Annotated in this window: 100 protein-coding genes, 4 tRNA genes and 1 riboswitch (1 of these 105 running past the window's edge); of the genes, 58 read left to right on the top strand and 46 right to left on the bottom strand. The window is 51.6% G+C overall.

The genetic code is table 11. The features are described 5' to 3' along the window. Nucleotides 1-168: 168 nt before the first annotated feature. On the bottom strand, nt 169-3030 hold the full coding sequence (locus FCL42_RS12430) for a TonB-dependent receptor (protein ID WP_136863745.1): 2862 nt from the start codon (nt 3028-3030) through the stop codon (nt 169-171). Nucleotides 3031-3360: 330 nt separating this feature from the next. Here FCL42_RS12430 and FCL42_RS12435 point away from each other — a divergent pair, with 330 nt between their 5' ends. From FCL42_RS12435 to FCL42_RS12460, 6 genes are all read left to right on the top strand, one after another. Then, nucleotides 3361-4014 (top strand): pyrimidine 5'-nucleotidase, encoded by a 654-nt coding sequence (locus tag FCL42_RS12435; RefSeq protein WP_136863746.1) that lies wholly within the window; start codon nt 3361-3363, stop codon nt 4012-4014. 167 nt (nt 4015-4181) lie between these two features. Further along, the gene (locus FCL42_RS12440; protein WP_136863747.1) at nt 4182-7325 is read left to right on the top strand and encodes a glycoside hydrolase family 2 TIM barrel-domain containing protein; all 3144 of its coding nucleotides are present in this window, start codon (nt 4182-4184) and stop codon (nt 7323-7325) included. 40 nt (nt 7326-7365) lie between these two features. Continuing rightward, the gene (locus FCL42_RS12445) at nt 7366-8841 is read left to right on the top strand and encodes a solute:sodium symporter family transporter (protein WP_136863748.1); all 1476 of its coding nucleotides are present in this window, start codon (nt 7366-7368) and stop codon (nt 8839-8841) included. Then, complete coding sequence (locus tag FCL42_RS12450) at nt 8842-9909, top strand: UDP-glucose--hexose-1-phosphate uridylyltransferase (protein ID WP_136863749.1); 1068 nt, start codon at nt 8842-8844, stop codon at nt 9907-9909. Then, entirely contained in the window at nt 9906-11048 is a 1143-nt protein-coding gene (gene galK, locus FCL42_RS12455; RefSeq protein WP_136863750.1) for a galactokinase, read from the top strand. The genes FCL42_RS12450 and galK overlap by 4 nt, the downstream gene beginning before the upstream one ends. Continuing rightward, the gene (locus tag FCL42_RS12460) at nt 11038-12066 is read left to right on the top strand and encodes an aldose epimerase family protein (protein ID WP_169308381.1); all 1029 of its coding nucleotides are present in this window, start codon (nt 11038-11040) and stop codon (nt 12064-12066) included. The genes galK and FCL42_RS12460 overlap by 11 nt, the downstream gene beginning before the upstream one ends. A gap of 23 nt (nt 12067-12089) precedes the next feature. On the opposite strand, the gene FCL42_RS12465 is transcribed toward FCL42_RS12460, so the two are convergent. Together FCL42_RS12465 and FCL42_RS12470 are read right to left on the bottom strand one after the other, a co-directional pair. After that, complete coding sequence (locus FCL42_RS12465) at nt 12090-14060, bottom strand: U32 family peptidase (RefSeq protein ID WP_136863752.1); 1971 nt, start codon at nt 14058-14060, stop codon at nt 12090-12092. A 240-nt stretch (nt 14061-14300) separates the two neighbouring features. Further along, nucleotides 14301-15170 (bottom strand): LysM peptidoglycan-binding domain-containing protein, encoded by an 870-nt coding sequence (locus FCL42_RS12470; RefSeq protein ID WP_136863753.1) that lies wholly within the window; start codon nt 15168-15170, stop codon nt 14301-14303. A 278-nt stretch (nt 15171-15448) separates the two neighbouring features. On the opposite strand from FCL42_RS12470, the gene gltS reads away from it, so the two are divergent. Further along, nucleotides 15449-16681, top strand: coding sequence for a sodium/glutamate symporter (gene gltS / locus FCL42_RS12475; RefSeq protein WP_136863754.1), 1233 nt, complete (start codon nt 15449-15451; stop codon nt 16679-16681). Nucleotides 16682-16728: 47 nt separating this feature from the next. Here the strand turns inward: gltS and FCL42_RS12480 are convergent, their stop codons facing one another. After that, a complete protein-coding gene (locus tag FCL42_RS12480; RefSeq protein ID WP_136863755.1) occupies nt 16729-18891 on the bottom strand; it encodes a DUF6359 domain-containing protein in 2163 nt (720 codons plus the stop codon). Between the two features lie 248 nt (nt 18892-19139). On the opposite strand from FCL42_RS12480, the gene FCL42_RS12485 reads away from it, so the two are divergent. The 4 genes from FCL42_RS12485 to FCL42_RS12500 all read left to right on the top strand — a co-directional run bounded on the left by FCL42_RS12485 (nt 19140) and on the right by FCL42_RS12500 (nt 24739). Further along, a complete protein-coding gene (locus tag FCL42_RS12485; RefSeq protein WP_136863756.1) occupies nt 19140-21353 on the top strand; it encodes a bifunctional 2',3'-cyclic-nucleotide 2'-phosphodiesterase/3'-nucleotidase in 2214 nt (737 codons plus the stop codon). 183 nt (nt 21354-21536) lie between these two features. Next, complete coding sequence (locus FCL42_RS12490) at nt 21537-22562, top strand: ankyrin repeat domain-containing protein (RefSeq protein ID WP_136863757.1); 1026 nt, start codon at nt 21537-21539, stop codon at nt 22560-22562. Between the two features lie 113 nt (nt 22563-22675). After that, the gene (locus FCL42_RS12495; RefSeq protein ID WP_136863758.1) at nt 22676-23023 is read left to right on the top strand and encodes a hypothetical protein; all 348 of its coding nucleotides are present in this window, start codon (nt 22676-22678) and stop codon (nt 23021-23023) included. A 138-nt stretch (nt 23024-23161) separates the two neighbouring features. Beyond that, nucleotides 23162-24739, top strand: coding sequence for an AMP-binding protein (locus tag FCL42_RS12500; RefSeq protein ID WP_136863759.1), 1578 nt, complete (start codon nt 23162-23164; stop codon nt 24737-24739). A 29-nt stretch (nt 24740-24768) separates the two neighbouring features. Here the strand turns inward: FCL42_RS12500 and FCL42_RS12505 are convergent, their stop codons facing one another. The 6 genes from FCL42_RS12505 to FCL42_RS12530 form a co-directional block, all read right to left on the bottom strand. Continuing rightward, a complete protein-coding gene (locus FCL42_RS12505; RefSeq protein WP_136863760.1) occupies nt 24769-26025 on the bottom strand; it encodes a sensor histidine kinase in 1257 nt (418 codons plus the stop codon). Then, complete coding sequence (locus FCL42_RS12510) at nt 26012-26686, bottom strand: response regulator transcription factor (RefSeq protein WP_136863761.1); 675 nt, start codon at nt 26684-26686, stop codon at nt 26012-26014. The genes FCL42_RS12505 and FCL42_RS12510 overlap by 14 nt, the downstream gene beginning before the upstream one ends. Then, a complete protein-coding gene (locus FCL42_RS12515) occupies nt 26664-29825 on the bottom strand; it encodes an efflux RND transporter permease subunit (RefSeq protein ID WP_136863762.1) in 3162 nt (1053 codons plus the stop codon). The genes FCL42_RS12510 and FCL42_RS12515 overlap by 23 nt, the downstream gene beginning before the upstream one ends. Continuing rightward, entirely contained in the window at nt 29822-30973 is a 1152-nt protein-coding gene (locus FCL42_RS12520; RefSeq protein WP_136863763.1) for an efflux RND transporter periplasmic adaptor subunit, read from the bottom strand. Before FCL42_RS12520 ends, FCL42_RS12515 begins: the two co-directional genes overlap by 4 nt. Beyond that, a complete protein-coding gene (locus tag FCL42_RS12525) occupies nt 30970-32325 on the bottom strand; it encodes a TolC family protein (RefSeq protein WP_136863764.1) in 1356 nt (451 codons plus the stop codon). The genes FCL42_RS12520 and FCL42_RS12525 overlap by 4 nt, the downstream gene beginning before the upstream one ends. Before the next feature lie 152 nt (nt 32326-32477). Next, the gene (locus FCL42_RS12530) at nt 32478-32795 is read right to left on the bottom strand and encodes a hypothetical protein (RefSeq protein WP_136863765.1); all 318 of its coding nucleotides are present in this window, start codon (nt 32793-32795) and stop codon (nt 32478-32480) included. 240 nt (nt 32796-33035) lie between these two features. Between FCL42_RS12530 and FCL42_RS12535 the strand changes: the two genes are divergently transcribed. Then, nucleotides 33036-33449 carry a glutaredoxin family protein gene (locus FCL42_RS12535; RefSeq protein WP_136863766.1) on the top strand — a complete coding sequence of 138 codons (414 nt, stop codon included), beginning with the start codon at nt 33036-33038 and terminating at the stop codon, nt 33447-33449. Between the two features lie 11 nt (nt 33450-33460). On the opposite strand, the gene FCL42_RS12540 is transcribed toward FCL42_RS12535, so the two are convergent. From FCL42_RS12540 to FCL42_RS12550, 3 genes are all read right to left on the bottom strand, one after another. Then, nucleotides 33461-34636: a tetratricopeptide repeat protein gene (locus FCL42_RS12540; protein WP_136863767.1), complete on the bottom strand. Its 1176-nt coding sequence runs from the start codon at nt 34634-34636 to the stop codon at nt 33461-33463. Between the two features lie 124 nt (nt 34637-34760). Beyond that, complete coding sequence (locus FCL42_RS12545; protein ID WP_136863768.1) at nt 34761-35603, bottom strand: cobalamin-binding protein; 843 nt, start codon at nt 35601-35603, stop codon at nt 34761-34763. A gap of 24 nt (nt 35604-35627) precedes the next feature. Further along, entirely contained in the window at nt 35628-37454 is a 1827-nt protein-coding gene (locus FCL42_RS12550) for a TonB-dependent receptor domain-containing protein (RefSeq protein ID WP_136863769.1), read from the bottom strand. Between the two features lie 164 nt (nt 37455-37618). Beyond that, nucleotides 37619-37807: riboswitch (cobalamin riboswitch) on the bottom strand. A gap of 302 nt (nt 37808-38109) precedes the next feature. Here FCL42_RS12550 and FCL42_RS12555 point away from each other — a divergent pair. Continuing rightward, nucleotides 38110-38619: a GNAT family N-acetyltransferase gene (locus FCL42_RS12555; protein ID WP_136863770.1), complete on the top strand. Its 510-nt coding sequence runs from the start codon at nt 38110-38112 to the stop codon at nt 38617-38619. A gap of 55 nt (nt 38620-38674) precedes the next feature. Here the strand turns inward: FCL42_RS12555 and FCL42_RS12560 are convergent, their stop codons facing one another. Both FCL42_RS12560 and FCL42_RS12565 read right to left on the bottom strand, forming a co-directional pair. After that, on the bottom strand, nt 38675-39799 hold the full coding sequence (locus tag FCL42_RS12560; RefSeq protein WP_136863771.1) for a M14 family metallopeptidase: 1125 nt from the start codon (nt 39797-39799) through the stop codon (nt 38675-38677). A 236-nt stretch (nt 39800-40035) separates the two neighbouring features. Beyond that, a complete protein-coding gene (locus FCL42_RS12565; protein WP_136863772.1) occupies nt 40036-42024 on the bottom strand; it encodes an SDR family oxidoreductase in 1989 nt (662 codons plus the stop codon). Nucleotides 42025-42162: 138 nt separating this feature from the next. On the opposite strand from FCL42_RS12565, the gene FCL42_RS12570 reads away from it, so the two are divergent. From FCL42_RS12570 to cls, 3 genes are all read left to right on the top strand, one after another. After that, nucleotides 42163-43011 (top strand): helix-turn-helix domain-containing protein, encoded by an 849-nt coding sequence (locus FCL42_RS12570; protein WP_169308382.1) that lies wholly within the window; start codon nt 42163-42165, stop codon nt 43009-43011. A 241-nt stretch (nt 43012-43252) separates the two neighbouring features. Beyond that, complete coding sequence (locus FCL42_RS12575) at nt 43253-44113, top strand: endonuclease/exonuclease/phosphatase family protein (RefSeq protein WP_136863774.1); 861 nt, start codon at nt 43253-43255, stop codon at nt 44111-44113. A gap of 62 nt (nt 44114-44175) precedes the next feature. Next, nucleotides 44176-45627: a cardiolipin synthase gene (cls, locus tag FCL42_RS12580; RefSeq protein WP_136863775.1), complete on the top strand. Its 1452-nt coding sequence runs from the start codon at nt 44176-44178 to the stop codon at nt 45625-45627. A 13-nt stretch (nt 45628-45640) separates the two neighbouring features. On the opposite strand, the gene FCL42_RS12585 is transcribed toward cls, so the two are convergent. Further along, nucleotides 45641-46009, bottom strand: coding sequence for a hypothetical protein (locus tag FCL42_RS12585; RefSeq protein WP_136863776.1), 369 nt, complete (start codon nt 46007-46009; stop codon nt 45641-45643). A 294-nt stretch (nt 46010-46303) separates the two neighbouring features. On the opposite strand from FCL42_RS12585, the gene FCL42_RS12590 reads away from it, so the two are divergent. Next, nucleotides 46304-47197 (top strand): LysR family transcriptional regulator, encoded by an 894-nt coding sequence (locus FCL42_RS12590; protein ID WP_136863777.1) that lies wholly within the window; start codon nt 46304-46306, stop codon nt 47195-47197. Between the two features lie 93 nt (nt 47198-47290). Further along, nucleotides 47291-48169: a TSUP family transporter gene (locus tag FCL42_RS12595; protein WP_136863778.1), complete on the top strand. Its 879-nt coding sequence runs from the start codon at nt 47291-47293 to the stop codon at nt 48167-48169. A 31-nt stretch (nt 48170-48200) separates the two neighbouring features. On the opposite strand, the gene FCL42_RS12600 is transcribed toward FCL42_RS12595, so the two are convergent. After that, the gene (locus FCL42_RS12600) at nt 48201-49982 is read right to left on the bottom strand and encodes a sensor domain-containing protein (protein ID WP_229359860.1); all 1782 of its coding nucleotides are present in this window, start codon (nt 49980-49982) and stop codon (nt 48201-48203) included. A gap of 308 nt (nt 49983-50290) precedes the next feature. On the opposite strand from FCL42_RS12600, the gene FCL42_RS12605 reads away from it, so the two are divergent. Further along, nucleotides 50291-51193: a DUF808 domain-containing protein gene (locus tag FCL42_RS12605; RefSeq protein WP_136863780.1), complete on the top strand. Its 903-nt coding sequence runs from the start codon at nt 50291-50293 to the stop codon at nt 51191-51193. 33 nt (nt 51194-51226) lie between these two features. Here the strand turns inward: FCL42_RS12605 and FCL42_RS12610 are convergent, their stop codons facing one another. Next, nucleotides 51227-53377: an MGH1-like glycoside hydrolase domain-containing protein gene (locus tag FCL42_RS12610; RefSeq protein ID WP_136863781.1), complete on the bottom strand. Its 2151-nt coding sequence runs from the start codon at nt 53375-53377 to the stop codon at nt 51227-51229. 204 nt (nt 53378-53581) lie between these two features. On the opposite strand from FCL42_RS12610, the gene trhA reads away from it, so the two are divergent. After that, nucleotides 53582-54232 (top strand): PAQR family membrane homeostasis protein TrhA, encoded by a 651-nt coding sequence (gene trhA, locus FCL42_RS12615; protein WP_136863782.1) that lies wholly within the window; start codon nt 53582-53584, stop codon nt 54230-54232. A gap of 525 nt (nt 54233-54757) precedes the next feature. On the opposite strand, the gene FCL42_RS12620 is transcribed toward trhA, so the two are convergent. From FCL42_RS12620 to imuA, 4 genes are all read right to left on the bottom strand, one after another. After that, nucleotides 54758-54967: a cold-shock protein gene (locus FCL42_RS12620; protein ID WP_136863783.1), complete on the bottom strand. Its 210-nt coding sequence runs from the start codon at nt 54965-54967 to the stop codon at nt 54758-54760. A 146-nt stretch (nt 54968-55113) separates the two neighbouring features. After that, nucleotides 55114-58194: an error-prone DNA polymerase gene (locus FCL42_RS12625; RefSeq protein ID WP_136863784.1), complete on the bottom strand. Its 3081-nt coding sequence runs from the start codon at nt 58192-58194 to the stop codon at nt 55114-55116. Then, on the bottom strand, nt 58181-59599 hold the full coding sequence (locus FCL42_RS12630) for a Y-family DNA polymerase (protein WP_136863785.1): 1419 nt from the start codon (nt 59597-59599) through the stop codon (nt 58181-58183). Before FCL42_RS12630 ends, FCL42_RS12625 begins: the two co-directional genes overlap by 14 nt. Next, the gene (gene imuA / locus FCL42_RS12635) at nt 59581-60267 is read right to left on the bottom strand and encodes a translesion DNA synthesis-associated protein ImuA (RefSeq protein ID WP_136863786.1); all 687 of its coding nucleotides are present in this window, start codon (nt 60265-60267) and stop codon (nt 59581-59583) included. Before imuA ends, FCL42_RS12630 begins: the two co-directional genes overlap by 19 nt. A 163-nt stretch (nt 60268-60430) precedes the next feature. On the opposite strand from imuA, the gene FCL42_RS12640 reads away from it, so the two are divergent. Beyond that, nucleotides 60431-60793 carry an MGMT family protein gene (locus FCL42_RS12640; RefSeq protein WP_136863787.1) on the top strand — a complete coding sequence of 121 codons (363 nt, stop codon included), beginning with the start codon at nt 60431-60433 and terminating at the stop codon, nt 60791-60793. A 27-nt stretch (nt 60794-60820) separates the two neighbouring features. After that, nucleotides 60821-61543 (top strand): DUF3108 domain-containing protein, encoded by a 723-nt coding sequence (locus FCL42_RS12645; protein ID WP_136863788.1) that lies wholly within the window; start codon nt 60821-60823, stop codon nt 61541-61543. Here FCL42_RS12645 and FCL42_RS12650 read toward each other — a convergent pair. Then, nucleotides 61479-62288, bottom strand: a complete 810-nt coding sequence (locus FCL42_RS12650) for a class II glutamine amidotransferase (RefSeq protein WP_136863789.1) — start codon at nt 62286-62288, stop codon at nt 61479-61481. The two genes, FCL42_RS12645 and FCL42_RS12650, sit on opposite strands and share 65 nt — an antisense overlap. Nucleotides 62289-62531: 243 nt before the next feature. Between FCL42_RS12650 and fadE the strand changes: the two genes are divergently transcribed. Together fadE and FCL42_RS12660 are read left to right on the top strand one after the other, a co-directional pair. Then, nucleotides 62532-64982: an acyl-CoA dehydrogenase FadE gene (fadE, locus tag FCL42_RS12655; RefSeq protein WP_136863790.1), complete on the top strand. Its 2451-nt coding sequence runs from the start codon at nt 62532-62534 to the stop codon at nt 64980-64982. Between the two features lie 164 nt (nt 64983-65146). Further along, a complete protein-coding gene (locus FCL42_RS12660) occupies nt 65147-66187 on the top strand; it encodes a DUF2157 domain-containing protein (RefSeq protein ID WP_136863791.1) in 1041 nt (346 codons plus the stop codon). A gap of 103 nt (nt 66188-66290) precedes the next feature. On the opposite strand, the gene FCL42_RS12665 is transcribed toward FCL42_RS12660, so the two are convergent. Further along, nucleotides 66291-67157, bottom strand: a complete 867-nt coding sequence (locus FCL42_RS12665) for a flagellar protein MotY (RefSeq protein ID WP_136863792.1) — start codon at nt 67155-67157, stop codon at nt 66291-66293. Between the two features lie 145 nt (nt 67158-67302). Between FCL42_RS12665 and rnt the strand changes: the two genes are divergently transcribed. The 3 genes from rnt to FCL42_RS12680 all read left to right on the top strand — a co-directional run bounded on the left by rnt (nt 67303) and on the right by FCL42_RS12680 (nt 70864). Then, nucleotides 67303-67968 carry a ribonuclease T gene (gene rnt, locus FCL42_RS12670; protein ID WP_136863793.1) on the top strand — a complete coding sequence of 222 codons (666 nt, stop codon included), beginning with the start codon at nt 67303-67305 and terminating at the stop codon, nt 67966-67968. A gap of 176 nt (nt 67969-68144) precedes the next feature. Next, nucleotides 68145-69143, top strand: coding sequence for a sensor domain-containing diguanylate cyclase (locus FCL42_RS12675; RefSeq protein WP_136863794.1), 999 nt, complete (start codon nt 68145-68147; stop codon nt 69141-69143). 392 nt (nt 69144-69535) lie between these two features. Then, the gene (locus FCL42_RS12680) at nt 69536-70864 is read left to right on the top strand and encodes a Na+/H+ antiporter family protein (protein WP_136863795.1); all 1329 of its coding nucleotides are present in this window, start codon (nt 69536-69538) and stop codon (nt 70862-70864) included. Between the two features lie 126 nt (nt 70865-70990). Here the strand turns inward: FCL42_RS12680 and FCL42_RS12685 are convergent, their stop codons facing one another. Then, the gene (locus FCL42_RS12685) at nt 70991-71329 is read right to left on the bottom strand and encodes a Grx4 family monothiol glutaredoxin (protein ID WP_136863796.1); all 339 of its coding nucleotides are present in this window, start codon (nt 71327-71329) and stop codon (nt 70991-70993) included. Nucleotides 71330-71517: 188 nt separating this feature from the next. Here FCL42_RS12685 and sodB point away from each other — a divergent pair, with 188 nt between their 5' ends. Next, nucleotides 71518-72102, top strand: coding sequence for a superoxide dismutase [Fe] (gene sodB / locus FCL42_RS12690; RefSeq protein WP_136863797.1), 585 nt, complete (start codon nt 71518-71520; stop codon nt 72100-72102). Between the two features lie 50 nt (nt 72103-72152). Here sodB and FCL42_RS12695 read toward each other — a convergent pair whose 3' ends face one another. Further along, the gene (locus FCL42_RS12695) at nt 72153-72347 is read right to left on the bottom strand and encodes a hypothetical protein (protein WP_136863798.1); all 195 of its coding nucleotides are present in this window, start codon (nt 72345-72347) and stop codon (nt 72153-72155) included. Nucleotides 72348-72721: 374 nt separating this feature from the next. Between FCL42_RS12695 and FCL42_RS12700 the strand changes: the two genes are divergently transcribed. Genes FCL42_RS12700 through FCL42_RS12710 form a run of 3 tightly spaced genes read left to right on the top strand, consistent with a single transcriptional unit; the run spans nt 72722 to nt 77476 of the window. Then, nucleotides 72722-74656, top strand: coding sequence for a PrkA family serine protein kinase (locus tag FCL42_RS12700; protein WP_136863799.1), 1935 nt, complete (start codon nt 72722-72724; stop codon nt 74654-74656). 16 nt (nt 74657-74672) lie between these two features. Next, on the top strand, nt 74673-75941 hold the full coding sequence (locus FCL42_RS12705; protein ID WP_136863800.1) for a YeaH/YhbH family protein: 1269 nt from the start codon (nt 74673-74675) through the stop codon (nt 75939-75941). Between the two features lie 23 nt (nt 75942-75964). Beyond that, a complete protein-coding gene (locus tag FCL42_RS12710) occupies nt 75965-77476 on the top strand; it encodes a SpoVR family protein (protein ID WP_136863801.1) in 1512 nt (503 codons plus the stop codon). A gap of 73 nt (nt 77477-77549) precedes the next feature. On the opposite strand, the gene fadR is transcribed toward FCL42_RS12710, so the two are convergent. Continuing rightward, nucleotides 77550-78260, bottom strand: coding sequence for a fatty acid metabolism transcriptional regulator FadR (gene fadR, locus FCL42_RS12715; protein ID WP_136863802.1), 711 nt, complete (start codon nt 78258-78260; stop codon nt 77550-77552). Nucleotides 78261-78559: 299 nt separating this feature from the next. On the opposite strand from fadR, the gene nhaB reads away from it, so the two are divergent. Both nhaB and dsbB read left to right on the top strand, forming a co-directional pair. Further along, nucleotides 78560-80146, top strand: coding sequence for a sodium/proton antiporter NhaB (nhaB, locus tag FCL42_RS12720; protein WP_136863803.1), 1587 nt, complete (start codon nt 78560-78562; stop codon nt 80144-80146). An 80-nt stretch (nt 80147-80226) separates the two neighbouring features. After that, nucleotides 80227-80775, top strand: coding sequence for a disulfide bond formation protein DsbB (dsbB, locus tag FCL42_RS12725; RefSeq protein ID WP_136863804.1), 549 nt, complete (start codon nt 80227-80229; stop codon nt 80773-80775). A gap of 75 nt (nt 80776-80850) precedes the next feature. Here dsbB and FCL42_RS12730 read toward each other — a convergent pair whose 3' ends face one another. The 3 genes from FCL42_RS12730 to FCL42_RS12740 form a co-directional block, all read right to left on the bottom strand. Next, on the bottom strand, nt 80851-81309 hold the full coding sequence (locus tag FCL42_RS12730) for a YcgN family cysteine cluster protein (protein ID WP_136863805.1): 459 nt from the start codon (nt 81307-81309) through the stop codon (nt 80851-80853). Nucleotides 81310-81383: 74 nt separating this feature from the next. Further along, the gene (locus FCL42_RS12735) at nt 81384-82370 is read right to left on the bottom strand and encodes a lytic murein transglycosylase (protein ID WP_136863806.1); all 987 of its coding nucleotides are present in this window, start codon (nt 82368-82370) and stop codon (nt 81384-81386) included. A gap of 17 nt (nt 82371-82387) precedes the next feature. Next, on the bottom strand, nt 82388-82663 hold the full coding sequence (locus FCL42_RS12740; RefSeq protein ID WP_136863807.1) for a YcgL domain-containing protein: 276 nt from the start codon (nt 82661-82663) through the stop codon (nt 82388-82390). A 122-nt stretch (nt 82664-82785) separates the two neighbouring features. Here FCL42_RS12740 and minC point away from each other — a divergent pair, with 122 nt between their 5' ends. The 3 genes from minC to minE are packed head-to-tail and all read left to right on the top strand — an operon-like array spanning nt 82786 to nt 84530. Next, nucleotides 82786-83439 (top strand): septum site-determining protein MinC, encoded by a 654-nt coding sequence (gene minC, locus FCL42_RS12745; protein ID WP_136863808.1) that lies wholly within the window; start codon nt 82786-82788, stop codon nt 83437-83439. 20 nt (nt 83440-83459) lie between these two features. Then, nucleotides 83460-84272 carry a septum site-determining protein MinD gene (minD, locus tag FCL42_RS12750; protein ID WP_136863809.1) on the top strand — a complete coding sequence of 271 codons (813 nt, stop codon included), beginning with the start codon at nt 83460-83462 and terminating at the stop codon, nt 84270-84272. After that, entirely contained in the window at nt 84273-84530 is a 258-nt protein-coding gene (minE, locus tag FCL42_RS12755) for a cell division topological specificity factor MinE (protein WP_136863810.1), read from the top strand. A gap of 48 nt (nt 84531-84578) precedes the next feature. On the opposite strand, the gene FCL42_RS12760 is transcribed toward minE, so the two are convergent. Beyond that, the gene (locus tag FCL42_RS12760; RefSeq protein WP_136863811.1) at nt 84579-85910 is read right to left on the bottom strand and encodes an IS4 family transposase; all 1332 of its coding nucleotides are present in this window, start codon (nt 85908-85910) and stop codon (nt 84579-84581) included. Between the two features lie 110 nt (nt 85911-86020). After that, complete coding sequence (gene smrA, locus FCL42_RS12765) at nt 86021-86602, bottom strand: DNA endonuclease SmrA (RefSeq protein ID WP_136863812.1); 582 nt, start codon at nt 86600-86602, stop codon at nt 86021-86023. 191 nt (nt 86603-86793) lie between these two features. Here smrA and FCL42_RS12770 point away from each other — a divergent pair, with 191 nt between their 5' ends. Together FCL42_RS12770 and FCL42_RS12775 are read left to right on the top strand one after the other, a co-directional pair. Beyond that, nucleotides 86794-87345, top strand: coding sequence for a YybH family protein (locus tag FCL42_RS12770; RefSeq protein ID WP_136863813.1), 552 nt, complete (start codon nt 86794-86796; stop codon nt 87343-87345). Then, nucleotides 87345-87809 (top strand): YchJ family protein, encoded by a 465-nt coding sequence (locus FCL42_RS12775; protein WP_136863814.1) that lies wholly within the window; start codon nt 87345-87347, stop codon nt 87807-87809. The genes FCL42_RS12770 and FCL42_RS12775 overlap by 1 nt, the downstream gene beginning before the upstream one ends. Nucleotides 87810-87912: 103 nt before the next feature. On the opposite strand, the gene FCL42_RS12780 is transcribed toward FCL42_RS12775, so the two are convergent. Both FCL42_RS12780 and FCL42_RS12785 read right to left on the bottom strand, forming a co-directional pair. Next, nucleotides 87913-88197 carry a DUF406 family protein gene (locus FCL42_RS12780; RefSeq protein WP_136863815.1) on the bottom strand — a complete coding sequence of 95 codons (285 nt, stop codon included), beginning with the start codon at nt 88195-88197 and terminating at the stop codon, nt 87913-87915. Between the two features lie 153 nt (nt 88198-88350). Then, a complete protein-coding gene (locus FCL42_RS12785) occupies nt 88351-88851 on the bottom strand; it encodes a VC2046/SO_2500 family protein (RefSeq protein ID WP_136863816.1) in 501 nt (166 codons plus the stop codon). 293 nt (nt 88852-89144) lie between these two features. Between FCL42_RS12785 and FCL42_RS12790 the strand changes: the two genes are divergently transcribed. From FCL42_RS12790 to FCL42_RS12805, 4 genes are all read left to right on the top strand, one after another. Then, nucleotides 89145-89229 (top strand) — tRNA-Tyr (locus tag FCL42_RS12790). Nucleotides 89230-89540: 311 nt separating this feature from the next. After that, nucleotides 89541-89625, top strand: a tRNA-Tyr gene (locus FCL42_RS12795). Nucleotides 89626-89704: 79 nt separating this feature from the next. Then, a tRNA-Tyr gene (locus FCL42_RS12800) sits at nt 89705-89789 on the top strand. 124 nt (nt 89790-89913) lie between these two features. Further along, nucleotides 89914-91605 carry a lysophospholipid acyltransferase family protein gene (locus FCL42_RS12805; RefSeq protein ID WP_136863817.1) on the top strand — a complete coding sequence of 564 codons (1692 nt, stop codon included), beginning with the start codon at nt 89914-89916 and terminating at the stop codon, nt 91603-91605. Between the two features lie 46 nt (nt 91606-91651). Here the strand turns inward: FCL42_RS12805 and dapE are convergent, their stop codons facing one another. Both dapE and FCL42_RS12815 read right to left on the bottom strand, forming a co-directional pair. Then, a complete protein-coding gene (dapE, locus tag FCL42_RS12810; RefSeq protein ID WP_136863818.1) occupies nt 91652-92785 on the bottom strand; it encodes a succinyl-diaminopimelate desuccinylase in 1134 nt (377 codons plus the stop codon). A 230-nt stretch (nt 92786-93015) separates the two neighbouring features. Continuing rightward, nucleotides 93016-93231, bottom strand: coding sequence for a DUF3820 family protein (locus FCL42_RS12815; RefSeq protein ID WP_324612877.1), 216 nt, complete (start codon nt 93229-93231; stop codon nt 93016-93018). Between the two features lie 163 nt (nt 93232-93394). On the opposite strand from FCL42_RS12815, the gene queC reads away from it, so the two are divergent. Both queC and rrtA read left to right on the top strand, forming a co-directional pair. Then, the gene (gene queC / locus FCL42_RS12820; RefSeq protein WP_136863820.1) at nt 93395-94096 is read left to right on the top strand and encodes a 7-cyano-7-deazaguanine synthase QueC; all 702 of its coding nucleotides are present in this window, start codon (nt 93395-93397) and stop codon (nt 94094-94096) included. Then, nucleotides 94074-94691, top strand: coding sequence for a rhombosortase (gene rrtA, locus FCL42_RS12825; protein ID WP_205729263.1), 618 nt, complete (start codon nt 94074-94076; stop codon nt 94689-94691). Before queC ends, rrtA begins: the two co-directional genes overlap by 23 nt. Nucleotides 94692-94749: 58 nt before the next feature. Here the strand turns inward: rrtA and FCL42_RS12830 are convergent, their stop codons facing one another. After that, a complete protein-coding gene (locus FCL42_RS12830; protein ID WP_136863821.1) occupies nt 94750-95427 on the bottom strand; it encodes an RDD family protein in 678 nt (225 codons plus the stop codon). 645 nt (nt 95428-96072) lie between these two features. Further along, nucleotides 96073-96148 (bottom strand) — tRNA-Asn (locus FCL42_RS12835). A gap of 832 nt (nt 96149-96980) precedes the next feature. Here FCL42_RS12835 and FCL42_RS12840 point away from each other — a divergent pair. The 3 genes from FCL42_RS12840 to FCL42_RS12850 all read left to right on the top strand — a co-directional run bounded on the left by FCL42_RS12840 (nt 96981) and on the right by FCL42_RS12850 (nt 100754). Beyond that, nucleotides 96981-98276 (top strand): MATE family efflux transporter, encoded by a 1296-nt coding sequence (locus FCL42_RS12840; RefSeq protein ID WP_407644375.1) that lies wholly within the window; start codon nt 96981-96983, stop codon nt 98274-98276. Further along, nucleotides 98260-100260: an excinuclease ABC subunit UvrB gene (gene uvrB / locus FCL42_RS12845; RefSeq protein ID WP_136863822.1), complete on the top strand. Its 2001-nt coding sequence runs from the start codon at nt 98260-98262 to the stop codon at nt 100258-100260. Before FCL42_RS12840 ends, uvrB begins: the two co-directional genes overlap by 17 nt. Nucleotides 100261-100382: 122 nt before the next feature. Next, nucleotides 100383-100754, top strand: coding sequence for a hypothetical protein (locus FCL42_RS12850; protein ID WP_136863823.1), 372 nt, complete (start codon nt 100383-100385; stop codon nt 100752-100754). Nucleotides 100755-100778: 24 nt separating this feature from the next. Here FCL42_RS12850 and amrB read toward each other — a convergent pair whose 3' ends face one another. Beyond that, nucleotides 100779-101585 carry an AmmeMemoRadiSam system protein B gene (gene amrB / locus FCL42_RS12855; protein ID WP_136863824.1) on the bottom strand — a complete coding sequence of 269 codons (807 nt, stop codon included), beginning with the start codon at nt 101583-101585 and terminating at the stop codon, nt 100779-100781. A 139-nt stretch (nt 101586-101724) separates the two neighbouring features. Here amrB and amrS point away from each other — a divergent pair, with 139 nt between their 5' ends. The 3 genes from amrS to FCL42_RS12870 all read left to right on the top strand — a co-directional run bounded on the left by amrS (nt 101725) and on the right by FCL42_RS12870 (nt 104298). After that, entirely contained in the window at nt 101725-102825 is a 1101-nt protein-coding gene (amrS, locus tag FCL42_RS12860) for an AmmeMemoRadiSam system radical SAM enzyme (protein WP_136863825.1), read from the top strand. Between the two features lie 23 nt (nt 102826-102848). After that, entirely contained in the window at nt 102849-103316 is a 468-nt protein-coding gene (locus tag FCL42_RS12865; RefSeq protein ID WP_136863826.1) for a GNAT family N-acetyltransferase, read from the top strand. 76 nt (nt 103317-103392) lie between these two features. Beyond that, nucleotides 103393-104298 (top strand): LysR family transcriptional regulator, encoded by a 906-nt coding sequence (locus FCL42_RS12870; RefSeq protein WP_136863827.1) that lies wholly within the window; start codon nt 103393-103395, stop codon nt 104296-104298. 1 nt (nt 104299) lies between these two features. On the opposite strand, the gene amrA is transcribed toward FCL42_RS12870, so the two are convergent. From amrA to FCL42_RS12895, 5 genes are read right to left on the bottom strand one after another with little or no spacing between them, the layout of a single operon-like run. Next, complete coding sequence (gene amrA / locus FCL42_RS12875; protein ID WP_136863828.1) at nt 104300-104851, bottom strand: AmmeMemoRadiSam system protein A; 552 nt, start codon at nt 104849-104851, stop codon at nt 104300-104302. 43 nt (nt 104852-104894) lie between these two features. Continuing rightward, nucleotides 104895-105395 carry a GNAT family N-acetyltransferase gene (locus FCL42_RS12880; RefSeq protein ID WP_136863829.1) on the bottom strand — a complete coding sequence of 167 codons (501 nt, stop codon included), beginning with the start codon at nt 105393-105395 and terminating at the stop codon, nt 104895-104897. Nucleotides 105396-105410: 15 nt separating this feature from the next. Continuing rightward, nucleotides 105411-105836: a hypothetical protein gene (locus FCL42_RS12885; protein ID WP_136863830.1), complete on the bottom strand. Its 426-nt coding sequence runs from the start codon at nt 105834-105836 to the stop codon at nt 105411-105413. 28 nt (nt 105837-105864) lie between these two features. Next, entirely contained in the window at nt 105865-106278 is a 414-nt protein-coding gene (locus FCL42_RS12890) for a GNAT family N-acetyltransferase (protein WP_136863831.1), read from the bottom strand. Nucleotides 106279-106304: 26 nt separating this feature from the next. Then, the gene (locus FCL42_RS12895; protein WP_136863832.1) at nt 106305-107219 is read right to left on the bottom strand and encodes a LysR family transcriptional regulator; all 915 of its coding nucleotides are present in this window, start codon (nt 107217-107219) and stop codon (nt 106305-106307) included. 97 nt (nt 107220-107316) lie between these two features. On the opposite strand from FCL42_RS12895, the gene FCL42_RS12900 reads away from it, so the two are divergent. Further along, the gene (locus FCL42_RS12900; protein ID WP_136863833.1) at nt 107317-107619 is read left to right on the top strand and encodes a monooxygenase; all 303 of its coding nucleotides are present in this window, start codon (nt 107317-107319) and stop codon (nt 107617-107619) included. Nucleotides 107620-107637: 18 nt separating this feature from the next. Further along, nucleotides 107638-108018, top strand: coding sequence for a hypothetical protein (locus FCL42_RS12905; RefSeq protein ID WP_136863834.1), 381 nt, complete (start codon nt 107638-107640; stop codon nt 108016-108018). A gap of 35 nt (nt 108019-108053) precedes the next feature. On the opposite strand, the gene FCL42_RS12910 is transcribed toward FCL42_RS12905, so the two are convergent. Both FCL42_RS12910 and FCL42_RS12915 read right to left on the bottom strand, forming a co-directional pair. Next, the gene (locus FCL42_RS12910; RefSeq protein WP_169308383.1) at nt 108054-108623 is read right to left on the bottom strand and encodes a GNAT family N-acetyltransferase; all 570 of its coding nucleotides are present in this window, start codon (nt 108621-108623) and stop codon (nt 108054-108056) included. Between the two features lie 26 nt (nt 108624-108649). Beyond that, a complete protein-coding gene (locus tag FCL42_RS12915) occupies nt 108650-109525 on the bottom strand; it encodes a DMT family transporter (protein ID WP_205729264.1) in 876 nt (291 codons plus the stop codon). A gap of 170 nt (nt 109526-109695) precedes the next feature. Between FCL42_RS12915 and rsxA the strand changes: the two genes are divergently transcribed. The 6 genes in view from rsxA to FCL42_RS12945 are tightly spaced (at most 16 nt apart) and all read left to right on the top strand, a layout consistent with a single transcriptional unit that may run on beyond the window. Then, nucleotides 109696-110274, top strand: coding sequence for an electron transport complex subunit RsxA (rsxA, locus tag FCL42_RS12920; RefSeq protein ID WP_136863836.1), 579 nt, complete (start codon nt 109696-109698; stop codon nt 110272-110274). A 3-nt stretch (nt 110275-110277) separates the two neighbouring features. Next, nucleotides 110278-110829 (top strand): electron transport complex subunit RsxB, encoded by a 552-nt coding sequence (gene rsxB / locus FCL42_RS12925; RefSeq protein WP_136863837.1) that lies wholly within the window; start codon nt 110278-110280, stop codon nt 110827-110829. A 3-nt stretch (nt 110830-110832) separates the two neighbouring features. Further along, nucleotides 110833-113466, top strand: coding sequence for an electron transport complex subunit RsxC (rsxC, locus tag FCL42_RS12930; RefSeq protein WP_136863838.1), 2634 nt, complete (start codon nt 110833-110835; stop codon nt 113464-113466). A 6-nt stretch (nt 113467-113472) separates the two neighbouring features. Beyond that, a complete protein-coding gene (rsxD, locus tag FCL42_RS12935; protein WP_136863839.1) occupies nt 113473-114528 on the top strand; it encodes an electron transport complex subunit RsxD in 1056 nt (351 codons plus the stop codon). Further along, nucleotides 114528-115166, top strand: coding sequence for an electron transport complex subunit RsxG (gene rsxG, locus FCL42_RS12940; protein WP_136863840.1), 639 nt, complete (start codon nt 114528-114530; stop codon nt 115164-115166). Before rsxD ends, rsxG begins: the two co-directional genes overlap by 1 nt. Nucleotides 115167-115182: 16 nt before the next feature. Beyond that, nucleotides 115183-115343: the start of an electron transport complex subunit E gene (locus tag FCL42_RS12945; RefSeq protein WP_136863841.1), read on the top strand. Its footprint extends 532 nt past the window's final position; 161 of the gene's 693 nt are visible here — the first part of the coding sequence; it begins with the start codon at nt 115183-115185; its stop codon lies beyond the right edge, outside the window.

Here is a 115343-nt window from a genome sequence, read left to right on the forward strand (position 1 = left end):
AGCTCAATAGGAAAGGTAAGCTGCGACATCGAAACGGCTGGTGGCTGGTGAGTGGTTTTGTTTGGCGATGAAACTCTAACCTAACCAGCCGTTTCTGTATCTATTCCCCGCTCATCCGCGAAGAACCTTAAAAAAGGGGCCGAAGCCCCTTATTACGTCATTGCACTCTTAGAAACGGTAGTTGGTTCCCAAGAAGAATGCGCGGCCTTGGGTATCATATAGGCCATCACCATCGTATACATACGGATTACGTGGTGGAGCCTTATCGAAGGCATTAAGAACACCAAAACGCAGAGTCCAGTCTTGGTTCACATCATAGGTACCGGTGAAGTCCCAAGTGGTGTGAGATGGAATGTCGTTGTAGTTGTTGTTCTCTGGCTGCCAATCGTTGCTGGCTACCGCAGAGTGACGATAGTTGGCCAACGCATCGATGGTCAATTCATCGTAAGTCCAGCTAACAGTAAAGCGAGCTTTCCAACGTGGGTCAGTGTATTCACCCACATCTTTTTGCAGATCCGCTTCGAAACCTGTTGGATTGTACTCCCACTTTTCCAGATAGGTTGCAATCAAGTGAATGCGGAAATCACCCAGAGAGTCCAGAGAGAAACGGTAGTCGGTCTCAATATCCAAGCCTTTCACGTCGAATGACGCAGAATTCACCGGACGCTCAACGAAATCAATAATGTTTCCAGTGACGCTATCACGAGTAAACAGGCCACAGTAGATGTTATCTAGCGACTCAGAGTCGTAACAGTAACGAACCGCGGTATTTACCGAGATATAGTTAATTGCATCGGTGATCTCAAAAGACCAATAATCCATCGTAACGGAAAAATCTTCGATGAAGCTTGGGGTATAAACGAAACCGATGGTGTAATCACGGGAGGTCTCAGCATCTAGGTCTGGGTTACCAGAAATCGAACCTGGGCGAGAGCCTTGGTACCAATCATCTGTTGGATTCCAGCCGTTACCGTAACCAGCAGCGGTACAGTTCTTCTTACGATTTTCGTTTGGACCTTGATCAATGTTAGCGACATCACAAACATCTGTGATACTGGCAAACGTCTGTCCGCCTGGATCAAACAGTTCGCCGATGTTTGGTGCACGTACGGACTTGGACTTGTTAGCACGGAAACGAAGATCAGCAATTGGTGCCCAGCTTACGCCCAGCTTCCAAGCGTCCTCTTTACCTGCGGTGCTGTAGTCCATCCAGCGGTACGCCAGATCGAAAGTCAGATCATCTGCCAAGAACATACCGTCAAATACAGGGATGCTCATCTCGATAGCTGCTTCAGTTACATCGTAGTCGCCATCAGAAGGTACAGCAGTATTACCAAAAATAGTACCGTCAATAAGTGCTTGGTCTGGAGTGGTACTCGCTTCTTCTTTACGGTATTCGATACTGAAAGCAACACCCAAATCGCCAGCAGGCAATTCATAGACACTACCACTTAAGAAGGCACCCGCACTAAATTGATCTGTGTCCGCACTACGACCAGCAGATGTTTGAACCCAGTCAATCGCCTCCTGACTCGCTTGATTCACACCAAATAGGTTTAACGGTACACAACCGGCAGCGCGAGCGGCTTCATCACGACATACGATGTTGCCATTGGCATCAACAATTGCATCTTTGGCTTGATGATAACGCTGATCCCAAATTTCACCCGTCCACAAGGTTGTCTCTTCTAGAGCGCCTTTCTGCGCGTAAACGCTGTATTCCCAGTTATCATTAATAGCACCCTCTAAACCGAGCATAAAGCGCAGCGTTTCACGCTCTTGCTCATATTTTCGGTTACCAAACTCGGTATCGATACGATAGAAAGTAAACTCATCAGCACCGGTTCTATCTAGAAGTGCTTTAGTTTCTGCTGTCAAGAAAGCGTTATCCGCTTTCACTGTATTTGCAGGATCATAGGTGTGGAATACCGGAGAGCTCTCACCATGGGTGTCATACTTGGCGTAGGTAATTTCAGAAACAATTTTATGATCGTCATTGATTTCATAATCATTGTTAAATGTTAATACCCAGCGTTCAAGAGGAGTTCGAATAAAGGAGTAATTGGTTGGATCGTAGCCTTCACAGCTTGGGCCACAATAATTCCCATTATTGTTTGCATAATCAGGACCTGGGATTAAGCCTTCCCCATAGTCGAATGGTTTCAGGTTACCATTTTCATCAAAGGTAAACTGGCCCTCTGAAGTAAAGAAGGTACCGGCCTCATTGATCCAAGACAGTGGCTTACGCCCCTCGTATTGAATTCGAGCTGGCAAACCGTCTTCACCATCAACATTATCGGGATTGTGAATGCTACCGACAGGGTTGCTCAAGAAGTCTCGGTCAGTTGCTTTCAACTGCTTCTGTTCAGCATAAGTTACGTTGAAAACACTGGACAATTTGCCATCCAAGTAATCACCACCGAAGGTGAAAGACGCCTGCATCTCTTCACCGCCGCTCTGCTCAGGCTGGATGTACGACAGATCGACTTCAGCACCTTGGATATCTTTACGAGTGATGATGTTCACCACGCCAGCAATCGCATCAGAACCGTATACAGCAGAGGCACCGCCGGTGACCACTTCAATACGCTCAACAATTGCCGTTGGAATGGTATTCAAGTCAACTGCTGAATTACCATTTGAACCAGCCACGAAACGACGGCCATTTACCAAAACCAGGGTACGATCTGCCCCTAAACCTCGTAGGTTTGTGGTATTCAAACCATTAGCAAAAATGAAGTTATTGGAGGTTTCTGGTGACAAGCCAACAGTGGAGGACGGCAGTTGGTTAAGGATATCGGCTACGTTAGTAATACCCATATCTGCCATCTGTGCGCCAGTTACCACGGTCACCGGGGTTGGGGACAGATCACCGATACGCTTAATGCGCGAACCGGTAACTTCAATACGTTCTACTTCTTCGGCTTCCTGCTCCTGTGCGACTGCACCAAAGCCAACCATGCCTGTCACACCTACCGCTGAAATCAGCGCCAGCTTGATAGACTTGGACAACGTACTTTCCATTCTCATTATTATATCTCCCTAAATGATTGCTGTGTGCGTTAATAACCCGCAATCCGATTGTTATTTTTTGTTATTAACAGGAAAACATACTACATACGAAAAACCTTAAATCAACAATTTCATTTCAAAACGGTTTCCATTAGATACAAATTTAGAAACACTTAAGATTGTATAAAGTATTTAATTTAAGCAATTAATTGAAGCTCAAATGAAACAACCAACGCAAGATACTGATTTAAAAGGATTATAAAATGAGTGTTGTATATTTTTGCCAGCGGGGAGATGATGAGGGAATAAATAAAAACCAAAATGTTAACAAGTTGTAAAGGTTATTTTTTGAACAAACTTGAATTCGAACAGACTGTACTCCTCTTTGATCTTGATAATACGCTTTATCTACCCAGTGCCGGTATTCTTGACCAGATCGGTCAACGAATGAAACGCTATGTTGCCAACTCATTGAACCTTAGTTTTGAACAAGCCACTGAGCTCTGTTTTGGTTACTATCACCGATATGGCGGAACATTGCGTGGCCTGCAACAACATCACCCAGAAGTGGATTTGGATGACTTCAGTGTTTACGCCCACAACGTCGACACCAGCTTACTGCACCCGCAACCGCAGCTGGCCACGGCGCTAAATGGGTTGCAAAACAGGAAATACATCTTCACCAATTCCGCGCTGCCTTACGCCAAGCGCCTACTGGAGAAGATGGAGTTACAGAATTGTTTCGACGGCATCTTTTCCGTGGAAGATACCGACTTCAAAATGAAGCCAGACGCCATCGCCTATGAGCGAATTTGCCGCAAGTTCGACGTCGATCCGAACAAAGCAATGATGTTTGACGACCAACCGGCCAACCTAGAAACGGCCGCGTCCATGGGAATGAAGACGGTACTCGTTAACCGCAGCGACATCACCGCGCCAACCACTACCTACGCCACCAGCGAGCTAACGCAGTTTCTTATCGGCCTAAAATCCGCCTCATAAAAACCAGCTCAGCAGCCACCGTAGTGACAACAACCGCACTCTCGCAGTGCGGTTGTTATGTCATTGTGCGCCAAAGTGTATACATTATTCAAATATATCGATAGGATGTTAAAAAAATGTCACTTGATTGACACCTTGACCAGATAAAAACAACAAAGGAACAGGGAATGTCCTTAATCTCACTGAGAAATGTCGCCATCGCTGGCGCACTGCTGAGTAACGTCGTCATGGCACAGGAACGCTGGCAAGATCACACCGTTTTTCAGATCAACAAGGCGAAGCCTAGGGCCAGTTTTTTTGGTCATACTTCATCAGAGGCAGCCCTGTCTCAGGCACAAGTAGATAGCCCTAACTACCTTAGCTTGAATGGCAACTGGCCATTTCACTGGGTAGAAAAGCCCGCGAATGCACCTGCGGATTTCTACCTCCCCAAGTTTACCCCCGAGAACTGGTCGGAGATTCACGTACCCGGAAATTGGGAGTCACAAGGTTTTGGCCACGCCATCTATCTGGATGAACGCTACCCTTTCACCACCAGCTGGCCAGATGCCCCCACCGACTACAACCCCACCGGCTCTTATCGCAAAACCTTTACCCTCCCCAGCAACTGGCAGTCGCGAAAAGTATGGCTGCACGTCGGCGCTGCCCGCTCCGCCTTAACGGTGTACGTCAATGGTAAAGAGGTGGGATACAGTCAGGGGGCAAAAACGCCAGCGGAATTCGACATCAGCGACTACGTTACCGAAGGAGATAACCTACTGGCGTTTCGCATTATGCGATGGTCTGATGCCAGTTATCTGGAAAGCCAAGACATGCTTAGGGTCACAGGCATTGAGCGAGACGTTTATCTCTACAGCACCCCCAAGACCTATTTGGCCGACATCGATGCCAACGCAGAGCTTAATAAGAACTTCTCAAAGGGCACAGTTAATTTGGGCATAACGCTGCGCAATGAAGACCAGCAAGAGGCCAACTACAGCGTAATCACCAAACTGCTGGATCCCCGTTTAGGGATGAAAACCGTCTCCTTTAAGCGCAGCCAACTCACCATCAAGGCAGGCGCTCCCAATTCCCAGCAGATAAAACACCAGATTGACGCCCCAGCCCTATGGAGTGCCGAAACGCCAAACCTCTACACCCTGCTGGTAAGCGTTGTCGACGCCGAGGGTCAGGAGATCGAAGCCACCACTCAGCAGATAGGCTTTCGCCATATCCAGATACAAAACAGTCAGCTATTGGTGAATGGCAAGGCGATCACCATTCGAGGTGTTGACCGCCATGAGACGGATCCCTATACCGGGCATGTGGTAAGTCGAGCACGGATGGAGCAAGACATCCGGCTAATGAAGCAAAACAACATCAATGCGGTGCGCACGGCCCATTACCCCAATGACCCCTACTGGCTAACACTGACCGACAGATACGGGCTCTATGTGGTGGGCGAGGCCAATATTGAGTCGCACCCTCTGGCAATCAGTGAGGATACACAAATTGGCAACGAGATGAGCTGGTACCCGGCGCACCTTGAGCGGGTAAAGCGCATGGTCGAGCGAGATAAAAACCACCCGTCAATCATCATCTGGTCCCTTGGCAATGAGGCGGGTCACGGTCAAGTGTTCGAGCAGATGTATGACTGGGTGAAGCAGCGAGATCCCAGTAGGCCAGTGCAGTACGAGCCTGCAGGTTTGGCCCGTTACACCGACATATTCTGCCCCATGTACCCCTCCATCGAGCGTTTGGAGAAGTTTGCTGCCAACAACCCCGACCGCCCCGGCATCATGATCGAGTACGCCCACGCCATGGGCAACTCTGTCGGCAACTTAAAAGAGTACTGGCAAGTGATCAACCGCTACCCTGCCCTGCAAGGCGGCTTTATCTGGGACTGGGTAGACCAATCTTGGGAACGCACCAATGATAAAGGCCAAACCTATCTGGCCTACGGTAAAGATTACCATCCCGACCTTCCTACCGACGGCAACTTCTTAAATAACGGCCTGGTGGATCCTCATCGCAACCCGCACCCTCACCTAGCCGAGGTTAAAAAGGTGTATCAGCCGTTTCGCTTTATCCAAACTCGCCAGGGAACGATTGAGCTGAACAACCGCTTTGATTTCATCTCGAGCTCATCCTATGCATTCTATTGGCGACTCCAGCGAGATGGCGTCACTGTCGCCACAGACAAATTAGCCGTGCCAGACACCCCTGCGGGCGCAAGCTCGCTTCTCACCTTGCCCGCCGCCGCGCTCGCGACCGCAGGCAATGGCGACTACGTACTGACGCTGGAAGCTCGCCAAGCCATCCCGTCATTTGGGCTGGATACCGGCCACCTGATTGCCTGGGATCAGTTTGAGCTCAAACGCAAAACCCTGTCACCGGTGATGCCAACTGAGGGCAAGCCATTGTCCTACCAAGCCGGTCAATTCAGTGCCAATGGCCTGCAAATTGGATTTAACGAACAAGGCTGGCTTAATAACATCACAATCGATGGCCAGCCGCTACTCACTGCGCCTCTGGTGGCGCAATTTTGGCGTCCACCAACGGATAACGATCTGGGCAATCAGATGGTGGAGTGGGCCGATTTTTGGCGTCATGCCGCCTCGGAGTTGGTGTTAGAGCGCCAATCCGATGAAGCCCATGACGGAGGCCATCAATTCCGCCGTTTCTATCACCACCCTCAAGGCATATCCCTTGAAGTGCGTTATCTGCTTGCCGGTGATGGTCGCCTTGAGATCGAGCTGATGCTGGATGCAGACCCAGCACTGCCAAAACTGCCGAAATTCGGCCTGACCACGGAGCTTGAATTCCCCTATCGCTTCCTTAGTTGGTATGGCCGCGGCCCCGAGGAGAACTACTGGGATAGAAATTCCGGCAGCGCCATCGGCCGCTATGCACTGCCGGTGGACGATGCCTGGCATCGGTACAGTCGCCCTCAGGAGACCGGCCTTCGCACCGACCTTCGTTACGTGGCCCTGCGAAATCAGCACGGGTTAGGCTTAATGGCCATCGCCCAAGGCCCCCTGCAAAGCAGTGCTTGGCCCTTTGCCCTTGCAGAGATCGATTACGACCCTACCAAAGATGGCAGCGAGTCCGCTTCCGGCCTAGTACCGGTGACCAGCAAACACGGCGGCGAAATCGCCCTTGCTAATTCAGTGACTTGGAATCTGGATTATCGCCAGATGGGGGTTGGCGGCGACACCTCCTGGGGACGCCCGGTGCACGAACAGTTCACCCTAAACCCAGGTAAACACCGATTTACCCTGATCCTAGTGCCTCTTCGAGCCGGCGAGGATGCCAGTAAGCACTATCGATAAGTGATCGTCAAAAACAATAATCAGTAAAGGAAAACTCACCATGGACGGTAGCACCTTGATTCAGGGCGGCATCTTTTTGCTGCTCACCCTGAGCGTTGCCCTTTTTACCTATCTTAAGTGTCGTCATGCACCGCGAGATACCAACGACAGTAGAGACTACTTTCTCGCCGGTGGCGGCCTCTCTTGGCTGGTGGTTGCCGGTTCAATGATGATGACCAACATCAGCGCCGAACAGATCGTCGGCATGAATGGCGCCCAAACCCTACTGATCGCTTGGTGGGAGATCGCCGCAGCCATCGGCATCGTCATTCTGGCGAAATGGCTTATCCCCATCTACTACCGTTATGGCTGCACCACCACCACCGAACTGCTGGAGCGCCGATATCAAGATAAAGGCATCCGCGCCCTGGTATCACTGCTGTTTATGGCTGGCTACATGTTTATTTTGCTGCCAACGGTGCTCTACACCGGCTCACTGTTTATGGTGTCGATGTTTGATATCCAGTTCAGTGTGTTAGGGTTGTCCCCCGTGCTTTGCATCGCCATGTTCTTTGCCATCAGCGGTGCTGCCTACGCCATTTTTGGCGGCTTACGAGCCATAGCCATCTCAGACAGCCTCAACGGCATCGGGCTGCTGGCATTGGGTGCCATCGTCACGGTGTTGGCACTGGAAGCCATCGGTTGGGACTTAAGCGGCATACCGGCAGAGCGGTTAACCTTAATCGGCGCACCGGACTCTGAGATTCCCCTCTCCACCTTGTTCACCGGCATGCTGTTTATTCAGATCTTCTATTGGGGCACCAACATGGTGATCACCCAGCGAGCGTTGGCGGCCAAAAGCGTAAAAGAGGCTCAAAAAGGGCTCTATCTCACCGCAGTGTTTAAGCTGCTGATTCCATTAATCGTTGTGCTGCCCGGTATCGTCGCCTTTAAACTCTACGGCGACATCGGTGATGCCAGTTATGGCCGTTTGGTGGCGGACATCTTACCGGCGCCACTTTCCGGTGCCTTTGCGGCGGTGATCTTTGGTGCGGTGCTCAGCTCTTTCAACTCCTGTCTAAACTCCGCCGCCGCCCTGTATACCTGCGACATTCACCATAACTACATCGATAAAAACGCCTGCGTAAAGCGCATCGGCACACGCACAGCACTGGTGTTTACCGTGGTTGCCGTGGCACTGGTACCGGTATTTGCTGGCGCCGACAGCATCATCAACCTGCTGCAGCAGCTCAACGGACTCTACTCAATGCCCGTATTAGCCGCCTTCATCTGTGCGCTGGTATTTCGCAATGTCCACCCCATTGCCATTAAATTGGGCATGGTGTTTGGGGTATGCCTCTATGCCATCTACACCTTCGTGGGCGACCCTTTAGTACTGCTAGGCGTGAACGAAACGCCGCTGCACTTTATCCATAATATGGGCATCACTTTGTGCGTAACCGTTGTTTTAACACTATTATTTAGTAAGTTACTAGGTGGCCAGCCGCAATCTCAACTCCAGGCACAAGGACAGTAGATGGACTTGAAACACAACGAGCAGCCCCATCGCCGCTACAACCCATTAAGTGGCGATTGGGTACTGGTCTCCCCGCACCGAAGCAAACGCCCCTGGCAAGGAGCACAGGAGAGTGCCGCGGCGATTCCCGACGTGGAACACGATGCCAACTGCTACCTCTGCCCCAATAATCAACGCATAAATGGTGAGCAGAACCCTAACTACGATGGCCCCTTTGTGTTTCGCAATGACTTTGCGGCGGTGGCCTCACCTCAATCACCATCTGACCGTTATGGCCGCAATACGGCCTTTCAGTCACAAAGTCGCCTGTTTCAAAGCCAACGCGCCGAGGGAGAGTGCCGGGTACTGTGCTACTCCCCCCATCACAGCCAAACACTGGCCACCATGGCGGAAGCTAAGGTGGTGGAAGTAGTAAAAATGTGGCGGCAACAGGCACAGGAGCTGCGTCAGCACTATCCATGGGTGCAGATTTTTGAGAATCGGGGTGAGATGATGGGCTGCTCCAACCCCCATCCCCATGGGCAGATCTGGGCCGTAAATCACCTGCCCACACTCGCGCAGCGCACCGATGCCAACCTCGAAGCCTACAGCAAGCAGCATCAATCCAATCTGCTGCTGGACTACCTGAAGCAGGAGCTAACGCTTAAAGAGCGCATCGTGTTGGATAACGACTATTGGACCGTCTTGGTGCCCTACTGGGCGGCTTGGCCCTATGAAACCTTGCTGTTGCCAAAGCGCCACATAGCCCATTTGGACGGTCTTGGGGACGATGAAGCCGTACAGTTAGCCAGCATTTTGCAAGGGCTGCTGATCCGCTACGACAATCTGTTTAGATGTTCATTTCCCTTCTCCATGGGTTGGCATGGGGCCCCAGGGGCCGATCGAAATGGCGCCCATTGGCAGCTGCACGGCCATTTTTATCCGCCACTGCTTCGCAGCGCCACGGTGCGAAAGTTTATGGTTGGCTACGAAATGCTCTCTGAATCCCAACGGGACATCACCCCGGAGCAAGCAGCCCACACTCTCAGGTCGCTGTGCTCAACTCACTACTCCATGGAGAGGAAATGATGTTATCCCTTACCGATGCCTTTGTTTTGGAGTTCGGCTATGCTCCCTCGGCCATTTATCAAGCCCCTGGGCGGGTTAATCTGATTGGCGAGCATACGGATTACAATCAGGGTTTCGTGCTGCCCTGCGCCATCAACTTCGCCACTCAGATCGCCATCAAGCCCCGTCAAGACCATCAATTTATTGCGGTGGCCTGCAACTACGACAACCAGCGCAGTCGCTGGGATCTGGACAAGGCCCAGCCCAGCCATGACGCGCCGTGGTCAGATTACCTAAAAGGGATCACTCAGGTATTGGTCAAGCGAGGATATCGTCTGAGCGGTTTTGATCTCATGGTTCGAGGTGACGTTCCGCTGGGCGCTGGGCTAAGCTCCTCCGCCGCCCTCTCCATCGCCTTTGCCTACGCGCTGAATGATCAGCTGCAGTTGGGATTGTCGGGCCTTGGCTTGGCCCAAGTTGCCCAGCAGGCAGAAAATGAATTTGTTGGCTGCCAATGCGGCATCATGGATCAGCTCATCAGCGCCATCGGCACCCAGAGCTACGCGGCGCTGATCGATTGCCAAAGCCTCAGCTGGCAAGGGATCCCCATCCCAGCGGAGATGGAGCTTTTGATTGTGCACTCCAACGTCAAGCGGGGGCTGGTTGACTCCGAATACAACCTAAGACGGCAACAGTGTGAGCAGGTTGCACGCTTTTTCGGTCACAACTCCTTACGAGGGCTTTCCATCGAAGAGCTTAATGAAGCCCGATCGCAGCTAGACCCTGTGATGTTTCGGCGAGCTCGTCACGTCTTAAGTGAAAACCAACGTGTGCTGGGGTTGGCCGATGCCCTAGTGGCCAACAACCCTGCCGCCATCTCTCAAATCATGCGCAGCTCTCATCAATCGATGGCGGAAGATTTTGAGATCACCGTGCCGGCCATCGACGCCTTAGTGAGCATCATTCACTCGGAAATTGGCGATACTGGCGGAGTTCGCATGACTGGCGGCGGGTTTGGCGGATGCGTTGTTTCTCTGCTGCCATCGGATAAAAAGCAAGCAGTTGTGGACAGAGTTGTACAGGAATATCCCAAAAATTCGGGACTTTATGCTACCTTCTTCAACACGAAAGCCAGTTCAGGAGCCTGTCGTGTCCGTTAGCATTACCTCTTTGCCCGCGTGGGAGCACTACCGCGTTGGCCTACTACCCCGTTATCAACTAGACAATGGTCAGATTCGAATGGAGGTGCTCGCCCTTGGCGGCATTGTCCGAAAGCTCGAACTAAAACGCGATGACGGCAGCTGGCAAAATCTGGTTTTAGGCTGTGATAGCGCCGGCGACTACCTCTCTCAAAAAGCCTGTTTGGGTTCCATCGTCGGCCGCTGGGCCAACCGCATTGCCAACAGCAGCTGTAAAGTCGACGGCCAAACCCTAGAGCTGGACGCTAACCTTTACCCCCATCACCTCCATGGCGGTCTCGCCGGCTTCCACCACCGTGTATTCCAGCTCTGCCCCATTGAAGATGGCCTGCAGCTTAAGCTAACCAGCGCCGATGGCGAAGCCGGATTCCCGGGGAATCTGGATGTGGTGGTGAACTATCGCCTAGACGGTAGCAATTGGAAGGTAGAGATGGCGGCGGAGGTGGACAAGCCCTGCCCGGTGAATCTCACCCAGCACAGCTACTTCAACTTTGGTCATGCGCTCACCGACTACCAACTGGAGTGTCACGCCCCCTACATCGTTCTTACCGACAATGAGGGCATTCCGGTCACTTTGGAGCGCAGCGATAAAAGTCCACTCAACCTCAGTGGCAACGCCCGCATTGGCGACCTGTTTGAGCAGCCCTTGGAAGAGATTCGTCAAGTAGGCGGGCTGGATCACTGCTATCTGTGGACCAACGATGACCGCCAGCTTAAGCCTCGAGTAACGGTCACCGCCCCAACAACCGGCCTGAAAATGACCCTGCATTCTGACCAACCAGGCATGCAGATCTACACCGGCAACCATTTGGGCGGCACCCCAGCCTACGAAGGCCGCTGCTACAAACACCATCAAGGCATCGCATTGGAGCCAGGCCTTTGGCCTGATGCTCCCAATCAGCCTGGTGATACCAAAGGCATTCTTCGGCCAGGGGAGCGTTATCAGCACACCAGTGTGTATCAGTTTGAGCGCATCTAGCCCAAACGAAACAAACGGGGTCGTTACAGGCCCCGTTTTACCATCTGCTCACAGGTGTTGGCATACGCAGACTCGATGCACTGCGTGTCACCACTGAGCGCCTGTTGCCACGCCGCTAGCCATGGCTTTTGTTCCAATTTGCACTGGGTTGCAGATGGCAATTTACGCGTGTCCACCACCGCCATCGATAACCTCCCCTCAAGGGCACGCAGCAGGCGTAGATTTAAGCTATGTCGGTCGGCATACAGGGCACAGTGCTCCCCTTTCCTCTTCACAACGTGAAAAAGCTGCCCAGATTCGCTCTCCAATTTGGCCCGCTTGTGACAGTCGCTTACGCAGTGCTCATCCATCCGTGCCAGACGACAGCCTCGGGTCTGTTGGATAAGACATTGACGGGAAGTCATCAATTTTTGCGGCGCGCTGATCACCGCCCCAAGCTCAAACCCATTGGGCCGCTTAATGTGGCGAACCTGTTTGTCACTCAGCTCCCCAGACACCATGGCTCCTTTAGCCCCTAAAGCTTCGAGCGCTTGCAAAGCGTAGCTGTTGGCCAGATTTAGCTCTGGGCCTGCGATCCAATCAAAACCCAATCTCTGGGCCAGTTCGGCGCAGCCTAGGTTGTTCACCACTAAGGTTCGTGGGCGTAACTGAGCCAACAGCAACTGCAGGCGCTTGTAATCCTCACCAAAGAGGACTGCCGGTAACCAAAGGCCCAGATCTGGCCGTTGATTCAGCGTCGATGCCAGTGAAGTTAGCTCTTGGCTGATGCGAGATGGCAAGCCATAAAAACAATCGATGCCCGCCTTCCCACAGTCGTCGGCAGCAACTGGATCATCCACAATCAGGGTCAGCCGTGCGCTGACCTCGTGTTCAGGATGGCTTAGCTTACTAAGCTCAACCTGAGCCCCTTGTCTGGATTTAATGGGCACAGCCGCCGCGAAGTCTTCGGTCAAGGTTGCGATGTCGGCAGCCATATGCGCCATCAGTTCGGTCTTATCTTGATACAATCGCTGCTTAATCTGTTTAAAAGCCACTGAGCCGCCATCCACACCCAACTTGTTGGCCCGATGATAGGGTGCGAAATCCATTGGATTATCAATGAACATCTGACTTCCCAGCTCTCCAGTCAGATAGTCGGCACTAAAGTCGCGGTTAAACACCTGATAGAGTGCCTCTTTATCCTTTGACGCCGTGTTTCCCCCATCGAAACGATCGATCTGCTGTCGCCACTGCTTTACCACCTGATACACATAATGAGGCTTTTTAATTCGGCCTTCGATTTTGAGGGAATATGCGTTGGCGTCAGCCAACTGAGCGACCGATTCAAAGGCGCAGTTATCTTTCATATTTAGGGGGTAGCGATGGCCCGCTTTGGTCTGCTGATACGCATCGCGGCAAGGTTGACTGCAGCGGCCTCGGTTTCCGGAAGAGCCCGATTGCCACGAGCTCATTAAGCACAAGCCAGACACGCTGACGCAATAGGAGCCGTGGACGAATACCTCTGTGTCCATCTGTTGCGACTTGGCATAGTTACCCAGTTCGGCGATCTCAGATAGGCTGAGCTCTCGGGACAGATTCACCCGCTTCACCCCAAATTGCTTCAGCAGAGCCATCTGGCCAACGTTGTGGGTGTTCATCTGAGTTGATGCGTGCAGTTCAAACTCGGGGAAGTGGCGTTGAATCAGGAGCAGCGCCCCCAGATCTTGAACAATCACGCCATCAACCGCAGTTTGATACAACTGGCTGAGCGTTCGAACAAATGCGGGAATCTCGGTTTCCAGCACCATGATATTGAGAGTGACAAACACCTTAACCCCACGCCCGTGAGCTAATGGCAATATGGCGTTGAGATCGTCCAGCGAAAGGTTTTGGGCACGATTTCTCGCATTAAACCGCCCAAGACCGCAGTAGATGGCATCAGCCCCTGCCGCAATGGCAGCCTTGATGGACTCCAGATCCCCTCCTGGAGCCAACAGCTCAAACCGTGATGCCATAAATCCACCCTCAATAAAAAAGGGCGCATACTACCAAATTCATCCTAAAGCTGTCGAAGACAACGGCCTAGATTAACAATCTTGTCGGCCAGCCACAGCAAAACGAACAGGGCATCGCACCCGTGACCGCTGCCATCACGCATTCAACCTGCTAACACCGTCAAAGAGAGCTTATTCCCCAAAAAAATAGCCCGAGGGACTCGGGCTAATCTATTTAGGCATGAACAACCGATTGGGATTTTAGGAGGTCAACGCCGACATCGCCTGTTCAAAACGGTCGGTTCTATCGGCGAGGCCGTTGACGCCACCGTTGATAAGCTTGGTGATGATAACGATGTTATTGGGATCACCACTGCTGCCGCCATCGGCATAACGATTAATATTCCGGCTTTGCCAATACCAGCACGCTGAGCCGACCGCCAGTTCCATGTGATTAGCAATCAGATCCGGCTGGCTTACCACATCGGTGCCTGTATCGGAGGCAAAACGTCGATAGTTGTCTTTGCCCGTCAGTTGAATGAAACCTCGGCCTCGATAACGCCAGCCGTCGCCGCTGGACTCACTGCCATTGCCCATTCGATCGGCATAGACCCGATTGGCGATCTTTTCCGGCTGACGGGCGTACGCCTCAGCCAAAGCGTCCGTTGGAAAGTACTTACCAAAGGTCGATTGCAGCGCAGTCGCGCTGTAATTCAGGTTTTCCGTGGTGGCAAGAAAACTCATGGACTCATGGCCAACCTGAGCTAAAAAATGCGCCTGACGCCGCGTGCCAACGATCTGATAACGGGGCAACACCTCATTCAAAGCGGCGCAAAGGTCGTCCACACGCTGTGAGCGGAGTTTAGGCACCGCTCGCATTAACAATGGCGGGGTTAGTTCAACGAAATCGGACGAAGAGACACTGGGGCGATTTTGAGGCGAGCTCACTGTGGCAATCTGCTCTTTCGCTGGCGCTTGCTCTGGGGGCAGGGTCAGCTTCTGGCCAACAAATATCTGATTGGGATCGGCGAGATGATTTAATTCAACAATCTGATTTACCGCCTGCAGCGAACCAAGCTGTTCTTTAGCGATGGATGACAGGGTATCTCCGGGCTTTACTGTGTAGATCATGGCAACGCTCCTTGTTGTGAGCGCTAAGTATGGTGCGAATGGGCGCAGGCCTCTCAGGGGAATCTCTGAAATCTACGTAAGATTATGCGACTTATGATTCGTTTACGCGCCACCAATACTGAATCTCAACCTGAACCTAAGCTAAACCAACCCCCAATTTCATTTAATTTCACTTGGTATTTTAATGGGCTATGTTTACCGTTGTTGCTTTTCATCCACCCTCGATTACCGCTCCTGTTGTTTGAAATGGGGCGACGCTTCCATCTAATGGAGAGTTCATGGATATTCAATCCGTTACCGTGCCGGCCTTTGTCTCTTTCACACTGGCGATCATTGTGTTGTTCGCTGGCAAAGCCCTGACGCTCAAATACGCGATTTTGCAAAAATACAGTATTCCAGAGCCGGTTGTGGGCGGCTTTGCCTGTGCCATCGTTGTTGGTCTGGCGTACTACCTGTTCGATTATCAGTTGACCTTTCAATTGGAAGTGATGGATTGGCTGCTGGTGTACTTTTTTACTGGAATTGGCCTACGCGCCGACATTCAAACCCTGCTAAAAGGCGGAAAGCCACTGCTTATTCTGTTGGTGCTGGCCTCCAGTTACATTGTCCTGCAGAACGTGTTGGGAATGAGCGTGGCCTCCCTATTTGGGCTAGACCCTCGAGCGGGATTGATGTCTGGCTCAGTCTCTCTAACCGGCGGTGTGGGCACCACCATGGCGTGGGCACCCACCTTTGTCCAAGAGCTGGGTATTGCAAACGCCACCGAGTTGGGGGTGGCCTCGAACACCTTAGGCTTGATTGGTGCCTGCTGCATCGGTGGCCCCATTGCCGCGTTTCTGGTTAAGCGCCATAACCTAGAAACCAGTCACAATGACGATCTGACCATCGGTACTCGTCACAATGAAGCGGCCCGAAACATCAGCGTTAACTATTTCGGCGTACTGCGTGCCTGGTTGTGGCTTAACGTCTCGATGATTTTAGGCTACAGCCTTAATGAATCCCTTGAAGCGGCCGGGGTGAAGCTGCCTCTGTTCGTCGCGTGTTTGCTGGCGGGTATCGCTTTAGGAAACTTCGGCCGCTGGTTATTAGGCCGCCTCAAAAATCCAACCCTTAAAAACTACGCCGACGACGCGGAGCATGGCCTCACGCTCATCTCCGACATCTGTTTGGGGATGTTCTTAACCATGGCGCTGATGAGCCTGCAGATCTGGAAACTGGAGGGCAGTTTTGTCTACATCTGTACCGTGGTGGGCTTACAGGTTTTGATGTCGGTCTGTTTCACCCTGTGGGTGGTATTTCGAGCCATGGGCAAGGATTATCAGGCGGCGGTGATCTGCGCCGGTTTTGGCGGGGTTACCTTGGGCTCTACCGCGACGGCCATCGTTAATATGCAAGCGGTCACCCAGCAGTACGGCGCCGCAAGGCAAGCCTTTATCGTGGTGCCTCTGGTGTGCGGTTTCTTCATCGACATTGTCAACGCCATCGTCATTAACACCATGATCGGCTTCTAATCAACAGGCTCAGCCATCGAGGCTGAGCCTTATTTTTCAGGGTTTATCTAGTCAACCAAATAGATTTCAGACACCTGTTCAATGCTTGGCTGACTCATGTAGTTGTCTCGCTTACCCCGCACCACCAGCGTCTGCTGCAGCAGTTGAGGGTTCAGTTTGGGGCTAAACTCACCGCGCTGGTCGGCCTCAAGTTTGATTAACAGCTCACTGTTACCATCTTCGAGTTTTAGCCCATAGACATCGTTTACCGCCTCGGTAATGACGCCATAGACCAGCACCTGTTGTCCACTTGGCAACGCCCGAGCTTCGGTGATGCTTAGGGCCTGCTCCGGTACCCCGCCGGGAGCGGGGTCAACGGGCTCTGTCATCGACAGGGTATCGATGGCGGTAACCGACTTCACCCCAGGTAGGTTCGCATAGCGCTGCTTCTTACCCTGCACGCGGATCAGCGCCCCCACAATATCGGCGTTATTGTTGGGGCTATACTGAGCTCGAAAGGCCGAAGGCAGCTGCACATTGATTGACCCCACCCCAGATTCATCGGTCAACTCGACCGCATACACACTGTTAAAGGGTGCAGACACCACCCCAACCATATCCACCTTCGCCCCCTCTTCCAGTGACAACACCTCATTGACTGACTGGTATGGCTGGGCAATCGCCATCTCATTAACGTATTCAATGCTCGGACCGGACATGTAACTGTCACGTCGACCGCTAACAATAAGCGTCTTTCCAATCAACTCAGGGTTATTTACAGGGCTGAATTCAGCCCGATACTGGCTTTCCAATTTGACGTTGATGGTCACGCTATTATCGCTGCTGTCCGCCAGCAGCAGGGCATATTCCCCATTGAGCTCTGCGGTAATGACGCCTGAAACTCGCACCTCAGTGCCCTGCCCCAATGCCAATGCCTGAGTGACTGACAGGGTACCCGTAGGCGGCGTTGGATCGCTAGGATCGCCACCGTTGTCACCACCAGGCCCCGATGATGCCCCATAAGCGCCAAATGCGAATGTTGAGCTGTCCCAAGGGTTGTAGCTTCCCGACGGCTGACTCCAGGGCTGACCGTTATCAGGGTCGTCTTGCTCTACCGCCACCATAGGCGATGGCGTTGGCTCTCCAGCAGGATGGGCCACACTGCCAAACTCGGTGTAACTTTCAGGCGTTGCCAACCAGTTAATGATGTTGACTGCCAGCACCGACGCATGGCCGGGGTCAGTCCAACCAGGATAGGTCTTCTTGCTGTTGCCATTGTCCTGACGCTTGTATTTGGGGCTTGCGTCCTCAATGGGGGATGAATCGCCAATAAAGGCCGCTTTACCCGCGCCGGATTTAGCGATGGCCACATAGGGTCCTTCCGCACGGCCGCCAAGGTAGATGCCGCTGTCTACCGCGTGTCTCCATTTGGTGGGGGTGTCTGAGCTGGAAAAATAGACCAAGCCCTTCGCCTTAGTTTCATCAACGATGGCGAGGGTAGCACCGGCCGCCATTAATATGGGCTCCACCCCTTGGGTCAGTCCTTCGGTTTGATTCGATGGCTCAACCCCGCTGACGCCGGCCTTGTAATCCACACCATTAAAACGAAAACGGATGCCAAAATTCTGTGCCAACCAACCGGCGTTGGCCTGCTGCGGGTTGCGAAGGTCACCGTAGGCACCGCCCAGATTGTATTGACTTAACGCTGAGCGGTTGTAGCCATTAAACACCTCGGTGGCATCCCAGGTATTGAGATTGCGATCCGCATTGTAATGATCGGCGATAAAGAAGATCCCTTTACCCGCAGCAACAAATTGCTCAAGGGCGGCGTACTCCGTTTGGGTAAAGGGGCGATTGGTTTCCGCCAACACCAATACATCCGCTTCGGCGATGGCGCTGTAGGTGATGATCGCTTCGTTTCCTTGGGCGTTTGGCTGGTTCAGATCGTCAACGTAATCGATAACGCCATTGCCATTAAGGTCAACGCCGCGATACTCCTTAACTCGATAGCCTTGAGTCACCAGCGCATCGGCGAAATCTGAAAATGCGCCATCAATAACCCAATCCGCATTGCCTTCGGTTCCACCGTGGGAGACATCAAACAGAACGGTTTTGCCATTACTCTGCCCTGCTTCCGGGGCTTTTTCTGGGGCAGGATAGTTCCAGCCATAGGCTTGAGCCTGGGCTGTGACCAGCAGCCCAACTAGGGGTAATAGTGAGTAGTTTTTCATCTGGAAATTCCTTATTCCTTTGATTTGATTACTCATCGAATTGATAAGCCCTAGCAGTAAAACCCAGCCATATGAACGCGATACGACAAAATTGTGTCACAGCCAATGGAAGTTTTTGCCGGAAAGCTCCTTGGCTTCACGTCATCTAAGTGACATCAATTTGAGGCGAGTTTGTCACCAAAAGCGGCGAAGTTAACGGCGCAAATCCGCACAAAATAATCGAACCACTTCAAGATGATGGAACCAATATGAATAAGGAATTTCAGCTGCTTTCGGTCAAAGCACTGCCACTGATTTTAGGGACCGTACTGTTCGGCACCGGCTGCAGCAGTAGCGATGACGACCAGCCCAGTGAACAGGCTCAGTTGGCCAACGAGGTGTCTGGATTGATTGACACTGTGAACGGCCACCCTCAATTAACGTCCGAGGAAAAAACCTGGCTTGATGACCAACTAGACCAACTGGCGACTCAAGTGGATGCGGGCAACACCGATGGCATTCGCGGCCAACTTACAGCACTAATCCCGCTGATTAATGGCGATGCCTATGCCGACCTTCGGGTAATGGAAACCACCGACATCCACGCAAATATCACTGATTACAACTACTACTCTGACACCATTGTGCCCAAGTTTGGCCTTGTGCGTACCGCCAGCTTAATCAAAGGAGCAAGAGCGGAGTTATCACAACCACAGAACTCGGTACTGGTGGACAATGGCGATCTTATCCAAGGCAGTCCCATGGGCGATTACATGGCCGCAAAAGGGATAACGAACGGTGAGGTTCATCCAGTCTATCAGGCAATGAATTTACTCAACTACGATGTCGGTAACTACGGCAATCATGAGTTTAACTATGGACTGACGTTCTTGGCAGAGAGTGTCAATGACGCCAACTTTCCCTACATCAGCGCCAACGTGTTTATTGACGACGGTGACGACAACCCAGACAACGACCAACTTAAATATGACGCTTACCACCTGCAGACCAAAACCCTTGTGGATCGCAGTGGCGAAGCCGTGGAGATCACCCTTGGCTACATCGGATTTGTGCCGCCACAGATCATGCAATGGGACAAAAACAACCTTGAAGGAAAGGTGATTGCGAAGGACATCAAAGCGATGGCTGAGCGTTTTGTGCCAGAGATGATTGAGGCTGGAGCCGATCTCATTATTGCTATCCCTCACTCCGGCATCAGCACCGAGGATTACCACCAAACCAAACTCGCTGAGCACTCCAGTTGGTACCTGTCTCAGGTTGAGGGAATTGACGCCATCCTATTTGGTCACTCCCACCTGGTTTTTCCTTCCGATCACTATGCCGATACCGAAGGAGCCGATATCAACGCGGGCACCATCAACGGGGTTCCTGCGGTCATGCCTGGCTATTGGGGAAGCCATTTAGGCATCATCGATTTCTCGTTGGCTCGATATAACGACCAGTGGCACACACTGATGCACAAAGTAAGTGTGCCCGGGGTCATGAACGGCGATGAACCAAGCGTGGCAGCCGATGCGCAAATTTCACACGCGGTTACCTTAGCGCACGATGCCACCTTAGAGTACGTCAATCAGCCCATCGGCCAGTCCGATGATGACATCTACAGCTTTTTGGCGCTGGTGCAAGATGATCCATCGGTGCAGATCGTCTCCGACGCCCAGAAAGCCTATGTCGAGGCGCTTATTGCCACCGACGAAGCACTAAAGCACTTACCGGTCCTGTCAGCCTCAGCGCCCTTTAAAGCCTGCACTCGAGACGGTGACTGCAGCGACGAGTCCAGCTTTGTCACCGTTGCCAAAGGTGCGCTCTCCTTTAAGGCGGCAGCCGACCTCTACCTCTATCCCAACACCTTGGTGGCATTGAAAGTGACCGGTGCCGAGCTCAAAGAGTGGCTGGAGTGCAGCGCTGGCATGTTTAACCAGATAGATCCACACAGTGATGCGCTGCAGCCCTTAGTGGCCTTCGACAGTTTCCCAACCTACAACTTTGATGTCATTGACGGCGTGAACTACCACATTGACCTTAGCGAACCGGCAAAGTACGCCAATGGCTGTGAGTTGATCAATGACGATGCCAACCGAATCAAGAATCTCAGTTTCCAAGGGCAACAGGTATCTGAGTCGCAAGAGTTCATTATCGCCTCTAATAACTACCGAGCCAATGGCGGCGGGAACTTCCCCGGCACCGGCGCCGATCACGTGGTTATCAATGCTCCGGATGCCAACCGAGATATTTTGGCTAACTACATCCGTATTCAATCCGAAGCCAACGGCAGCGTATCACCCAGTGCCGATAATAATTGGCGCTTTGTGCCAATGAACCAGGAGGTAAAGTTAAGCTTCCGAGTACCAAATACAGAGCGAGTGCAGCGTTTTGTGGAAGCTAAGGCCCAATATCCACTGACGCTAAACGGCATTACCAATGCCAATGAGCGCCAATACCTAATGAACCTAGGGAATTAAATCACCCCAGTTAACGGGTCAACTTGAGCGGGCCTAAAGCTCGCTCACCTCTCCCTTTTCTGCGTAGATTTGCCTAATTCTCAATTAAGCATCGCCCATCTAACCCGCGCCATTTCTGTGCCTTACAATTTGCCTCTCACTGTCCCAGTTCCCGTCTACCAGAGATAATAAGAGGCATCACCAATGAAGCGACTTGCGCTGGTTATTACGCTATTAGCTGCCACAAGCCTGCCAGCTGTAGCTGAACAATCCAACCCAATCCACGCACTACCGCCATTGCATCAAGCAGTCATTAAAGGCGACCTAAACAAGGTGAAAGCGCTAGTTGAAGCCGGTGCTGACGTGAATCGCTTAGATGGACTCATGGGCAACGCACCACTGCACATCGCAGCCCAAACGGATCACACCGAGATCCTCACCTATCTGGTGGATCACGGTGCCTTCATCAATTTAATGACGCCACGCTCAGGCCAGTCACCATTGATGGTGGCCGCGTGGTATTCAAAGGGCGATAACATCGATGCGCTGTTTGGTTACCCAGAACTGAATCTGGATCTAACCAACTACCGAGGCGTTAGCGCACAGCAGATGGTTGGGGGCTGGGACCGACACGTCGAGCCCCACGAAGCCAAACTTTACGGGGAGTTGCGGGCACGCTTCGAGCGCAAGCGCGCTCAACAACAGCAGTTGTTGGCGAAGCAGAAAATCTTAAACACCATCGAAAACAAAGCGCTATCTCAATCTCGAAAGCTCGCGATCATCGAAGAGCTACTCCAGCAAGGGCAAGATGTGAATCAGCGTCGTCCCGTGTATTCAGGGGCCAATGATTGGCATACGCCGCTGCTGGTGGCCGCAAGAGAGGGCTATACCGATATCGTCAAATTGTTGCTCAAGCACGGCGCTGATCAAACCATACCCGGTTACCCAATGAACGCCATCGCCTTCCATAAAGCCGGATACATGGGACACCCAGAGATCGTTCAGCTACTTCTGGCTGACTCCAACGCGCCTTTGGTACTCAATGCCCAAGGACCAAACAACGGCTACACCCCGCTGCATGATGCCATCTGGCATGGCAGTGTTGAAGCGGCCAAAGCCTTTATCGATGGCGGTGCCAATCTGGAACTTGAAACCTACGAGGGAGACACTCCTAAACAGTTGGCCGAGCGCTATGATTATCGGCAGATCACCGAACTGCTCAGCCGATAGGCGTCAATACAAAGCGGCCAAGTGCCGCTTTATTTATCAGGTAAGCACATAAACCAGATTCCATTAACTACCGTAATCAAGCACATGAATAATCGATTTAGAGATGTGTGCTCATGCCCTACCACCCCCAATTTCGAGGTCGACGTCAAAAGGCCCGGAACTACGCCCTCTCCCAACAGGAGAGGGATTTTTGTACCCAGATTATTAGTGCCATTGAGCAAGACCCCACCAGGCTCAGCATTGTTGCCGAAAACCTAGCCCATTATAGAAAAATGCAGTTCCTCTCTCGTGGTAAACTGCGCACGCTGGATGAACTTGGCTGGGCGCTGGAGGTGGAAAACAGCCTTGATGCCATTAAGACCATGCTGCTGTCGCCAACCCGCTCAGGGCAAAGGTTAAGGCGATTTCCCTTGCTGTTTCGTAACGTCCTTAATCCGCCGTTACGACCCGAACGTCATTAAGGGCAGCCTCTAGGGTTACTAAAGGCGTAAGGGACAAGCCTGACTGGTTCAAACTGCGGTTTTTCTGTGGTTGTCTGAATGCAGTACAACCGTTAAGGTGTCTGGGATTATTTTAAGGATTAAAAGACCCCCTCGCCCATGCAGCATGACCCAAGAATTGAACTGACCGACGCCAATGATCTGGTATCCATGTTTCACCAGACTTGCGCCACCTATGCCGACAAACCCGCATTCAGTGCCCTAGGAATCACCCTAAGTTTCAAAGAGTTTGAGCAGCACACTCAAAACCTGGCCGCTTACCTGAAAAGTACCGGGCTGCAGCCGGGCGATCGCATTGGCCTGTGTTTACCCAATCTGTTGCAGTTCCCTATTGCCGCCTTCGCGGCCCTGCAAGCAGGCTTAGTTTTGGTTAACACTAACCCACTGTACAGCGCGAGGGAGATGCGCCACCAGTGGAGTGACAGTGGCATCAAAGCGCTGGTGGTGCTTGATACGCTTGCAGAGCAAGTGGGCAGTATTTTGGACGACACCGACATTAAAACGGTGATCACCACGGCCGCCACCGATTTTCACCAGCCATCCGCGACCAACGACCAACTGCCTTGCAGCATCCGTTTTATGGATGCCTTAACGCAAGGCGCCTCCCTCGCCCGCAATCCGGTAACACTGACGGGGCTGGATCTGGCGGCGCTACAATACACCGGAGGCACCACCGGCATCGCCAAAGGGGCCATGCTGTCCCACGCGAATCTCCTTGCCAATGCCCACCAAGTGGTGGCCCGACTTGGGGATACCTGTCGCCCCGGCGAAGAGATCTTCGTGGTGCCGCTGCCCCTGTATCACATCTATGCGTTTACAGTGAATTTGATCGTATTTTTCGCGCGCGGGAGTCATAACGTTCTTATCCCGAACCCGCGCGATCTGCCTGGGTTCGTAGAGCAGATTAAGCCGTTTAAATTCACGGGTATGGCTGGATTAAATACCCTGTTTATCGGCCTGTGTCGTCTGGACAGCTTTAAGGCATTGGACACCAGCGCCTTAAAATTGACCATCTCCGGCGGCACAGCACTGACAAAAGGCGCTGCCGAGATCTGGCAACAAACCACAGGATGTACCGTATCAGAAGGCTACGGCCTATCGGAAACCTCACCGGTAGTCTGTCTAAATCCGGTGGGCCAAGAGAAGCTTGGCAGCATCGGCCTGCCCTTGAACGATACCGAAGTGAAGCTGGTGGATGATCTGGATAATGATCTGCCAAAAGGCGCAACCGGTGAGCTGTGCATTCGCGGCCCTCAGGTGATGCAAGGCTATTGGCAACAACCTGAGGAGACCGACAACGTGATGCTCGATGGCGGCTGGCTTAAAACCGGCGACATCGCCACCATCGACGATGCTGGCTTTGTCTCCATCGTTGATCGTAAAAAAGATCTTATCATCGTGTCCGGTCAGAACGTCTACCCCAATGAGATCGAAGAGGTGCTAGGTCTCTACCCCGGCATCATTGAAGCGGCGGTTGTGGGCGAGCCGGATGCCGTTAGCGGCGAAAAAGTGCTGGCTTATGTGGTGGCAGAGCAGGAGCTGGACGTGGCCGCCATTAAGGCGTTTTGCCGAGAACGTCTAGTACGCTATAAGATTCCGCGAAAGTTGATTGCCGTGGAGGCCCTACCCAAGTCTGCCGTGGGGAAAATTCTGCGCCGAGCGCTTCGCGCCCAATAACAAAAGCGGGCCCTCTGGGGCCCGCTTCTTTAACGCTGGATGAGACTTAGCACCACTCGGTGGGCATCCGGTAAACTGTGCTCTTGCATCTGCCAACCATACTGCTCCACCAGCTTTCGGCACAGCTTCAAACCCAGACCAAACCCTAAGTCGGCGCCGCCGGCTTCACTAACCTCATTGGATACGGTAATCACATTACCCAACTGCACAATCGCGACCTGCCCTTCGGCGGTATGCTGATAGGCATTTCGAATCAGGTTAGACAGCGCAATACGGCATGGAGTCTTGGCCAAATTGAGGGTGATTGGGTCAACGCTGATGCTGACCTCAACCCCTGGCTTTTTCAGGTAATCCAGCTCCAGCGCAATCTGCTCTATAAATTGATCCAGCTGCACCGGCTCATTGGCCTGTCGCCCTTTGTCTCGGCTCATCCACAATAGCGTCTCGGTCAGATCGCTCATGGTTCGAACCGCCCGTTCAATGCGCTGCTGCACCACCGCTTGCTTACTATTCGGGTCAGTGGTCAATTTCGCCAGCACGGCGCTGTTAGCCCGAATCACCGTAATTGGCGTACGCAGTTCATGGCTGGCATGGCGTAAAAACTCCTGCTCTCGCTGAACGCTCTGCTGAACCTGCTCAAAACTGCCTTTGATTATCCCTGCCAGTCCATTGAGCTCTCGGTAGTGAAAATCTGGTGTGCTGTTTTCTACTGACTCAGGCCCCAACCCTTTCGCCCAGTCACTGAGCTCCACCATGGGCTTGGTGATCTGGCGAATCAGCAGCCAAATCACCATGGCAAACAAGGCGATACCACCAAATCCAAAGGCCACAATCACCCAGAAAGGATCTGGCCCAAACACCATTACCTTGTCTTTCTCCTCAGGGGTATAATCCTCCGGCCTGAGCGTCATCGACACATAGCGAGTAACGCCATCGTCTCCAGGTACCATCACCGCAAACACCCCAAGGCTTGGGCCGTCAAAAACGATATTTTTTTGAAAATCTTTGTAGAGCAAATAGGGTGTGCTTGGCTTAGACAGAAACTGCTGTACCTCCGCCGGCATCTGCTCCCAATCATCACTGATGTAAAACCCCATCAATTGACCTCGACGCTTGCCCTGCTCCTCCAACAGTTCCGCAGTATCGATCATGGTGCCGGTTTGAATAAAATCCATGCCACCAATGAAGTAGTTCATCGCCACAGAGGAGAGAGTAACCGACACCAGTACGCCCAATAAGAACAACACGGTGATGACGTAAACCCTAAGGCTATTAAATCGCTTCATCCTCTCCCCTTAAGGCAAACCCGAAACCGGTAATGGTTCTTATCAGCGGCCCCTCCACCTCAACCTGCTTACGCAGTTTGTGCAGATGCACTTTCAAGCTATTGCTGTCTGGCGCTTCATCGCCCCACACCCGCTGCAGCAGCGCCTCGCGACTGATGGCATTGGGGCTTTGACGCATCAAGGCCTCCAGAAGCTTAAACCCCGTTGGCGTAAGCTTAAGAATTCGTTCACCTCGCGCGGCGGTTTTACGCTCCAGATCCAGTTTCAGGCCCTGTGCACAGATGGTGGTAGCCTGACCGCTACGTCGTTTGGATAAGGCGCATACCCGAACCAGCAGCTCCTCCATCGCAAATGGCTTCACCAGATAATCGTCGGTACCCGCCCCAAAGCCATTGACCTTGTCATCTAGACTGTCTCGGGCGGTAAGCATCAGTACCGGCGTATCGTTGCCATCGGAGCGCATGTACTGACACACCTGAATGCCATCCATCTTAGGCAGGTTCAGATCCAGCACAATGACGTCATAGGAATTGGCCTGAATCAGAGAGAGTGCCGCCACGCCATTAGCGGCGTGGTCGCACTGTATTGACTCCAACTCTAGGTAATCTATCAATGACGTGGCGAGGTCAATATCGTCCTCAACCACCAATAGGGTTAACACGCTGTTCGTTCTCCACCATCGAGTCTGAAGATGGCCACAGCCGTTTCAAAAGGGCTTTCAGCTCCTCTTGAATCATCAGCAAGGCCGGAATAAGTACCAAGGTAATCACAGTGGCAAACAAAATACCATAGGCCAACGACGCCGCCGCAGGTCTTAGGAATTGCGCCTGCATGGACGTTTCACCCAGCAGCGGTAACAAGCCAACAAAGGTGGTGATTGAAGTGAGCAGCACCGCCCGAAGACGACCAGTACAGGCCTGTGAGATCGCCCCTGGAACCGCGAGCTGCTTGCGCAGTTCATTGTATCGTGAGACCAGCAATAAACTGTCGTTCACCACCACACCGCTAAGGGCCAAGATGCCGTTTAACGACAGAATGCTCACGGTCAAATCATGGGTCCAATGCCCCAAAATAGCGCCGACAATGCCAAAGGGGATGGCAGTCATGATCAACATGGGCTGTATGTAGGAACGCAGGGGCACCGCCAGCAAAATGTAGATCGCCAGTAGCGCCATCACAAACATCTCTATCATGGAATCGCTGGATTCCTGCTGCTCTTCCGCTTCACCCGCAAAGTGAATTTTCAAGCTTGGGTATTTCGCTTTAAGCTCAGGCACCAGATCCCGCTGCAACTGTGCCACCAATTCATTGGGGGCAATCACGGTTTTATCCACACTGGCGCTGACGTAAATGGCACTTTGGGCGCCGATTCGGGTGCGCTCAGCGGTCTCCATCTCTTGGGTAACGGTCGCCACATCGGTCAAAGCAACCACACGGCCATCGGGAGCTCGAAGCTTGGCGGCATTGACGTCCGATAGGGTCTGTCGCTGCTTCTCTGGGTAACGAATGCGCACTTTGACTTCATCTTTACCCAGTTGATAACGCTGGACAATCTCACCACCAAACAGCTGCAAAATCTGGCGGGATAGATCCGAGGTACTAAACCCTAACGCCCGCCCCTGTTGCGTCAACGCAAAACGAAATTGAGGCTGCTTAGCGCTGAGGTTATCGTCGATGCCACTGACACCTTGAGTTTGCCCCAACACCTGACGAAACTCCGCGCCAACCTGGGCCAAGATCTCCAGGTCGCTGGCTTTCAGTTCCACTTTAAAGTCATCGGGACCGGCGAAGCTGGTTTCAAAGCTGAGTTTTTTAACCCCTTCAGGGTTACCCGCCAGCTGCTGCCACTTTCGAGCAAATTCATTACTGCCATAGGCGGCGTCTTTGGATAACTCAATGGTGATGGTGCCACTGCTGTCACTCTCTGCCAGCAGCTGTACCGCAGCCATGCTGCTTTGGCTTGCCTGATATTGATCGCTGAGCGCCTGATCAACCTTCAAGGCCTGCGCCTGAAGCGCCAATAAGTTGTTTTCCATCAAGCCATAGCCAGCGTCGGTTTGCATGGTCACATTGGCGGTGATCACCTCTCCGGGTATGTCTGGGAAAAAGCCAACTTTAACCTTGCCCGTCATCGGCATGCCAATGACCAAAACAAACAGGGTGACAAAGCCCAGCACCACTGCGTAGCGAAGCTTGAGTGCCCAACCAATGGTGGGACGATACACATTTTCAGTAAACCACTGCAGACCCGCATCACAACCATGCTGAATTCGGCTCCACAGCCCAAGCAGCCCAGGACGCACTTTTTTGTGAGTATCCAAATGGGCTAAATGGTTCGGCAAGATAAGCTTGGATTCAACGATGGACAGCAGCAAACAGATGGTCACCACCACCGCAAACTGAGCGAAAATCTTACCCATGATGCCAGCCACATTACTCAGTGCCACAAAGGCCGCCACCGTGGTGAGTACCCCAAACAAGGTGGGTACCGCCACTCGCATGGTGCCGTTGATGGTGCTGTCTAGGGTATCGCCAAACTTGCGCCGTTCGGAGTAGATTGACTCTCCCACCACCACGGCATCATCCACCACGATCCCCAGCGCCATAATAAAGCCAAAGGTGGTCATTTCATTGAGACTAAGCCCCATCCAGTTTTCGCCAAGGAAGTAGAGGGTGCCACAAAATACAAACGGCAGCCCCATGGCGACCCAAACCGCCACCTGCAGATTAAGAAACAGCGCCAACACAATAAACACCAGCGCGATGCCAGTCACGGCGTTTTTCATCAACAGGGATAAACGGTCGGTAATAAAGCCACTTTGATCGTACCAAGTAACCAGTTCGACGTTATCCGGCAGTGCGCCGCGCTGATGCCAGTCTGCGACCACAGCGTTGGCCTGATCCACCAGTCTGGTGACATCACCGTGCTCATCCATCACCAGCTTTAACGCAATCGCTGGTTTCCCATCAAACCGAGAGGTCACAAAGGGGTCATCTTCAAAGCCAAGCTCAATCTTGGCCACATCCCCCAACCGAACCACAGAACCATCGCTGCCGCTTTTCAGAACAATATTGGCAAAGTCCGCCACCCGATAACGCTGCTCAGCGGCCTTCAAACGCACCACCTTGTCGGCATTACGTAAGCTGGTGCCAATGGCGGTTCCTGACTCGGCATTAACCACGTTGGCGATGTCGGTCAGCGTTAGGTTGTAGGCTTGCAACCGAGTTTCATCCACCTCGATGGAGATCATCGGCTCCGCTTTTCCCTGAAACACCACTTCTCGGATGTTGTTCTGCGCCAGCAACTCCACTTTCATCTGCTCAGCCAGCGCTTGCAAGGTGCTGCGATCCGTATCCCCATAGAACTGAACGTTAATGGCGTGCTCTTGAAAACGAGCCTTTTCGATCACCGGGTTCTCAGCATCAGCAGGAAAGTTGTAGATGGCATCCACCTTGGTTTTTACGTCCGTCAGTAAGGTGTCCAGATCGTAGGTGGAGGTCTTTTCAATCACCACTGTGGAGCCATTGGCATTAGACGTTGAGGTGATGCGCTTAATGCCTGAAACGGTCTCCAGCGCATCTTCAATCTTAATGGCAATGCCCTCTTCCGCCTGCTTGGCATCACCACTGTCATAGCTGACCGATACCGTCACATGACTGGGCTCCAGAGATGGGAACCCCTCTTTGCGAATGCTATTAAGGGACATCAAACCCAGAATGATGATCCCCACCAACAGCAAGTTGGCGGCGACCGAGTTGCCCGCAAACCAGGCGATGATGCCATTTTGCTTCGGGCTCATAATCTGTGCTCCTCAACTGGGTTGATGATCATACCTGAGAGGTAGTGGTTTAAAGGCCGCAATACCACTTGGGCCAGTTCATGCTCGGGAACGGGCTTAACATAAACCCACTGGGCATCTTCAAAGACCTTTTGCGCTGCAAACGGCGTAATGCTGTTCTGCTCATTGACCAACCATAGGGTGTTGTCTTGAGAGATTGCCGTTGCCGGCAGTTGCCACAAACCGGACTGCTTTGCGCCAGCAATGGTGGCGGTAACAAAACTGCCAGGATGCAGTGGCTGACTCTGCTCTAGGGGCTTATCCACCGCCACAATCAAGGCTCGTTGTCTGTCGTCAGAGCTAAGATGCTGCTCCATGCGAGCCGCATAGCCCTGCCAGTTGCGATGGCCATCACCACTGGTGAGGGTCACGAGATTCTGTTTCCCCAATTGAAACTGGCCCAGCGCAAACCACTGCTGCTCCGACAGTGGAATTCGCACTTCCATGACCTCGGTACTGTACAACGTGGCCACACTGCCACCCTGTTGCAGATAGGTACCCGGTTGGATGTCGCGGCTGACGATCACCGCATCAAAGGGGGCGCGGATCTCGGTGTTGCTCAGATCCACCTTGGCACTGGCCAGTTGACGCTGAGCTTGCTCTAACGCCGCTTTGGCGGCCTCCAGTTGCGGCTGTCGAAGCACCAGCGGTGAATCAGGCTCTCCCTCCAAGCCCGAGCGTCGCCACTCCTGCTTGGCCTGCTCCCCTTGTCGCTGCTCTTCCAGTAGTGCGAGTTTGGCATCGGCAACCGCTTTTTGAGCGTCGCTGACCTGCTGCTGGTAGCTGGAGTCCTCAATCCGTGCCAATAGTTGCCCCTGTTTCACCCGATTACCGGTGGCAAACTCTGGGGTGAGCTGCATCACCTGACCGCTTATCTGCGCCGCTAAAGTCAACTGATACTGAGGCATGGCTTCACCGTAACCCTCAACGGAAGAAGCATATTGACTCGGTTGCACCCGCTTCACTTCAATGGCCGGATACACAGGTTGCTGTTTCGGAGCACTCACTTTGGCCTGCGCCTGCATCTGGCTGCCGTTGTAGGCGACGGCACCAAATAGGGCAACGCCACAGGCCAGAGTGACAACAACGGATAACATTTTTGGTTTCATGAGGTTACTCCTAGGCCCAGAGCAAGCCCTAAGTCGATTCGATTAACAAGACGGTTGTAGTTGGCCTGCACCAGCTGGCTTTGCAGGTTGAACTGCTGTTGCTGAACGCTGATGAGGTCGACGATGTTCACTAAGCCTTTGCGATATTTATTGAGGTAGTTGTCGGCACTGCGTTCGGCGCTGGCATAAGCCAATTGCAAGTGTTCGGCTTCTTGCTTGAGGTTGCGCTCATTATCCAGAGCCGCCTCCACCTCTAACACCGCCCCCAGTAGCGCTTCTCGATATTTCCAGTAACTTTGAGCGGATTGCAGCTCAGCAATCTCCGCCGCTGCCTTCAATTTGCCTCCTTGATACAAAGGAGCCGTAAGCTGACCGAGTAAGCTCCAAGCCGGACTGGTAAATAGCGCATCTCGCAATGAGTCACTGCCATCGTTTAACGCCGCCTGCAAAGACAGTGACGGCAGCATCGCCTTATAGGCGACCTTGGCATCGTAATAGGCGGCTTGCGTGGTGAAATAGGCACTTTGCAGATCCGGACGACGTCTCATGTCCTGCTCAGGTAGACTCACTAAAGGCAGGGTGACCTCTGGAAAATTCACCCTTTGTGTCAGCTCGAGCTGACTCTGCCCGGTAAGTTGCGCCAGAGTCCGGCGGCTATTGCTTAGCGCCTGCTGATATCGGGCAATGGTGGCTTGGGTGGATTGGGTGTTGGACTTGGCGTTATCTAGCGCTTCGAGATCCCCAAGACCCGCACGATAACGATCAAGGATCACCGCTTCATTATTTTTTAACAGGGTCAGCCTAGCCTGCTCAATATTAAGCAGTTGCTGCTGCTGAACGTAATCAAGATAACCACGAATTACGTTGGCGGCTAACAGGTCTTGCGCCTGCTGCCAACTGGCTTCCGATGAGGCGATCTGCATCTTAGCGGCAGTATCGGCATCCGCCAGCTTTTGCCACAGATCCAGCTCCCAACTGACGGTTAGCTCCGCCGTATGCTCAGTGCCCGCATCGCTGTCTTTGGCTGTCACGCCGGCGCTGACACTGGGCAGACGATTGCCGCGAGTCTGTTTCCGCTGAGCATACACAATCTGAAGCGACAACAGACTTTGCTGTAGTCCAAGATTGGCCTGCTGCGCCTGCTGCAAAATCGCCGTTAACTGCGGGTCACTGACCAACTCCGTTAACAGCACCTCTGAGTCACTGCTGGCCTCGCTTTGCCATTGGGGCAGTTGCGATAAGGCGCTGTCCATCTGCTGCTGATGATCAATCGCCGTCAATGATTGGCAGCCGGCTAGCAGCGACGCCGCCACCGCCAGTGCGACGGCCCCATAAGGAGGTCGAATCCTCATTCCTAGTGCATCCCTAATTTTATCAAGATGTCGGGACTATAACCCTAGGGCAAGTTAACGCCGGGTTAATGCGGTTGGATTGAGGACAAATTCGAGATGAATTCTTGGATCAATCGATTCCAGTCACTAAAAACCGTGACGTTAAATCTGGCTCAGTAGAACTGAATCTGTTTTATCTCGTGGTGGCGGGTCACAAAGTAGAAATTGAGATTCGACTGCTTTAACTGCATCGCCAACGGGCGAATGTCTCGCATGCGAACGTTACGAAGCAGGATCTCTCGACACTCAAATTGGGCCAGAGTTGTCGTTAACTTCTCTACCTCATCTTTGCTGACAAAGGTGTCCATCACCCGATAACCATCAGGCTCAAAGAACAGCTCTAAATATCGATTCTGAAACAGTTGAGGTTGGCCCCAGCTGGCAAAGGAAAGCAGCACTCCAAGGCACACAATGATACCGGCTCTCACCACCTAAGCTCCCTGTGTCGATTCCGATTCATAACGGCAAGTACTTTAGGCCAGTCCCACCATTGTCGTCTAGGAGCTAGCTCCCAGTTTACGCATCCACAACCTCTTCGCTGGCAATGAATATAGGGGATCTCTCAACCAGCACCGAGCGAATGCCCCTAGGGGGCAGAATCGGTTTTTGTTACCTTGCCAAGATAGTGAAAAACCAGCCAGCATGGCTGCCAAACAAAGTTAAGGATAACCATGACCACCACAACCCTTCGCCAAAAAGCCTTTGATGCATTTAGCCTTGTCTTGATGATCTGCCTAGGATTGGGCATCGGCTATGGCGCCAACTACGCATGGAGTTGGTATCAGCAGGAGCCCGCCTCCTTCACCATCGACAGCAGCGCTCACTACCAGAATGTCGATCAAAAAGTGATCGTCTATACCACGCAGTGGTGCCCTTACTGTAAGCAAACCAAAGCCTTCTTGGCCGAAAACAGCGTGCCGTTTCTCGAACGTGACATCGAACTGGGCGATGCTCACATCGACCAGTTGTACGCCTCCCTCGACTCAAAAGGGATTCCTAAAGTGATCATCGGCGACACGGTGATAAACGGTTACAACGTCAAGTTACTGCGCCAACACCTAGAACAGCAACAGCTGCTTCAATAAGCGCTTGCGATCTAACGCTCCGATAGAATCGACAGCTTGGCCTGATACTTCGCTTCGCTGTCATTATCATGGGTATTCATCAGCGCCCTTTCAAAGGCTTTCTCAGCCAGTTTTGGCTTTCCAGTTAACGCATAAGCGCGGCCAATTCCCGCATGGGCTTGATGAAGATAGGGTGCCACCGCAATCACTTTATCAAAGTAGCGGATCGCCGCCTCATAACGGCCTCGATTTAGACTACTCTCTGCCAAATAGAGCCAATCAAACGGGCTTGAATCCGCGGATGTCTCGATGCGCGAACGAACCGCCCTTGCCTGTTGCTCTCGCCCTTGCGCTCTGAGTAGCAGGCTGTAATTAAACAGTAATTTCAAATTGTCTGGCTCAATGGCTAAACCGTATTGATACGCTTTTTCCGACAGTGGTGCTTGAGCAAGATAACGATAGGTAACCCCAAGATTATTAAGCGCCTGTATGTTCTGAGGATCGTAATTTAAGGCCTCAAGGGCATACCAACCAGCCTCATCGAAACGCTCCTGCTGCAAAGCAGAGGAGGACCAATTAACGAAAAAGCCTGCTATTAATTGCGCTTCTGAGACCTGACCATCAACCTCTGAGCTTCGAGTGGGAAAGTAATCAATCAATATGTTGGCTCTACGAATCATCACCTGATCGGATTTTCTTCCATCATCAGGCCGATACAGGCGAGTCAACACGTGAGTTGATACTTCGCTAAACCGCGCCCCTTTGAGAAAAACAGGGGCGCTGGTGACACTAACGAACTCGTAGTCTAAAGCCACCAACTTCGCATAGGCTGTGGTCAAAATCGCAAGGCTCAAACAGTTGCCATTGCGCTGAGACAAGGTTTGCGAAGCGGTAAAGGTACCGTGATGATAATCAAAGCGCCCCATATCCCGCTCTAGATAATGAAACAGAGCTTGGTGCCCTTGCTGAGGTGAGGACGGGTGCTGCAATGCATCGTGATAATAACGAAGAAAGCGGGTCTGTTCATGAAGCGGTAGCGCGAAAATCTCCTCTGGCGTAGGCATGTCCGGCTTAACACCAAAGTGCTGAGAGGATAACTCAGGGGTTGGTATTTGAGTAACCTGATCTTCACCGTGGTTAACACTACAACCAACCAAACTCAGCCCAATGACCATCGGGCTGACCCAAAACCTAAACCACATTTTCATTCAATTCCCTTTCTCTATTGCAGCGCTGTTGATTCCATTCAGCGTGAGCACTTGATTTTTAGGTAAAGCTAATCGATTGAATTGAATGTGTAAATTGTTCTGTTTGGTCTTATTTCATCCCCACTTAATGAGCTTTAGCCTGACGCGCCGCATCGATGGCTTCACACACCTCTTCCATGCCATCAACCAACCTAGGCCCGGTACGATGCACCAAATCGCCATTGATAAAATGCTGTTGATTGCGTTTCACTGCGGGGATTTCCGGCCATCGATTCCAATCCAGGCCGGCCTCTTTGGCGGCGCCATGGTAATGAGGTTTTAGGATCACCTCCGGCATGGTTAAGATCACCTGCTCTTGCGATACCTGTGGATAGCTGGCCGGATTGTCATTAAACACATTGATGCCGCCGCAATCGGCGATCACCTGGCTCATCCAGCCATCTGAAACCGTGGTTAACGGCGCAGGCCAGATCTGGTAGAACACCTTAACCTCAGCGCGGCCCTGATATTGCTGGCGTACCTTTGCCAGCTTGGCTTCAAAGTCATCTGCCGCTTGACTGGCTTTCTCGGCCACCCCCAAGCGTTGCCCCAATTCCCGCAGACGGGTTGCCACCCCGTCAATTTTGCTGACACTGGTGTCCTCCACCGGCAAACCAAGACCTTTGATCTGCTCCAAAATCAACGCATTGGTATCTTGGTAACTGAGCAGTACCAGATCGGGCTCAAAGGCCAGCAATGCCTCTAAATTGATCGCATTGTAGCTGCCCACCCGAGGGATCTGTTTGGCCGACTCAGGGAAGTCGGCGTACTCCACCGTAGCAATGATTCGCTCGCCGGCGCCTACGGCATACACCATCTCTACCGAATGAGGAGAGAGCACCGCCAATCTCTGGGGCGCAGGCTGTGCCATCGCCGCCACCGACACCAGAATGCTCAACCATACCAGTGGCAAACTTGCCTTTTTCACGGGCTCTCTCCTATTCCAAGCTACTTAGAAATTTCGATAACTTAAGCTAACAAACCACTGGGTATCAGGCCCTAAGTAGTTGCCATTGCTGATCAACTCTTCATCCAACAGGTTATTGAGTTTTAACCGCAGTTGCCAGTGAGTATGCAGCTGATAACCAACACTTAAATCAAGGTTATGATAGGGTGCCAGATAATCGGTTTGGCCATCAAAGTTGGTATCGCCCTCACTGCGCTTGCCTTGATAGCGATAGTCCATTCGCAGATCCAATTGGTCGACTCGGTAACTCACACCATAATCCAGTTGATGTTCGCTGCGCCCTTCAAGCTCATTCCCTTGATGATCCTCGGCATTTAGGTAGGTGTAAGCAAGCTGGTGCTCAAGCCCCCAAAAACCAATTTCAGCGCCCAGTTCAACTCCCTGAAGATCCGCTCGATGCACATTGCTTGGCTTATAGATGTCCCAACCAAATTCATCTTTTTCACCGGTCTTTGCCCAGTCGATAAGGTTATCGACCTCATTATCAAACCCGCTGATGTAGGCGCTAAGGTTATCCCCTTGATAACTTAAGGTCAGTTCCCAGTTTTCGGATGTCTCAGCCTGCAAAGCCGGGTTGCCTAGGTTTGGCCAATAGAGATCATTAAAGGTTGGCACCTTAAAGCCGGTGGCGTACCCCAATGCCAATTGCCAACTGGAGGTAAAGTTGTACGCGGTGCTCAGCTGATAAGAGGTTTCATTATCAAGGCTTTCTACCTCATCAAAGCGCAGCGCTGCTTCGGCAGTCCAGCGCTCATGCTCATAGCGACCTGCAAGGTAAGCCGCCCAGATATCGCGCTCATCTTGCTCATAGCTCCCAGCAACCGACTCCTTGGTGTAATCAAGGCCGCCAGTCACATCTAGGTTGCCGGTTTGAAAACCGTGTTGCCAGCTAACCTGGTCTCGGCGCGTCTCATACAGGCTTTTGCCAGCAACGCCGTCACGGAAATTGCGATTGCTGTCGCGCATCTGGCCAAACTTAAGCTCGCTGTACTGCTCACTGCCTTGATAATCCAGACCAAGCTGCCACAAATGGTTGCTGTAGTCCGCTCGATTGGCGTAGGGCGCACTGTTGTCGTAGTCATAATCGCCTTGACTCAACTGCCCCACCCAAAACGCTCGCCACTGAGCCGACAACGGCTGCTCACCGACCAGTCCCACACCAAGGCGCTCATAGCCATCATCGTCCGCTTCCCCATCGCGACGAACGTCAAAGCCATCGCTTTGCTCCCAAGACAGAGAGACAGAGGACTGACCTGCGCCGTGGGCAAGCCCCAATGCGCCGCTTCCACGGGCATAGCTATCGCTGCCGATCTCGCCGGTCACCACACCTTGACCCGACGTCAACCGGCGGGTGAAGATCTGAATCACGCCACCGATGGCATCACTCCCCCACAGCGCCGCCCTCGGCCCATTCACCACCTCGATGCGCTCGATCATCTCTGGGCTCAACGCTGAGAAACTGGCGCTGCCTAAGGTCGCCGACCCCGTTCGAACGCCGTCAATCAACAGCAATACGTGATCGGAGCTAGAGCCGCGAATGCTGACGCTGGCCGATTGCGCTGGGCCGCCGTTTCGCGTTACCGACACCCCAGGCAAGGTTTCCAATAGATCCACCACCGATTTCGGGTTCATCTGCTCAATTTGGTCACGCTCGATTAAATGCACCACAGAGAGCGATTGTTCGATGCTCAGGGGCATGCGATTAGGGGTAACAACAATCACCTCATCCACTGAGGTAGACGCAAAGGCAGAGTTGGATAGGGTTGGAATCGCCGCTGCAATGGCAACGGCCAGACGCGTTTTTATACTCATGACGATCCTTTATTTTTGTATTGAGTAATAAAAAGCGCGGGAAAGCTCCCGAAAGGGAGGAAAGCACAAAGGTGCCAACAACAGAGATTGACTAACTTACGGCCAATGGCTTTACAGCCTATTTTGATTTCAGTCAGACGTTCTGCTCAAGTAACCCGCTTGAGTCGAATCAACAAACTAAGGTAGGTCTCCTGACTTTCAGCATCCCAACGCCGTCCCTTCCCAGTTTCCCGGTGGTTTTGACGACGTCGCTCTGATTACAGTTGCGAGTACAGTTGCGGATTCTCACCGCATTCCCTGTTACCCACTGCCCATGGGAACCATCCCCTTGGCAGCAGCACCTTAATTTGGAAGCCATTGGGCTTCGGCGGTCATTGTGCCTAACCAAACTAAAAAAACAACATGGTTTCTGATATTTATTAACAATAGGTTATGCCATTATTGACGGCTTATACCATCCTGATTAAGTAAGTGATCCATTTAGTGCGCCGAATAAATCGTTTCAATCAAGACGCGAGACGCCGATGCTAGTGGCTCTAACAACAAGTCTCGCAACGAAGAGTGAAACGATTTAGGCAAGCAATAATGACCAGATATTTATTCAGGATGGTATCGTGCTCAAACAAGCTTTCCTTTTACCATCATGGAGTCACTCATGCCCCTACCCATCGAAACCGAGCGTTTGATACTGCGAGAGTTCTCTCTTGACGATGCCCAAGCGGTATTGGAGTTCTCCGGCAACGAACAAGTCACCCGTTATACCGGTGATGCTGGCCAGATGACCGACATCAACAAAGCGAAGTGGGTAATCGAAAACGTGTGGTTAGCCGGTTATAGAGAGCACGGTTTTGCCCGCTGGGCCATGGTGCACAAGGGCGACAATCGGGTGATCGGGTTTTGCGGCATCAAGATGGAGCCTCGTATCAATGATGTTGATATTGGCTACCGGATGCTGCCGGAATACTGGGGGCAGGGATTGGCCAGTGAAGCGATGGCAGCAACGCTTGAGTACGTAAAGCAGCACTTTGAGCTGCCGTATCTTATCGCCGAAGTCGTTAAAGAGAACCTCGCTTCCAAAGCGATCATCGAGAAGTTTGGCTTTGAATTTGAGAAAGAGTACCAAGATCTCGGCTTCACCGTTCTGCGCTATAAACTTGAGCTATAAAAAAGCCGCGCTATCTGCAGACAGCGCGGCCTCTCTCAAGTCGGAATGAGATCCATTAGATCTTATCGATCACCGCGTGCACTGCCGCCAACACATCTTGGCCAAATTGACTGCTTCGCTCAGGTGACCAACCGTAATCTTCATCCGGTTGGAAGTTGTGATCCTTAAATGGCATCTCAACGGTGTAAGACAGGCAGTTAAATTGCTCCGCCACCCAATTTGAACCCACGGTCAGATTGGCTTTACCTGGCTCATCTTTGTCGTAGCCATATTCATCCTGAAACTCAGGGGTGATGGTGGACAGCGCCTGTTTGAACGCCTCTTCCAACTCCTTACGACACGCGTCGTAGGAGGGAGTGCCTTCACTGCCAGCAACGAAGTTATAAGGGATGGCCTCATCCCCATGGATATCAAGGAACATATCTACCCCGGTGGCCAGCATCTGCTCACGCACGAGGTAAACCTCTGGGCTGCGCTCCATCGATGGCGTTTGCCACTCACGGTTTAAGTTAACACCAATGGCGTTGGTACGCAGATGACCGCGAATGGAACCGTCAGGGTTCATATTAGGCACCACATAGAACACGCTGTTACCCAACAAGGCGCGGCCTACGGTGTCGTTGTCATCCAACAGGCGGCTGAGTAAGCCTTCGACAAACCACTCGGCCATGGACTCCCCTGGGTGCTGGCGAGCAATGATCCACACCAGGTTTTTGCCCGGTTCTGGGGTGCCAATTTGCAGCAAGCTCACGTCATTGCCATCGTGGGTATAGCCCAGTGTTTTCAGCTCACACAGAGGGTGAGACTGGGCTTGCGCCAACAGCTGACGGTGACGTTCAATGCCATAAGGCGCAAAGTAAGCGAAATGGATGCTACCGGCTTCAGGCTCAATCTCGAACGTGAGGGTATCGCCATCAAATGAAGCGGGAATGCGGAACCACTGCTGGTTATCGTAGGAGGCAACCACGTTGTAGTCTTGCCAGCCTTCCGGATACGCCGATTTGGCAAGATTAACAATTTCAATTTTATGGTATTGGCCCACTTGGGTTTCTAAGCGGAAATGAAACCACTGATAAAACTCCGACAAGTTGTCGTTGGGAATGCTGAGCTTAATCTGATCCGGATGCTCTGCTTGAACAACGTTAATGCTGCCGCTATCAAAGTTGCTGAATATCTTCATTCCTAGTTTCCTGAGTCCATTGTGACGACCGCCGTAGCCTAGCACACCTTTTTCGACAAATCTTATTCAATTCCCCTAGATAGGTAACCTTTATTGCTTGTTTTATCGCCCAAAAATCGGTAGGTATCCGAGGATAACCCGACCAGATTATGGCAAACGCAGGGGCTACTTCTCGGTGCGCTGTCGCAATAAAAAAGGGGAAGCCGCCGCGTCCCCTATTTACTGAGCCGATTGGCTTATAGATAGTTACCGGACATCAACGCCGAAAGCGCCACCTGCTCCGGAGTCGGCTTGACCTCCTCTTCCGGCAGCCCTTGAGCCGCAGCGGAATCTGGGAACATCTTATAGGTGGTACTCATCAGCAGTTCATAGAGCTTAGGCGCTAAAATGCTGGCAGCACGCATGGCACTGCCCATGCCGGTGTTAACCTCGGCGGGTTGCTCAAGTAGCGCCTCTTCGATCATCGCCACCGCCTCTTCCGGGCTCAGCGTTGGCGCAAAGTTATAGATCTTGGTGGCTTCAATCATCGGGGTCCGCACCAAAGGCATGTGCACGTTGGTAAAGCTGACGTTGTGCTCACGATACTCTGCCCCTGCTGAGCGAGACCACGCATCCAGCGCCGACTTCGATGCCACGTAGGCAGAAAACTTAGGCGCGTAACCGGCCATCACTGCGATGGTTGAGATGTTCACCACGTGTGCACCGCCGCGCTCCACCATGCTCGGTAAGGCACGCATCGTCAGGCGCACCGGAGCAAAGTAGTTCAGCTGCATGGTGCGCTCAAAATCGTGAAAACGCTCATAGGTTAACTTCAGAGAGCGGCGAATGGAGCGCCCGGCGTTATTCACCAGCACGTCGATGCCACCATGATCGGCAATGACGTCGTCAATCAGCTTATCACAGGCATCCAGATCGTTAAGATCGCATGGGTAGTAAGCCACTTCCGCGCCTTTGGCGAGCAGCTCGGCTTCCACTTTGGCTAAGTTATCTTCATCACGGGCCACCAAAATCACCTTGGCACCCGCTTCCGCCACTCGATTGGCCAAAGACAAACCGATGCCGGAACTGGCTCCAGTAATCAGCACCACCTTGCCATCCACATGCTCTTCCAGAGTTTGACTGCCCATGCGCTGAGGATCGAGGTTTCGCTCCCAAAAGTCCCACAACACGCCGGCGTAGTCTCGTAACGGCGGCACGGAGATTTCAGTACCCGCCAACGCACGTCGTGTATTGGAATCATCAAAGCGCGTCTTAAGATCCAACAGGCCCAGTGCTTCTTTGGGGATATTCAAACTGGAAAGCGTTTGTTCAATAAGGTGCTGAACCGCAGGCAGGTTCATGATGGCCGCACGAATTGGCCCAGGGATAAACCCGGTCACGCCGGGGCTTACCCCAACAGATAAACGGGAACCATGGGCGGCGCGGCTGAACACATCCAGCGCCTCAATCATCTTGGTACCTGGATTATCCACCAGGTGGTAACACTGACCTTGAGTGTCTTCGGTATGAATAATGTGGTCGATGGCATCGGCAACATAGTCCACCGGCACCATATTAAACTCGCCCCCTTGGATGCCGAGAGCGGGAATCCAGCTGGGAAGAATATCACGCAGCTTCTGCAATGTTTTAAACAGGTAATAGGGGCCATCAATCTTATCGATCTCACCGGTTTTCGAGTGGCCAACCACCATGGAAGGTCTAAAAATACGGTAAGGGAGTTCCGTTTGCTGGCGAACTAATGCCTCGGAATCGTGTTTGGTACGTAAATAGGGGTTGATATCAAGGCCTTCAGCCTGTTCGAACATTTGTTCATTAAACACGCCTGGATATAAGCCAGCAACGGCGATTGAGCTTAAATGGTTAAAACACTTAGCCCCGAGCACTTTTGCTAATTCCAACGCCTGACGAGTTCCCTCTACATTAATATCGCCATTGGATTTAGCGTTGGCGGTAATATCGTAAATCGCCGCACTGTGAATAAATTCATCCACTCGGTTGTATAACTTATCTTGATCTGCAGCACTGAGCCCGAGCATCGGTGCGGTAAGGTCACCTTTTACTAAGGTAAACCGGTCGGCATCGACTCTTAACAGCTCACACAACGCGCCAATCTTGGCTTCTGAGCCCTCCCGCACTAAGACAAAAATATCGCCTTCCCGCTGCGCTAAATTGGCCAGCAAATATTTCCCAATAAAACCGGTACCACCTGTAATAAATACACCCATGTATTCGACCTCTTCTATCCATAGACCATCGACTTTACTAATAATGGGAAGATGTTATGTTGGCTTCTATTACCTGAAAGGTAATATTTACTCAGTTTTGCTCTATCGTGAGACATCAAAGCATAAAAGGAAGTAATGATGGAGAAAGTCGCACTGAAAATATCTCAAGGTGCCTTCGGTAGATTACTTCGTTTCTGGCGTAAAACTCGTGGACTTAGCCAGGAAGCCTTAGCCTACAAAATTGATACGAGTCTGAGGCATTTTAGTTTTTTGGAAACGGGCAAATCACTGCCCAGTGCGGATCTCATCGAGCGTGTCGCGCAGGAACTCAGTCTTAACATTCGGGAGACCAATAACCTCCTCGCCGCCGCAGGCTATGCCGCCAGAAGCTTTGAACTTCGTCCAAACTCACCCGAGCACCAATGGCTCACCCAATCCTTAATTGCCACCCTTAAGGGGCTTGATCCCTACCCCACCATGATCATCGACCAATGCGGTAACGCCAAGATGATCAATCGTGCCTTTGTGGCCATGGTTCACCACTACGCGCCGCTGGTGGCCGATGCCGAATCATTCAATATGATTGACCTTATCTTCACTGATCGCGGCTTTAAGCCATTTCTCATCGGCTGGGAAGACACCATCTGCGCTCTGGTACTGACGCTCCAACAAGATGTGCTGATGTACCAAGACCCCTGCTCCATCAAATTGCTCCAACGAATCTTAAAAGAGCCCTCCCTCCCCAAAGACTGGCGCAAACGCGGCTCCAAGCAGATGAACGTCACCGGCTTTGTCACCACGACCCAGTTTCCCGGAAAGGAGATCGAGCAGCAGATGCACGTGGTGCACACCGTCGGCGCCACCAGTTTTGTCTCTGAACCGAAGCTAATGATCTACACCATCTACCCAAAGGACTTCAGCGCAGGCAGACGTTGGCAAGCCTATCTGGATCAGTTTGACGGCAATCATCATCTATTGCCCTACTGAGATCTCCGTTTGTCTGGGGCGATGCTTTTTAACGGGCACCTAAACGGTCTCTCGGATTCACCCAAACCACACTTACTAGGGAATTTAAAACTGGACCACACCACCTACGTTATGACTGAAAGCACAGAAGGCCATCCCCTTAAAGCTTGAATAAGCTCAAGGATTCGGGAACTTTCCCAAGATACTGAGGTTTAATACAGGTATCGTAGTCTGACTCCACGCTTGAGCAACACTTATCCTTATGAACCTATGTCTCACCCACTTTTGTCGCTTGGCGCTGTTATCGTCACTCCTGTTGAGCTTGACCGGTTGCCCCAGTGCGCCAGAAAAGCCCAGAGTCTTTGCAGGCACGGTGGACGCCTCTTCAGAGCCATTAAGCGTTAAAGAGTCATTGACCGTAATATCCTGGAATGCCCATAAACCGATGATCAATGACGAGTGGTATCAACAGCTTAAGCGAGTGAAAAAGCAGTTCCAGCCGCAAATCGCCGCTCTGCAAGAGATGCAGCATTTAGCGGGGTTTCCGTGGCAGGTGCCCGGCTATCACTGGCAGTTTGGTGCCAATTTGGATTACGGCCAGAGCAGTTATGCCGGGCTAATGACCCTGACGCGAAACCCGGTTTCCAGTAATCAGTTGCTACTTTCTACCGAGACCGAACCCGTTACCGGCACCCCAAAGGCGGGACTAATCAGCATGATTCCACTGGATAATCATCAGGAGCTGTTGGTTCTCAATGTGCATGCCATCAACTTTGTGCGCGACAGCCACTACCAAACTCAGCTGACCCAGTGGCGACAAGCACTTGAACACCATCAAGGGCCAATGCTGATCTTAGGCGACTTCAATACTTGGTCACAAAGCCGGCTGACACAGCTACAAGCATTGACTGACGATTTAGGTCTTTCGCCCGTTACCTTTGACGATGCACAGGAGCTGACTCAATTTATGGGCTCGGCTCTGGATCACATCTTCTACAGCTGCCAATTGCACCTCGACTCTGCACAGGTGCTCGAAAAACTGGACAGTTCGGATCATCTGCCACTGCTGGCCAGTTTCCACTGGCAGCAGTGCGATGACAAACCCGAGGGTGACCTGCAATAACTAGCTGAATAAGTAAGGCTTTGCGAGTATATTGAATCTAGGTTAATTCAATTTCGTCACCTATGACCGCATTTTATCATTGGCTCACTCTGGCGCTGGTTGGTTTCTACTGGGTAATCGTCGCCGCCGTTTCCCTGCGCATCGTGCTCAAGCGACGCCCCTTTGGCGTGTCGCTGGCTTGGCTACTGCTTATCTACATTATCCCTCTGTTTGGGGTGATCGTGTATCTGCTGTTCGGTGAGATCAACATCGGCCGCAACCGTCGAAAACGCGTCAAGGTGATGACTCCGCAGTTTCGCCAGTGGTACCAACAGCTGTCCAGTTCAGGCTCACCATTAGGTCCCCTCGCCCGGCCAATTCACGAACTCAGCATCCGAAGGCTTGGTATCCCCGCCCTTTGTGGTAACTCCATGGAGCTGTTGGAAAACTGCCAAGGCATTCTAAAACGTCTGATCCGCGACATCGAACAGGCCAAAGATCAGATTCATTTAGAGTTCTATATTTGGCACCCCGGAGGGCTTGCCGATGAAGTTGCCGAGGCCCTAATCGATGCTCAAGCGCGAGGGGTTCAGGTACGCGTTCTACTCGACGGTGCCGGCAGCCGCGACTTTTTTGCCAGCAACTGGCCAGCCAAATTCAACGACGCCGACATCGAACTGGTAAAAGCACTGGGCGTAAACCCATTGCGGATGTTTTTACGGCGAATGGATCTGCGCCAGCATCGCAAGATCATCGTCATTGATCAAAAAGTGGCTTACACCGGCTCGATGAATCTAGTGGACAGTCGCCACTTTAAGCAAAGCTCCGGTGTTGGCGAATGGATCGATGTAATGGTCAGAATGACTGGCCCCGCGGTGTGGCCGTTATACGCACAGCAGTGCTGGGACTGGCAATATGAAACCGGTGACTCATTGCTAAAAGAGGTAACTCCCCTGCCAGAGGATCTGGGAGCCAGTTGCGATAATGGCCACTCGGTGCAGGTGATCCCATCCGGCCAAGGACTGCCAGAAAACTTAATACAGCAAGTGCTGCTGTCGAACATCTATCACGCGCGCAAGAGCATCATACTGACCTCTCCCTACTTCGTGCCCAGTGAACAACTGGTGGACGCACTGTGCACCGCGGCGCAAAGCGGGGTTGATGTCAAAGTGGTGGTACCGGATAAAAATGACTCCTTTATGGCGGAGTGGGCCAGCCGCGCGTTTTTTGCTGAACTATTACGCTCTGGGGTGAAGTTGTATCGATTTAGCGGTGGCTTGCTGCACACCAAGTCGCTACTGATAGACGACGCTCACTGCATCATAGGTACGGTTAACTTGGATATTCGAAGCCTGCTGCTGAACTCGGAAGTGTCATTGGCCATCGATGAACCCGAATTTTGCCAGCGCTTGCAGCAGCTACTCGATGGCTATTTACAACAGTCTCATCAGCTTGATGGCGTCCGCTGGAAGCAGCGACCAGTTTGGCAAAAATTAATAGAGCAGTTTTTCTATACGTTTGCGCCGCTGCTGTAGTTACCATCGGGAGTTACTGCAGCTCAATGCTCGCTTGGATCATGGCATTGAGCACCACTAGGTTGGCAACGCAGTGATCAAGATCGGCCGGCTGCTCCAGCACCGCCGCACAAATTAGATGCTCAAGTTGCCAATCGATCAGCAGGCTGGGACAGCGGTTTCTCAGCGCCACCATCTGAATCTCATCACCGCTCCAGGGGCGGCTTAACTCGATGTGGCCGACATTTTGCGACTCATCCCAATGCAGGCCCAACTGCACCGCAGGGCCACTAGGTGGTTGAACCACCATGGCATCATCACCAAAATCACCAAGAAAAGACCAACCGTGTTGATCGAGCACTTGGGTTACTTCTGTTTTTTCTAGCGCATCCATGACGCCCATCCACTCTGTTCCATCAGATCGTTCTAAGCCATCAGACCCAGAAAGATCGAGTTATCTTTCACAGAACTCCCGCATCCTTGCGGTACTGCACTGATTGGCAGTAAACCTCAGTCGATAGCAAGCTGCAAGTATTGGGCTCTATATGATGCAGTGCCCTTCATCCCCGCCGAAAATCGCGCTAGTGGAACGTTCAACGGTAAGTTCACTCTACGATCGTATCATCGTGAACTTAGGCAGTGAATAGATGTAAGTTATCATTTATGATGGGTTTAATTACATAAAGTTATTTTTTATATGGTTAATCTGACTTGGCTACAGACCTACGTCACCTTAGTGGAGACCGGTCACTTTACTCAAACCGCAAACAAGTTGGCGATGACTCAGCCGGGTGTGAGCCAACACGTGCGCAAACTGGAACAACACTATAAGCAGCCACTGCTAAACCGCATCGGCAAAGGCTTTGAGTTGACTCAAGCTGGGCATCGGGTCTACCAGCAGGCGCAGCGTACTCTGGGTGAGCTAGCCGGCCTTGAGCAGCAACTGTCCACAGACGACCCCTTCAACGGACCGGTGCGCATCGCCAGCCCAGGCAGTTTGGGGCTGGAGCTGTACCCGCTATTGCTTAATTTGCAGAGTAAGCACCCTAAGCTCAGCATCGAATACAGCTTTGCCCCCAATACCGGTGTTGAACGAGATCTGGTGGCGAGAAAATTGGACTTAGGCTTGGTTACTCGCCTTGGTGAGCGGCCGGATCTGGCCTATCAACCCTTTGGTGAAGAGGCGCTGTGTTTGGTTACCCCCGCAACCGTTCCCGAACCCACTTGGGATAGCTTAATGACGCTGGGTTACATTGATCATCCCGATGGCCCCCATCAAGCCAACCTTTTACTGGGCGCCAATTACCCTGAATACCAGCAGCTCAGCCAATTTATCAAGCGTGGGTTTTGTAACCACATCAGTCTGATTCTTGAGCCTGTCGCCCAAGGGCTTGGATTCGCGGTATTGCCTAAATTCGCGGTGTCCAGTTTTGCCAAGCAAGAAGCCATTCGCGTGCACGGGCTCCCCAACCCCATTGCTGAGCCCATCTATCTTGCTCAACGGCGTCACCAAGCCCTACCCACACGATTGCAATCGATCATCAGTGAAATTGCATCGGCACTGGGTCAAATTGAAGCTAGCTCAAACTAAATCGCAAAAGAGTGGGATATCCTGCTCGGTTTCTGGATAAATGCAGTTCAACCTGCTAGCATCGCGCGCCTGAATTTTCTATAGGGCTCAACGATGCTAGCCACTGCACTGCAGATCGTATTTATAGTTGGCGCCTTGGTTTACTGTTTCATGCTGTACCAAGGATTCAAAGCGCAACGCTCGGAGATGGCCTCCAGCTCTACCTCATACGCCAAGGTTGGCGCCGTTGGGGCATTCGCAAACTTCATGGATACACTGGGCGTGGGCAGCTTCGCCATTAAAACCGCGTTCTTCAAGCAGTTCAAATTGGTTGATGACCGACTGTTGCCAGGCACTTTAAATGGCCAATGCGTACTGCCGACCGTGGCTCAGGCCCTGTTGTTTATCGCTGCCGTCGACGTTGACCCAACAACGCTGATCAGCATGATGGCCGCCGCCGCCTTAGGCGCGACCTTAGGGGCAAAATGGGTGTCAGGTCTAGACCGCCAGCTAGTGCGCTTAATCATGGCGATGTCACTGCTGGTTGTCGCAGGCCTCATCTTGGCTGGACTGCTCGGTTGGTTCCCCATCGGCGGAGAAGCCATGGGTCTTAGTGGCACCAAATTGGCTATCGCCATTGTGGGCAACTTCGTCTTTGGCGCGCTAATGAGTGTAGGCATTGGCCTGTATGCACCCTGCATGACTCTGGTTTACCTTCTAGGTATGAACCCATTAGCGGCCTTTCCTATTATGATGGGATCCTGCGCCGTATTGAGCTTCTTCTCTGCGGGCACCTTCATTCGCAACGGCGCTTTTGATGCCAAAGCGGTGGTGGCTGTCGCCATTGCCGGTCCGATTGCGGTAGTACTGGCGGCAACGCTGGTAAAATCGATGGACGTTGAGATGCTTAAGTGGCTAGTCGCCGCGGTGGTGCTTTATACGTCAATCTCGATGTTTCGCTCTTGGAAGCAAGATCGCATCCTTGCCAAATAACCAACAAGGGCTGCCATTGGCAGCCCTTGTTCTATCTAAGCTCTGTTGGCTCTAACTCGAGATCATGTTCTCGCTGCTGCCAGCGCTGTTTAACTAAGTACTCAAACTTAACGGCTGGAACCGGCGGACTCACCAGATAACCTTGCCCAGCTTCGCAGCCTTGGGACTTCATGTACTGATATTGGTAGTGGCTTTCAATGCCCTCGGCGGTCACCACCATATCCAGATTATGGGCAAGAGAAACAATGGCTTGAACGATTGAGCTGTTCCGTTCATCTCGCTCAAGTTCAGAAATAAAGCTACGGTCAATCTTAACGCGATCGACAGGAAGGTTTTTCAATCGGGCGAACGATGAGTAACCAGTACCAAAGTCATCGATGGCGATGGCAATGCCCAACTGCCTCAATTGCCAAAGCTGAGCCACCATGCTCTTCCCATGCTGCAATAACATGGTTTCGGTCACCTCGATCTCCAGGCTCTCTGCGGGAACATGATGTCGTTCTAATGCCGCTTGTATCACTTCCACTAGATCGCCATTCTCTATCTGTTTTACGGAGATGTTGATGCTGGTGTGTTGTAAAGGCAGTCCCTGATCAATCCAGCTTCGCACCTGAGCGCAGGCCATGTCGATCACCTGATTGCCGATATCCACAATCAAGCCTCGGGCTTCCGCTTGAGGAATAAAATCTGCAGGAGTCAGCACTCCCCGTTCGGGGTGACGCCAGCGAATTAACGCCTCTGCACCGGTGATCATTCCCGACTGCAAGTGGAAAATCGGCTGGTAGACGAGGAAAAACTCCTGATTGTTTATCGCTTGTTTTAGCTGATGTGCAAGCCCCTGCTCCTTTGCCATCTGCGCCGCCATCTCGGCGCTGTAGCAATGCACCTTACAGCGCCCTAAACGCTTGGCTTGCTTCATCGCGACTTCCGCTTGGTGCAGTAAAGCGCGGGTACTGTGCAGTTGTGCGGTCATGTGGCTCAAACCCGCACTGGCACAGGTCAGTACATCGACGCCATCAACATACAATCGCTGATTTAACCGAATGATGATCTCTTTAGCCCAGGCCTCAATCAAATCAGCACGTTGATTGGGAATTACTACTAAAAACGTATCCCCGGTAAACCGCCCCAGATAGCCATCACTGGGCAGTGAATCGGCGATGATCTCAGCAATTCGAACCAATACCTTGTCACCAATTCTCAGGCCATACTCCTCATTCAAAGCACGGAAACCATCGGCTCCGATGCACACAAGGCTTAGCTGCTGAGTATCAATGGCCATCTGTTGGCCGATGCGCTGCACTAAGGCGGCTCGGTTGGGCAATCCGGTCAGTGTATCTGTGTATTCAGACAAGCGAAGTTTATCTTCCACCTGCTTTTCTAAACTGATGTCTCGACCAACCGCAAACAGTGCAACGTCGTTCTCATTTTCGATTGGCACCGCATTTAACGTAACTTCGCTTTGAACCAACTCTCCCGTTTTTGCTTGGTGTACCCATTCAAAACGGTGGTAACCATATTTGATCGCGGAATCGATCATCTTTTTGGCCAAGTTGGTCGACGTTTGCTGATTCGGCTGATACTTGGGGGAGATATCGGAGGGGCTCAGGCCAATGAGTTCTTCGGTGCTGCCATAGCCAAGTTGATTCGCGGCCATCTGATTACACCAGAGAAACCGCCCTTGATAGGTCACCCACATCATATCTGGAGACGCACTGAAGACGATCCGTATGACCTCGAGGTAATCCAGCAGTGCCTGTTCGGTCAATTGCTTTTGCGGAATGACAAATCGTGCCAACTTTTGATGCTCCATCACCAATCAGTGGTCCTACTCATTTAGTCTTTTCAAGCTAGACATTATCACGCTCAACATGAAGTTAAAAGTCCGTAACAGGCTAATTTGATTATGCTTTATAGAGCGTTTACCTGCTAGAAAACCTTGCAACAAATTGCCAGTAAGACTCTGCCCAGCTTCGATAGCATGATACTCTTTAAATGGTTCACTAACTGGTAAATGCTCCATTGCCGCTTTATAAACTGTGCTTTCAATGGTAACGAAATCAGTTAACGTCAAACCCAACTTATATGAACGAACAATAAACGCTTACAAGGATTTCTGAGATGGCTGCAGCCAATTTATTAACACTTCTAGATGACATCGCCTCACTGCTCGACGATGTTGCAGCAATGAGTAAAGTTGCCGCTCATAAAACCGCCGGTGTGCTTGGGGATGATCTTGCGGTTAATGCCGAGCAAGTCTCTGGAGTGAAAGCGGATCGTGAGCTGCCCGTCATCTGGGCGGTGGCCAAAGGCTCGCTGCTTAACAAATGCATTCTGGTGCCAGCCGCATTGGCAATCAGTCTCTTTATTCCTTGGTTGATCACCCCTTTGATGATGTTGGGCGGCCTGTTTCTCTGCTTTGAAGGCGCAGAAAAGCTGCTTGAGATGGTAAAAGGGGGCCACAAAACCGCCGAAGCCATTACCGATGAAGACCCGAAAGCACTCGAGCAGCGCAAAATCAAAGGGGCAATTCGCACCGATTTCATTCTCTCTGCCGAGATCATTGTTCTGACACTCGGGGTCGTGGCAACAGCAACGCTGTCCACTCAAGTGTTGACCTTGGCAACCATCGCCGTGCTGATGACCATTGGCGTATACGGCTTGGTTGCCGTTATCGTTAAGATCGACGATGCCGGGCTTTACCTCAATCAAAAACCCAGTTCATCGGCCAAATTCATCGGCCGCCTGTTATTGGCTTCCGCCCCTAAGCTGATGAAGTCTCTGTCTGTCATTGGCACCATCGCCATGTTTTTGGTCGGTGGTGGCATTCTAAGTCACGGCGTCCACCAAATCAGTGAGTGGATCACCCTAGCCTCGACTGCCACTTTAGAGCTTCCGGCCATCGGCCACATCATCTCCGGCGTCGTAAGCACGCTGCTCAACGGCGTCGTCGGCATCATCGCAGGTTTTATCGTTGTGGCGGGAGTTCATCTTGGTGCCAAACTAAAACCCAGCCAAGCCTAACAATGCAGCAGGGGGAGCACCCTCCCCCTCTTTTTAGGGTTTCACAGCCAACTGTGAATTGTTGGCCGTGGAGAGGTAATCTCGGTAGATCAAATAGAATACCGCAGCCGACCAACTAAAATTGGTGCAATGCAGGCCCTCGCCGGTCTCAGGGTTGTAGTTTTCTCGAATTGGTGACTGAGTGAGTGCGCCTTCGGCGTGATTGGCTAGCTTCAATGCCAGCTGTTTTGCCTCATCGGTAAAGCCATAACGAGACAAACCTTGGAGGCCAAACCAACTTTGATCCAGCCAGACTGGACCTCGCCAGTACTTTTCAGGCGCATACTGTGGGTGATCGGCACTCACCGTTTGCAGCGGCAGGTGGCGATTAAAGCCTTTGTCCGACATCATCCACCGACTGACGTAACGAGCTTGCTCCTCACTTGCAGCGCCAGCCCATAAGGGCAACCAGCCCTCAGCGCCTTTTCCCTGCTCAATAAGCCGCTTTCCACCTAGGCGTGTATCGTAGAAATAGCCACTGTCCGTATCGAAAAATTGATTTTGAATCTGCTGCTTTAGCTGTTTTGCTTGCTGTAGCCATCGCAGCTTTTCATCAGGCTTTCCAAGCACCTGTGCCATCTGTGCTAAGAACTGCTTTTCCGCGTAGAGATAAGCATTCAGATCCACCGATTCCTGATTGAGCGAATACCCCAATAGCTCACCGCTGTTGCTGCGGTTTTCCAGTACCCTAACTTCCTCTGAGGCGTCAAACCTAGGGGCGTTGTCCATACCACTTTCCCAAGCGGCGGCCTCGATGATGGCATCGCGACTGGAATTTGCAGCATCAACCGTAGCGCCATACTCCGCTAACCCATCACCATCGTGATCTCGGTTGCGATACCACCACTGGTGATAGCTCACCAGTTTGGGATACATCTCCTCCACAAAAGCAGGGTCCGGTTGAGCTTCATGAACTTTCCAAACTGACCACGCAGCCAAAGGTGGCTTGGAGTTACGCTCATTCCAATTACCGCCATCACCACCCCGTTCGCCACTTTGATTATAAAATACGGTATCGATGATCATGCCATGATCCTGAGGCCGTATGGGATCATCAAAGCGCACTTGGTAATCAAACATGGCTCGAATATTATCTTTAGCAAGGCTGGCATCAAAGTGAGCAATGGCTGCTGCCTGCTTCCAGCTGTCCCAGGCCCACACTCCGCTAAACCACTGATAAGTCACCGATGGGGTGACTCCGTGATGTTGAATCGCGCCCGCTGGGGAGCGCCAGTTTGCCACCAAAGTTTGCATGCTCTTCATTGCTAAACGTTGCCAGTGCGCCTCGCCGCCAGGCTCAAGAGCCCGCCGCTTTCGTTGCTGCGATTTTTCATCAGCAGCAGCAAAGTACCGCGATGGATTGGCCGCAATTTTCGCCTGCATTTTCTGGTGTGTAAGCCTATCTTGCTCAGAGTGGTAATAGCTGTGTAAGCTCCATAAAACCGAAGCCGTATTGGCATTAACCGTTATGGTTTGCACGGCTTGATAGCCTAGCCCTGAGATCACTATCTTGGCATCACTAAGAAACCAAACCCGATACTGAGCATCGTCAAGTAGTACAGACCAAGTCTTACGTTGGGGAGCGAGTTGCCATATCAGCTCTTTATCTTCAGATTTTAGGCCACTCACCCAATTGGGGTTGGCGAGCTTCAGCGACTCTGGCAAGGTTTCAAATACAGAGCCATGCCAACTGACATTGATGGATTGAGGACTATTGGAGTGAAGCTGGGTTCGAACCAGCGCATGGCGACCATCGATAAAGCGAAGCTGCTGCTCAACTTTCAAACTATCCCACTGATAGCGCTGGATTAGACTTGAACCATCACTGGTTAGTTCGATCTGAGCATCTTCATAACGCCACCCCTCCAAAGAGAGTCTTTGAATACTGGGTGATAGCCAAAGCGGGTACTCTTGGGCAATGATCATCGGTCCACTAAAGCCGCCCAAAGAGTGCGAAGAGGCAAGCTCAGGCAGTGCAAATCCGTGCCATGCCCCCTGATCAAACCACACTGATGGAATGCGGCTACTGCCTTTGACTCTATCGATCGGGCCTTTGGGGGTTCCTTGATAATCAAGCACATTTTCTAAGTTACCTCCGTCCACGATCGAACCCGCTAATGCCATCGCGAGCAGCACCATCCCCATAAAACACTCCCTGTCTTTTTGATGTCATTTTACGGCATTAGTGTCGACGCTAGCACAACACTACCGATTTATTGAATATTTTATGCAAAGATAATCAATTGAACTCCAGCATGCAATCGCAGCACTGGATTTACAGCTAACACTTGTACGCTTAAATTGGTTCTTCTATGATGGCCACTGATCCTAGCTGTTACAGAGATAACCATGACAACAGATGTAACCCCTCCTGCCTACAGCGTTGGAGAAGAGATAGCGAATGCCATTACCCATGGTCTTGGCGTCGCCGCCGCCATTGTTGGCCTAACGCTCATGTTAACCAAAGGCATCGGTGTGCTATCGGGTTGGGAGATCGCCGCAGTCAGCATCTATGGTGCTAGCCTGATCCTGCTGTTTCTCTGTTCAACCCTTTATCACGCCATTGCTCATCCCAAAGCAAAACAAGTCTTTAAACGCTTAGATCACTGCGCCATCTATCTACTGATTGCCGGAACTTACACGCCAATGATGGTAATAAGCCTAGAGGGTTGGCAGTCAAAAGCGATATTGGCCACCATCTGGTCAATGGCCTTTATTGGCATATTTTTTAAAGCACTATTCGTCAATCGCTTCAAAAAACTGGCGTTAACAGCCTACCTAGTGATGGGGTGGATGTGCCTTATTGTCATCTACCCTCTTTATCAGGCGCTGTCAGCGCCAGGCTTTCACCTGCTTTGGATTGGCGGGTTATGTTACAGCCTTGGGGTGGTTTTCTACGTAGCAAAGCGGCTGCCCTTCGCCCATGCCATTTGGCACCTCTTCGTTTTAGGGGGCGCCGTTTGCCACTGTGTCGCCATTGCTCTTTATGTTATTCCCTAGGTGCTGTTGACTGTTCGTGATCATAGTTATGGCGAAAATCGGTCGTTCGATTCACGCATAGGGTTCAGATTCATAAGTAGCCGTTTTCGAACTGACTTACAGAAACAAGCCAGGAACTCATCTCCAAAGATATACTACCCCAGTCAGTTTTCACTTTGAGTGACCACTGGAATTTATACCAAGATGAATTAACTTAATATTGAAAACACTGTGTTTCTTAAATGGTTAAGCACAGAAATGAAAGACGCGACTTAGAGTATTAACGTAAGCTGGAATTTATTTTCAAGACAAACCAAGAAAAGCACATGCTGATATTGAGTTATTGAAATAATCGTGAACACCGCTCAAATTCAGCGCATTTGGTATTTATATTCTCCATTTAGCCACTTCAACTCAAACTGGTAAACGTCACCAAACACTTCTAAAGGCACCCCTTTGCCAATAGTGATATCGCCTCCATGCTGAATTTTAGGCACAAAAAAGCCCTCGCCTAACGGCAAGGGCCTCGAATCTATTCGGTAAGCGTTAGATAACGTTTACGTTCTCGGCTTGAGGGCCTTTCTGACCTTGTGTAACCGTCATGGTCACTTGCTGACCTTCAACCAATGTGCGACGGCCATTACCCTGGATCGCAGAGAAGTGTACGAACACATCCTTGCCATCTTCACGAGAGATGAAGCCAAATCCTTTTTCGTCGTTAAACCACTTAACTGTACCAGTAACTTGCTCAGACATATCTAACTCTTTCTAAATCAAAAACACGAGCGAACCTTGTATCACTCGTTATCGAAGTCAATTATACGCGTGTTATTCAACTTTACAAACCTTCTGGTGATTTTTTTAGCAGTTTTCGCTAAAAAACATTAAATGGCATCGAAGTTTTAACAAAAGTTTCGTGAGAAAATCCTCAATTTGCCAATTAAGTCACTTCTATCACAAAGTTTGCCAGCGATCAGGTGAACCACATTATCGGCACTATCCACTTTTCCACGAACCTGCAGTATCTGTGCGGTCAAAAATGCCTGCCTTTGCGCCGATGCCGTTGCTTGCCACACCACCACATTGGCATTTCCAGTCTCATCTTCCAGAGTCATAAAGGTCACACCACTTGCTGTACCTGGACGTTGACGCCCCACGACAACACCGGTCAATGACACTAACTGATCTTGGCGACAATTTTGTAGCGACTGTGCCGATTGCTGACCTTTCAACAGCCCTTGGCGCCTTAACATCGACATCGGGTGCTCCCCTAATGTCAGCCCCAATTGAGTAAAGTCTGCCAACATCTCATCCAGCGCTTCTGGTTTTGGAATTTGCACTTGACTCGCGATTGATTGTTCACCAAACAGGGGGAGCTGCTCCTGTACCGCCGCCAGTTGCCAACGCGCTTGATAGCGATGTCCTGCTAAACACTTTAGGGCATCGGCACTGGCAAGGCGTTCTAGATCCCCACGACTCAAGCCCAAATTAGACAATTGCTGCGCTTGGTCATAACCATGGCGAGGACGCTCAAAAACCATGCGCTCTGCGCCTTGTTGAGATAACCCCTTAACCAGCCTCAGCCCCAATCTGAGTGCCGGCTTACCATCTAACACCTCCAACGAGTGCTGCCACTGGCTGTGATTTACCGACACTGGCAACACCTCCACCCCATGGCGCTGGGCATCCTGTACCAACTGAGATGGCGTGTAAAAACCCATCGGTTGGCTATTAAGCAGCGCACAGCAAAACGCCGCCGGGTAATGGTATTTCAGATACGCAGAAACGTAAGCCAGCAAAGCAAAGCTGGCAGAGTGTGACTCTGGAAATCCATATTCCCCAAAGCCTTTAATCTGATTAAACACCTGCTGAGCAAACTGCTGCTCATAACCACGCTCGCTCATGCCCCGAATCAGCTTTTGCTCGAACTTATCCAGTTGTCCATGACGCTTCCAACTGGCCATGGCTCGGCGAAGCTGATCCGCTTCCCCGCCACTAAAACCGGCAGCCACCATCGCCAATTTAATCACCTGCTCTTGAAAGATGGGAACCCCGAGGGTACGTGACAATACCTGTTTGACCTCATCACTGGGATAACTCACCGCCTCATCGCCATTACGGCGACGCAGATAAGGATGCACCATGTCCCCCTGAATCGGCCCGGGGCGAACAATGGCGATCTGCACCACCAAATCGTAATAACAGCGGGGTTTTAGCCGGGGCAACATGTTGGTTTGCGCTCGAGATTCAATCTGAAACACCCCAATACTGTCGGCCTGACACAGCATCTGATACACCTCAGGCTGTTCCCTATGCACCTCATTCATGCCATAGGGCGCCCCTTGCCAGTCGCTTATCAGGTCGAAGCAGCGGCGAATGGCACTGAGCATGCCCAGCGCCAAGATGTCCACTTTCAAAAGCCCTAAGGCTTCCAGATCGTCTTTATCCCACTGAATTACCGTACGATCAGCCATCGAGGCATTTTCTACCGGAACCAGCTCAGACAGTGGGCAGCTGGAGATAATAAAGCCCCCCACATGCTGGGACAGATGGCGAGGAAACCCCAATAACGCCTCAACCAAAGGCAGCAGGTGCTGCGCCATGGTGCCATCGGTTTCCTTACTGAGCCGTTGTTGAAGCTGCTGCTGCCAACTCTGTTTTGCGTCTCGGCGATCCACCTGTTTAATCAAGTGCTCTAAATAGCTCACCTCAAGCCCCAGAGCCTTACCCACATCTCGCATGGCACTCTTAAAGCGATAGCTGATCACCGTGGCCGCCAGCGCTGCCCGCTCTCGACCATATTTTTGGTAGATATACTGAATCACCTCTTCCCGGCGCTGATGCTCAAAATCCACATCAATGTCTGGGGGTTCATTACGTTCTTTAGAGATAAAGCGCTCAAACAGCAGGTTAACCTGAGTGGGATCCACCTCGGTTATCCCTAAGCAATAACAGACCACCGAATTGGCCGCCGACCCACGGCCTTGATGCAAAATCTTAGCCTGTTTGGCAAAGCTAACGATGTCGTAGATGGTGAGAAAGAAGTAGTGATAGTTAAGCTCATCAATCAAGCTCAGTTCAGACTCAATCTGTTGGGCAACGAGATCAGGAACGCCGTTGGGATACCTTAAGTCGGCCCCGGCAAGAGTCTGCTGGCGCAGATACTCAGAGGCACTCATCCCCGCAGGCACCACCTCAGCAGGATATTGATAACGCAGTTCATCCAGATCAAACTGGCACCGACTGGCGATGACTTGAGTTTGGGCAGTCCACTCAGGGCGAAAGCGCTTATTTATCGCCTCAAGTGGCTTGATGTAGGCCTCACCATTACCACTGAGGCGCCAACCGGCTTGGGCAAGGCTGCAGCCTTGACGAATGCAGTCCACCACATCCAATAGCGGTTTATCTTCACGTCTGGCCATGCGCACACCGCCAGCACACACCACAGGCCAGCCCCAAATCTCAGATAGCCGCTCCACCAGTTTCAACTGATGGCCATCTTCTGGGGTGAAATGACGCTCCACCAGCAGCCAGGCTCGGCCCAGCCAATGCTCAATAAGCTCTGATTGGTGCAGGTTTAACTCTTCAAGCTCAGCGTCTCCGTTAGGCAACAGCAGCAGTAAACACTCATCTAAGCCGCTATAGAAATCGCCCCAATCAAGCTGATACTCCCCCTTCGGGCTACGACGTCGCCCTTGGGTAATTAAGCTCGATAGCTGGCCATAACCGACTCGGCTCGTTGCTAGCACCACTAAAGTGGCCTCATCCAATTGAAATTCACTGCCGATAATCAGTTGAATGTCATGCTCTTTTGCCGATTCCCATGCTTTGACCACCCCGGCCAATGAGCATTCATCGGTGATGGCGATACCTCGATAGTCCTGGGCAATCGCAGCCTCAATTAATTGATGAGGGTGAGCAGCACTGCGCAAAAAGCTGTAATTGCTTAGGCTGTGCAGCTCCACATAGTCAGAACCAGCCATGGATATACCAGCCTTGTAGATCTCGGTACACCCAGCACCAGCGATGGCCATCAAGCTGAGCTAGGTAATAATCCCGTGCCAAGGGCTCTACATGCCACCAGTCAGACTCCAGCCGCTCCGGCCCATGACGCAAGCTCAGCCGGCGACGCTCTACTGCGACAGGTTCAGGCAGCAACCAAGGGGGCCGCGGTTTAGTGCAGCCCCCATCACTATTGCCTTCCAACTCGCTCCAGCGCCACGCCTTTTCTGGACGAATGGCATCCACGCAGCTCACCATGCCAACACGATCATTACCAAGTCTGGCCTTAAACTGTCCCAACAACTGCAGTTGCGGTAGCTGAGAGTCCACCCAGCTCTGGCCATCGCTACTCAGAGCGCCACTCGTCACCGCCAATGAATTGTGATGTCCACTGACGACACTCACCTCAATCACAGGTTGAAACAGGGTCAGGCGTTCAAATCGCAGTTGCACCAACTTAAGCAGTTCATCGGCTCGGCCCTGGGCAAATGCGGGGCGAATAATAAGTTCCGTGTCCTCTCCCTGACGATGTTTTAAGAAGATGGAGAACTGCTCGCAGGCCAGCTGACGATAACGAAGGAAGGTCGCCAATAACCCCAGCATTCGCTTTAATGGAAACAGTAGCCCTTGGGTGTGTGCCACCTCCTCTAACAGCACCTGTTTATGGCAAAACTCACTGGGTGGCTGGAACTCTTTTCGAATATCGGCCACCTCTCCCAGCAATCGCTGTAGGTAAAGCAAAAGCTCACTGCCAAATCGCTGCCCCAACTCGTGACGTGGTAAAGCGCTTAGCTGGGAAAATTGGGTTATGCCCATATTTTGAAGCCGTTGGGCTGCCTCTCCCGGTAGCGCCAGCTCATGCAGTGACAGCTGATTCAATCTTTGCCGTTCATCTTGTTTGGATTCGAACTCACCTAAAGACACAGCGCACTGCCGCCCTTGGCGAGCAAACAGCGTGGCCATAAGCGGTGTGCGACCAACCCCCAATCCATAGGGAAGAGCTAAACTGGATGCCGATGCCTCAATGGCCTGCAGCCAAGGCACTAAACCGCCAAACAGCTTTAGCATGCTGCGCCCCTCAAGCAGCAATAGGTCGGGCTCTACCACAACCACTTTACCGCTAAAGGCATAGGCCCACTGCGCCAACCGCTCCAAGTTTTGGTTAGCCTCATTCTCAAGGGATAACAGGGTTAATTCAGCGCACAGCGCCGTGGCCGTAGCGATGTTCATCGACGGTTTTACCCCTTGCTGCCTAGCGGCGCCATTGACTTGAGTTAAGGTTGGCGGGTGCCCCTCAACCAAGGCGTAAAACCCCGGTTGTTGCTGCTGCAAACGGCTGTGAAGTGCCAAGTCCACAAAGTGGATGGCTAACCAGAGTGGGTCCATGGGCCTGAGATCAAATTGTCATTGATAGTTGTGTCGATCTGGGTCAGCGGCCAGCCACTGGGCTGCAGCGGCAACCTCTGCGTAGCCTGAGGCCAACCACCTCGCTGCTTGAGCAGCTGCACTGTGGTACCTGAACTGGAGCTATGAAGCTGCACCCTCAAGCTAATTGGATGGTGTTCGCCGGCTTGGCTGTCAGGCAGAAACACCACGGCAAGGCTGCGGCCGCGCTCGCTGGCAAGCTGCAATCGCCGGGACTGAGATACCGACAGTGAATCAAGCCATAGCCACACCCGGGCAAAGCTGCCACTGGCTAAACTCTGCTCTGCTGCCCATAGCCGCTCCTTGGAATCCAGATCTTTGAGCCACACCAAACGAGACAGGTCCACCCCTTGCTGCGCCAGTGCTGGCGCATAGGGAATATAGGGTGGCGAGATCATCAACTGCCACTGTTCAGGTGAGGTTTGCGACAACGCTTTTAACACTAGAGTCTCACCTTGCCCGGCTTCTGGTTGCAGCACCTCAATGATCCCCTGCTTAGGCCAGCCTTGCTGAGACAGCTGGCTATCTAACGCCCCCATGCCAGTGGGAATGCCCTGCTGCGGCTGTTGCCACTGACTGGCCAGCCACAGATCGTCACGGCGCAAAAGAGAATCGATGGGCTTAATCATGGTTGTACACCAACATCAATGATAACTGTATATACATACAGTATTATGGATCTCTGAACAAAAGCCAAGATCTCGATGCACAGATTCTGCACGCTTGGCCGCTTTAGCATCAAATCCCCAACTCAAGTACACTGCCCATATAAGGCAGCATGGCGTGAACAAGATGACGGAAACCGAGACGGGCAGCGTCCCCAGCAAAATCGAGCGGATTTGGCAGGTTTGCCAACTGATCCCTGAAGGCCGAGTAGTCAGTTACGGTCAGTTGGCCGATTTAGCCGGTCTTCCCGGACGGGCCCGCCTTGCGGGAACGGCGCTAAAGTCGACTCCCAAAGAGCTAACTCTGCCTTGGCATAGGGTGATCACCGCCAGCGGCAAACTGGCCTTTGCGCCTGGCTCTGAGCAATTTGAACTGCAGCAGCTGCGCCTACGGCAGGAGGGGGTTTTGGTCAACAACGGCCGCGTAAAAATGCGGGAGTTTGCCTGGCAACCGGATCTCGCTGAACTACTTTGGCAGCTACCCTATTAATACAGTTCACTTAATCAAGGTTCGATAATGAAACGGTTTTTGCCTCTGGCACTGATCGCCCTATCGGCGACGGCAAACCCCATGTTGCCCTATCGGGCTGACTATCAGGTGTGGCGTGGTGATTCTGAATTAGGGGAAGGCTATTACCAGCTTGAAACCTTGGGTAATCAACAATTTAAACTCAGTTACCAGAGCGATGTCGGTTGGTTATTTCTATCAGATACCCGAACCGAAACCAGCTCGCTGCGCTTTAGCGGTGAACAGGTGCTGCCCAGCATCTACCGTATGGAGCGCACCGGCAGCGGGCCAGATTTCACCGCTGAGATCCGCTTTCTTCCCAAACAGCCGATTCACAGCCGCTATAAAGGTGACAAGGTAACCATCGAGCCCAGCGCGGCACAATTTGATCCCCTCAGTTATCAACTGCAGTTAAGGCTGGATGTGGCGCAGGGCGAGACCGAGATGCTCTACCCCATTGTCTACAAGAATCAAGCTCGAGAATACCGCTACAAGGTAGTTGGCGAGGAGCGTCTCAGCCTGCCCTTTGGCGAACTGGATACCATCAAAGTGGCCAGAGATCGAGGTGAGAACAGCAAACGGGAAACCTATTTATGGCTAGCTCGCGACCACAATTTTGTGCTCGCGAGGCTAATCCAATATAAAGAAGGTGATGTTCAGGCCGAGCTTAAGCTGGAGAAACTGACTTGGCTTGCTCCCCCATCCCAGACGCCACCTGCACCCCATCCTTAAACAGCTGCCACTCTCCCGCTTCCATCTTGTGCCACTGCTCGTTGTGAGTCAGAGGCCGAGTTGCAATCACCGTGACCACGTCGTTTTCCGTGGTTTCGCTGGTAAAATCGATCACCATGTCAGTATCAATCAGTTTGGCCTCCCCAAACGGGGCCTTACGGGTGATCCAGGTGAGGTTGTTGCTGCATAGCGCCAGCAGGTAGCGGCCGTCGCTAACCAGCATGTTAAACACCCCTAACTGCTGCAGTTTCTGGGCTTCGGTAGCCAGAAAACGAAACGCCTGCTTAATGTCTTTCGGCTTGGATGGAAAATGATCCGCCATCTTCGACATCAGATAGCAAAACGCCAGTTCACTGTCGGTATTGCCCACAGGCTGAAACCGAGTGGGTTTGAGCTTGTCGGTATAGCCACTTAACTGACCATTATGGGCGAAGGTCCAGTAACGGCCCCACAGTTCACGACAAAAAGGGTGGGTGTTCTCCAATGCAACTCGGCCACGATTGGCCTGGCGAATGTGGCTTATCACCGCCTTGCTTTTGATGGGATACTCTTTGATGAGGCTAGCCACTTCTGAACGACAGCTAGGCTGGCAATCCTTGAAGGTACGGTTACCCACGCCATCATAGAAGGTGATGCCCCAACCATCGGTATGGGGGCCGGTCACGCCGCCGCGCTCCACCAAACCGGTAAAACTGAACACAATGTCCGTCGGTACATTGGCACTCATGGCCAACAATTCACACATAGCTTTGTCCGTATCGCATTCTAATAGAGAAAGAATACCTTTAAATGAGCGCCATAGCACCTCTGGGGCGAGTTTGCCCAGCACGATTCGATTACAAAGTTAACAGTTATGAATAAATAATTCTTGAAGATGTTCAAACAAGCGTTTACTTTTATGTGACAGAGGTCAGACCAGACCGTATACTGTGACTGAGAGCAAACTTATTGGAGCCACTCTCCGATAAGTGACACAAGGAGAATAAATGTGACTACCTTAGTTTGGAGCATCGCTTCGATTGCGGTTCTAGGGGCGCTCATCTACAAACGAGCTTCGCTGGGATTGTTTACCCTCGCCGCCGCTGCCGCGCTTGCAGCTGGCTCTGCACTTGATATTGTTGCCCTATGGGCTTGGGTGGCCTTCGCGGTTATCGCCATCCCTTTCAACGTCGGTTCCCTGCGCCGCTCCCTGTTGAGCGCCCCCGCCCTGAAAGCATTCAAGTCGGTAATGCCGGAAATGTCACAGACGGAAAAGGACGCCATTGAAGCCGGTACCACTTGGTGGGATGCGGATCTGTTTTCTGGTTCACCAGACTGGAAAAAGATGCACGCCATTCCTGCGGCTCGTCTGACCGCTGAAGAGCAAGCTTTCCTAGACGGCCCCGTTGAAGAGGTCTCCCGCATGGTTAACGCCTTTAAGGTGTCTCACCAAGATGCGGATCTGCCAGCAGAAGTGTGGCAGTACCTAAAAGACAATAAATTCTTCGCCATGATCATTAAGAAAAAATACGGCGGTTTAGAATTTAGCCCTTACGCTCAATCTCGCGTTCTGCAGAAGCTGTCCGGCGTAGATTCCGTACTCTCTTCTACCGTAGGTGTGCCTAACTCCCTAGGTCCGGGTGAGCTACTTCAGCACTATGGTACCGAAGAGCAGAAAGATCATTACCTGCCTCGCCTGGCCGTTGGCCAAGAGGTTCCCTGTTTCGCCCTAACCAGCCCCGAAGCTGGCTCTGACGCAGGCTCGATTCCTGATTACGGCGTTGTCTGCAAAGGCATGTGGGAAGGTAAAGAAGTTCTGGGTATGAAAGTTACTTGGAATAAGCGATACATCACTCTGGCGCCTATCGCCACCGTGTTGGGTCTGGCGTTCAAACTGCGCGACCCTGACGGCCTACTAGGTGACGAAGAAGAGATTGGCATCACCTGCGCCCTGGTTCCAACTGACATGGAAGGGGTGATCATCGGTCGCCGCCACTTCCCATTGAATACCATGTTCCAGAACGGCCCAACACAAGGTAATGAGGTGTTCATGCCACTGGACTTCATCATCGGTGGTCCGAAGATGGCCGGTAAAGGCTGGCGTATGCTGGTTGAATGTTTGTCTGTCGGTCGTGGTATTACTCTGCCGTCAAACTCCGGTGGTGGCATCAAGACCGTTGCCGCTGCAACCGGTTCCTACTCTCGCATTCGCCGTCAGTTCAAGACCCCTATCGGTAAGATGGAAGGCATTGAAGAGCCAATGGCTCGCATCGGTGGTAACGCCTACCTGATGGATGCGGTTAACACCATGACCACCACCGCTTTGGGTCTGGGTGAGAAGCCATCGGTTATCTCCGCCATCGTTAAGATGCACCTAACCGACCGCATGCAGAAGTGTTTGATTGACGCCATGGACATCCACGGCGGTAAAGGCGTGTGCTTAGGTCCAAACAACTACCTAGGCCGCGGCTATCAAGGTGCGCCAATTGCCATCACCGTAGAAGGCGCCAACATCCTAACCCGTTCTCTGGTTATCTACGGTCAAGGTGCCATTCGCTGCCACCCTTACGTACTGAAAGAGATGGATGCGGCCTTTGATAAAGATCAGAATCGCAGCCTGAACGAGTTCGACAAAGCGGTTTGGGGCCACGTTGGCTTCGTGATGAGCAACCTAGTACGCAGTTTCTGGTTCGGCCTGACCGGTGCCCGCTTCTCAAGCGCCCCATACTCAGATCAAACCAAGCGTTACTACCAGCACATGAACCGTTTCAGCGCCAACCTAGCCCTGCTATCTGATTTGGCAATGGCGATGCTGGGCGGCAGCCTGAAGCGTAAAGAGCGCACCTCAGCTCGCTTGGGCGACCTACTCAGCCAGCTGTACCTGACCTCTGCCACACTGAAGAAGTTCCAGGACGAAGGCCGTCAAAGCGACGATCTGCCTCTGGTTCAGTGGGCGGTAGAAGACAGCCTGTACAAGCTGCAAGTGTCTCTGATTGAGCTATTGGAAAACTTTCCTGCCTTCGGTGGCCTGCTGAAGTTCCTGCTGTTCCCATTCGGTCGTCCAATTAAGCGTACTTCCGATAAGCTGGACCATCAGATTGCTAAAATCCTACAGACTCCATGTGCTGCCCGTGACCGCTTGATTGCCGGCCAATGGTTTGAAGCCCATGAGAACAACCCTGTCGGTCAGCAAGAGCAAACTCTGCGCAACATTCTGGCTGCTGAGCCTCTGTTCGACAAAGTATGCAAAGCTGCAGGTAAGAAGTTGCCGTTCTGGAAGCTGCACGAAGTGGCAGATCAAGGCCTGGAGTTGGGCGTACTGACTCAAGAGGAAGCGCAGTTGCTGCGTGACGCTGAGACCGGTCGTCTGGCCACCATCAACGTGGATGACTTCGACCCTGAAGAGCTTAAAGCCCAGCAAATCGTGACCGAGCCAACCAGCCCGGTTCAAGCGGCTTAAATCTTCGCTTTTCCCTAAATCAAACCCCGGCAACCGCCGGGGTTTTGTTTTTCCAGCCTTAAAAGTTCGCCGCTCCCCACTTCCCGCGTTATCGCCTTGTGATATTGCAAAAATCCCATTAAGGTTTTGAAATTAAACTCATATACGCTTGGAATATCGTTTTCATGCAAGTCAATAAACAGCAAGGGCGCTTTCTTGATAGCACCATCGAACAGTGGCAAAAGTCCAACCTCATCAACGAAGAGCAAAGCCTAACACTCAAGCAGTCCTATGAGGTTCTGCCCTTCGATTGGCAGCGGCTGGCTAAATACGCTTTCTGGCTGGCCATCGTCTGCATCGTTATCTCTGTCTCCTCCGCACTGGTAGACAAGTGGTTGATGCAGCTACTAGAGAAGCTATTTAACGCCCCGAACTCCGTGAAATGCGTGGCGCTTTCCCTATTGGCCGTTCTGCTCTATGGCGTCGGTATTCATCGCAAGCGGCGTCTGCCAGAGAAAATGTACAGCAATGAGGCAATACTGTTCTTAGGGGTCGCGGCAACGGCCACGGCCATCTTGTTTCTCGGAAAGGTTATCGATACCGGCAGCGGCCACTTCTCACTGCTGATGCTGCTGGCCGCCATCATCTACGGCCTACTTGGCCTGTGGTTTCCCTCCAAACTGGTGTGGCTTGCCTCCCTTATCTCTCTAGGCAGTTGGTTTGGCGCTGAAACCGGCTATGCCTCTGGCTGGGGCGCTTACTACCTGGGCATGAACTACCCGCTGCGCTTTGTGCTATTTGGGTTGGTACTGATTGTCGTAGGCAAGTTCCTGTTCTCATCTTGGCAAGCTCGGGAAGCCTTCCTTCGCCCCACCCGCGCCGTGGGACTGCTGTATCTGTTTATTGCTCTGTGGATCCTGTCAATTTTCGGCAACTATGGCGATTACGACAGTTGGGACGCGGTTAAGCAGATTGAGCTGCTGCACTGGTCTTTGCTGTTTGGTATAGCTGCGCTTATCGCCGTCTATCATGGCATTCAGTATGAGGATGAGATGACCAAAGGTTTTGGGTTGACCTTTATTTTCATCAACCTCTATACCCGCTTCTTTGAATTTTTCTGGGACGGCACCCATAAAGCGCTGTTTTTCGCAATTTTGGGAGTGAGCTTCTGGCTACTGGGATCGAAGGCGGAAAAGATCTGGCAACTTAACCTGAAAAAGCCATAGCCGAGAGATGATAACTGCCCACTGAAGTGAGTGGTTTAGGGCTAAACAATCAAAAAGCGAGCCATTGGCTCGCTTTTTGGTTAGGTCGATGCTGGCAGCAGGGTTAGCGCTCCATTCGAATCACCACGCGGCGGTTTTGTGCTCGGCCACTGGCACTGCTGTTGGTGGCAATGTGGCGTTTCTCACCGTGGGACTGGGTCACAATACGATCCGATGAGATTCCGGCATCTAAAAAGAACTGTTTCAGATTCTCGGCCTGACCACTACTGATGGACATGTTTTCCGCGTCGCCGCCAAAACTGTCGGTATAGGCATCAATGAGCACCAGCTCCAGATTAGGATCGTAGGAGAGAAACTCCTTAATGCGACTGAGCTTCTTTCGAGAGGTGGGCGTTAAGGTGCCGTTTCTATCGCGAAAGTTCAGTACAGTGAACGCAATGTCTTCAAAGCCATAGGGCAGCAAGCTGTCGATGCAGCTAACAAATTCGAAATAGCTGTTATGAAAATTGGCCGCATTAAGACCCACCGCCACTTGATCCACCGGATTGTACCAATCCTGATAATAAAACGTTGGCTGCATCCCCTGTTCAAGTTCGGTGAGCATCACCCATGCCGCCTGCTTGGACACCTCCGCATCAAACTGCGGTTGGTAAGTCAGGCGCACAATGTCTCGAGCGGGAATTCCAGGACGCCAAGATGGGGCGACAGAACGTAAGCTGGCCGCAGTTTCGCGCTCAGGCTTACGCTTCATCTTCAGGACAAAATCCAGGTCCATGGTACGACCGGCTTTGCTTTCAAACACCGCCGTTCCGTAATTTGGAATGGTGTGTTTCAACGTGCACTGAAGGGGGGACGAGGTCTCCAAATTCCAATGAGATTGGTCTATGGATGCCACATAGTTTCTCACCCCGGACGAAACCGAGGTGCTCACTAATGTTAGCAATGTGGCAAAGCCAATTTTATATTGCATTCCCAATACCAAACCAATCTATTCTTAAATCTGTATCGACCGTGGTTCGCAAAGCTTTAGCCCAATCTTTGCCCACTTAATTGCTTTTGCATTATGACAAAGCAATGCGATAATTGCGCTCCAAATTAACACCAAAAATGGCAGCATGAGCGCAATCAAACCAGAAAATTTACTTGTAAACCGTTTTCGCGGTTACTTCCCTGTGGTTATCGACATCGAAACCGCCGGCTTTAACGCCGCAACTGACGCAATACTCGAGATTGCCGCTGTAACTTTAGAGATGGATGCCGATGGCTGGTTAAAACCCGCCAATACCGTTCATTTTCATGTTGAACCCTTTGAAGGCGCCAATTTGGAGCCTGCGGCATTGGAGTTCAATGGCATTGATCCTCACAACCCTCTGCGTGGTGCCGTCTCTGAAAAAGAAGCGCTGCAAGAGATCTTTAAAGTGGTTCGCAAAGCCCAAAAAGCCAGTGGATGCCATCGCAGTATCGTCGTGGCTCACAATGCGGCTTTTGACCAAGGGTTTCTCAATGCCGCCATCAACAGAACCAACATCAAACGGGTTCCATTTCACCCCTTTGCCAGCTTTGACACGGCGTCTCTCTCCGGCTTGTCTTTAGGACAAACCGTGTTGGCTAAAGCCTGCCGCACTGCGCAAATTGAATTTGATAACAGCCAAGCCCATTCGGCTCTGTACGACACCGAGCGCACCGCTGAGCTATTCTGTCATATTGTCAATAAATGGAAAACCTTAGGGGGCTGGCAAGTCCCTGAAGAAAATATTAAATCTGCTCCCGAGTCAGACTGATCATTGACAGTAACAAACCCTAAAAAGCCGTGTTATCACGGCTTTTTTACACCTGAAAACCAAAAGTCATAGCAAGACTGGACTTCTTGGAGTAATCAATCTAACTAATACTAGTTAAACCAAATACTTAGTAGTAAAGTGAAGGTGACGACAGTGGTGCGAGGCAGAGACGCTCCATGGACACAAAGCAGCTATTAGCAACCCAATATGGGCTTAATCAAACCCTAACCAAACTTGCCTTGGGCAGCAGCCTCAAGCAAAGCTTGACGCAACTGACCGAGTTAGCAGAATCCTTACGGCCCGATGTTCGCGTTTCCATATTGCAATACCACCCTCAAACTCAAACGCTCACCACATTGGCCGCTCCCAGCCTTCCTCAGGGCTACAACCAGTTATTGCACCACCTAAAGATCGGGCCAGATGTGGGTACCTGCGGCAGAACCGCCTACCAGCGCTGTTTTTGTTTTAGTGCGGATATCACCACCGACCCCAATTGGCACTCGTTTCGTGAACACGCACTGGCCGCAGACATCCGCGCGTGTTGGTCGGTGCCAATCTTTTCGAGTAAACAGCGCCTACTAGGCACCTTTGCGCTTTACCTGAGCCAAGCGCTCGCTCCTTGTAAGGAGGACAAGGAGTTCATGGAGCTCATCAGCTCCGTCGCCGCCGTGGCCATCGAGAAAGAGCAGATGGAGGCAGAGCTTTACTTTGCCGCCACCCATGACGCCCTAACTCAAGTAGCCAATCGCCACCATTTTTTAGAAAAGCTCAACCACACCTTGGCAAACTGCCAACGACAACAACGGCCAATCGCACTGTTCTATATGGATATTGACCGATTCAAAGCCATAAACGACTCCTTTGGCCACCAAATGGGCGATCAAGTCCTTATCCACTTTGCTCACCGCATTGAGTCCGTTTGTCGTAAAGGGGATCTGCTTGGGCGCATCGGTGGTGACGAGTTCCTGCTGATGTGCCCACTGAAAACAGAGCAAGACTTGGACGACATCGAACAACGACTCAGGCAGGCACTAGCAAAGCACGCATTCCGAGCACATATTCAACTCAGTGGCAGCATAGGTGCCGCCTTATGGAGCCCCAATCGGCCCATTCACGCTGAGCAGTTGATCGCTGAAGCCGATGCTAAGATGTATCAACATAAACACAGCCACTGAATCCAAACCGCATAATCACCCACCGATTTCGCCTTTTCAATCGGACTTGAATCACATTACCTGCAATTTTGAGAGTAAATCTCTGGACAGCCGTAGATGAATTCTGACAATGGTTGTTCACTACTCGTATCCGTTCCATTGAGTAATATCAGTCCTTCACAACGCTGCCTTGATTCAGAACTTGTGAGGGCTTCTAAGCTGACATTAATGCAACTGGTATAAATGCACTACCTAAGCAAAGCAAGAGGTGATAGCTTGAACGGCCTTGAAGCCGCTTCGGTGACAACACCCAACCATTAGGTACAACAACCTCCGTCTGTTTTCGCATTCGCCATGCAATTATTCAGTGGAATGGGTATAAACACGCAATCAACTTATAGGTAATTACAACAATGAATGCCGTCGTTATTGCGGTGCTTCTGGTATTGGTATTAAGCCTTGCCAGGGTCAACGTAATCATCGCGCTTACCATTAGCGCATTGGCCGCCGGATTACTGGGTAATCTGGACTTGGCCTCCACCATTTCCGCCTTCAACTCCGGCTTGGGCGGTGGTGCGACCATTGCACTGGGCTATGCCCTACTCGGCGCTTTTGCCGTGGCACTGTCTCACACCGGCATTCCGGATGCGTTATCGAAGGCGATTGTAGGTCGCCTTGGACGTCATCCAAATGAGCAAGCGGTAACCGGCATTAAATACACCCTGTTGGTGGCGATTCTCTTGATGGCTGTGGCGTCACAAAATGCGGTGCCGATTCACATCGCGTTTATTCCGATCTTGATTCCGCCATTGATTGGCATCTTTAATAAGCTCAAGATGGATCGCCGCCTTATCGCCTGTGTGCTCACCTTCGGCTTGGTCACCACCTACATGGTGTTGCCTGTGGGTTTTGGTGGCATCTTCTTAAAAGATATTCTGATGGCCAACCTCAACAGCAACGGCCTTAATATCGATGCCAATGAACTGATGGGCTCTATGCTTATCCCTGCAGCTGGCATGATCGTCGGCCTATTGATCGCTGTCTTCATCAGTTATCGTAAGCCGCGTGAATACGACGACAAACAGATCGATGAAACCACGACCAGTCAAGAGACCACTGCAGTCAGCAGCAAGCGTATTGCCGTTGTTGTGCTTGCCATTGGCGCCACCTTAGGGATTCAGCTCTACACCGATTCCATGATCTTCGGAGCCCTAGCCGGTTTTGTGGTGTTAAACCTTGGAGGCTTAGATAAGGCCACCAGCAGCCAAGATGTGTTTACCCAAGGGGTGAAAATGATGGCTACCATCGGCTTCATCATGATTGCCGCCGCTGGATTTGCTGCGGTAGTAAAGGCTACCGGTGAAGTGCCCGCACTGGTCGAATCCATACGAGGCATGATTGGCGATAACAAGCCCTTAGCGGCGTTTTTGATGTTACTGGTAGGCCTGTTTATCACCATGGGCATCGGCTCATCGTTTTCAACCATTCCTATTATTGCTGCCATCTACGTTCCCCTGGCGATGGGTTTTGGCTTCTCCGCGCCAGCCATCATCGCTTTGGTGGGCACCGCTGCCGCATTGGGTGATGCAGGCTCTCCAGCATCAGACTCCACTCTGGGCCCAACCGCGGGTTTGAATGTCGACGGTCAGCATGACCACATCATGGACTCGGTGGTGCCGACCTTCCTGCACTACAACTTGCCACTGCTGGCATCCGGTTGGGTTGCCGCCATGGTGCTGTAAGGTCGCCATTAACAGAGAAAGCCACCTATTTCGGTGGCTTTTTTTGTGGCTCAATAATAACAGCGCCATAAACAGCAGCCACAAAAAAGCCCCGACAACGCGGGGCTTTGTTAGGAAACGGCGAGATTACTCGGCGCTCTCCTCTTTGTATTTGGCAGCAGTCTCAGCAATCAAAGGCTGCAGTTCGCCTTTTTGCGCCATCTCCATGATGATGTCACAACCGCCGATCAGCTCACCTTCAACCCAAAGTTGAGGGAAAGTTGGCCAGTTTGCGTACTTTGGCAATTCAGCGCGAATGTCTGGATTTTGCAAAATATCAACGTAGGCAAATGCTTCACCGCAATTCACCAACACCTGAGAGGCTTGCGCAGAAAAACCACAGCTAGGCAGCTTCGGGGAGCCTTTCATATAAAGGATGATTGGGTTCTCAGCAATCTGAGACTTAATTTTTTCAATAGTATCCATGATTCACACTTTTGGTGGTTATCTTGCCTACATTCTATGTGATGAAAAACAAAATCCCAATGTATTTTTTCGATAACGCCGGATGATTCATTCCATCGAAGTTGGGATGCACAAGCTCAGTTTAAGGAGTACAATGATCACAAAATGGATCAAAACCAAAAGCTAAATCAGCTAAATGGAGAACGCACATGGCATTTGAACTTCCTGCACTTCCTTACGCTAAGGACGCGCTAGAGCCACACATTTCCGCCGAAACTCTGGACTTCCACCACGGTAAGCACCACAACACCTACGTTGTTAAGCTTAACGGCCTGATTGAAGGCACCGAGTTTGCTGGTAAAACTCTGGAAGAGATCGTTAAGACCTCTAACGGCGGCGTATTCAACAACGCCGCTCAGATCTGGAACCACACCTTCTACTGGCACTGTCTGGCTCCAAACGCGGGTGGCGAAGCAACCGGCGCAATCGCAGACGCAATCAAAGCCAGCTTCGGCTCTTTCGAAGAGTTCAAGGCGAAATTTACCGATTCTGCCATCAACAACTTTGGCTCCAGCTGGACCTGGTTGGTGAAAAACGCAGACGGCAGCTTGGCCATTGTAAACACCAGCAACGCAGCGACTCCGCTGACCGAAGAGGGCGTAACGCCTCTGCTGACTGTTGACCTGTGGGAACACGCCTACTACATCGATTACCGCAACGTTCGCCCTGAATACATGAACGGTTTCTGGGCGCTGGTAAATTGGGAATTTGTGAACAGCAACTTCGCTGGCTAATTTCTGATAAGAATGCAAAAAGGGAGCCTCAAGGCTCCCTTTTTATTGCCCTAATGAGCGTCACCGGTGAACTCATCCCACCCACTCCACTCACCTTTTTCAGAGAAGTACGCTTCCGGATCCTTAGGAACCCAACTTGGGCAATGATGCTGTTGGTGATATTGCTGCCACTGCTGCTCAGAGTGAATTCCACACCATTTGGCATAAGTCGATACTTTTTCAAACAAAAGCTGATTCGAATTCATTCCTGACTCCTTTCGATGAATTATCGACTTATTATCCACATATTTCTTGTGTATATAAATTGACCTGACTCAATTTAGCGTCATGTCTAAAAAGTTTCATTTTTAGTGCATTAAACACCGATAAAAATCCGACACTTACGCCGAAAGCCGCTACAACAAACGCGAATAAGGGTAAACTCTTGGTCACTGATCCGGTCTTATATAGAGAACGTAGGATCTTTTTGGACAATGAAAAGATACGAGTTCGTAAATTTTCACTTTAAATATCTATGGTTTGCTGCCCATTCCCAAGTTTTTAGGTCTACGCTTAATTCTGGGAGCTCGATTAAAGTCCTGTTTGCATGGACAGCAAATCACGATTTAAGGGGTGAATCATGACCATATTTCAGCATTACCAACAACGCTACGAACAGACTCGCGATGAAGAACTGACCATCGAGGAGTATCTGCAGCTTTGTAAACAAGACCCTAGCGTCTATGCCAGCGCCTCCGAACGTCTTCTGCATGCCATTGGCGAGCCGGAGATGGTCGACACCGCGCTAGACCCTCGTCTATCACGCATCTTCTCTAATCGAGTGGTACCTCGCTACCCTGCCTTTTCCGAATTTTATGGCATGGAGGAGGCGATTGAACAGATCGTCGCCTACCTGAAACACGCCGCTCAAGGCCTTGAAGAATCTAAGCAAATTCTTTACCTGCTGGGCCCTGTTGGTGGTGGTAAATCGTCATTAGCAGAGAAACTGAAAAAGCTGATGTCGAAGATCCCCATCTATGTGCTGTCAGCCGATGGCGACCGCAGCCCTGTGAACGACTCACCTCTGTGTCTGTTCGACATCGAGGAGGATGGCAACATCCTGGAGCAAGAGTACAACATCAATAACCGTTATCTGCGTACCATTATGTCGCCGTGGGCAGCCAAGCGCCTGCACCAATATGGTGGCGACATCAGCCGCTTTAAGGTCACTAAGGTCTACCCGTCAATTCTGGATCAGATCGCCATCGCCAAAACAGAGCCTGGCGATGAGAACAACCAAGATATCTCGTCGTTGGTCGGTAAAGTCGATATTCGACAACTGGAGCACTTTGCTCAGCACGATGCCGATGCCTACTCATACTCAGGCGCACTGTGCCGTGCCAACCAAGGCTTGATGGAGTTTGTGGAGATGTTTAAAGCGCCCATTAAGGTGCTGCACCCACTGCTGACCGCCACTCAAGAGGGCAACTACAACGGCACGGAGGGCTTGTCTGCCCTGCCCTTCAACGGCATTATTCTGGCCCACTCCAACGAATCCGAATGGCAGACGTTCCGCAACAACAAAAACAATGAGGCATTCTTAGACCGAGTCTACATCGTTAAGGTGCCGTATTGCCTGCGCGTCTCGGAAGAGAAAAAAATCTACGAGAAACTGCTGGAGAATTCGGATCTGCGCCGAGCTCAGTGTGCCCCAAGCGTGCTGGATATCCTGTCTCAGTTCAGCGTTCTGTCACGCCTGAAAGACCCTGAAAACTCCTCCATCTACTCAAAGATGCGGGTGTACGATGGTGAAACTCTGAAAGACACCGATCCGAAGGCCAAGTCTCACCAAGAGTACAAAGACTACGCAGGTGTCGATGAAGGCATGGCAGGCCTATCTACTCGATTCGCGTTTAAGATCCTGTCTCGGGTGTTTAACTTCGACCACAGTGAGGTGGCAGCCAATCCGGTGCACCTGTTCTACGTACTGGAAAAGCAGATCGAACGTGAGCAGTTCCCGCAAGATATGGCGGAACGATACTTAGAGCACCTGAAAGGCTTCCTGATTCCGAAATACGTCGAGTTCATCGGCAAAGAGATCCAAACTGCCTACTTAGAGTCCTACTCTGAGTACGGTCAGAACATCTTTGACCGTTATGTAACCTATGCCGATTTCTGGATTCAAGATCAGGAATATCGCGACCCAGAAACTGGCCAACTGTTTGACCGCTCCGCTCTGAACGCCGAGTTGGAAAAGATTGAGAAGCCCGCGGGCATCAGCAATCCGAAAGACTTCCGAAATGAGATCGTTAATTTCGTGCTGCGTGCCCGCGCCAACAACGCCGGTAAGAACCCAGCTTGGGTCAGCTACGAGAAACTGCGCACGGTGATCGAGAAGAAGATGTTCTCCAACACCGAAGACCTGCTGCCGGTGATCTCATTCAACGCCAAAACTTCTGCCGAAGAGCAGCAGAAGCACGATGACTTCGTCGACCGCATGATGGAGAAAGGCTACACCAGAAAGCAGGTTCGACTGCTGTCTGAGTGGTACCTGAGGGTTCGCAAGTCATCTTAAGATCGAGGAGAAGCCTATGACGCATTTCATCGATAAGCGTTTAAACAATAAGGGCAAGAGCACTGTCAATCGACAGCGCTTCTTGCGCCGCTATAAACGCCAGATAAAACAAGCGGTGTCCGATGCGGTTACTAATCGCAGCGTCACCGATGTCGACAGTGGTGAGCAGATCAGCATTCCGACCAAAAACATCTCCGAGCCCTCTTTCCACATCGGAAAAGGAGGCGATCGCAAGATGGTGCATCCGGGAAACGATCAGTTCCAACGTGGCGACCGCATCGACCGTCCTCCACAAGGGGGAGGTTCGGGCAGCGGTCAAGGCCAAGCGTCTGACAGCGGTGAAGGCAGCGATGATTTCGTGTTCGATATCTCGCGGGATGAATATCTGGACATTCTGTTCGACGATCTGGCTCTGCCAAATCTAAAGCGCAATAACTTTGACAAGCTTGTCGAGTACAAAACGGTGCGTGCTGGCATCACCTCGGAAGGGGTTCCAGCTAACATCCACATTGTGCGGTCGCTGCGCGAGTCGTTAGCACGACGTACGGCCATGACCGCTGGCAAGCGCCGGGAGATGAAGCAGCAGCAACATGAGCTGCAACAGCTTTTAAATACTCCAGGTTCAAGCGCCGATGACATTGCGACGTTAGAGGAGAGCATCGAATCGCTCAAGCAACGTATTGATCGTGTGCCCTTTATCGACACCTTTGATCTGAAGTACAACAACTTTGCCAAGCGAGCGGTGCCAACCTCCAAGGCGGTGATGTTCTGCCTGATGGATGTCTCAGGCTCGATGGATCAAGCCACGAAGGAGATCGCCAAACGCTTCTACATCTTGCTGTATCTGTTCCTGACTCGTACCTACAAAGAGCTGGATGTGGTGTTTATCCGCCATCATACCCAAGCGAAAGAGGTCGACGAGCACGAATTTTTCTACAGCCAAGAAACCGGTGGCACCATCGTTTCAAGCGCGCTGAAAATGATGGCGGAGATCCAGCAAGAGCGCTACCCCGCCGATCAATGGAACATCTACGCGGCACAAGCTTCGGACGGTGATAACTGGGCCGACGACTCACCGCTGTGTCGTCAGTTGCTGGACAAAACACTGCTGCCGCTTTGCCGATACTTTACCTACATCGAGATCACCAATCGCGCTCATCAAACGCTATGGCGTGAGTATGAAGCCTTGTCGCAGGTGCACCCGCACTTTGCCCTGCAACACATACGTTCAGTGGAAGACATCTTCCCTGTTTTCAAAGAGCTGTTTAGCAAAAAGACAGCCTAGATGCTGATTTAGGGGGTGTTACGATGAAACGCAATCAACCACTTTCTGACGGACCCGACTGGACTTTTGAGCTCATCCAGGACTACCACCAAGAGATCGAGCGCATTGCCGCTGGCTACAAGCTGGATACCTACCCAAACCAGATCGAGGTGATCTCAGCGGAGCAGATGATGGATGCCTACGCCAGTGTGGGCATGCCCATTGGCTATTCCCATTGGACCTTTGGCAAAAAATTCATCGATACCGAAAAGCACTACAAACGAGGCCAAATGGGGTTGGCCTACGAGATCGTCATCAACTCCAACCCGTGTATTTCCTACTTGATGGAGGAAAATACCATCACCATGCAGGCGCTGGTGATGGCACACGCGTGCTACGGCCACAACAGTTTCTTTAAAGGCAACTACCTATTCCAAACCTGGACTGACGCGGACTCCATCATTGATTATCTGGTGTTTGCCAAAAACTACATCTCCGACTGCGAGGAGCGCCACGGCATCGATGCCGTAGAGGAGATTTTAGACTCTTGCCACGCCCTAATGAATTTTGGGGTTGACCGCTACAAGCGCCCTGCTGAGATCTCGCTTCGGGAAGAGCGACAGCGACAGAAAGAGCGGGAAGATTACCTACAATCTCAGGTTAACGATCTGTGGCGAACTCTGCCCAGCGCCGCACAGAAACAGGAGCAGGAAGAGGAAGCGAAGTTCCCCTCAGAGCCTCAGGAAAACCTGCTCTATTTTATCGAGAAAAATGCCCCTCTATTGGAGCCATGGCAGCGAGAGGTGGTGCGCATTGTCCGCAAGATCTCCCAGTATTTTTACCCTCAAAAGCAGACTCAGGTGATGAACGAAGGCTGGGCCACATTTTGGCATTACACCATCATGAATCACCTCTATGATGAGGGCTTGGTCACCGACCGATTTATCATGGAGTTCCTGCACAGCCACACCAGTGTGGTAATGCAACCGGAATACAACAGCCCTTATTACAGCGGCATTAACCCCTATGCTCTGGGTTTTGCCATGTTCCAAGACATTCGCCGTATTTGTGAGAATCCAGACGAAGAAGACAAACGCTGGTTCCCAGATATCGCTGGCTCCGACTGGCTAGAAACCCTGCACTTTGCCATGCACAACTTTAAAGATGAGAGCTTTATCTCGCAGTATCTGTCCCCCAAAGTGATGCGGCAGTTTAAGTTCTTCACAGTCCACGATGACGACCGCAAGAGTTACCTCGAGGTGGGTGCCATCCATAACGATGAAGGGTATCGCGAAGTTCGCCAAAACCTGTCGGCGCAATACAACCTGTCCAACCTGGAACCCAACATTCAGGTGTGGGACGTCAAAGTGCGCGGAGACCGTTCACTCACACTGCGGTATCAGCCTCAGCAGCGAGCACCACTAGGCGACAGCAAAGATGAGGTGATGAAACATCTGCATCGTTTGTGGGGGTTTGATGTGTTTTTAGAGGAAGCGAGAGAAAACGGCAACGTCGACATCATCGCTCGCTGCGTAGCTAAAACTGAGGCCTTGTAGCTCTGTTGAGGTGATATTGCAGCACAAAAAAGCCCGCGTTCTCGCGGGCTTTGTCTTTTAAATTCACAGCCGCTTATTCAGCGATGTCTTTTGGCATGTCGCCTCGGATCTGGAGCCACAACTTACCAGAATCGATACCGTATTTACGCACAAGGCCAGGTACCGCATCGGAGTTCTTGTTCTCCGCGCATTCCAGCAACGCCTTGTAGTAGTTCAGTGCCAGCTCACGGGCTGGCGCGTGGGTAAAGTAGTAACGGCCTACACGGCTGTACAAACCTTTAAACCCATTAAGAATCAAGGCGTAAATGGAGTTTCCAGAGGCCATGGCCAATGAATGGTTCAGGTTATAATCGTAATCTGAAAACGCACCGGCTTCATCTTCGATGTCTGCGGCTTGGCCTAGGACTTCAAGAGTCAAATCTGGATTGTAGCGAATTGCAGACCGAATATAGATGGCACTGATGTTGGTACGAGCCGACAACAGTTGATCCATCAGATCCGGAACCCCGTCTTGATCTAACCGGGCGATGGTTTCTAGGATGTTCAACCCTGAGGTTTCCCAGAAGTTATTCACTCGTGTGGGCTTGCCGTGCTGGATGGTCAACCACCCGTCACGAGCCAAACGCTGCAGCACTTCACGTAGCGTAGTGCGAGTTACCCCAATTAACTCAGACAGTTCACGCTCTGCGGGTAAAATCGTTCCAGGAGCAAACTTATTGTTCCAGATGGATTTCACGATGTATTCTTCGGCAAAACCAGCTGGACTCTGCGCTTTTATTATCATAGTCAATGGCGCCTATACGACTTTGGACAGATATCAGTGTCTGTATCCTAGCAAAGAACCTTTCAAATCAAAAACCCATTGCCGATCACAAAACACACAAAACCTCGTAGGGAATCACAAGAGTTCGTAGATTATTGGATGCGGAATAGTCAAAAGTGCGGTAAAAAACTGGTCTTACCAACGATTTACCAAGCAGCAGCGAATAAAATCTGCGTGATTACTTGTTTAATCTTGGCTTTATAAACGAGTATTATACTCCGTCTTACATTACGACAAAATTAGAAGAAAGAGAGGGAAGCATGGCATCCACATTGAGCCAAGCCTTTTTCCAAAACTTCTTAGGCCATGCACCTAAGTGGTACAAATTTGCAATCATTAGCTTTTTAATCATCAACCCAGTTTTGTTTGCCGTCGATCCATTCGTGGCTGGCTGGGTACTGGTCATTGAATTCATCTTCACACTGGCGATGGCACTCAAATGCTACCCGCTACAACCTGGTGGTCTGCTGGCCATCGAAGCCATTGCCATCGGCATGGCATCTCCAGCCACGGTATTACACGAGCTGGAAGCCAACCTTGAAGTGATCTTACTGCTTATCTTTATGGTGGCAGGCATCTTCTTCATGAAGCAGTTACTGCTTTATCTCTTCACCAAACTCATTACCAAACTGCGCTCTAAAACGATTCTGTCATTGGCGTTCTGTTTCGCTGCTGCCTTCCTGTCGGCATTCCTAGACGCATTGACCGTTATCGCGGTGGTTATTAGCGTGGGTATGGGCTTCTACACCATTTACCACAAAGTGGCGTCTGGCAAAGACTTCGGTCAACAGCACGACCACAATGACGACGACCAAGAGCAGCTTTGCAAAGACGATCTTGAGCAGTTCCGTGGCTTCCTACGTAACCTGATGATGCACGCTGGTGTAGGTACTGCATTGGGTGGTGTGTGCACCATGGTGGGTGAACCTCAAAACCTGATCATCGCTGCACAGGCGCACTGGCAGTTTGCTGAGTTCTTCCTGCGCATGTCTCCGGTTACCATTCCGGTACTGTTCGCCGGTTTAGCAACCTGTTTCCTCGTCGAGCGCTTCAAACTGGTTGGCTACGGTGTTGAGCTGCCTGAAGCGGTACGCAACATCTTGGTTGACTACGCCAAACACGAAGATGATCGCCGCACCGTCAGAGACAAAGCGGCACTGATTGTTCAAGGTGTGGTTGGTATCTGGCTGATCGTTGGTCTGGCACTGCACCTTGCTGCAGTGGGCCTAATTGGCCTGTCCGTTATCATTCTGTGCACCTCGTTCAACGGCATTATCGATGAGCACTCTCTAGGCAAAGCCTTTGAAGAGGCACTGCCGTTTACCGCGCTGCTGGCCGTATTCTTCGCCGTGGTTGCCGTTATCATTGAGCAGGGGCTGTTTGCGCCAGTTATCTCTTGGGTACTGACCTACGAAGGTAACACTCAAGCGGTGATGTTCTTCATTGCCAACGGTGTGCTGTCGATGGTGTCTGACAACGTATTCGTTGGCACGGTGTACATCAACGAAGTTAAAGCTGCCCTGCTGGATGGTAAGATCACTCGCGACCAGTTCGACCTACTGGCAGTGGCCATCAACACGGGTACCAACCTGCCATCGGTAGCAACGCCAAACGGTCAAGCGGCCTTCCTGTTCCTGTTAACCTCGGCCATTGCCCCGCTGATTCGCCTGTCTTACGGCCGCATGGTCGTTCTGGCTCTGCCATACACTATCGTGCTGTCTATGGTTGGCTTGGCAACCATAGAGTTTGGGTTGCTGGATCACATGACGACACTGTTCTACGACTGGGGCTGGATCAACCACCACACGGTCGCAGAAGCGGCAGCAACTATGGTTGGCGGTCACTAAACGCAAACGAGAGTTGCACTCAATCGCAAACGCCTCCACTATGGAGGCGTTTTTCGTTTAAAGGGACAGATGTTTTTCGAATGCTCATTCAACTTCATGCCTTCGCTAGCCAACGTCGTAGCTGGCTGATTCTCGCTTTAGGTGCCTTCTCTTTGGAGATCATGGCTCTGATCTTTCAGTACGGCATGGATCTTAAACCCTGCGTTTACTGCATCTACGTACGCTTGGCCTTCTTCGCATTGATGCTGGTCGCACTCATTGTTGCCATTGCACCGGAGAAAAACTGGTTACGTAAACTGGGTTTTCTTGGCTGGTCGGCGACAAGCCTTTGGGCACTATCATTAAACTTAACCCTGCACGCCAAACAGATAGAGCCACCATCGTTGTTTGGTTCAACCTGCGATGCCATACCCAACTTTCCTAGCTGGGCACCACTGCATGAATGGTTACCTGGGGTGTTTATGCCCACTGGCGACTGTGGTGACTCACCTTGGAGCTGGTTGGGGCTGTCGATGGCACAGTGGTTAGTGGGGGTATCGTCATTGCTGCTACTGATTGCCGCCATCTTCTGGTTAGCCGATCTCTACAGGCCAAAGAAAAAAGAGTGTTGCGGTGGCGGCTGCCATTAGGCGACCCCCTCCCCTAAATGGAACGGGTATAAAAAAAGCGTGCTCAAAGCACGCTTTCTTTTTCGTTTGACCAGTCTATTCGACCTCATCTAACGGCCAGACCACAATGTAACCAATAAGATCTGGGTCTGGTCCCACTTGGTCTTCGCTGAGTACTTTACGGCGAATGGACATACCCTGTTTGTGCATCTCAGATTTTGAGCCGGTCAACAGCGGATGCCAACTTGGTAGGCCCCTGCCCTCATGCAGACGCCGATAAGCACAGCTTGGTGGCAACCAAGTCGTGGTGGCCACATTGTCTGCAGTAACTCGATAACAGTCGGGCACGTACTTGAAACGATTTGGATAGCGACTGCACTCGCAGCTTTTGTCATTGAGCAGAGTGCACGCTACGTTGGTGAAATAGACCTCTTCGGTCTCATCATCGATCAACTTATTCAAGCAGCACTTGCCGCAACCATCGCAGAGTGATTCCCACTCCTGTTCGCTCATCTGATTTAGGGGTTTTAACCAAAATGGCTGTTCAACGGTCACGTAAACCTCATCGCTGTCGTCGTTGCATCGGGGCGCGGATTATACTCCCCGCCCCTGCTGCTGTCACCCTAAGCTTAGTTTGAGAACTTGATGCGATCGGCTAGGTGGCCCACAGCGGCCACAAAATAGTGGCTTCGATTCCAGCGCATCAACGCATCGTAATTGCCATAAGCGAGATAACTTCGACCATGAGCATCATCGGGTTGCACTAAGGAGGCCTGAATGTCTCGAGTTGGCAGCGCGCTACCGTCCATACGGCGAACGCCAAGAGCTTGCCATTCGGCTAGGGATTTTTTCACCTTAAGGCCTTTTAACTCCTCCGCCAGTTCCGCCGTCAAGGTGACCTGACGAGCCCAGGTCAAATCATCATCCCAACCGACCTGCTTGAGATAGTTGGCTGTGGATGCAAACACATCGGCCTTATTGCCCCAGATGTCTTTTTTACCATCGCCATCAAAATCCTGAGCATAAGCCAAGAACGACGTCGGCATGAACTGACACTGCCCCATGGCGCCCGCCCATGAGCCTTTCATATTCTCAGGTTGAATGTGGCCTTCATTTAAGATGGTCAGTGCAGCAAACAGTTGCTCTTTGAAAAAGGCTTCACGTCGCCCTTCAAATGCCAAAGAGGCGGTAGCACCGACGACGGAAAAGTTACCGGTGTAGTTGCCAAAGTTGGTTTCCACACCCCACAGAGCGACGATAAAACGTGGCTGCACCCCATAGGCCTGACCCACCTTGTCTAGCAGCTCACGGTTTTCATCCAGCAATCGCTTGGCTTTGGCGACCTTCCAGTCAGGCACAGCCTGAGGCAGGTAGGTATCCAGTGTTTTCTTAAACTCCGGCTGATTGCGATCAGCCTTAATGGCACGTTGATACAGCTTAACGTTGGCAAAAGCCGCATCAATGACCTCAGGCTTAATGGCGTGAGTTGCCGCTTCCTGTTTTAAGCCCTCAACATACTGCATAAATTGCTGCTTTTGATCCGGCTCTTGAGCCCCTTGAGCACCGGCAGCGATGCAAAGAAGCAGCGCACCAATTGTTGTTCTCATTTTGCGCATCCTCTTTATTGATTCGATTATTGCTGTTTCAACCACTCTTTATGGCTTTTCAGCAGATCTTCCGGTGGGGGCGGCAACTGAAGGTAGAAGCCCTTCTCGCTAAGATCCGCTTTGACCTTGTCAATGTTGGCGCTTCCCAACTGACTTAACTTAGACAGGGGCAGCAACATTACAAACTCAGGTTGACCGAAGGTTTCCATCAGCGCCTCAGGCACTTCAGAGAAATCATTTCGTTTATTTACATACAGATAGGTTTCTGCCTTGCGTTTACTTTTGTAGATAGCACAAATCATAGGTTTTCTGAAAAATTAACTAATTACGAACTTGCCTCAGATAGAGGGGCACTATACCATGCCACTCTATAAAAATAAGCGTAACCCAGCCCATTCGTGGCGTCACTTCGGGAAAAGAGTAGATGCAGCAGTATGGCATCGAGTTTACTAGCTCCAGCTTCACCTTATCGGTACTCAAAATCAGCGGCGATGACCTGTCATCTATAGAGCAAGCCCTGATCAATCACACCCAAAAAGCCCCTTCTCTGTTTGAGAATATGTCTTTGGTTCTGGACGTTTCTGCGCTGAGCAATCAAGTTGCACTTGCCGACGTCGTTGCCTTAGCGAAGCACCACAAGCTCCGCCCCATGGGGGTCCGTCACGCTCAAGCTGAACACAAAATTCAAGCTCAAGCTCTGGCGCTGCCACAACTTAACTCCCCTAAGGCCAACGCCAGCACCGGCGCAGCGACCAAAGTGGTTCATCGCAGTGTTCGCTCTGGGCAACAGATCTATGCCCAAGGGGGCGATCTGGTCATTTTAGGGTCGGTAAGTAACGGTGCCGAGGTGATCGCCGACGGCAGCATTCACATTCTCGGAACCCTGCGAGGCCGCGCGATCGCCGGCGCTCAAGGGCAAACTGACGCCAGCGTGCTTGTTAAGGACCAGCAGGCCGAGATGATCTCCATCGGCGGCTACTTCTGGCTCAGCGACGCCATCAATCAAGAATACTGGCAGCAAAGCCTGTTGATCACTCAGAAAGAGGGTCAACTTCAATTTCAATCTATCTCAATTTAACCACTCATTTAGGAAGGATTATGGCTAAGGTCATCGTTGTCACCTCCGGCAAAGGCGGAGTCGGCAAAACCACCAGTTGTGCTGCCATCGGCATGGGCCTGGCGCAAGCTGGCCATAAAACCGTTATCATCGACTTTGATATCGGCCTGAGAAATCTCGATCTGGTTATGGGCTGTGAACGCCGCGTGGTGTATGACTTTGTTAATGTCATCCATGGCGAAGCCAACCTAAACCAAGCGCTGATTAAAGATAAACGCTGCGAAAACCTGTTTATCCTGCCCGCGTCGCAGACCCGCGACAAAGATGCACTGGATAAGGAAGGGGTTGGTGCCGTATTGGACCAACTTAAACACGAGTTTGAATTTGTTATTTGCGACAGCCCCGCTGGCATTGAAAACGGAGCCATGATGGCCCTGTACTATGCGGATGAAGCAGTAATTACCACCAACCCAGAGGTCTCTTCAGTTCGAGATTCCGATCGCATCATCGGCATGCTTCAGAGTAAGTCTCGCCGCGCCGAGCAAGGGTTGGAGCCCGTCGTGGAGCACCTGCTAGTGACGCGCTACAACCCTGAGCGTGTTGAGAAAGGCGAAATGCTCAGCATTGACGACATTACTGAAATTCTGGCTATCCCTTTGATGGGCGTTATTCCAGAGTCACAGGCGGTGCTTAATGCCTCTAACAAAGGAACACCGGTGATTCTCGATAGCGGCAGTGACGCAGGACAAGCCTACACCGATACCGTTGCCCGACTGCTTGGTGAAAGTCTTCCAATGCGATTTGTTGAACCAGAGAAGAAAGGCTTTTTAAAACGCCTATTTGGAGCTAGCTAAATGTCGATCTTTGACTATTTCCGCAAAGAGGAGCCTAGCTCCGCCAAACTCGCTAAAGACCGCCTAAAAATCGTCGTGGCTCACGAACGCAGCCGTCGAGAAGGGCCTGACTTTTTGCCAGACCTTGAACGCGACATCTTAAGGGTGCTGGCCAAATACGTTGAAGTCGACAGCGATCAGGTCAATATCCAGTTAGACAATAACGTCGATAACTGGCAAGTGCTCGAGCTTAATATCACACTGCCAAACTCAAACTGATTGACCGCCAATAACGAAACAGGGAGCCGATGGCTTAATGCCACTCGCTTAAGAGCGGGTGGCATTTTTATTGGGATAGCGAGCTGGCTTTTTGAGCACTACTCGAGGATAGGGTTTTCGTTCTCTTTTCTTGGGCAATATGAAGCGCTTGCCATTGTCCCTTAAGGTCTTTAAGTGTTTCGGTATTGCGCCTGGGGTTCGGGTATCACTCGCCCAGATCATCTCATCCATTATCAAGAACAGCGCATTGATGAAGCTAACCCTCAGAGGGTCTACTTGGTACTGTTTGGCCATCTCGGCCATCTCGGCCATCTCCAGCCTAACAATGTTGTAGCTGGTTAAAATCCCCCACAGCTCTTGGTATATCCCCAGCTCCTTCTTGCTGTGTAACGTTGGCTTATTTTGCAGTTGGTACTGTTTCAGCTCGCCGTAGCCATGTTCTATCTCCCAGCGCTGCCAATAGACTCTGACGAGGTCATCAAATGGGTAGCGTTCAGGGCATTGGCAAGAGGTGATAAAGCCCTTGATTTCTCCCTTCGGGGTTGGGATGAGAATGAGGCGAGCCTGCCACGCTTTTCCAAGGTATGGAGCCTGTTTCTGAGCTTGCGGTGAAACAGGCATCTCGATGAGGTGGTCGTGTTCAGTGTAGGTTTCAATGACTTCATAGCTTATCTTGGCCTTCATCGGCGTTAACCAGTGCGTGTTACTGCTCGCTCCACACCAACTGGTAAATAACTCCGCAGACATAAAGCCGCGGTCAAACAGCGTTAATGAGTTATCAGGAGCAGAGCCGACGAGCTGCTGGGCATAGGATATTTCACTGTTCGTGACCGGACCAAAAGCCGCATCAGACAAGAGGTGGCTTCGTGTAGACATCAAGGTCACTGCCAATACCGTCGGAAACGACGCTCCCTTTTGAGCGAAACCAAAACGCTGATTTTCTTCAGTATTATGAGTCTTAAAGTAAGTGCCATCGACACTGAGAAGCTTGAGTCCGCATACTTCATCGAAGTCAGATTGCTGCTCCCACTGCTGAGCGGTGGTTTTAAACAGATAGCGCATGGGCTCTGCGCCTAGCCTTTCTTTGCCCTTGATAATGCTACTTGTTGCCATCGGTACGAGCTCACCATCGGAATCAGGAAATGCGAGTTCCAGCTTGTCACAAACATCCTGAATCGAGCGATTACGTTGAAGACCAATCCCTAGCACTAACCAAACCGCCTGCTCTGCGGGAAGACGGCGCTTTCTGACTGAAACGCGACCCGTTTGCTGAACCGCCTCTTCAACCCACTCCAAAGGGATGTGCTTGCTAAACACATCAATTGGACGCTCATGACAAAACTCGGCGGTAACCTGTAACTCTTTTGAAAACTCAGACATAAAAAATCGGCCGCAACTGATGTTGCGGCCGATTATGAAGCCTCTGCAGGATCGTTCAACTAGCTAAAACGATCGGCATTAAGCCACTGGCTCCCTGTTTTTATGCATCATCACCGTTTCTGATGCCGTTCTCTGTTTTCCGATTTCTCCCACTCACTTTTCTTCAGCAGCAGATAGATGGCACCGGTACCACCGTGTTGTTTTTGCGCGGAGTGAAACGCCAATACTTGCGGGATCTGAGGCAACCAGTGGGCAACATGGCTTTTGAGTAACCCCTTAAACGGAGTGGTGTGCAGACCCTTGCCATGCAGTACCAGCGCACAACGCACTTCAATGCGCTGGCAGTCCTCAATAAATTGTAACAGTGCCTGTTTGGCCTCATTCACTGAGTGGCCATGAAGATCCAACCGAGCATCCAACTGATACTTACCAAGGCGCAAATTCTTATACACACCATGCTGAACACCAGGGCGAACAAACTCGATGGGATCTTCAGGAGCAATCAACATCAAGCCGTGATCGCTCAACCCTTGCCCCTCAGAAGTTTGTTCTGCTTGAGCGGATTGTCGCCGCGCCAACTGCGCTTCAGTTGGCGACATCGGTTTATGTAATGAGCTGCGAGTGTCGCTTTTAGCCATGGGCTTCACATCCGCCATCTCAGTTAAAAACTCTTCCATTTCACTGGTCGACATCTCTACCTCCGTCACGCTGCTTTTGTACTAGTATACCCAAAGCCAAACTCACGCCGACCCTAATGGGTTTTGATCGCCTACAAAACGTGCATCCAGACACCTTTGATAAACTTTGCAACGGTTTAACCCTTTACAGCATGGCTAATCAGCAGCGATAGTTACCCCGTGTATCGAGTTTGGAGCACATCTAGGTGCGAGCGTTATCTTTAATATTGACATTGCTGGTCTGTTTTAGTGCCAGAGCCAGCAATGAGATAAATACAGAAATTAACCAGATCTATGCCAAGTTATCTGTTGCCTACGACAACTTGAAGACAGACGATCTCATTCAGTTTTACAGCGATAACGCTTGCTTAATCAGTGCTTCCAAAGAGGAAGGACTGCTTAATGGCCGACAGCAGATAGCCGAAGGCATTGATGATTGGTTTCAGGAGATCCGCCAGCGAGGCGCACAGCTCAAAGTTCACTACCGAGTTGTTAATCGTCAGATGAGTGCCGATACCGTAATTGACTCTGGGTACTATCTGGTGGTCTACACACCAGCCAAAAGCACCGAGCAGCCGGCGAGCGAATTCGTTGGTAAGTACATTATGAGCTTCCAACGTAATCAAGATAAACATTGGCAGATCATCAGCGAGTCGGCTAACCGTACCAAATCTGAAAAGTTCCTAAACAGTCCTCGCCAAGAGGAACTGTTCTATCAGGAATACCAGCGCTCACCGACCACAAGAGTTAATCCTTAATGACCCAAGTCTGTTATTGCGGCGCAAGCACCGCATTCGAGCAATGTTGCCAGCCATTGCATCAACTCCACATTGATGCCCTAACGCCGGAACAACTAATGCGCTCGCGCTACAGCGCTTTTGTGACTGGAGACGCGCAATATCTGTTTGACACTCATCATCCTGAATATCGCAGTGGATTGAATGTCACCGAACTGGCGCAGGCCTGTAAGCAAAGCAAATTTGTAGGCTTGGAGATCGTGGATGCGCCACCCCCGTCCACATCCAGTGGAGAGGTGGAATTCAAAGCGTGGTATCAACAGGGAAAAGAGGTGTTGGCGTTGTGGGAACGATCGCAATTTTCCAAAGTTGACGGTCTTTGGAAATACTGCCGAGGTGAAATCAAACCCACCATCAAGCTCGGCCGCAATGACCCCTGCCCTTGTGGGTGTGGCCTGAAAGCCAAAAAGTGCTTACTTGGATAACGCTAGCCATTGCCCACGAAAAAGGAGTGCAGATGCACTCCTTTTTAATGCCGCACCCAATCAATAACTGGCTGGAACCGGCAGTGAGTCTCTGACTCGCAGTTTAAGCCAAAGACATTTCAAAAATGATCCGCTCTGCCGCGCAGCTGAATACCAATTTGGCGTTCAGTTCACTTTTGTCGGAATCCCAATGAGTTTCAGAGGAAACCGAATCGCCAAAGCGCTTCTCTGCACGCTCTCGGTAGGATGCAAAAAACGCCAAGGCAGCCGCTTCATTTTGAGCCTGAATAGGCAGGTTCAGTACGTTGTCTTCTTCCGCGATAATGGAACCGATGTCCATAAATACGCCACAAGCGTCGCAAGCTACGTCTTGATTCTCAGTGTTCATCAAAACCTCTGGGTAGACTGAGTAAAATTCAGTGAAATTATAGCCCTTGAGCCTGGTCTTAATATGCGAACCAGATCACACACTGATGGAGATGACGGTTAAAAGGTCGAACCAATTTGAGGGGCTTTCGGAAAGCAGCGGTGATAAAACTTATCAGGCAACCGCAGCGATTGCGGAGGATTGAAGACGCTGAGCCGCTAACAGTTGCCCCAAAGGCCACGTTTTTGGAGGCTGCACGGACTTGGCTTTCTCAAAATCTGCAACATTCGGTGGGCAATTTTCAAGGGCTTGCTGAACACCGTGTGGGTGACTGCCCTGATAGCTAAGTGCATCTGGCTTTAAGCAATGCTGCAAACGGCTTTGAACCAAATCGGACTTTTGAAAGGCATCGGCAATCTTAACCGAGCGCTGGGGTTGCTGGTATTCCCCTAGCATTGGCTCTGGCTCAGGTAATTGAAACTGCTCACGCAGATCTTTTGATGGTTTTTCATCCGGTTTTGGCAGTTGGAATTCACCATGCAGACGGACGTCTTGCGACAGCATGGCTAACATTAAGCCAAAGTCGCTACGTCTATCTGTTTGAATGGCTTGACCAAGCGCATCGCCTAGTTGCCATTCATTGACCAAGATGGCCTGAGTCTGCATAGAAAACATCCAAAAATCGTTGATTCAATGACTTTATCGGCGCAAAGGCATAAAACTTTAGGAAAATTCTCAATTACTTCTTTACAGGCTGCGAAGCTTTGATAGTATAGCCGCCGCAGTTGAGGGACAGAGAGCAAAACAAATTTGCGCAAGTCCTCAACTACAATTCGAAAGAATTGAACCCCGTGGAGGGGTTCCCGAGTGGCCCCAAAAGGCATTGTGATCAGACTGGTCTGATTCCTTGGCCACACGAATATCGTGTTAGATAGAAGCACGCTAAACAATCTATTAGAGAATTCCGTGGAGGGGTTCCCGAGTGGCCAAAGGGATCAGACTGTAAATCTGACGGCTCCGCCTTCGAAGGTTCGAATCCTTCCCCCTCCACCATCATTTCGCTAGGCTCATTAGAGTTAAGCAAGTAACGTGTTAGATAGAAGCACATAAAACAGCCTATCTAGAGAACTCCGTGGAGAGTTCTCGAGTGGCCCCAAAAGGCATTGTGATCAGACTGGTCTGATTCCTTGGCCACGCAACAACCGTGTTAGATAGAAGCACACTAAATAATCTATCTAGAGAACTCCGTGGAGGGTTCTCAAGTGGCCCCCAAAGGCATTGTGATCAGACTGGTCTGATTCCTTGGCCACTAAACTACCGTGTTAGATAGAAGCACACTAAATAATCTATCTAGAGAACTCCGTGGAGGGGTTCCCGAGTGGCCAAAGGGATCAGACTGTAAATCTGACGGCTCCGCCTTCGAAGGTTCGAATCCTTCCCCCTCCACCATCATTTCGCTAAGCTCATGAGAGTTAAGCCGAAACGTGTTAGATAGAAGCACATTAAACAATCTATTAGAGAATTCCGTGGAGGGGTTCCCGAGTGGCCAAAGGGATCAGACTGTAAATCTGACGGCTCCGCCTTCGAAGGTTCGAATCCTTCCCCCTCCACCATCATCCTAAAAGCCAGCTCATTGAGCTGGCTTTTTTGTCATCTGCTGTTCATACCATGGTTACCTAGACGTCACTTTGCTCATCTATGCTGGGGCAAATTTGGGATAACTCTAAGATTTCACAGATGATACAGGTTGATACACTAGTCTCTCGTCACTTCCCTAACCTTCCAGCGCCAAAACTGGTAACCCCACTCCTCAAACGCTTAGTCAAAGAGCAGCAGTTTCACGATTTTGCGAAGCAGTATCCCGACTGTCGAGGGTTTGAGTTTGTCGATAAAGTTCTCGAATTTTTAAACTTTGACTGCCGCCTTGAGGCCCATCAGCTCGCCCAAATTCCTGCTTCAGGACGAGTGGTGATCATCGCCAATCATCCTATTGGCTCTCTGGATGGTTTGGGGCTATTGCAGCAAATTGGGCGGGTACGAAAAGATGTGCGTATCGTTGCCAATGTGGTTCTTAATGAACTCGAGCCTCTTACTCCGCTACTTTGTCCGGTTAACGTCTTTGAGCGAGCCGGCCGAAGCCAGTATCAATCCATTTGCCAGCATCTAGAGGACAACGGAGTGGTGATCTTCTTCCCCGCCGGTGAAGTTTCCAGACTTACGGCCAAGGGGGTAAAAGATGGAAGCTGGCGTAAGGGCTTTCTTCGGGCTGCCAAAGAGTGTCGAGCCCCGATCCTACCAATTCGAATCGAAGCAAAATGCTCCTGGTTGTTCTACGGGTTATCTAGCATTTACCGGCCCATAGGCACGGCAATGCTGGTTCAAGAGATGTTCAAGCTGCAGCATAAATCACTGATTATGCACGTAGGGGATCTCATTCCTAACTCGGCGATAGAGGCCTTAGATAGCCCCATGTCTGAGCAACTAACACTGTTCAAACAGCATCTTTATCGGCTTGGTACTCCTGAGAAAGGCTTACTGCCAACACACACCGCTATCGCTGACGCAGAGTGCAAAGATCAAATTGAAGCGCAGTTGGCTCAGAGTCAGTTATTGGGGCACACCGCCGATGGCATGCAGATCTTTGTTTACCAGGGCGGCCGACAATCGCCGCTCATGCGAGAGCTTGGCCGATGCCGGGAGCTGGCATTTCGAGCCGTTGGCGAAGGTAGCGGTAATAGCCGAGATCTCGATGCTTTTGATGACCACTATTTTCAGCTAATTCTCTGGAACCCCAGTAAGCGGCAAATTGTGGGCGCCTATCGAATGGGCGATGCAGCAAAACCAAATAGCAAACTGTATAGCGCCACCTTGTTCCAATACTTACCGGGTATGACGCCCTATCTACACCAAGGCCTAGAATTGGGGCGCAGTTTCGTTATGCCAGAATATTGGGGAAAGCGAGCGCTGGACTCACTTTGGCAAGGCATTGGTGCGTTTCTGGCAGCTAATCCCCAGTATCGTTACCTGTTTGGCGCAGTTTCTGTGTCTGCCCAGTTGCCTGTCGAAGCGAAAGATCTGCTTATCGGCTTTTATCAACGACACTTCTCACCACCCGCTAATGAACCACAAAAAGCCAATCATCGAACCCCATATCAAAGCCGACTGACGCCTTTACAGCTAGAGTCGATATTCTGCGGCGACTACCAGTCCGATTTTAAAACGCTAAAACAACGATTAAAGCAGTTAGGAGTGACCGTTCCGACCCTCTATAAACAGTACGGCGAGCTGTGTGATAAAGGCGGCGTACAGTTTATCGACTTTGGCATTGATCCCGACTTTTCAGACTGCATTGACGGGCTCGTCCTTATCGACACTCACAAGCTTAAATTGAAACGCCGCCGGCGCTACATCAGCCCTTATGTACATTAGGGTTTTCTATTTGAGACGGCTTGAGAGCAACTATGCCGTCTCACGCTCAAAGCTCCTTGAGTAGTTCAAAGTAAAGCTGCTGCAATCGGTACAGCTCTTTTGCCTCAACACACTCATTGGCTTGATGGATTGTGGCATTGGGCAAACCTAACTCCACCACTTGGGCGCCAGCTTTTGCGAAAAAACGACCATCAGAGCTGCCGCCCGCACTTGAAAGTAACGGAAAACGCCCGCTGACCTTAATCACCGCCTGCTCAACCGCTCTGATCAAACTGTTGCCACTGTGCTCATTGCAGTAATACGCCTGACAATCTCGTCCCCATTCAATCTGGTAATTCACTCCACTTTGGGCAATAACCGATTCAATCTTATTTGCCACCGTTTGCGCATTAAATCGATGGGAGTAGCGAACATTAAAACGCAGCGTCACACTGGATGCGGTAACGTTATCCAGCCAAGGAGAAGGCTCAATGCCGGTTATATGAAAGGCGGTTCCAGGTACGTCTTCGCAGCCTTGATCCCACTGTAAGCTCGCCAACTGATTACCTAGGGCGAGAGCTTGATGCAACAGGTTGTCGGCACTTCTCTGGTAGGCAACGTGACCCGCCTGCCCCCATAATTTGAGCTCTCCAGAGATGGCGCCTCGTCGCCCATTGCGGATGGTGTCGCCGCTGTGCAGTTTTGCTGTCGGCTCGCCCACCAACACCCAAGGCGGCAATTTCTGCCACAGGGCCAGATAATTGACGATGGAGCTCGAGCCAAACTCCGCTTCCCCCTCTTCATCGCTGGTCAGCAGCACCATCACCCCTTCTGGCACTTTGGGCAATTGCTCCAGCGCCGTGATAAAGGCGGCGATGGCTCCTTTCATATCAGCGATGCCACGGCCATATAAACGCCCGCCTTGTTCGGTCAATTGGAACGGCGAGAATTGCCAATGCTCTCCGGCAGGCACCACATCCGTATGCCCGGAAAACCCCAGTTTCGGCTTCCCAGGCATGTAAGCCACAAGGTTACTGACCCCATGATGGCAAAGGTGCTCAATGGTAAACCCCATGGCTTTCAACCGAGCTGCAATATAGCGCTGGCACCCAGCATCATCTGGCGTTACTGATTGACGCTGAATCAAGTTGGAGGCGCACTCAAATAGCGAGTCCGACTTGGTAAAAAGAGCCTGCTGCATTATCTGTCTCTGGTCGCTTTTTAGGGGGCAGCATCGCCTGCAGCAGTTACAACTTTATGACGGAATGAAGGCAAGCCCGCAGAGTTCTATGCAGCGACCTGTCACAAGCTAACCCTTTGCCATCATTGACAAGGCGAGAAATTACGGCCGCTTGAGTGAAGGGGATTTATGAATGGTCGAAACTGAATCATTGATGGAAGCAGAACCGTGTTTATCAACAACCGCGTGACTCAATAGCCACTGTCGTCAGGCTGTTTCAAGGGATTTAGGAGGTAGCCTAAGCCGTTGTGCTTAATCTCCAGCAGCTGTGCCAACTTCTCCCCCAGCGCACCTTTAGGCCAGCCCTTATTTTGCATCCAGACCAGATAGGCGATAGGCAGCTCTGCCATGATTACGCCTTGATACTTGCCAAAGGGCATACGCTCAGTGGCTAATTCTCTTAACACTTGGGATTGCATTGGTTACCATGCCCACCTAAAACAAAACGGGAATGATAAAGAGGTTACGGCCTCGGGTAAACCACGCAGTTGCGGCTTTCGCCACAACCCACAACCAGAATCTCCCGTGGAACACACACTCATCCTATTTGATGAAAACCGGAGTATTGGCATGACAAAAGCCAAAGGCACCGCCGTTGTTGTATTTAGCGGCGGTCAAGATTCCACTACCTGTTTAGTTCAGGCTTTAGAGCAATTTGAGCAGGTGCACGCCATCACTTTCGACTATGGTCAGCGCCACGTCAAAGAGATTGAAATCGCTCAAGCGCTTACCAAAAAGCTGGGCGTAACGCACAAGGTGATGGACGTTAGCTTATTGAATGAGCTCGCCATCTCCTCCCTAACCCGTGATGACATTGAAGTAGACGGCACTCTTTCTGAAAAGGGCGTACCGAACACCTTTGTGCCAGGGCGAAACATCTTGTTCCTCACCCTAGCGGGGATCTATGCCTATCAAGTAGGTGCCAGCACTGTCATCACCGGCGTTTGCGAAACCGACTATTCCGGTTATCCAGACTGCCGTAACGACTTCGTTAAAGCGCTAGAGAAAGCGCTGGTTTTAGGTATGGACCGAGAGCTAACGCTGTCCACGCCGCTAATGTGGCTGGATAAGGCGGAGACTTGGGCGTTAGCTGATCACTACAACGCTCTAGAGCTGGTTCGAGACCACACCCTGACCTGTTACAACGGCATTCAAGGGTTTGGTTGTGGCGAATGCCCAGCCTGTGAACTGCGCAGTCGTGGTTTAGAAAACTACTTGAACGACCGAGACGCCATTTTGGCGACCACTCGTGAGAAAGCTCAGCTTGGCTAACAGCAAATGGGGATGGCCAAATAGGGATCAGCTGGCCATTCCGCTGACATTTAGCCTGATCATGGTTGCGCTCTACCTGCTGCCAGAGCTGCAAAGCACATTAATATGGTCTCGAGAGGGCATGTCGCAACAGGAGTATTGGCGACTTATCAGTGGTCACTTCCTTCACAGCAACGGCTACCACCTACTGATGAACCTAGGGGGCGTTTGGCTGATGTTGGGGCTATTTCAGCCCTATTTCCACACCAAAAAGCTGCTGCTATTTAGCCTTGGGTGCTTACTGCTAATTAGCATAGGTATCTATCTTTGGGTTCCCGCCACTTACTACTACGTAGGACTCAGCGCCCTGCTTCACAGCTGGTTTACCTATGGCGCAGTGAAAGAGTGGCAAACGGGCCAGAAAATGGGCTTGTTGATGCTAATTGGCGTGATTGCAAAAGTGGCTTGGGAAAACACCATGGGCGCCAGTACCGAACTGGCGAGTCTTATAGATGCCAACGTGGCGGTTGAGGCTCACCTTTTGGGAGTCATCTCGGCTTTACTGCTGCTACTGCCAAGTACCATGAAAGCCAAGTTCAAACGAAGTTCTGCTTAACACTCCGCTTGAAGTTCGATTTAAAATGAGAGGGGCTGCCATGGGGTGGTGGCTCTCCTTACCTCAAGTCTGAACGCACCACCACGGTGGTCCCTATCCAATCATGCAGCGCCCTGGCTTTGTTTGAGCACGCCGCCGTAATTGGGTTAGCGATCGTCCACCCTGCGCTCAGCAAACCAAGAATAAGATTGCTGGTAAAAATCGGGTCGGTTAAGTCCCATACCTTGTGATTGTCGATGTCCATGAAAAGGAACATCAGTAAACTAGACACACTGAAAAACAGGAATACCGATTCTCGAAGCAGTGACTGCCATAAACTGATTTTGGCCTCACTAACGACATCAACCACTTGAACCCTGAAAAGCCATTTCCCCAGAGTTTTCCCCAGCACGCCATGCATCAAGACAAAATAGATTGAAGACTCAATCCCAGCCCAAGCCATCAACAGTTTATTTCCCCAATCAAACTCGATTCCTAACGCCAGAGCTTGAAGATTAAATAACCCTACAAGTAGCAGATAATCTACGAATAATGCCCCTAAGCGCCGCCAAAGGGTCTGATACTTTTGCTCGTTGTAGGCCTCAACCTTAGCCACTTTCAACGACTCAGGAGTATGAATACTGAGAAGATGCACTATCTCTCGATACTGTTCGGGGTTGGAGTCTTTATCAATCTTGTTTTTAGCATCAATAAGCTCGTCGTAGGTATAACTATAAAAATCAGGCACTTGATTCATAAATAAACGGCTCCTTGTCGCCTTTTCCAACCTCAACACCGATACCAACTAACATCAAAGCGAACACCTTTCTAAGCGCCTTCATCTGCAGGCCTTTATCAAGCGTGGCGCATCACCCTAAACCTTAACGCTGATGGTTAACCCAGCTAACACATGCCTTTCGCACTTTAATTCAGCTGACTCCTTTACAGCACGAAAAAACACATTCAATTGTTCCGATTAACGGCGATAATCAAACCCCTGCACTTTGGGTAAAATAATGTTCAAAATCAATATCATGCACTCAAATCAATTATTGATTCTGCCCTACCGATTTGCAACAAAACCTGTTTACCTAAAGGGGCGACAAACTCGAACTCAACACCTAATCACGAATATGGTATCTGATACTGGACTTACACCCGCAACATATGCCGGTTTTAATACAGCCAGGCCACCGTTCTTCCGACGACGACAATTAAGGAAGCTGAAATGACAAAAGCCCGCATCAAAGATGCGGGCTTTCTGGAAGTGGCTCCCCCTGCTGAACTTACACCCGCGACATATGCCGGTTTTAATACAGCCAGGCCACCGTTCTACCGACGACGACAATTAAGGAAACTGAAATGACAAAAGCCCGCATCAAAGATGCGGGCTTTCTGAAGGTGGCTCCCCCTGCTGGACTTGAACCAGCGACATATGGATTAACAGTCCACCGTTCTACCGACTGAACTAAGGGGGAATCGAATTTTGTAAGCTTTACTCTCTAAGCTTTACTCTCAATACAAATCCAACAGATTCAACAACCTGCTTCGCTTGAGAACGGTGCGCATATTAATCAGGGCAAAACGCACTGTCAACCGTCCTACTGAATTTTATTAAAAGAAAGGTGCGACTCAGCTGAACGACAGAGTTCACCACAAACGAACATAGCCAAAAAATAACCCAATTGATTTAATTGCTTACAAATAGAACTAATCCATTTGCTTTGTTCTCAATGGCACATAATCGTCTTGAACTAGTGCATTTTTCTGCAAGCGACTGGTTAAATCCTCCTAAGCTGGCGTATAGGTAAGTTAAACCTTATTCAATCTAAGTCTATGTCTTATATAAGAGTCTGCCGAATCAATGGAAATTACTCTACAATATGGGGATTACCGCGTAAGTGATGAATTTGTAAAAAACACAGCTTGGGGTATTGACATCCCCCTAGCTCGCGCCCTGATTGGCCTTACAAGTTTTATCCACTGTTTTTGTGGATAACTGTGTTAATTAAGATGTGTTAGCTCGCTACAATGCCCGTAATGACGGGGTTTGCTTTGCTTATCCACGACATCAGCACAATAATCGATGCTATTGTAAATCAATCAGTTAGCGTTATTATTTCATTACAGACTCATTAGAGCTAAATCACATAACTTGATTAAGTTGATGAATTAATGTTCTGTGCATTATTTCCCACATAACGTGCTAAACATGCCCAATTTGAAAGATTTACCACTATAGGAGGCCGAGTGAGCCGCTCATCAGTCCATGATCTCACCCAAGGAGACGTTCGCAGTCAGTTGTGGCGAATGACTTGGCCTATGCTCATCGCCATGTTGATGATGATGACGTTCAATTTCGTGGACGCTTATTTTGTCAGTTTACTTGGCACCAAAGAGCTGGCGGCATTCAGTTTCACCTTCCCAGTAACCTTCACCGTAATCAGCTTGATGATTGGCCTTGGCATCGGCACTTCAGCCACAGTGGCAAACAGTCAGGGTAAAGGGGATAGCCTACTTGCCAAACACCAAGGTGGGGTCGCAGTGGCCATCTCTGCCATTTTGGTCATCCTACTGTGCATACTCGTGTATCTGCTGCATGACCCGATCTTTCTGTTGATTGGCGCAGAGGAGTCCACCCTGCCGCTGATCGCCAACTTCATGAATACTTGGCTTGCCGGGGCGGTGTTTGTGACCTTTCCTATGGTGGGCAACGCCGTACTTCGCGCCAATGGCAACACTCGAATTCCTAGCATCGTCATGGCCACCAGTGCCGCCATCAACGTGGTACTGGATCCTCTGTTCATTTTTGGTTTGGGTCCGATTCCAGCCATGGGGCTTCAGGGCGCAGCCTTGGCAACGGTAATAGCCTACGCCGTTAGCTCCTTCATCATCCTTAAGATGTTCAACGACATGGAGGCAGTTTCTTGGACTTCCAGCTGGAAGTGTCGCTGGCAAGCCACCAAGACCATCTTTAAGATCGCCCTGCCCGCCTCTGGCTCAAACATGTTAACGCCGATGGCAATGGCAGGCATGACCGCCATTGTTGCCCAATATGGCGAAGCCGCCGTCGCCGCTTTTGGTGTTGGCGGCCGCCTGGAGTCTTTGGTTACCCTCGTGATCCTAACCTTGTCGATGACACTGCCGCCGTTCATCAGCCAGAACTTTGCCGCAGGACGTCACGACCGCGTTCGCAGCGCCTACCGAGGCACCATTAAATTTATCATCGCCTTTCAGGCGCTGGTTTACTTGCTATTGCTGCTCAGTGCCAAGCTGATTGGTGAAGCCTTTGGTCAGGACGCTGAGGTGGCAGAGATCATTACCATGTTGGTGATGATTTTACCCATCGCCTACGGCGCTCAAGGGGTGGTGATTTTGTCCAACTCAAGCCTAAATGCGCTGCACAAACCGATGAGCGCTCTAGGCCTGAATTTAGTGCGACTGTTCTTGATGTACCTGCCTCTGGCGTTCATCGGTGGTAAGATTGGCGGTCTCAATGGCGTCTTCATTGGGGCGGCCATTGCCAATATCGGTACCGCCGTCATCGCATGGCGCTTTGTCACCAGCCAGCTGTGTCCAGAGGAAGTAAATGAGCCGTCCGTTTAAACTCCACTCCCCCTTTAACCCTGCGGGAGATCAGCCCAGTGCCATCGCCAAAATGGTGGATGGCATCGACAGCGGTTTAGCCCATCAAACCCTACTTGGGGTAACTGGATCAGGTAAGACCTACTCCATCGCCAACGTAATTGCAGAGTTAGGTCGCCCGACCATCATCATGGCACCTAATAAAACTCTGGCGGCGCAGCTCTATGGGGAGATGAAAGAGTTCTTCCCGGAAAACGCGGTGGAGTATTTTGTCTCCTACTACGACTACTATCAGCCAGAAGCCTATGTGCCGGCGTCGGATACCTTTATCGAGAAAGACGCATCCATCAACGACCACATCGAACAGATGCGTTTGTCGGCAACCAAGGCCTTAATGGAGCGTAAAGACGTGGTTCTGGTGGCCTCCGTCTCCGCCATCTATGGTTTGGGCGATCCCAAAGCTTACATGGCGATGCTACTGCATCTGCGCCAAGGCGACATCATCAACCAACGAGACATCCTAAAACGCTTGGCTGAGCTGCAATACACCCGCAACGACCAAGCCTTTGAACGGGGCACTTTCCGCGTTCGGGGAGAGGTGATCGACATCTTCCCTGCAGACTCTGAACGCCACGCGGTACGAGTGGAGTTGTTCGACGAAGAGGTTGAGCGCATCACCCTGTTTGACCCACTCACCGGCGCGTTGGAAAAAGAGGTGGCTCGAGCCACGGTTTACCCGAAAACTCACTACGTTACTCCCAGAGAGACGGTGCTCGATGCCATCGATAAGATCAAAGCCGAGCTTAAAATTCGCCATCAATATCTGCTGGACAACAACAAGCTGATTGAAGCTCAGCGCATCAAGGAACGTACCCAGTTCGACATCGAGATGATGATGGAGCTGGGCTACTGCTCCGGCATCGAGAACTATTCCCGTTATCTCTCTGGCCGAGCTCCCGGCGAGCCGCCCCCAACCCTGCTGGATTACCTTCCGGATGATGGTCTGCTGGTGATCGATGAATCCCACGTTACCGTGCCGCAAATTGGCGCCATGTACAAAGGGGACCGCTCCCGTAAGGAGACGCTGGTGGAATACGGTTTTCGCCTACCATCAGCCATGGATAACCGACCGCTCAAATTTGAAGAGTTTGAAGCGATCACCCCACAAACGGTGTTTATCTCGGCAACGCCGGGCAAGTATGAACTTGAGAAGTCCGATGACGAAGTGATCGATCAGGTGGTGAGGCCCACCGGTCTGTTGGATCCTGAACTTGAAGTGCGCCCAGTGGGCACTCAGGTGGATGATCTGCTTTCCGAAGCCCGTAAGCGCATCGCCCAAAACGAGCGCGTGCTGGTTACGACCCTGACCAAACGAATGGCGGAAGATCTCAGTGAATATCTTGATGAGCATGGCATCAAGGTTCGTTATCTGCACTCAGACATCGATACCGTGGAGCGCATGGAGATCATCCGCGATCTGCGACTGGGTGAATTCGACGTGCTGGTAGGCATCAACCTCCTACGTGAGGGCTTGGACATGCCGGAGGTGTCTCTGGTAGCCATTTTAGACGCCGACAAAGAGGGCTTTTTGCGCTCTGACCGTTCACTGATTCAGACCATCGGCCGCGCCGCACGTAACATCAATGGTAAAGCGATTCTCTATGGCGACACCATCACCGGCTCGATGCGCCGTGCCATGGATGAAACCAACCGTCGCCGAGAAAAGCAGCAAGCCTACAACGCCGAACATGGCATTGTGCCAACCGGGCTGAATAAGAAGATCACCGACGTCATGGATTTGGGAGGTCGCCCAGCGCAGCAGCCTAAACGCAAAGTGGCTGAACCGAAATCCAGCTACACGGATGTGGATCCGAAGGCGCTCAGCAAACAGCTCAAAGAGATGGAAGCTAAGATGTACGAACACGCCAGAAACTTGGAGTTTGAGGAAGCGGCCGCCCTTCGAGATCAGCTTGAAGCGTTGCGCCAGCAATTGACGCAAGCCTAAGCAATCATAAGACAATGCAGTACAACAGACAGCGCCTATACTTAAGCTAGGATGACGGTGGCCGAGCTGTTCGGCCACTGGGCTACCGATGCAATGGACGGCATCCTTGGTCGGAGGCGGCTATGCTTAAAGCCATTGGAACCACGATGTTTGCCATTGCGGCGCTGTCTGCGCTAATTGTTGGCGGCCATCAGGTAAATCAAGCAAATCAACAACAGATTGACCAACATCGAGCTCAACACCTTGAGCCTGAAGATCTGACACTGATGTTCGACGCCGAAGGCATGGTGTACGAATACCCCAGCAGTGAAACCCCAGACATCAACCAACTATTGGCCGATTACCCCACCGCAGCGGGACTTATTCGTGAGCAGGTTCGGGGCAACCTTGCCTATGAAGCGGCAGTTGAAGGAGATTATGAACAAGCCTATCGGCAGATGGCTCTCGCCTTTAAAGATGGCAACGGCAGTGGCAGTTACGCCGAGAAGTGGTAAGGGCTGTTTTTCACAATAGTTCAACTAGCGGCGGTGGATGGCGAAACTGGCATAGCCCACAACGCGATCTTTACCGCCAGCCGTATCACCGGAATTGCAATATTCCAAAGGCTCACACCGCATCGGCAGAGTTTTGGATAACTGCAGTAAGCCATTGAGGCTGCGACAGCCGCAGGCCTGCTCCCCGGTCAGCAGTCCTTCAAGGCGGCGCAACTGATGGCAGGTGTTTGCGTCCCGTTGACGCGCTTGCTCATAGGGTAGGAAATGGCTGAGATCGGTGCTAAATATCACCGCAGTACTAGGCTGCAGCCAAACCCTAGCCAGCAGAGCAGCTACCGTGGCTGGCGCACTGTCGCCAACCACAATGGGCACAATGGTAATCTCAGGCAGCCAAAAGCGAAGCATAGGTAGCAAAACCTCTATGGCGTGTTCCCGCTGGTGGGCTTGGTCCAGAACGGCAACACTCTCGCACTCCAGCAGTTTATCGCCTAACGCTCGGTTCACCTTCACATCACCAAGGGGAGTAACAAAAGCATCCGCAGAGCTCAAAGCCATGCCGTAAAAGGCCAGTCGATGCGCAGGACACAGCACAACTAACGTTTTAATAGAGCAGGAATTTGCCGCTAATGCCCGCACTCCATTAGCAGCAATGCCCCCTGAATAGGAATAACCCGCGTGCGGTAAAATCGCTCCCATCAGTTCAGCGCTTGATAACAGTTCTCGATAACTTTCAGGCAATGGCACCTTGCCAAATCGGCTTAAAAGGCGTTCAAGCTCGTCTCGGCCCTCGGGATAAAACTGCCCCGCCACTGCAGGTAATCGTTTGGCCATCTGCTGCTCCTCGCAATATGCACAACTGACGGTGTCGCCATTAACCTGAGAGTCGAGCCACGCGATAGCGCTCAATACTTCTCAGCATATACTTAACACACTATAGGAAATTGATAGCTCACACCTAGGACGGTCAATTGTGACAGCCAATCAACTACCCAAGGGGTGGGTCAATACCCAATATTGGCACCCTCTCGAAGATGGTCGAGTTCAATGCGATCTGTGTCCTCGTCATTGCCAACTCAGAGAGGGCAAGCGTGGCGCTTGTTTCGTGCGAGCCAACCACAACAACCAAATTGTGCTCACCAGTTACGGCCGCTCCAGTGGCTTTTGCATTGACCCTATAGAGAAAAAACCCCTCAACCATTTTCTCCCCGGAACCCCAGTACTCTCTTTTGGCACCGCCGGTTGCAACCTAAGCTGCGAATTTTGCCAAAACTGGAGCATTAGCAAGTCCAGACAGTGGGACTCACTGTCCCAACATGCACTTCCGGAAACGATAGCTCATGCCGCCAAAACGCATCAGTGCAGAAGCGTCGCCTTTACCTACAATGATCCGGTGATCTTTCTGGAATACGCCGTCGATACTGCCCAAGCGTGTCGTCAACAGGGTATAAAGTCAGTGGCAGTCACCGCCGGTTACATCGATGCTAAACCTCGAGAGCAGTTTTTTGCCCACATGGACGCCGTCAATGTTGATCTCAAAGCCTTTACCGAGCCCTTCTATCGCAAAATTTGTCATGGGCAGTTGGCGCCGGTGCTGGAGACTCTTGCCTACATCAAACAGGAAACCTCCGCTTGGCTTGAGATCACCAACTTAATGATTCCCGATGAAAACGACAGCCTCAAAGACGTTGAGGCGATGTGCCGCTGGTTGCTAGACAACGTCGGCACTGACACTCCCCTGCACTTCAGCGCCTTTCATCCTGATTTTCATATGATGGATAAGCCAAAAACTCCGAAATCCACCCTAGTATCCGCCCGAAATTTAGCCAAGGAGATGGGACTTAACTACGTCTATACTGGCAATGTCGTCGACCCAAATGGCGATGCTACCCATTGTCCCAATTGTGACACTCTGCTGATTCAGCGAGATTGGTATCAACTGACTCAATGGAACCTAAGCAGCCATCAGGGCCAAGCACGGTGCTCAAATTGTCATGCCTCTATCGCCGGAGTGTTTGAGCCAAACCCAGGGGGCTTTGGCCGAAAACGAATTCCTGTTAAGTTGTTCAGTTAACATACAAAGTTATGGAAGTAGGAATGTTCACGATAAAAAAAGCCACCTCAACGGATGCCCAGGCCATTGTTGATGTCCGACAGGCGGCGATCCTACAAGGGTGTGCCAACCACTACGACAACACCACTCTCAAAAGGTGGGCTAAGGTTGAACCTAGTGAGGCGTTTTGCCGAGACGTCGAGCGGATATTCTACCTCATTGAAGCTCAGGGTAAGCCCATCGCCACCGGAGCGGTTGATACTCAAAGGGGCACCCTTGATGCCATCTTTGTTCACCCAGAATATTGGGGAGAGGGTCATGCCAAACGGATGCTCAATCACCTTGAGTCCATCGCCTTACAACAGGGATGCCAAACCCTCAGTTTAGACTCAACACTTAATGCCGCTGGGTTCTATCGTGCCCACGGGTTCGAAGGAAATGAAATTTCCAGCTACCACTCACCTCGAGGCTTGATATTGGATTGCATCCCCATGAGCAAAAGCCTCAAATAATCGAACTCAGCTCAGAGACATTGTTTGAATTTGGCTTCATAATCTAACCATTACTATTAATTAATGCCTTTCAATTATGAGCCGAGTTCCCTATAACCAGCTGGATATTTTCATCGCCATTGCCAACCAAGGTAGCATCCGCGGCGCCGCTAGGCAGCTGCAGATCACCTCGCCTTCCGTAAGCCAGGCTCTCAAACAGTTGGAACAACAGTTAGGCTTACCGCTGTTTATCCGCACCACCCGCAGCATTGAGCTTACCGATGCTGGGCGAGAGCTGCTGGAAGCCACCCACCCGGCGATGCAGCAACTGAATCTAGCCATGGACTCGGTTAAAAGCATGGGAGTTGAGCCATCAGGCAAGCTCAGAATTACCCTGCCTAAATTTGTGTTTCAGATTTTCCTGCAACCACTCTACGCCGAATTCTGCCGCCGTTATCCCAAAATTGATCTGGATGTCTCCCTCGACGACCAATCGGTGGATCTCATTAAAGATGGCTACGATCTGGGCATCCGATTTGGCGATCGCATCAGCGACACCATGGTGGCCAAACGCCTAACGCCAGACATTCCCGTGGCGATCTTCGCATCACCAGAGTATCTCGCGCATCACCCTAAGCCTAAGGTCCCCGACGAGCTGAAATGCCATAAGCAGATTAAGTATCGGTTTTTAGGATCACGGAAATTTGCGCCGATGCTGGTGGAAAAAGAGGGAAAAAGTGTCGAAATTGACATGGATTCCGCCATCATCGTTAACGATACCGATATGATCACCGATGCGGCAATTCAAGGGCTTGGCGTGGCAATTGGTGCTCTGCCTTCGGTAAAGCATCACCTTGAATCCGGACGGCTGCAGCCTTTGCTGCAAGAGCACTGGGTCTCTCTGGCTGGGCTGCACCTGTATTACGTCCAAGGCAGCCAGAAAGCCAAACGGGTAAGAGCGCTGATCGACTTTTTGACCGAGCATTCCGTCAAAGCGTGGTAACTCACTCAGAGATGCTGTGAGTCTGGTATCGAGACCATGCCATATCATCGCTCCAAGTGGCCTGCTCCAAGCCCGCTTTTTGAAGCAGCGCGGCAATAAACTGAGAGGGTTCGGGCAGGCTTTGCCACACCTGAGGTAAAAACGTGGCTCGACGACCAGCCAGTTGCACCGTGACGCCGTCGAGGTGAGGGCGAAGCTGTCGATACAGATCATCAAAACTCGCAACTTGCATTGGCAGCATCGGCCCAAGTATCGAGATGCTGATCTTGACCTGATCAAGCTCTGCGAGCGTCAGTGGCGCAAAACGGTGATCATCAAACGCCGCCGCTTTGGCGTATCTGGCCACCGCAAGGGCTAATGGTTGTTGCGCCTCTAAGGTGCCGATGCACCCGCGCAGTTTGCCATCAAGGGTTAGGGTAACAAAGCAGGCTTGATGCCGCGCCTCAAAGCATTCAGGCCTAACTTGCTGGGAAGTAAACTTGGCGGCAATGCTGGCTCTGGCCAACGCCAATAGGGCATTATCTCCTTGACCTTGCTGACTTTCCTTGTTCATCGGACACCTTCACTAGTTTGCGATTGATTAAGTGTAGATGGCGCTAATCATGGCGAGTCCAAGGGACCAACCATTTGTACATAACATAACAATCCACAAAGCCTAATTTTCCGTGTTGATAGGCGTTAGGCAGCGTACCAATGATCTCAAATCCTAGCCGTTTCCAAAGCCGCACGGCCACCTCATTGGTAGCCACCACAGAGTTAAACTGCATCGCCTTAAACCCAAGTTCGGTGGCCAACACTTGAGAATGCTCGCACATTTTTCTGGCAACGCCCCTCCCCCTCGCTTGATCGGACACCATGTAGCCGCAGTTACAGATATGCTGGCTTGGCCCTTGGGAGTTTGGCTTGAGGTAATAGGTGCCAATTACCTGACCATCTTCTTCAAAAACAAAAGTTTTCATTGGTGACTTACACCACAACTGAAACCCTTGCTCTAAGGTTAACTCTGGGTCAATGGCGTAGGTTTCTTGGGCTTTGATGACCGCACTAAAAGTCGGCCAGAAGGCTTCAAAATCGTCTCGGGTAATCTCTCGGATCATTAGGGCTCCTCAGCGCTACAGGTTGTCGGCTTTGTTTAAGGGCACCCTAATCGCATCAATGGTCCATTTTATCGCCATCGAGACACCCAAAATCAGCATCATTGCAATGCATGCTACTCTGCCCTGCTCAAAGGTTACTGAGACCAAAGGCCCAAAACTGTCAGTAAACTGGCCTAGAGAGATAATCCCGCTAATTGCGAGGAAAAAGAATGGGATGTAGAACATCCAACTGAACCACTTAGGTAGGCGCCTATCCTCTAGCCACTGAGACTGATCAGCACTGTATTGCGGCCCGCTGGACAGCAAACTGGCCTGCTGCTCAAACGCCAGTTTGCCATCAACCCAGCCACACATTGTCAGCTTAGAGTCCAACAGATGATGAGGCCTTATTTTGAGTAGCAGCGATTGCCCGCCCAACTTAAGACGATGACGTGACTCCATTTTCCAACTCCAGCCTCGATGAATCACCTCAGAACGGTTTTACAAGAAAGTACCGCTCAGGGTTTCCCGCGACGCTGGGCACGATACCCACGACCTCAAAGCCCAACTTTTGATAGAAATCCGGCGCTTGGAAAGACAAGGTATCCACCTGAGCCTGCAAGCATCCACGGGACTTTGCCTGCTGCCCTGCTTGTTCCATCAACCGTCTGCCCAGCCCAGTGCCTCGATAGGCCTTATCCACCCAAAGCACCTCAACCAGCAGATTCTGGTACACAGTTCGACAGCTTACGCCCCCAATGAGTTGGCCATTATCGTCTTTGGCAACCACATTCAGTGGCCTTGGCTCTTCTGGTCCATGGGCTGCATTACGGTGTTGGCGAACGCCATCCACTAAGGCTTCAAACAACGCCTTGTCGTGCTTATCGGTAATCTCGATTTTCATCTAGTTCCCTCTATTGTCTGCGCCGTTCAACGCGGCTGAGCATCTTCACTCATGCGGCGGGATGCATCCTCGCAAAGGTGCTGATACAACGCTAATGCTGCTGGCCCCGTTTTTGCCCCTTTTGGCAAGCTGATGTGCAGGGGGACATGATAACGATCAGCATGCTCTACGGTCAGTTTGATCACTGAGCCATCTTGCCTCTGTTCAAGCTTGTGTTCAGGTAATCGACCAAAGCCGATGCCGCTTTTTATGGCATCCCAAGCATGATCAAAACTGTCCACAGTCACACGTTGACCTGATTTTAACCACCCCACGTCCTGACCTTGTTGCTGAGCCTCACTACCCAAGTCTCTGATAACAACTTGAGTTTCAGTCATCAGATCGGCCAAGGTCAAATTTGACCTAACGGCCAGCGGGTGGGATGCAGAAGTTACCGTTACCATAGACACGGTCCCAAATGATTCGGTCGGAACATTGGTGACTGGCAGATTGATGATGGCAATGTCCGATTGCTCAGACATAACGGCCTGCGTTGTGCCCGATAAAGAGGTTTCAACCAGTTTCACAGAGGTCAATTTGTTGGTCTCAAAAAATCGATTTAGCGGTTGATACACCCAGTCACGACAACATAGATGATCCACAGACACCACCAGCTGAGCTTCATAGCCTTTGGCAACCTGACCGCTGATCAGCTCCAACTCATACGCCTGCTCAAGCATCGGCGTTGCCCGGCGCAGCAGTGCACGACCTTGTTCGGTTAGCACACTTCGCTTGCCGTCAATCTTAAGCAGCGTCACCCCAACCTGCGTTTCAAGCCGACGTATCGCATAAATCAAAGTGGTGTGACTTTTATTCAGAGCTGAAGAGGCCCCTTGAATGCTGCCACAGCGGTCAATTTCATGCAGAGTCAACCATTGCTCTAGGGTGCTTTTTAATCTCATCGGTCTAATTTACTGACATGTTGTCGCGAAATTATGAACTTTTATGTTCAAAAAATAAATTCATAATCTCCTTAAACCCAAATGAGGAGTAAGCACTATGAACAAACTATTGCAGGTCGATTTTCACTATCAAGGTCCTTTTGGAGAGGAGATGACCCAAATGCTTGATGGCCTAGCCCAGTCCATCAATCACGAGCCAGGAATGATTTGGAAATTCTGGACCGAAAACCAAGAGGAGCAACGGGGAGGCGGCATCTACCTATTTGAAGATGAGGCTTGCGCCCGCAGCTATCTGGCGATGCACAGTGCTCGACTGACTGAAATGGGCATACGTGATATCAGAGGCATCATTCTTGATATCAATCAGCCCCTGTCTAAGATAAACAAGGCACCGCTGTAGATATTTGGGAGAGTCAACATGAAAACCACAAACTTTCTTACGTTACACTCTGTGATTTATGGCGTTTTTGCCCTGCTGCTATTCTTCGTTCCCGACCAGATGTGGCCTCTGTATGGCCTTGAGATAAATGATCAATACGCGCGATTTTTATCTCAACACAACAGTATTTTCCTGGGAGGCCTCGCGGCTATCGGATTCCTGCTACGGGATCTGGAATCCACATCAGCCCAGATTAAATTGCTACAGGGCATTTTGATTACCAATCTTCTTGGAGCATGCATTACGCTCTATGGCTGCTTGACTGGGTCTTTTTCCGGCTTTGGGTGGAGCGACCCACTATTTTTCGCCATCGTTTCCCTATTAAGCGCCAACCAGCTCATCGGGCTCAAGCGCAGCTGAGCTGAGCCCCATAAGGCCCACAACAGTGGGCCTTATTAAGAGCGGCTCAAATCCGGTTTCGCAATATCAATACCCTTTTGCATAAGAGGGTTATCCATGGCCCGCCAATCGCTCGCCGTCAGTTGATACTGTCGCCAGTGCGCGCCAGATGACACCACTCGCCCCACAGGAGAAAATCCCAGCCGACGAATCACGCCATGAGATGCTAGGTTATCCTCCATGGCGCGAGCCACCACCTTGGGCAGCCGGTAGCGCTCGAAAGCCAATTTCAAAACCGCCAGCGACGCTTCCAAGGCATAACCTTGCCGCCAATATTGGCGCAGCAGTCGAAAACCAATATCGACCTCTTGAGTTTCACTGCAGCGCCGCAGACCACAAAATCCCAAATACTCACCGGTTTTCAAATACACCGACCAACGGCCAAAACCATGATTATCATAATGATCGTAATTTTGGATAAACTGCCTGGCCTGCTCCACCGTTTCGAAACTGGAATCCCCCGTATACCGGATCACCTCTGGATCCAGGTTCAGCCGATAAAAGCCGTCAGCGTCACCAGAAGAGAATTGCTGCAGCACCAACCTTGGCGTCGTCGTTACAATCAAGCGCAACCCCCTAAGAACAAGTTCGATTAAACGTCCTGTTTATCACCCTTTTGGCTGAGTACTACGCCAAATAGCACGATGCCACAGGCCACAAACTGAATGCCAGTAAGGGTTTCACCAAGCCACAGATAAGCCAGAATCAGCGTAAACACCGGAATCAGATTAACAAAACTGGCAGCTCGGGTGACCGGCATATGGGCGATGGCGTAGTTATAAAGCAGATACGCCCCAAGGGTGACAAAAGCGCCTAAGAATAGAATCGCGCTGATGGCCTGTGAGCTAACAAACCAAGGACCACCTTTGAGCAGCGCCAACGGCGTAAAAAACACCGCCCCTACCGCCGACATGTACGCCGTCAGTGTCAGCGCCGAATAGCGCTTACTGAGCACCTTCAAACACACACTAAAGATCGCGGCACACAGCATGGCCAGCAGTTCGAGGAAATTCCCAAGCATCGGGTTGGGTGCCGACTCAGTGGCTTCGCCGGTCGAACCAAGCAGCACCACGCCGCCAATGGCGATGGTCAGCCCAAGTGCGGCCACTTTATTGATCCGCTCGCCCAGCGCAAAGAACGCCACCACCGCCACCATCACGGGAGACAATGCCGTTACCATACCCGCCTGTCCGGCGCTGGTGTATTGAAGTGCCATGCCTTCGAGGACGAAATAGAGGCAAGGCTCCACCGCCCCCATGATCGCCAGCACCTTCCAATCACCGGCTTGGTATTGAAAATTAAATAATTTTTTCCAAAACAGCACAAAACAGAAACTGGCCACCCACATTCGGCCTGCGATCACCGTCCAAGGATCGTAACTTTGAAACGCCACTTTAAGAGCGATAAAACTGCTGGCCCATAAAATCATGGCTCCTACAAGAGCCAACTCCGCCTGACGACCTTTCAACTTACTGAATCCTTTACTACAAAAACTTCTGAGGCCGGTCATCATATCGGCGAAGCGAATAAAGATCACGCTTTAGGGGCGATATGTGAATAACCCTAATGCTCTTCAGTTGTTTAGTTGACAGCAATTACCGATAATAGACCGCTAAGTATCACCCGAGCCGCAAACGAATGTCAGAATATCTGTTCCTTCTCATTGGCACGATTTTGGTCAACAACTTCGTGTTGGTGAAATTTTTGGGATTGTGCCCCTTCATGGGAGTCTCCGGAAAAGTGGAGTCCGCCATCGGCATGTCCATGGCCACCACTTTCGTATTGACCCTAGCTTCTCTGTGCAGCTATCTCATCAACGAATACCTGCTGATCCCGCTGGATCTCGCTTACCTGCGAACGCTGGCATTCATTCTGGTCATCGCCGTGGTGGTGCAATTCACCGAGATGGTGGTGCGCAAAACCAGCGCCTCCCTCTATCGCGTACTCGGCATCTACCTGCCACTTATCACCACCAACTGTGCCGTACTGGGTGTGGCACTGCTGAACGTGCAAGAACGCCATGACCTATTTGGCTCACTGATTTATGGCTTTGGTGCTGCTGTGGGCTTCTCCATTGTTTTGGTGCTGTTCTCTGCCATGCGCGAACGCTTAGCGGCGGCCGATGTTCCGGCTCCGTTTAAAGGAGCGTCCATTGCCATGGTCACGGCGGGATTGATGTCACTGGCCTTTATGGGCTTTACAGGATTGGTGAAGTAACCCATGAGCAGTATCCTAATTGCCGTTTTAGTTCTGGCCGTCCTTGCCCTGATTTTTGGCGTTACCCTTGGGTATGCCTCAATCCGGTTTAAAGTTGAATCGGATCCCATCGTTGAACAGATCGACACCACCTTGCCGCAAACCCAATGCGGTCAATGTGGCTACCCAGGGTGTAAACCTTACGCCGAAGCCATCGCCTCGGGCCAAGCGCCCATTAATCTGTGCCCTCCAGGTGGTGACGCCGTCATTCAAAAGCTGGCCGACTTGATGGGAGTAGATCCTGAGCCACTGGAAGGCGGTGAGCAGGTTGAGCGAGTGGCCTACATTCGTGAAGACGAATGCATCGGCTGCACCAAGTGCATCCAAGCCTGCCCGGTCGACGCCATTGTTGGCACCGGTAAACAGATGCACACCGTTATCGCTAAAGATTGCACCGGTTGTGACCTGTGCGTTGCCCCTTGCCCGGTCGATTGCATCGACATGATCCCCGTAAAGACCACCAAGCAAAATTGGAACTGGGATCTGAACCGCATCGCTGTCACCGAGGTAGAATAGACTATGCAGACCCTTATCGAACAGATCGACAGCGGCACCCTGTGGAGCTTCCCCGGAGGCATCCATCCTGCGGAAAATAAGACCCTGTCAAACCAAACGCCCATTGAGATGTTGCCGCTTCCAGAGCGTTTGTACATCCCAATCACTCAGCACATCGGTGCCCCGGGCGGCCTTCTGGTTAAAGTTGGCGACCATGTGCTCAAAGGCCAGCCATTGACTGCGCCCACTAGCCCCATGGCTCTGCCCGTCCATGCGCCCACTTCTGGCACCATTGAAGCCATTGGCAACTGGATCTCTGCCCACCCGTCAGGTCTGGAAGAGACCACCATCACCCTAGTGGCCGATGGTCAGGACAGCTGGATTGAACGCAGCCCCATCGACACCCTAGATGGGCTGGATAACACCGCCATTTTGGCCAAGATTTTGAACGCTGGTGTTGCCGGTCTTGGCGGCGCTACCTTCCCCAGCCACATCAAGCTCAGCCCCTATAAGCCGACTGAGCTGCTGCTGATCAACGCCGCCGAATGCGAACCCTACATTACCGCCGATGATCTGTTGATGCGTGAATTTGCCGCCGAGATCATCAAGGGCCTGTCGGTGCTGGACACCCTGTTGTCGCCCAAACGCATTCTGTTTGGCATTGAAGACAACAAACCTCAGGCCATCGCCGCCATCAAGCAGGCGATCGCCAACAGCGATTTTGATGACACCCAGCTGCAGCTGAAGGTGATCCCTACTAAGTACCCGTCAGGCAGTGAAAAGCAGCTGATTCAGATCCTTACCGGTCAAGAGGTGCCAAGCGGTAAAATTCCCGCCGAACTGGGCATTGTGATGCACAACGTCGGATCGGTATTCGCCATCAAACGCGCCGTATTTGACGATGAACCTCTGATTGAGCGTGTGGTCACCGTAACCGGCGAGCGCACCAAAGCCCCAGGCAACTACTGGGTTCGCTTAGGCACGCCCATTGATTGGCTACTCAAACAGACCAAATTCAAACCGCAGTTGTTAGGCCAAAAAGTGATCATGGGTGGGCCGATGATGGGCTTCACCCTGCCTAACCTAAAAGCGCCGGTAATCAAGTCCACCAACTGCCTACTGCTGCCCTCGCGCTCAGAACTGCCTAACCGCAATCGCGAGCTGGCTTGCATCCGCTGTGGCGAATGCGCCAAGGCCTGTCCGCAGCAGCTGTTGCCACAACAGCTGTATTGGCATGCCAAGGCCAAAGAGCTGGATAAGGCCAAAGCCCTGAATCTCAATGACTGCATCGAATGCGGTGCGTGTGCCTTCGTGTGCCCGTCGGAGATCCCACTGGTGCAATACTATCGTGTTGCCAAGTCAGAGATTCGACAAGACGCCCTCAAGCAGCAGAAATCAGAAGCGGCAAAAATCCGCTTCGATGCCCGTCAGGCACGCTTAGAAAAAGAGAAGCAGGAGCGAGAAAACCGTCATAAGGCCGCATCTGCCCGCCGCAAAGCAACCACTCCGGCTGCCGACAGTGACGCCGTAAAAGCGGCACTGGCACGCATCAAAGGCAAGCAAGACGAGCAGGCTCCAGCTCAAGACATGGCCGCCTTGCGGGAACAGCGCAAAGCCGAAGCTCGAGCCCGTAAGGCAGAAAAAGCCCAATTGGCTGATGCCGCGCCAGCAGCAACCGACGCAAAACCGGCATCGCAAAATGCCGCCGTTGCCGCCGCCATCGCTCGCGCAAAAGCCAAGAAAGCGGCCAGCCAAGGCGATGCACCACAAGCGGCGACCTCTGAGGCAGATAAACCCGCCGATCCGAAAAAAGCCGCCGTGGCTGCTGCCATCGCTCGCGCTAAAGCCAAACAGGCCGCAGCTGCAGGCACCGCCAACGCATCGAAATCGGCCAACACCGATAGCAATACCGAAGCTGCACCATCAAAAGCGGCTACTTCAGACCCAAGGAAGGCCGCAGTTGCGGCTGCCATTGCCAAAGCGAAAGCCAAGCAAGCAGCCCAACAAGGGGCAAAGCAAGCTAAAGCGACTGGCAACGAGCCAAAGCCTGCAGAGCCTTCGGCCGAGATTGCCCGCGAGCCCGAAACCGCGCCCGCAGCCGATCCACGTAAAGCTGCAGTAGCAGCGGCCATTGCCAAAGCGAAAGCCAAGCAAGCGGCAAAGCAAGCCAAAGCGACTGGCGACGAGCCAAAGCCTGCAGAGCCTTCGGCCGAGATGGACAGCAAGACCAAAACCGCGCCCGCAGCCGATCCAAGAAAAGCTGCAGTAGCAGCGGCCATTGCCAAAGCGAAAGCCAAACAAGCCGCAGAGAAAGCCAAAGCATCTGGCGACGAGCTTAAGCCCGCAGCGCCTTCGGCCGAGATTGCCAGCGAGCCCGAAACCGCGCCCGCAGCCGATCCACGTAAAGCTGCAGTAGCAGCGGCCATTGCCAAAGCGAAAGCCAAGCAAGCGGCCCCAAAAGCGGCAGAGAAAGCCAAAGCGGCTGGCGGCGAACCAACGCCCGCGGCTCCTCAAGCTGAAGCTGGCAGCGAAACGGAAGCTGCGCCCGCAGCGGCGGCCACGTCAGATCCACGAAAAGCGGCCATCGCACGTGCCATTGCCAAGGCGAAAGCCAAGCAGGCGGCACAGCAGAACAACACCGATAACACAGAGAATTAACCGAATATGGCTCTTAATATCGCCTCTTCGCCTCATGCGAATGCCCCACTTCGCACCCATCAATTGATGGCTAAGGTTGCCCTGTGCGCCGTACCGGGTATTGCAGCCCAGTGGTACTTCTTTGGTTGGGGCAACCTGATTCAAATCGCGCTGGCAATTGTCACCGCACTTGCAGCGGAAGCCCTGTTTACCAAACTGCGCGGCCGCGCCGTGTTCAGCGCCATTGGTGATAACAGCGCCCTACTGACGGCGGTGCTGCTGGGCATCTGTATGCCGCCGCTAGCCCCTTGGTGGATCGTGGTCTTAGGTGCGTTCTTCGCCATCATTGTCGCCAAACAGCTCTATGGCGGTCTGGGACAAAACCTATTTAACCCAGCGATGGTGGCTTACGTAGCGCTGCTTATCTCATTCCCAGTACAGATGACAGCTTGGCTGCCGCCCCAGCCTCTGGCTGCCGAAACCCTTGGCTTTTCAGATACCTTGGTGATGATCTTAACCGGCAGCAACAGCCTAGGCCTGACCCTGCCGCAACTGGCTCTGGGCATCGACGGTACTACCATGGCCACGCCGCTGGACACCATGAAAACCGATCTGACTTTGGGTTTCACCGCCGGCGAAAGCTTTGCCAAACCAATTTTTGAAGGCAGCACCGGAGTGGGATGGCTTTGGGTCAACGCCGCCTTCCTGCTGGGTGGCCTAATCATGCTGCAGCAAAAGCTGATTCGTTGGCACATTCCCGTGTCCGTATTGGGCGCGCTGGGTATGTGCGCCGTATTGGGCACCGCCCTGCACCCTGATGGCACCGGCGGCTTGATGTTCCACTGGTTCTCTGGCGCCGCCATGTTTGGCGCGTTCTTTATCGCCACCGATCCGGTAACTGCTGCCACCAGCCCCAAAGGCCGGTTGGTGTTTGGCGCTCTGATTGGCGTGCTGGTGTATGTCATTCGCAGCTTCGGTGGTTACCCTGATGCGTTCGCCTTTGCGGTACTGTTAGCCAACATGTGCGCGCCGATGATCGATCACTACACCCGCCCACGCACCTACGGACACGGAGGCCAATAATGCTTAAGGCAATGAAGAAAAATGGCCTCAGTTTGACGCTGTTCGCCGTCGCCACCACAGCCGTGGTCGCCTTGACTCACTCGCTCACTAAAGAGCGCATTTATGAGCAGCAACAGCAGCAGTTGATGAAAACCCTTAATCAGATTGTGCCCCATGACGATTACGACATCCCACTGCACCTGAGCTGTCATCTGGTCACCAATGAGCAATACCTTGGCAGCAGCAAGCCTCGACGCGCTTTTGTCGCCCTCAAGCAGGGTGAGCCAGTGGCGGTGGCACTGGAAACCACCGCGCCCGATGGTTACAACGGCGACATTCACATTGTGTTTGGCGCCAGCTGGAACGGCACCCTTACCGGCGTGCGTACCCTAAGCCATAATGAAACTCCCGGCCTGGGCGATGGCATCGAAACCCGCAAATCCGACTGGGTGCTGGGCTTTACCGGCTACTTTCTTGAGTCCGAATCCGACAAGCGCATCGGCGTTAAGAAAGATGGCGGCGACTTTGATCAGTTCACCGGCGCTACCATTACCCCAAGGGCGTACACCAAAGCGGTACGTAACGGCTTAATCTACCTCAGTCGCTTTAAAGGCGACATCACCTCTGCCCCTTCCTGTCAGGGCGAGTCGTCAGAGTAAACTGGGAGAGACAATTATGAATCCAATCAAAGAGATCGCCTGGCAAGGCCTGTGGAAGAACAACCCCGGGCTAGTTCAGCTTTTGGGCCTGTGTCCCCTGCTTGCCGTCAGTAACACTCTCACTAACGCCCTTGGTCTGGGTCTGGCCACCTTAGTGGTTTTGGTCAGCTCAAACGT

It is taken from the genome of Ferrimonas aestuarii, assembly GCF_005116665.1.
Lineage (GTDB): Bacteria > Pseudomonadota > Gammaproteobacteria > Enterobacterales > Shewanellaceae > Ferrimonas > Ferrimonas aestuarii.

Bases quoted from the DNA above. Each gene is read 5' to 3' on its own strand.
- FCL42_RS12430 (WP_136863745.1), bottom strand. From the start codon at position 3,030: ATGAGAATGGAAAGTACGTTGTCCAAGTCTATCAAGCTGGCGCTGATT.
- FCL42_RS12440 (WP_136863747.1), top strand. From the start codon at position 4,182: ATGTCCTTAATCTCACTGAGAAATGTCGCCATCGCTGGCGCACTGCTG.
- FCL42_RS12445 (WP_136863748.1), top strand. From the start codon at position 7,366: ATGGACGGTAGCACCTTGATTCAGGGCGGCATCTTTTTGCTGCTCACC.
- FCL42_RS12450 (WP_136863749.1), top strand. From the start codon at position 8,842: ATGGACTTGAAACACAACGAGCAGCCCCATCGCCGCTACAACCCATTA.
- galK (WP_136863750.1), top strand. From the start codon at position 9,906: ATGATGTTATCCCTTACCGATGCCTTTGTTTTGGAGTTCGGCTATGCT.
- FCL42_RS12465 (WP_136863752.1), bottom strand. From the start codon at position 14,060: ATGGCATCACGGTTTGAGCTGTTGGCTCCAGGAGGGGATCTGGAGTCC.
- FCL42_RS12470 (WP_136863753.1), bottom strand. From the start codon at position 15,170: ATGATCTACACAGTAAAGCCCGGAGATACCCTGTCATCCATCGCTAAA.
- gltS (WP_136863754.1), top strand. From the start codon at position 15,449: ATGGATATTCAATCCGTTACCGTGCCGGCCTTTGTCTCTTTCACACTG.
- FCL42_RS12480 (WP_136863755.1), bottom strand. From the start codon at position 18,891: ATGAAAAACTACTCACTATTACCCCTAGTTGGGCTGCTGGTCACAGCC.
- FCL42_RS12485 (WP_136863756.1), top strand. From the start codon at position 19,140: ATGAATAAGGAATTTCAGCTGCTTTCGGTCAAAGCACTGCCACTGATT.
- FCL42_RS12490 (WP_136863757.1), top strand. From the start codon at position 21,537: ATGAAGCGACTTGCGCTGGTTATTACGCTATTAGCTGCCACAAGCCTG.
- FCL42_RS12495 (WP_136863758.1), top strand. From the start codon at position 22,676: ATGCCCTACCACCCCCAATTTCGAGGTCGACGTCAAAAGGCCCGGAAC.
- FCL42_RS12500 (WP_136863759.1), top strand. From the start codon at position 23,162: ATGCAGCATGACCCAAGAATTGAACTGACCGACGCCAATGATCTGGTA.
- FCL42_RS12505 (WP_136863760.1), bottom strand. From the start codon at position 26,025: ATGAAGCGATTTAATAGCCTTAGGGTTTACGTCATCACCGTGTTGTTC.
- FCL42_RS12515 (WP_136863762.1), bottom strand. From the start codon at position 29,825: ATGAGCCCGAAGCAAAATGGCATCATCGCCTGGTTTGCGGGCAACTCG.
- FCL42_RS12520 (WP_136863763.1), bottom strand. From the start codon at position 30,973: ATGAAACCAAAAATGTTATCCGTTGTTGTCACTCTGGCCTGTGGCGTT.
- FCL42_RS12525 (WP_136863764.1), bottom strand. From the start codon at position 32,325: ATGAGGATTCGACCTCCTTATGGGGCCGTCGCACTGGCGGTGGCGGCG.
- FCL42_RS12535 (WP_136863766.1), top strand. From the start codon at position 33,036: ATGACCACCACAACCCTTCGCCAAAAAGCCTTTGATGCATTTAGCCTT.
- FCL42_RS12540 (WP_136863767.1), bottom strand. From the start codon at position 34,636: ATGAAAATGTGGTTTAGGTTTTGGGTCAGCCCGATGGTCATTGGGCTG.
- FCL42_RS12550 (WP_136863769.1), bottom strand. From the start codon at position 37,454: ATGAGTATAAAAACGCGTCTGGCCGTTGCCATTGCAGCGGCGATTCCA.
- FCL42_RS12555 (WP_136863770.1), top strand. From the start codon at position 38,110: ATGCCCCTACCCATCGAAACCGAGCGTTTGATACTGCGAGAGTTCTCT.
- FCL42_RS12560 (WP_136863771.1), bottom strand. From the start codon at position 39,799: ATGAAGATATTCAGCAACTTTGATAGCGGCAGCATTAACGTTGTTCAA.
- FCL42_RS12565 (WP_136863772.1), bottom strand. From the start codon at position 42,024: ATGGGTGTATTTATTACAGGTGGTACCGGTTTTATTGGGAAATATTTG.
- FCL42_RS12570 (WP_169308382.1), top strand. From the start codon at position 42,163: ATGGAGAAAGTCGCACTGAAAATATCTCAAGGTGCCTTCGGTAGATTA.
- FCL42_RS12575 (WP_136863774.1), top strand. From the start codon at position 43,253: ATGAACCTATGTCTCACCCACTTTTGTCGCTTGGCGCTGTTATCGTCA.
- cls (WP_136863775.1), top strand. From the start codon at position 44,176: ATGACCGCATTTTATCATTGGCTCACTCTGGCGCTGGTTGGTTTCTAC.
- FCL42_RS12585 (WP_136863776.1), bottom strand. From the start codon at position 46,009: ATGGGCGTCATGGATGCGCTAGAAAAAACAGAAGTAACCCAAGTGCTC.
- FCL42_RS12590 (WP_136863777.1), top strand. From the start codon at position 46,304: ATGGTTAATCTGACTTGGCTACAGACCTACGTCACCTTAGTGGAGACC.
- FCL42_RS12595 (WP_136863778.1), top strand. From the start codon at position 47,291: ATGCTAGCCACTGCACTGCAGATCGTATTTATAGTTGGCGCCTTGGTT.
- FCL42_RS12600 (WP_229359860.1), bottom strand. From the start codon at position 49,982: ATGGAGCATCAAAAGTTGGCACGATTTGTCATTCCGCAAAAGCAATTG.
- FCL42_RS12605 (WP_136863780.1), top strand. From the start codon at position 50,291: ATGGCTGCAGCCAATTTATTAACACTTCTAGATGACATCGCCTCACTG.
- FCL42_RS12610 (WP_136863781.1), bottom strand. From the start codon at position 53,377: ATGGGGATGGTGCTGCTCGCGATGGCATTAGCGGGTTCGATCGTGGAC.
- trhA (WP_136863782.1), top strand. From the start codon at position 53,582: ATGACAACAGATGTAACCCCTCCTGCCTACAGCGTTGGAGAAGAGATA.
- FCL42_RS12620 (WP_136863783.1), bottom strand. From the start codon at position 54,967: ATGTCTGAGCAAGTTACTGGTACAGTTAAGTGGTTTAACGACGAAAAA.
- FCL42_RS12625 (WP_136863784.1), bottom strand. From the start codon at position 58,194: ATGGCTGGTTCTGACTATGTGGAGCTGCACAGCCTAAGCAATTACAGC.
- FCL42_RS12630 (WP_136863785.1), bottom strand. From the start codon at position 59,599: ATGGACCCACTCTGGTTAGCCATCCACTTTGTGGACTTGGCACTTCAC.
- imuA (WP_136863786.1), bottom strand. From the start codon at position 60,267: ATGATTAAGCCCATCGATTCTCTTTTGCGCCGTGACGATCTGTGGCTG.
- FCL42_RS12640 (WP_136863787.1), top strand. From the start codon at position 60,431: ATGACGGAAACCGAGACGGGCAGCGTCCCCAGCAAAATCGAGCGGATT.
- FCL42_RS12645 (WP_136863788.1), top strand. From the start codon at position 60,821: ATGAAACGGTTTTTGCCTCTGGCACTGATCGCCCTATCGGCGACGGCA.
- FCL42_RS12650 (WP_136863789.1), bottom strand. From the start codon at position 62,288: ATGTGTGAATTGTTGGCCATGAGTGCCAATGTACCGACGGACATTGTG.
- FCL42_RS12660 (WP_136863791.1), top strand. From the start codon at position 65,147: ATGCAAGTCAATAAACAGCAAGGGCGCTTTCTTGATAGCACCATCGAA.
- FCL42_RS12665 (WP_136863792.1), bottom strand. From the start codon at position 67,157: ATGCAATATAAAATTGGCTTTGCCACATTGCTAACATTAGTGAGCACC.
- rnt (WP_136863793.1), top strand. From the start codon at position 67,303: ATGAGCGCAATCAAACCAGAAAATTTACTTGTAAACCGTTTTCGCGGT.
- FCL42_RS12675 (WP_136863794.1), top strand. From the start codon at position 68,145: ATGGACACAAAGCAGCTATTAGCAACCCAATATGGGCTTAATCAAACC.
- FCL42_RS12680 (WP_136863795.1), top strand. From the start codon at position 69,536: ATGAATGCCGTCGTTATTGCGGTGCTTCTGGTATTGGTATTAAGCCTT.
- FCL42_RS12685 (WP_136863796.1), bottom strand. From the start codon at position 71,329: ATGGATACTATTGAAAAAATTAAGTCTCAGATTGCTGAGAACCCAATC.
- sodB (WP_136863797.1), top strand. From the start codon at position 71,518: ATGGCATTTGAACTTCCTGCACTTCCTTACGCTAAGGACGCGCTAGAG.
- FCL42_RS12695 (WP_136863798.1), bottom strand. From the start codon at position 72,347: ATGAATTCGAATCAGCTTTTGTTTGAAAAAGTATCGACTTATGCCAAA.
- FCL42_RS12700 (WP_136863799.1), top strand. From the start codon at position 72,722: ATGACCATATTTCAGCATTACCAACAACGCTACGAACAGACTCGCGAT.
- FCL42_RS12705 (WP_136863800.1), top strand. From the start codon at position 74,673: ATGACGCATTTCATCGATAAGCGTTTAAACAATAAGGGCAAGAGCACT.
- FCL42_RS12710 (WP_136863801.1), top strand. From the start codon at position 75,965: ATGAAACGCAATCAACCACTTTCTGACGGACCCGACTGGACTTTTGAG.
- fadR (WP_136863802.1), bottom strand. From the start codon at position 78,260: ATGATAATAAAAGCGCAGAGTCCAGCTGGTTTTGCCGAAGAATACATC.
- nhaB (WP_136863803.1), top strand. From the start codon at position 78,560: ATGGCATCCACATTGAGCCAAGCCTTTTTCCAAAACTTCTTAGGCCAT.
- dsbB (WP_136863804.1), top strand. From the start codon at position 80,227: ATGCTCATTCAACTTCATGCCTTCGCTAGCCAACGTCGTAGCTGGCTG.
- FCL42_RS12735 (WP_136863806.1), bottom strand. From the start codon at position 82,370: ATGCGCAAAATGAGAACAACAATTGGTGCGCTGCTTCTTTGCATCGCT.
- FCL42_RS12740 (WP_136863807.1), bottom strand. From the start codon at position 82,663: ATGATTTGTGCTATCTACAAAAGTAAACGCAAGGCAGAAACCTATCTG.
- minC (WP_136863808.1), top strand. From the start codon at position 82,786: ATGCAGCAGTATGGCATCGAGTTTACTAGCTCCAGCTTCACCTTATCG.
- minD (WP_136863809.1), top strand. From the start codon at position 83,460: ATGGCTAAGGTCATCGTTGTCACCTCCGGCAAAGGCGGAGTCGGCAAA.
- minE (WP_136863810.1), top strand. From the start codon at position 84,273: ATGTCGATCTTTGACTATTTCCGCAAAGAGGAGCCTAGCTCCGCCAAA.
- FCL42_RS12760 (WP_136863811.1), bottom strand. From the start codon at position 85,910: ATGTCTGAGTTTTCAAAAGAGTTACAGGTTACCGCCGAGTTTTGTCAT.
- smrA (WP_136863812.1), bottom strand. From the start codon at position 86,602: ATGTCGACCAGTGAAATGGAAGAGTTTTTAACTGAGATGGCGGATGTG.
- FCL42_RS12775 (WP_136863814.1), top strand. From the start codon at position 87,345: ATGACCCAAGTCTGTTATTGCGGCGCAAGCACCGCATTCGAGCAATGT.
- FCL42_RS12780 (WP_136863815.1), bottom strand. From the start codon at position 88,197: ATGAACACTGAGAATCAAGACGTAGCTTGCGACGCTTGTGGCGTATTT.
- FCL42_RS12785 (WP_136863816.1), bottom strand. From the start codon at position 88,851: ATGTTTTCTATGCAGACTCAGGCCATCTTGGTCAATGAATGGCAACTA.
- FCL42_RS12805 (WP_136863817.1), top strand. From the start codon at position 89,914: ATGATACAGGTTGATACACTAGTCTCTCGTCACTTCCCTAACCTTCCA.
- dapE (WP_136863818.1), bottom strand. From the start codon at position 92,785: ATGCAGCAGGCTCTTTTTACCAAGTCGGACTCGCTATTTGAGTGCGCC.
- queC (WP_136863820.1), top strand. From the start codon at position 93,395: ATGACAAAAGCCAAAGGCACCGCCGTTGTTGTATTTAGCGGCGGTCAA.
- FCL42_RS12830 (WP_136863821.1), bottom strand. From the start codon at position 95,427: ATGAATCAAGTGCCTGATTTTTATAGTTATACCTACGACGAGCTTATT.
- FCL42_RS12840 (WP_407644375.1), top strand. From the start codon at position 96,981: ATGACTTGGCCTATGCTCATCGCCATGTTGATGATGATGACGTTCAAT.
- uvrB (WP_136863822.1), top strand. From the start codon at position 98,260: ATGAGCCGTCCGTTTAAACTCCACTCCCCCTTTAACCCTGCGGGAGAT.
- FCL42_RS12850 (WP_136863823.1), top strand. From the start codon at position 100,383: ATGCTTAAAGCCATTGGAACCACGATGTTTGCCATTGCGGCGCTGTCT.
- amrB (WP_136863824.1), bottom strand. From the start codon at position 101,585: ATGGCCAAACGATTACCTGCAGTGGCGGGGCAGTTTTATCCCGAGGGC.
- FCL42_RS12865 (WP_136863826.1), top strand. From the start codon at position 102,849: ATGTTCACGATAAAAAAAGCCACCTCAACGGATGCCCAGGCCATTGTT.
- FCL42_RS12870 (WP_136863827.1), top strand. From the start codon at position 103,393: ATGAGCCGAGTTCCCTATAACCAGCTGGATATTTTCATCGCCATTGCC.
- amrA (WP_136863828.1), bottom strand. From the start codon at position 104,851: ATGAACAAGGAAAGTCAGCAAGGTCAAGGAGATAATGCCCTATTGGCG.
- FCL42_RS12880 (WP_136863829.1), bottom strand. From the start codon at position 105,395: ATGATCCGAGAGATTACCCGAGACGATTTTGAAGCCTTCTGGCCGACT.
- FCL42_RS12885 (WP_136863830.1), bottom strand. From the start codon at position 105,836: ATGGAGTCACGTCATCGTCTTAAGTTGGGCGGGCAATCGCTGCTACTC.
- FCL42_RS12890 (WP_136863831.1), bottom strand. From the start codon at position 106,278: ATGAAAATCGAGATTACCGATAAGCACGACAAGGCGTTGTTTGAAGCC.
- FCL42_RS12895 (WP_136863832.1), bottom strand. From the start codon at position 107,219: ATGAGATTAAAAAGCACCCTAGAGCAATGGTTGACTCTGCATGAAATT.
- FCL42_RS12900 (WP_136863833.1), top strand. From the start codon at position 107,317: ATGAACAAACTATTGCAGGTCGATTTTCACTATCAAGGTCCTTTTGGA.
- FCL42_RS12905 (WP_136863834.1), top strand. From the start codon at position 107,638: ATGAAAACCACAAACTTTCTTACGTTACACTCTGTGATTTATGGCGTT.
- rsxA (WP_136863836.1), top strand. From the start codon at position 109,696: ATGTCAGAATATCTGTTCCTTCTCATTGGCACGATTTTGGTCAACAAC.
- rsxB (WP_136863837.1), top strand. From the start codon at position 110,278: ATGAGCAGTATCCTAATTGCCGTTTTAGTTCTGGCCGTCCTTGCCCTG.
- rsxC (WP_136863838.1), top strand. From the start codon at position 110,833: ATGCAGACCCTTATCGAACAGATCGACAGCGGCACCCTGTGGAGCTTC.
- rsxD (WP_136863839.1), top strand. From the start codon at position 113,473: ATGGCTCTTAATATCGCCTCTTCGCCTCATGCGAATGCCCCACTTCGC.
- rsxG (WP_136863840.1), top strand. From the start codon at position 114,528: ATGCTTAAGGCAATGAAGAAAAATGGCCTCAGTTTGACGCTGTTCGCC.